Origin of the sequence: Hyphomonas sp., assembly GCF_016125515.1 — a bacterium.
Classification (GTDB): Bacteria; Pseudomonadota; Alphaproteobacteria; order Caulobacterales; family Hyphomonadaceae; genus Hyphomonas.
On record NZ_WGLO01000007.1, the window covers coordinates 1 to 88,765 of the forward strand.

At 62.4% G+C, this 88,765-nt stretch carries 84 protein-coding genes, 3 tRNA genes and 1 pseudogene; 33 read left to right on the forward strand and 55 right to left on the reverse strand.

The genetic code is table 11. The features are described 5' to 3' along the window. Positions 1-187: 187 nt before the first annotated feature. Together GC148_RS05880 and GC148_RS05885 are read left to right on the forward strand one after the other, a co-directional pair. Positions 188-562: a helix-turn-helix transcriptional regulator gene (locus GC148_RS05880; protein WP_291069664.1), complete on the forward strand. Its 375-nt coding sequence runs from the start codon at positions 188-190 to the stop codon at positions 560-562. A 201-nt stretch (positions 563-763) separates the two neighbouring features. Continuing rightward, positions 764-1,171 (forward strand): hypothetical protein, encoded by a 408-nt coding sequence (locus tag GC148_RS05885; RefSeq protein ID WP_291069540.1) that lies wholly within the window; start codon positions 764-766, stop codon positions 1,169-1,171. A gap of 255 nt (positions 1,172-1,426) precedes the next feature. Here GC148_RS05885 and GC148_RS05890 read toward each other — a convergent pair whose 3' ends face one another. From GC148_RS05890 to GC148_RS05910, 5 genes are all read right to left on the reverse strand, one after another. After that, the gene (locus GC148_RS05890; protein ID WP_291069541.1) at positions 1,427-2,377 is read right to left on the reverse strand and encodes a DUF2285 domain-containing protein; all 951 of its coding nucleotides are present in this window, start codon (positions 2,375-2,377) and stop codon (positions 1,427-1,429) included. 111 nt (positions 2,378-2,488) lie between these two features. Then, on the reverse strand, positions 2,489-3,799 hold the full coding sequence (locus GC148_RS05895; protein WP_291069543.1) for a type II toxin-antitoxin system HipA family toxin: 1,311 nt from the start codon (positions 3,797-3,799) through the stop codon (positions 2,489-2,491). After that, on the reverse strand, positions 3,799-4,017 hold the full coding sequence (locus GC148_RS05900; protein ID WP_291069545.1) for a helix-turn-helix transcriptional regulator: 219 nt from the start codon (positions 4,015-4,017) through the stop codon (positions 3,799-3,801). Before GC148_RS05900 ends, GC148_RS05895 begins: the two co-directional genes overlap by 1 nt. 333 nt (positions 4,018-4,350) lie before the next feature. Then, positions 4,351-4,425, reverse strand: a tRNA-Gly gene (locus tag GC148_RS05905). Between the two features lie 105 nt (positions 4,426-4,530). Then, a complete protein-coding gene (locus GC148_RS05910; protein WP_291069546.1) occupies positions 4,531-5,052 on the reverse strand; it encodes a helix-turn-helix domain-containing protein in 522 nt (173 codons plus the stop codon). An 82-nt stretch (positions 5,053-5,134) separates the two neighbouring features. On the opposite strand from GC148_RS05910, the gene GC148_RS05915 reads away from it, so the two are divergent. The 3 genes from GC148_RS05915 (at position 5,135) to GC148_RS05925 (ending at position 8,185) form a co-directional block, all read left to right on the forward strand. After that, positions 5,135-6,217, forward strand: a complete 1,083-nt coding sequence (locus GC148_RS05915) for an esterase-like activity of phytase family protein (protein ID WP_291069548.1) — start codon at positions 5,135-5,137, stop codon at positions 6,215-6,217. A gap of 252 nt (positions 6,218-6,469) precedes the next feature. Beyond that, positions 6,470-7,096 (forward strand): 5-formyltetrahydrofolate cyclo-ligase, encoded by a 627-nt coding sequence (locus tag GC148_RS05920; protein WP_291069549.1) that lies wholly within the window; start codon positions 6,470-6,472, stop codon positions 7,094-7,096. A gap of 60 nt (positions 7,097-7,156) precedes the next feature. Next, the gene (locus GC148_RS05925) at positions 7,157-8,185 is read left to right on the forward strand and encodes a family 16 glycosylhydrolase (protein WP_291069551.1); all 1,029 of its coding nucleotides are present in this window, start codon (positions 7,157-7,159) and stop codon (positions 8,183-8,185) included. Here the strand turns inward: GC148_RS05925 and GC148_RS05930 are convergent, their stop codons facing one another. Next, the gene (locus GC148_RS05930) at positions 8,186-8,515 is read right to left on the reverse strand and encodes a DUF1476 domain-containing protein (protein ID WP_291069553.1); all 330 of its coding nucleotides are present in this window, start codon (positions 8,513-8,515) and stop codon (positions 8,186-8,188) included. It abuts the gene before it with no gap. Between the two features lie 180 nt (positions 8,516-8,695). On the opposite strand from GC148_RS05930, the gene purC reads away from it, so the two are divergent. The 4 genes from purC (at position 8,696) to GC148_RS05950 (ending at position 11,345) form a co-directional block, all read left to right on the forward strand. Beyond that, the gene (gene purC / locus GC148_RS05935; protein WP_291069555.1) at positions 8,696-9,472 is read left to right on the forward strand and encodes a phosphoribosylaminoimidazolesuccinocarboxamide synthase; all 777 of its coding nucleotides are present in this window, start codon (positions 8,696-8,698) and stop codon (positions 9,470-9,472) included. Further along, complete coding sequence (purS, locus tag GC148_RS05940) at positions 9,469-9,714, forward strand: phosphoribosylformylglycinamidine synthase subunit PurS (protein WP_291069556.1); 246 nt, start codon at positions 9,469-9,471, stop codon at positions 9,712-9,714. Before purC ends, purS begins: the two co-directional genes overlap by 4 nt. A gap of 187 nt (positions 9,715-9,901) precedes the next feature. Then, positions 9,902-10,513: a TetR/AcrR family transcriptional regulator gene (locus tag GC148_RS05945; RefSeq protein ID WP_291069557.1), complete on the forward strand. Its 612-nt coding sequence runs from the start codon at positions 9,902-9,904 to the stop codon at positions 10,511-10,513. 25 nt (positions 10,514-10,538) lie between these two features. Next, positions 10,539-11,345, forward strand: a complete 807-nt coding sequence (locus GC148_RS05950; RefSeq protein WP_291069559.1) for a 1-acyl-sn-glycerol-3-phosphate acyltransferase — start codon at positions 10,539-10,541, stop codon at positions 11,343-11,345. Here the strand turns inward: GC148_RS05950 and GC148_RS05955 are convergent. The 8 genes from GC148_RS05955 to GC148_RS05990 form a co-directional block, all read right to left on the reverse strand. Continuing rightward, complete coding sequence (locus GC148_RS05955) at positions 11,342-11,830, reverse strand: DNA-deoxyinosine glycosylase (RefSeq protein WP_291069561.1); 489 nt, start codon at positions 11,828-11,830, stop codon at positions 11,342-11,344. The genes GC148_RS05950 and GC148_RS05955 overlap by 4 nt on opposite strands. After that, entirely contained in the window at positions 11,827-12,186 is a 360-nt protein-coding gene (locus tag GC148_RS05960; RefSeq protein ID WP_291069563.1) for an iron-sulfur cluster assembly accessory protein, read from the reverse strand. Before GC148_RS05960 ends, GC148_RS05955 begins: the two co-directional genes overlap by 4 nt. Before the next feature lie 35 nt (positions 12,187-12,221). After that, complete coding sequence (locus tag GC148_RS05965; protein WP_291069565.1) at positions 12,222-12,605, reverse strand: SUF system Fe-S cluster assembly protein; 384 nt, start codon at positions 12,603-12,605, stop codon at positions 12,222-12,224. Between the two features lie 8 nt (positions 12,606-12,613). After that, entirely contained in the window at positions 12,614-13,861 is a 1,248-nt protein-coding gene (locus tag GC148_RS05970) for a cysteine desulfurase (protein ID WP_291069567.1), read from the reverse strand. Continuing rightward, the gene (locus GC148_RS05975; protein ID WP_291069569.1) at positions 13,827-15,038 is read right to left on the reverse strand and encodes a SufD family Fe-S cluster assembly protein; all 1,212 of its coding nucleotides are present in this window, start codon (positions 15,036-15,038) and stop codon (positions 13,827-13,829) included. Before GC148_RS05975 ends, GC148_RS05970 begins: the two co-directional genes overlap by 35 nt. Further along, positions 15,035-15,796 carry a Fe-S cluster assembly ATPase SufC gene (gene sufC / locus GC148_RS05980; RefSeq protein ID WP_291069570.1) on the reverse strand — a complete coding sequence of 254 codons (762 nt, stop codon included), beginning with the start codon at positions 15,794-15,796 and terminating at the stop codon, positions 15,035-15,037. The genes GC148_RS05975 and sufC overlap by 4 nt, the downstream gene beginning before the upstream one ends. Before the next feature lie 240 nt (positions 15,797-16,036). Continuing rightward, positions 16,037-17,581 carry a Fe-S cluster assembly protein SufB gene (gene sufB, locus GC148_RS05985; protein ID WP_291069571.1) on the reverse strand — a complete coding sequence of 515 codons (1,545 nt, stop codon included), beginning with the start codon at positions 17,579-17,581 and terminating at the stop codon, positions 16,037-16,039. A gap of 17 nt (positions 17,582-17,598) precedes the next feature. Then, the gene (locus tag GC148_RS05990; RefSeq protein ID WP_291069572.1) at positions 17,599-18,744 is read right to left on the reverse strand and encodes a cysteine desulfurase family protein; all 1,146 of its coding nucleotides are present in this window, start codon (positions 18,742-18,744) and stop codon (positions 17,599-17,601) included. A 109-nt stretch (positions 18,745-18,853) separates the two neighbouring features. On the opposite strand from GC148_RS05990, the gene GC148_RS05995 reads away from it, so the two are divergent. Both GC148_RS05995 and GC148_RS06000 read left to right on the forward strand, forming a co-directional pair. Further along, the gene (locus GC148_RS05995; RefSeq protein WP_291069573.1) at positions 18,854-19,573 is read left to right on the forward strand and encodes an alpha/beta hydrolase; all 720 of its coding nucleotides are present in this window, start codon (positions 18,854-18,856) and stop codon (positions 19,571-19,573) included. Between the two features lie 11 nt (positions 19,574-19,584). Further along, on the forward strand, positions 19,585-20,064 hold the full coding sequence (locus GC148_RS06000) for a GNAT family N-acetyltransferase (RefSeq protein ID WP_291069576.1): 480 nt from the start codon (positions 19,585-19,587) through the stop codon (positions 20,062-20,064). Here the strand turns inward: GC148_RS06000 and GC148_RS06005 are convergent. After that, positions 20,061-21,188, reverse strand: a complete 1,128-nt coding sequence (locus GC148_RS06005; protein ID WP_291069578.1) for an anhydro-N-acetylmuramic acid kinase — start codon at positions 21,186-21,188, stop codon at positions 20,061-20,063. The two genes, GC148_RS06000 and GC148_RS06005, sit on opposite strands and share 4 nt — an antisense overlap. 52 nt (positions 21,189-21,240) lie before the next feature. Between GC148_RS06005 and tyrS the strand changes: the two genes are divergently transcribed. Then, entirely contained in the window at positions 21,241-22,491 is a 1,251-nt protein-coding gene (tyrS, locus tag GC148_RS06010) for a tyrosine--tRNA ligase (RefSeq protein WP_291069579.1), read from the forward strand. Between the two features lie 3 nt (positions 22,492-22,494). On the opposite strand, the gene GC148_RS06015 is transcribed toward tyrS, so the two are convergent. Beyond that, positions 22,495-25,881 (reverse strand): AsmA-like C-terminal domain-containing protein, encoded by a 3,387-nt coding sequence (locus GC148_RS06015; protein ID WP_291069581.1) that lies wholly within the window; start codon positions 25,879-25,881, stop codon positions 22,495-22,497. A gap of 94 nt (positions 25,882-25,975) precedes the next feature. On the opposite strand from GC148_RS06015, the gene GC148_RS06020 reads away from it, so the two are divergent. The 3 genes from GC148_RS06020 (at position 25,976) to GC148_RS06030 (ending at position 28,354) form a co-directional block, all read left to right on the forward strand. Continuing rightward, positions 25,976-26,440, forward strand: coding sequence for a peroxiredoxin (locus GC148_RS06020; RefSeq protein ID WP_291069583.1), 465 nt, complete (start codon positions 25,976-25,978; stop codon positions 26,438-26,440). A 209-nt stretch (positions 26,441-26,649) separates the two neighbouring features. Further along, positions 26,650-27,855, forward strand: coding sequence for a M23 family metallopeptidase (locus GC148_RS06025; RefSeq protein ID WP_291069584.1), 1,206 nt, complete (start codon positions 26,650-26,652; stop codon positions 27,853-27,855). Continuing rightward, entirely contained in the window at positions 27,839-28,354 is a 516-nt protein-coding gene (locus GC148_RS06030; RefSeq protein ID WP_291069586.1) for a polymer-forming cytoskeletal protein, read from the forward strand. Before GC148_RS06025 ends, GC148_RS06030 begins: the two co-directional genes overlap by 17 nt. A 203-nt stretch (positions 28,355-28,557) precedes the next feature. Here GC148_RS06030 and GC148_RS06035 read toward each other — a convergent pair whose 3' ends face one another. The 8 genes from GC148_RS06035 to GC148_RS06070 form a co-directional block, all read right to left on the reverse strand. Further along, complete coding sequence (locus tag GC148_RS06035; RefSeq protein WP_291069587.1) at positions 28,558-29,964, reverse strand: hypothetical protein; 1,407 nt, start codon at positions 29,962-29,964, stop codon at positions 28,558-28,560. Between the two features lie 133 nt (positions 29,965-30,097). Then, positions 30,098-30,721, reverse strand: a complete 624-nt coding sequence (locus GC148_RS06040) for an energy transducer TonB (RefSeq protein WP_291069589.1) — start codon at positions 30,719-30,721, stop codon at positions 30,098-30,100. Between the two features lie 11 nt (positions 30,722-30,732). Next, positions 30,733-31,143 (reverse strand): biopolymer transporter ExbD, encoded by a 411-nt coding sequence (locus tag GC148_RS06045; protein WP_291069591.1) that lies wholly within the window; start codon positions 31,141-31,143, stop codon positions 30,733-30,735. A gap of 19 nt (positions 31,144-31,162) precedes the next feature. Further along, positions 31,163-31,579: a biopolymer transporter ExbD gene (locus tag GC148_RS06050; protein WP_291069593.1), complete on the reverse strand. Its 417-nt coding sequence runs from the start codon at positions 31,577-31,579 to the stop codon at positions 31,163-31,165. Next, on the reverse strand, positions 31,579-32,088 hold the full coding sequence (locus GC148_RS06055) for a MotA/TolQ/ExbB proton channel family protein (RefSeq protein WP_291069595.1): 510 nt from the start codon (positions 32,086-32,088) through the stop codon (positions 31,579-31,581). Before GC148_RS06055 ends, GC148_RS06050 begins: the two co-directional genes overlap by 1 nt. A 36-nt stretch (positions 32,089-32,124) precedes the next feature. Then, positions 32,125-33,522, reverse strand: coding sequence for a MotA/TolQ/ExbB proton channel family protein (locus tag GC148_RS06060; RefSeq protein WP_291069597.1), 1,398 nt, complete (start codon positions 33,520-33,522; stop codon positions 32,125-32,127). Positions 33,523-33,558: 36 nt separating this feature from the next. After that, positions 33,559-34,326, reverse strand: a complete 768-nt coding sequence (locus GC148_RS06065; protein ID WP_291069599.1) for a DUF3450 domain-containing protein — start codon at positions 34,324-34,326, stop codon at positions 33,559-33,561. A 442-nt stretch (positions 34,327-34,768) separates the two neighbouring features. Next, positions 34,769-34,842: transfer RNA gene (locus GC148_RS06070), tRNA-Gln, on the reverse strand. A gap of 318 nt (positions 34,843-35,160) precedes the next feature. Between GC148_RS06070 and sppA the strand changes: the two genes are divergently transcribed. Together sppA and GC148_RS06080 are read left to right on the forward strand one after the other, a co-directional pair. Beyond that, positions 35,161-36,939, forward strand: coding sequence for a signal peptide peptidase SppA (sppA, locus tag GC148_RS06075; RefSeq protein WP_291069601.1), 1,779 nt, complete (start codon positions 35,161-35,163; stop codon positions 36,937-36,939). A 152-nt stretch (positions 36,940-37,091) separates the two neighbouring features. Continuing rightward, on the forward strand, positions 37,092-38,096 hold the full coding sequence (locus tag GC148_RS06080) for an NAD-dependent epimerase/dehydratase family protein (protein ID WP_291069603.1): 1,005 nt from the start codon (positions 37,092-37,094) through the stop codon (positions 38,094-38,096). On the opposite strand, the gene GC148_RS06085 is transcribed toward GC148_RS06080, so the two are convergent. The 3 genes from GC148_RS06085 to GC148_RS06095 are packed head-to-tail and all read right to left on the reverse strand — an operon-like array spanning position 38,081 to position 40,990. Next, entirely contained in the window at positions 38,081-38,812 is a 732-nt protein-coding gene (locus tag GC148_RS06085) for an RluA family pseudouridine synthase (RefSeq protein ID WP_291069604.1), read from the reverse strand. The two genes, GC148_RS06080 and GC148_RS06085, sit on opposite strands and share 16 nt — an antisense overlap. Further along, the gene (locus tag GC148_RS06090) at positions 38,809-39,687 is read right to left on the reverse strand and encodes an aminoglycoside phosphotransferase family protein (protein ID WP_291069606.1); all 879 of its coding nucleotides are present in this window, start codon (positions 39,685-39,687) and stop codon (positions 38,809-38,811) included. The genes GC148_RS06085 and GC148_RS06090 overlap by 4 nt, the downstream gene beginning before the upstream one ends. After that, positions 39,680-40,990, reverse strand: a complete 1,311-nt coding sequence (locus GC148_RS06095) for a replication-associated recombination protein A (protein WP_291069608.1) — start codon at positions 40,988-40,990, stop codon at positions 39,680-39,682. Before GC148_RS06095 ends, GC148_RS06090 begins: the two co-directional genes overlap by 8 nt. Positions 40,991-41,052: 62 nt before the next feature. On the opposite strand from GC148_RS06095, the gene GC148_RS06100 reads away from it, so the two are divergent. Both GC148_RS06100 and GC148_RS06105 read left to right on the forward strand, forming a co-directional pair. Next, on the forward strand, positions 41,053-41,889 hold the full coding sequence (locus tag GC148_RS06100) for a TauD/TfdA family dioxygenase (protein WP_291069609.1): 837 nt from the start codon (positions 41,053-41,055) through the stop codon (positions 41,887-41,889). Between the two features lie 72 nt (positions 41,890-41,961). Next, a complete protein-coding gene (locus GC148_RS06105; protein ID WP_291069611.1) occupies positions 41,962-43,215 on the forward strand; it encodes a cytochrome P450 in 1,254 nt (417 codons plus the stop codon). Between the two features lie 127 nt (positions 43,216-43,342). Here the strand turns inward: GC148_RS06105 and GC148_RS06110 are convergent, their stop codons facing one another. Together GC148_RS06110 and GC148_RS06115 are read right to left on the reverse strand one after the other, a co-directional pair. Continuing rightward, positions 43,343-44,089 carry a TrmH family RNA methyltransferase gene (locus tag GC148_RS06110; RefSeq protein WP_291069612.1) on the reverse strand — a complete coding sequence of 249 codons (747 nt, stop codon included), beginning with the start codon at positions 44,087-44,089 and terminating at the stop codon, positions 43,343-43,345. Continuing rightward, a complete protein-coding gene (locus GC148_RS06115) occupies positions 44,086-44,778 on the reverse strand; it encodes an STM3941 family protein (protein WP_291069614.1) in 693 nt (230 codons plus the stop codon). Before GC148_RS06115 ends, GC148_RS06110 begins: the two co-directional genes overlap by 4 nt. A gap of 180 nt (positions 44,779-44,958) precedes the next feature. On the opposite strand from GC148_RS06115, the gene GC148_RS06120 reads away from it, so the two are divergent. The 4 genes from GC148_RS06120 (at position 44,959) to GC148_RS06135 (ending at position 48,553) form a co-directional block, all read left to right on the forward strand. Beyond that, complete coding sequence (locus GC148_RS06120; protein WP_291069616.1) at positions 44,959-46,176, forward strand: NADP-dependent isocitrate dehydrogenase; 1,218 nt, start codon at positions 44,959-44,961, stop codon at positions 46,174-46,176. Between the two features lie 121 nt (positions 46,177-46,297). Next, positions 46,298-46,957: a nicotinamide riboside transporter PnuC gene (pnuC, locus tag GC148_RS06125; RefSeq protein ID WP_291069617.1), complete on the forward strand. Its 660-nt coding sequence runs from the start codon at positions 46,298-46,300 to the stop codon at positions 46,955-46,957. Next, positions 46,954-48,042, forward strand: coding sequence for a GNAT family N-acetyltransferase (locus GC148_RS06130; protein ID WP_291069619.1), 1,089 nt, complete (start codon positions 46,954-46,956; stop codon positions 48,040-48,042). Before pnuC ends, GC148_RS06130 begins: the two co-directional genes overlap by 4 nt. A 58-nt stretch (positions 48,043-48,100) precedes the next feature. Further along, a complete protein-coding gene (locus GC148_RS06135; protein ID WP_291069621.1) occupies positions 48,101-48,553 on the forward strand; it encodes a group III truncated hemoglobin in 453 nt (150 codons plus the stop codon). Positions 48,554-48,625: 72 nt separating this feature from the next. On the opposite strand, the gene glpX is transcribed toward GC148_RS06135, so the two are convergent. The 4 genes from glpX to GC148_RS06155 all read right to left on the reverse strand — a co-directional run bounded on the left by glpX (position 48,626) and on the right by GC148_RS06155 (position 52,755). Continuing rightward, a complete protein-coding gene (glpX, locus tag GC148_RS06140; RefSeq protein ID WP_291069623.1) occupies positions 48,626-49,579 on the reverse strand; it encodes a class II fructose-bisphosphatase in 954 nt (317 codons plus the stop codon). Between the two features lie 52 nt (positions 49,580-49,631). Continuing rightward, complete coding sequence (locus tag GC148_RS06145) at positions 49,632-50,915, reverse strand: homoserine dehydrogenase (RefSeq protein ID WP_291069625.1); 1,284 nt, start codon at positions 50,913-50,915, stop codon at positions 49,632-49,634. Between the two features lie 275 nt (positions 50,916-51,190). Beyond that, positions 51,191-52,399: an LL-diaminopimelate aminotransferase gene (locus GC148_RS06150; RefSeq protein ID WP_291069626.1), complete on the reverse strand. Its 1,209-nt coding sequence runs from the start codon at positions 52,397-52,399 to the stop codon at positions 51,191-51,193. Continuing rightward, positions 52,396-52,755, reverse strand: a complete 360-nt coding sequence (locus GC148_RS06155) for a hypothetical protein (RefSeq protein ID WP_291069627.1) — start codon at positions 52,753-52,755, stop codon at positions 52,396-52,398. The genes GC148_RS06150 and GC148_RS06155 overlap by 4 nt, the downstream gene beginning before the upstream one ends. A gap of 146 nt (positions 52,756-52,901) precedes the next feature. On the opposite strand from GC148_RS06155, the gene phaC reads away from it, so the two are divergent. Both phaC and GC148_RS06165 read left to right on the forward strand, forming a co-directional pair. Beyond that, positions 52,902-54,734 (forward strand): class I poly(R)-hydroxyalkanoic acid synthase, encoded by a 1,833-nt coding sequence (phaC, locus tag GC148_RS06160; RefSeq protein ID WP_291069628.1) that lies wholly within the window; start codon positions 52,902-52,904, stop codon positions 54,732-54,734. A gap of 113 nt (positions 54,735-54,847) precedes the next feature. After that, positions 54,848-55,882 carry a glycosyltransferase family 4 protein gene (locus GC148_RS06165; protein WP_291069629.1) on the forward strand — a complete coding sequence of 345 codons (1,035 nt, stop codon included), beginning with the start codon at positions 54,848-54,850 and terminating at the stop codon, positions 55,880-55,882. 6 nt (positions 55,883-55,888) lie between these two features. On the opposite strand, the gene GC148_RS06170 is transcribed toward GC148_RS06165, so the two are convergent. The 4 genes from GC148_RS06170 to rplM form a co-directional block, all read right to left on the reverse strand. Beyond that, complete coding sequence (locus GC148_RS06170; RefSeq protein ID WP_291069630.1) at positions 55,889-56,728, reverse strand: FkbM family methyltransferase; 840 nt, start codon at positions 56,726-56,728, stop codon at positions 55,889-55,891. A 64-nt stretch (positions 56,729-56,792) separates the two neighbouring features. Next, positions 56,793-57,728 (reverse strand): N-acetyl-gamma-glutamyl-phosphate reductase, encoded by a 936-nt coding sequence (gene argC / locus GC148_RS06175; RefSeq protein ID WP_291069631.1) that lies wholly within the window; start codon positions 57,726-57,728, stop codon positions 56,793-56,795. An 87-nt stretch (positions 57,729-57,815) separates the two neighbouring features. Then, positions 57,816-58,298 carry a 30S ribosomal protein S9 gene (gene rpsI, locus GC148_RS06180; protein ID WP_291069633.1) on the reverse strand — a complete coding sequence of 161 codons (483 nt, stop codon included), beginning with the start codon at positions 58,296-58,298 and terminating at the stop codon, positions 57,816-57,818. A 5-nt stretch (positions 58,299-58,303) separates the two neighbouring features. After that, positions 58,304-58,768, reverse strand: coding sequence for a 50S ribosomal protein L13 (rplM, locus tag GC148_RS06185; RefSeq protein ID WP_291069635.1), 465 nt, complete (start codon positions 58,766-58,768; stop codon positions 58,304-58,306). A 245-nt stretch (positions 58,769-59,013) separates the two neighbouring features. Here rplM and GC148_RS06190 point away from each other — a divergent pair, with 245 nt between their 5' ends. Beyond that, on the forward strand, positions 59,014-59,781 hold the full coding sequence (locus GC148_RS06190) for a hypothetical protein (RefSeq protein ID WP_291069637.1): 768 nt from the start codon (positions 59,014-59,016) through the stop codon (positions 59,779-59,781). Here GC148_RS06190 and GC148_RS06195 read toward each other — a convergent pair. Then, a complete protein-coding gene (locus tag GC148_RS06195) occupies positions 59,762-60,805 on the reverse strand; it encodes a COX15/CtaA family protein (RefSeq protein ID WP_291069638.1) in 1,044 nt (347 codons plus the stop codon). The genes GC148_RS06190 and GC148_RS06195 overlap by 20 nt on opposite strands. Before the next feature lie 77 nt (positions 60,806-60,882). Between GC148_RS06195 and GC148_RS06200 the strand changes: the two genes are divergently transcribed. After that, positions 60,883-61,086 (forward strand): DUF2842 domain-containing protein, encoded by a 204-nt coding sequence (locus tag GC148_RS06200; protein ID WP_291069640.1) that lies wholly within the window; start codon positions 60,883-60,885, stop codon positions 61,084-61,086. Here GC148_RS06200 and GC148_RS06205 read toward each other — a convergent pair. Together GC148_RS06205 and GC148_RS06210 are read right to left on the reverse strand one after the other, a co-directional pair. Beyond that, a complete protein-coding gene (locus tag GC148_RS06205; protein WP_291069642.1) occupies positions 61,083-62,018 on the reverse strand; it encodes a phosphatidylserine decarboxylase in 936 nt (311 codons plus the stop codon). The two genes, GC148_RS06200 and GC148_RS06205, sit on opposite strands and share 4 nt — an antisense overlap. 29 nt (positions 62,019-62,047) lie before the next feature. After that, complete coding sequence (locus tag GC148_RS06210) at positions 62,048-63,892, reverse strand: ABC transporter ATP-binding protein/permease (RefSeq protein WP_291069644.1); 1,845 nt, start codon at positions 63,890-63,892, stop codon at positions 62,048-62,050. Positions 63,893-64,006: 114 nt separating this feature from the next. Here GC148_RS06210 and GC148_RS06215 point away from each other — a divergent pair, with 114 nt between their 5' ends. Continuing rightward, positions 64,007-64,597, forward strand: coding sequence for a TIGR00730 family Rossman fold protein (locus tag GC148_RS06215; RefSeq protein ID WP_291069646.1), 591 nt, complete (start codon positions 64,007-64,009; stop codon positions 64,595-64,597). Positions 64,598-64,609: 12 nt separating this feature from the next. On the opposite strand, the gene GC148_RS06220 is transcribed toward GC148_RS06215, so the two are convergent. After that, a complete protein-coding gene (locus tag GC148_RS06220; RefSeq protein WP_291069647.1) occupies positions 64,610-65,452 on the reverse strand; it encodes a metal-dependent hydrolase in 843 nt (280 codons plus the stop codon). A gap of 81 nt (positions 65,453-65,533) precedes the next feature. Here GC148_RS06220 and GC148_RS06225 point away from each other — a divergent pair, with 81 nt between their 5' ends. After that, the gene (locus GC148_RS06225) at positions 65,534-66,145 is read left to right on the forward strand and encodes a TetR/AcrR family transcriptional regulator (protein WP_291069648.1); all 612 of its coding nucleotides are present in this window, start codon (positions 65,534-65,536) and stop codon (positions 66,143-66,145) included. Between the two features lie 283 nt (positions 66,146-66,428). Continuing rightward, the gene (locus tag GC148_RS06230; RefSeq protein WP_291069649.1) at positions 66,429-67,856 is read left to right on the forward strand and encodes a DEAD/DEAH box helicase; all 1,428 of its coding nucleotides are present in this window, start codon (positions 66,429-66,431) and stop codon (positions 67,854-67,856) included. A 277-nt stretch (positions 67,857-68,133) separates the two neighbouring features. On the opposite strand, the gene GC148_RS06235 is transcribed toward GC148_RS06230, so the two are convergent. The 7 genes from GC148_RS06235 to GC148_RS06265 all read right to left on the reverse strand — a co-directional run bounded on the left by GC148_RS06235 (position 68,134) and on the right by GC148_RS06265 (position 79,148). Further along, positions 68,134-68,298 (reverse strand): hypothetical protein, encoded by a 165-nt coding sequence (locus GC148_RS06235; RefSeq protein ID WP_291069650.1) that lies wholly within the window; start codon positions 68,296-68,298, stop codon positions 68,134-68,136. Next, a complete protein-coding gene (locus tag GC148_RS06240; RefSeq protein WP_291069651.1) occupies positions 68,295-69,974 on the reverse strand; it encodes an anti-phage dCTP deaminase in 1,680 nt (559 codons plus the stop codon). Before GC148_RS06240 ends, GC148_RS06235 begins: the two co-directional genes overlap by 4 nt. Before the next feature lie 39 nt (positions 69,975-70,013). Then, entirely contained in the window at positions 70,014-71,309 is a 1,296-nt protein-coding gene (locus GC148_RS06245; protein WP_291069652.1) for a restriction endonuclease subunit S, read from the reverse strand. Continuing rightward, positions 71,306-72,229: a GIY-YIG nuclease family protein gene (locus tag GC148_RS06250; RefSeq protein ID WP_291069653.1), complete on the reverse strand. Its 924-nt coding sequence runs from the start codon at positions 72,227-72,229 to the stop codon at positions 71,306-71,308. Before GC148_RS06250 ends, GC148_RS06245 begins: the two co-directional genes overlap by 4 nt. Further along, a complete protein-coding gene (locus tag GC148_RS06255) occupies positions 72,226-73,683 on the reverse strand; it encodes a class I SAM-dependent DNA methyltransferase (RefSeq protein ID WP_291069654.1) in 1,458 nt (485 codons plus the stop codon). Before GC148_RS06255 ends, GC148_RS06250 begins: the two co-directional genes overlap by 4 nt. A 26-nt stretch (positions 73,684-73,709) precedes the next feature. Continuing rightward, entirely contained in the window at positions 73,710-77,162 is a 3,453-nt protein-coding gene (hsdR, locus tag GC148_RS06260; RefSeq protein WP_291069655.1) for a type I restriction-modification system endonuclease, read from the reverse strand. Between the two features lie 720 nt (positions 77,163-77,882). After that, a complete protein-coding gene (locus GC148_RS06265; RefSeq protein ID WP_291069656.1) occupies positions 77,883-79,148 on the reverse strand; it encodes an ATP-binding protein in 1,266 nt (421 codons plus the stop codon). Positions 79,149-79,417: 269 nt separating this feature from the next. Between GC148_RS06265 and GC148_RS06270 the strand changes: the two genes are divergently transcribed. Next, positions 79,418-79,702, forward strand: coding sequence for an AlpA family phage regulatory protein (locus GC148_RS06270; RefSeq protein WP_291069657.1), 285 nt, complete (start codon positions 79,418-79,420; stop codon positions 79,700-79,702). 7 nt (positions 79,703-79,709) lie between these two features. On the opposite strand, the gene GC148_RS06275 is transcribed toward GC148_RS06270, so the two are convergent. From GC148_RS06275 to GC148_RS06295, 5 genes are all read right to left on the reverse strand, one after another. Then, complete coding sequence (locus GC148_RS06275; RefSeq protein ID WP_291069658.1) at positions 79,710-80,393, reverse strand: DarT ssDNA thymidine ADP-ribosyltransferase family protein; 684 nt, start codon at positions 80,391-80,393, stop codon at positions 79,710-79,712. Positions 80,394-80,483: 90 nt separating this feature from the next. Next, on the reverse strand, positions 80,484-81,677 hold the full coding sequence (locus GC148_RS06280; protein WP_291069659.1) for an integrase arm-type DNA-binding domain-containing protein: 1,194 nt from the start codon (positions 81,675-81,677) through the stop codon (positions 80,484-80,486). Positions 81,678-81,863: 186 nt separating this feature from the next. Further along, a tRNA-Leu gene (locus GC148_RS06285) sits at positions 81,864-81,948 on the reverse strand. A 167-nt stretch (positions 81,949-82,115) separates the two neighbouring features. Then, positions 82,116-83,078, reverse strand: a complete 963-nt coding sequence (locus GC148_RS06290; protein ID WP_291069660.1) for a nitronate monooxygenase family protein — start codon at positions 83,076-83,078, stop codon at positions 82,116-82,118. Between the two features lie 117 nt (positions 83,079-83,195). Further along, the gene (locus GC148_RS06295) at positions 83,196-84,359 is read right to left on the reverse strand and encodes an acyl-CoA dehydrogenase family protein (protein WP_291069661.1); all 1,164 of its coding nucleotides are present in this window, start codon (positions 84,357-84,359) and stop codon (positions 83,196-83,198) included. A gap of 176 nt (positions 84,360-84,535) precedes the next feature. Here GC148_RS06295 and GC148_RS06300 point away from each other — a divergent pair, with 176 nt between their 5' ends. Together GC148_RS06300 and GC148_RS06305 are read left to right on the forward strand one after the other, a co-directional pair. After that, positions 84,536-85,294 carry a cytochrome b/b6 domain-containing protein gene (locus GC148_RS06300; RefSeq protein ID WP_291069662.1) on the forward strand — a complete coding sequence of 253 codons (759 nt, stop codon included), beginning with the start codon at positions 84,536-84,538 and terminating at the stop codon, positions 85,292-85,294. A 16-nt stretch (positions 85,295-85,310) separates the two neighbouring features. Beyond that, on the forward strand, positions 85,311-86,012 hold the full coding sequence (locus tag GC148_RS06305; protein ID WP_291069663.1) for a VIT family protein: 702 nt from the start codon (positions 85,311-85,313) through the stop codon (positions 86,010-86,012). A 15-nt stretch (positions 86,013-86,027) separates the two neighbouring features. Here GC148_RS06305 and GC148_RS06310 read toward each other — a convergent pair whose 3' ends face one another. Both GC148_RS06310 and GC148_RS06315 read right to left on the reverse strand, forming a co-directional pair. Further along, the gene (locus GC148_RS06310; RefSeq protein ID WP_366063271.1) at positions 86,028-87,548 is read right to left on the reverse strand and encodes a cryptochrome/photolyase family protein; all 1,521 of its coding nucleotides are present in this window, start codon (positions 87,546-87,548) and stop codon (positions 86,028-86,030) included. A 446-nt stretch (positions 87,549-87,994) separates the two neighbouring features. After that, positions 87,995-88,765 (reverse strand): annotated as a pseudogene (locus GC148_RS06315) (IS3-like element ISHne1 family transposase); the annotation flags it as partial.

Below are 88,765 nucleotides of genomic sequence, written 5' to 3' on the forward strand. Positions count from 1 at the left end.
CCGCGCAATCGTATCCACGCCCTTCAACTCCAGCTCCATCCGCTACCAAAACGCGGATGGTCAAACACTCCAAACGGGGGGTCAAAGTTGGACGCCGATAACCCCGTCTAAGGGGTCAAACTTGCACGCCGAAACACAGTCATATACGGATCAGTCCAGAGAAGTTTACCGGGAGACGCAGACAAACATGCCCGCAAAGAGAACCCCGGGATCGAGGTCTCCCAATGACATCGACATTGCCGTGGGGCGCAAGCTCAGAAAACTGAGACTGGACGCAGGCATGACACTGCAGGATCTGGCGGATCAGATCGGCACCAGCCACCAGCAGCTTCAGAAATACGAGACCGGCGTCAACCGCATCAGCGCGGGTATGCTTCCGATCGTCGCTGACGTGATTGGTACGGAAATCCTTGAGTTCTTCATGGATGTCGAGGGAACGAAAGGACGCAGATCGAGCGCCGCGGACAAGGTGCGTGCTGAGTGTGAAGCCTGCTTGCGCCGTACCAAATCTGAGGACAAGCTAAAGGCCATGCTGAAAGTGCTGAAGGCGTTGTCGGATTGAGGCCAATCAAACGCTGACAAAGCGCACAGTCCTGGTGTGTCGCCTCGCCCCTTGAATCGGCCGCCATTTTCAAGAGCGCCGAGTCGACTGGCACTGTCTCGGATCCTTTAATAGCAGGCGGACGCTATTAAAGGTTCGTCTCAGGCAGCCCGGCATAAAGACTCGCCTGCCCCACCCGAATCTTTTCATGACTTCCCTGTCATGGCGCTACACATCCGAGATTATCGACCGAGCGACGCAGCTGCCCTGGCACGGCTCAGCGAAACCGGGCTCCGGCTCGGCGCCCTGCCCGAGTTGGATTCAGGGGTCAGGATCCTGGCCGGTCTGCGGGGCGAACGCATCACGGCGGCCATCTGGTTCTGCCTCGACGGCGAAACCGGCATCATCCCGGCCATTCTCGCGAAAGCCGGCCCCCGCAGCTATTCGGACGTCCAGGAGCTGATTGCGGAAGCGAGCCTCTGGCTGGGCTCGCGGGGCGCGATCACCATTGAGCTGGGGACGGTGCCTCAGAACCCGAATCTGCTTGCCGGTCTGGAAGAGATGCATTTCCGGATGGATGAGCACACGGGTGTCATGCGTCGCCTCGTGCCGGCTCGAAGCGCTGCCTGAACACAGCCGGGGTTCTGCGCCCGCGACCCCTCTGGCCGCAATCACCAGTGCGACAGAGACCCTTGAGCGGCCTGCGGACAGTGGGAAGCGCGCGGCGCGCGCGTCCGCCGGCGGGGCCCAGCCTCTTGCCCATGAACGAACGACCGGATCCTCAGTGAGCCTCTCCGGGCAGGCCGTCAGGCCGGACAGACCCGCGCTTCAGCGCGGGCGGACCGCAGACAACCATCGCTAGATTCCTGCGACTGCTATAAAGGATCAGGCCGCCAGGAGAGACCCTCTGGTCTTTGGTTGGAGCAGTTCGCGGTATCCGCCGCCACGAAGGGTTTCACCGCGCAGAAGATTTCGGCGCATCGCGTCCTTGAGCGCCCGCGATCCGCGGTTGCGGTTGGCTTCGACAAGTTCGTATCCGAAGATGATCTCGGCCATTTCCCAATATGAGAGGCCGGCTTCTTTGGCGTCCAGGCATATCAGCGCGTCGCGCAGGCTGCGGCCAGTTCGGGCCCATTGCGGTGAGCTGTCCTCACAGCGATCATAGACCTGGCGCGCCTTCTTGAGGACGTCCGTCTTGGTATCGATGCATTCACTGCCCGCGATCGTCACGACCATCTTGTGAGGCTGCGGCGAGAGCAGCGATATCCCATGCGCCATGATCTGGATGGCGCAGCGGGCACCGCGGAGAACAAACTGCTCGCTACCGTCATGCGAGGTCAGATGGGTGATGCGGCAGCGCTGGAGCGCGAGCATCTGGTATTCATCAACTTCGCCCGGGACCGCGTCGACGACGTGGACGCTGATGTCGCGGGGGTACTGTTCGGCAGACCAGAAAAGATCGGCATCGATGGCGTGATCATCCGGGTCCGGAAAGAAGCAGAGACCGTACGCCTCAGCCTCGGCTATTGGCTTGCGAAGTTTCAGGAGCGTCAATCCCGGGCACGGAGCGGGTCGTTCAGAAATGTAATCGCCGGAGGAGAAGAAGCGTGCCTTGTCGCGCAGTTCCGGATCGCGCCGGCAGAATTCCCAGGCCCAGCGGTCCGCTCCAAGTTTGCATGTGTAGTCGTATTTCCGGGCAACATCGCCCAGCTGTCGTGTTTCAAGAAATCTCATCAGCCGTCTCCCGTGCTGATGGAAAAGCAAGCAACGTGCCAATTTCCCCTGCAGGGTGATGTTCTGATCAACCTTCGCCTCTGGCGTGAAGACTTTGTTCACCAAGACCGCCGCCTAGCAGTCGCCCGGTAGCGTCCGCTCATAACCCCCAGAGAGCGACCCGCGGAGCAGGCTAACCGGAGTTTCAATTTCATTGTCAGAGCCGGGACAAGATCAGTCCATTCCAAGGATCTGCTTACGCGATCTGACTCCAGCCGACAGGCTTTCGACTAGAGCCGCAGGAATGAGATTTCCGACACTGGATGCCAATTCATCGAGCACGATCGGAATGCCCCTTTCAAGCTCTCCGCAAATCTCCTCAACCGTCCCGACCGGCAGACCGGCAGTGTCTGCTGTCTCTTTGAAATGCCTCACCTGGATTTCGTCCATGCGGTAATGGTTGTTTGCGCCGATGGACATTGCCATCCTGAACCGGTTTCGCCTCAGCTTTCCCCCATCAGCCAGAGGCTGAGCAGACAATATGTCATAGAGCGGCGTCAGCTTGAAACCTCCGCCCGGGCGATGAGCAATCGAAAAGTTCTTCGCATGCCCATCGGTTGCGCCGAGGAGCCAAAACACCATCTGTGCTTTCAGGAAATTTCGCCTGTCTTCGGCGGGACGGTCACTTTCCTTCAGTCGTTCCAATATGTTCAGAACGCTTGGCCCGCCATCTCGTTGATACTTAAGCGTTGAAGGCACCGAAAGCGCCTGACAAAAATCTTCTTGCGGCAACCTGAGCAGTCGGCCGTCCTCCGTCCACAGACGATCAAATCTGGTAACGCTCAGGACCAACTGGTCCTCGAATTTTTCAATTGAAGCCTCCGCGACCTCAAGCCCAAACGCCGAGCAGAGTTTTAGGCACAGGAACTCATTCTGCACGCTATCGGCGAGGTCAAACCCATTGTGCAGGACGCCTATGGCGGGCTTCAGGATATGCGTGGTTGCGGTCGTCCCGGCAGGACGCTTCCACTGCTCCCCGATCTTGAGGAGCGCGGTCTTGTCCTGCGCGCCGGCAATCGAGATCCGGAAGTCTTCATCTTCGCGGTCCATCCCGAGAGGGGCGACCCGCAGCCTTCGGATGAGGGCTGCGATTTCTGCTTCGGTCATCACCTCGCCCCTGACCTCTCCAGCGGGCTCAGGCGCCTCACCATCCGGCAGGAACTGAAGCGCACCGACGCAGTCCCGGCCTGCAACGGAGAGCAGTGAAAACGCGTCGGTGCCCCCTGCCCCCAAACGCTCGGCGAGATGGCGGCGAATCTGTGCGGCGTCCGGCAGGAGGTTCTCGAAAACGTTGATGACAGGCGCACCGCGAAACACTTCGCCGGTCAACGGCAATGAGATTGAAACGGGCATTGAGCCCGACCAGTCAAGCCATGAAGCGTCATAGCTGAAAGCAACAGCGCCCGAGGCGGTGCGCGTCAGGCGTCCGACGGGTTTTGCATTAAGAAAGACTGCGAGGGCCTCAGCGTTGGACCGGCGCGCCATCAGAACACTTCCTCGAAGTTCGATTTGCCGCCGCGCGTTGTAACGTTGACTTCAAGGCCGAGGGCTGCAAGCGCATCGAACAGAACGGCCATCCGGGTTGCCGGCTCCCCGCTTTCGAGCTTCGAGATCGTCGCCTGGCGCACGTTCATGCGGTCCGCGAGTTCCTTCTGGGTCAAGCCTTGGGCAAGCCGCGCCTTGCGGACTACAGCGCCTGCCATTCTCGGGCTTCGAACGAGATCTGTCATGGAAACTCCGCTTTATACGCGTTCGCGCATACAGCCAACTTATACGCATTCTCGTATAAATCAAGTTAATACGCGATCGCGTATCGGCAGAAAGGAGCCATAGCGGAAGAAGCTCGCAGCGATTCCGCAACACTCGCCGACTTTCAGCCCAGCGATCAGGACCAGAGGCCCAAACAATCCACAGCTTTTCACGATGCCTCCCGGGAGGCTGTTTATTTTTTGCTTACTCGCGACCCTTCCGGAAAAAAGTAAGCAGGCGTTTCGCTCTCGCGACCCGTCCAACTCACTGTTTTTATTAAGTTCTTCTGGAGCGGGCGAAGAGATTCGAACTCTCGACCCCAACCTTGGCAAGGTTGTGCTCTACCCCTGAGCTACGCCCGCATCCTGAAGAATTGGCTGCCGTGACCGGCAGAGCGGTGGGAATAAGCGGAAGGCTGGCGCTTTGCAAGACCCAAAAACAATCAGGCTGCATCGCGGGGCTTACCCCTATCCCCGCAGCACCGCGCGGATCTGGTCGGGCCGCACTTCCCGGCCCTCGGGGTCGACGAAAGCGGCGCGGATGGCCGTCTTGGAGCCCAACTTGGTAAAGCTGATCGGGGGCTGCTCGCCCTGCCCCAGCCACACATCGCCCCACTGAGTCAGACCCACCAGAATCGGCCGCAACGACAGGCCCATGGCCGAAAGGACGTATTCCGGACGGGCTCGCTTGCCGGGCACCTTGTAGGTCTTTTTCGTCAGCAGGCCCGCATCCACGAGGGTTTTCAGCCGTCCTGACAGCACGGTGCGCGGGCAGCGCAGCTCGGCCTGGAAATCGTCAAACCGGCGCACACCGTACAGCGCGGCGCGCAGAATCAGCAGCGTCCAGCGATCGCCGATGATTTCGATCGTGCGCGCGAGATTGCAGTTCTCGGGCGGAATGGGGGAGCGGCGCGCTAGCGGAATCTGACTCATCGGCAAGTTTTGAAAGAGTTCGGATTCTAAATCCAGCCCGCCCGGCACCGGATTCATGAAAACGTCAGCACTTTGCCTTTCCTTTGTCGCGCAAGGGTGCGACCCGGCTGGCCAGACAGCAGAAGGCACATCTCCTCCCATGAAACCCACCGCCCCCATCGCCGCCCTGTCCCTGCTGGCCTTCGCCGCGTGTGCCGCGCCCGGCGGCGAGACCGAGCCGATGGCGGCGGAGCCGTCCGTGGCCGGCTTGTGGCAGGCTGGTGCCGCCACCTCGGCGATCCGGGCCGCCTCGTGCCCGCTGGATGACACGGGCGCCTCCGCCTTCCAGGCGCTGGAACTGACCGTTTCGCCGCTCAACACTAAGCAGGCCGAAGTGCTTTCGGGCCGCCTGCCGGCAGGTGCCCAGCTGGCCGGCGCCTGGGAGCTGGACGCCAATGACCCAAACTTCGGCGGCCTGTCCGGCCTCGCGGTCGAGGATGAGGGCCACCTAATCGCAGTCACCGATGCGGGTGGCTGGGTCCAGCTCGGGATCACGAACGGCGCGCCTGCGAGCGCCAGCGTCGCATACATGCGCGGCGCGAGCGGCAAGTTCCTGTCCGGCAAGTACGAGAACGACGCCGAAGGCTTCGCCTATCGTGGCGGCATCGCCTTCGTCAGCTTCGAGCGCAATTTCCGCATCGAGGCTTTCGCGCTGGGCACCTGCGGCGCCAAGGCGAAGGCTGTGGAAATCTCGGCGCTGCCGGCCTCATTCGACGAACGCAGCATCGACGACAATGAGGGCCCGGAGGCGCTGGCGATGACGCCGGAAGGCCAACTCAGCTTCGGGTATGAAGGCGCCTCGACCGGCCTCTCGCCGATCGGCCGGGTGCTGGCCACCGGCAAGTCCGAATGGTCCGGCAAGCGCGCAAGCAACCCGAACGGCTTCGCGCTGGTCGGAATGGACAGCGTCCGCCTGCCGGACGGCTCCGACCGCGACGTCTTCCTCTACCGCGCCTTCGATCCGCTGCGCGGCGCCCGCTCGGTGCTCAGCTGGGGCCCGGGCGAGACCGAGCAGCTGACGCTGTCGCGGCCGGTCATAACGGACAATTTCGAAGGCCTCGCGGCACAGACGCTGGAAGACGGGATCCTGCGCCTCTGGATCGTGTCCGATGACAACTTCTCGAACCTGCAGCGCACACTGCTGTATGCCTTCGATGTGACCCTTGCTCCGGACGCTGAGTGAATCCCCCTTCCCAGTCACCCCGGCGATCACTACATTGAGTATTCACAAGGGCTGCGGCGCCCGCGAGGGACTGATCTCCAGCGACCTTACTTACCGTCAGGGAGTTGGCACTCTGGTCGGGGCTGTGGCCTCGGCTCATCCGGCACCCACCTAGTCTCTAGGTCGACGGGAGTGAAATGTGCCCAGCGGCGATTGCGGTTCTTGTGTCCCTTCTTCGGTGACGGCGCGCCCAAGCCTCGCTAGAAGCCCCTCATGAGTATTGAAGACGACAAGACGAACCTGCGCCACCGCATGCGCACGTTGCGCGCGGAAGCGGCAGCACGTGACCCTGACGGCGCTGAAAAGCTCGCTGCCATCTTCCCGATGAAGCTGCTGGAGCGCTACGGCCCGGTCGTCTCGGCCTATGTGCCGATCAACGAAGAAATGGACCCGATGCCGCTGTTGGAGCGGCTGATCCGGGCCGGCGCGGAAACCTGCCTGCCGCGCATGACCGCCGAGGGGACCATCAGCTGGCGCCTCTGGTCGCCGGGCGAGCCGCTGGAGCGGCGCGGCTTCGGCCTGTCCGAGCCGCCTGAGGACGCCCCGGAAGCGACGCCGACACTGGTGCTGACCCCGCTGCTGGCCTTCGATACGCAGGGCAACCGCCTCGGCTATGGGCGCGGCCATTATGACAAGGCGCTGTCGGTGCTGCGCACCAAGGGCCGCGCCTTTGCCTGCGCGCTCGCCTACGCCGCCCAGCAGATCGACAAGGTGCCCTCCGAACCGCACGACCAGCCGCTGGACTGGGCCGTCACGCCCATCGGATCGGTGCCGCTGTTCATGATGCGCAACCGGGCGGCCTTAACCACGCCGGCTCCCGATGGCGGGTCTGCCGCCTGACAAAGTCCCGCGTGGCGCGAAATTTGCTGGTTAGCGGGCCGTTAACCCAGGACGTTTCGCTTGTCGTCGACCCCGCCTTCCCGCTCCACCCCCTGGCAGACCGCTGATCGCGGCGCTGACGGGCTGGTGGCCGCCAGCTGGCTTGCCGTGGTCGGGCTGGCCTTGCTGTTGCTGCGCCCGGCCGCAACGCCGGCGCCCCAACCTGAAACAGCTCCGCCTGCCGTAGCCGTTGCGGCCGCCGCTAAGCCGGCCGGCCCGGATTTTTATCCCTGGGTCCGCCCCGGAACGGTGCGCCCGGTTGAGCCCACAGCCTCAGGCGCGACGACCGCGCCCGTCTGGGTGCCGCCCGAACGCCCGCGCGACGGGGGTTTCTACACAAGACTGGCATCGCCGCTCGGCGACGCGATCTTCAACGCGTCCAACCATGGCAATGCGGACAGCTTCTATGGCGGCGACTGGGTGCCCGAAAACATCGCCAGCCGCGCTGGCGGCGCCTTCCTGGAAGTGCGCCGGCTGGCCGGGGCCGCGCTGCCTTACAGCGCTGCCGAGATGCAATCGCGCAAGAAGTACAGCTATGGCCGCTACGAAGCGATCATCCAGCCCGCGTCGGGTTCAGGCCTGGTCACGGCCTTCTTCACCTATACCGGCCCCTGGTTCGGCGATCCGCATGACGAGATCGACATCGAATTCCTCGGCAAGGACCTGACCAAGGTTCACTTCAACTATTTCCGGAACGGCAAAAGCATCCAGCCGGCGACCTTCGACCTGCCCTTCGATGCCGGCGAAGCGCCGCACCTTTACGCCTTCGACTGGCGTCCTGACGGCATCACCTGGTACATCGACGGCGTGCCCTTTTATGCCACCGTGCCGGACGATCCGGCGATCCCGGTGTCGGCCGGCAAGGTCATGTTCAGCGCCTGGACCGGCAAACCGTCGATGGCAGGCTGGCACGGCCAAGCCAGCTTCCGCGACGGATCAGGCGCGCAGTTCAACTGCGTGTCATTCACGCCGATGGGCCACGATACGCCCCGCTGCAGCGACACTTACGTCAAGCCGGCGACCAAGCCTGCCGCCCAGCCGGGGCGCTGATCAGCCCTTGATATCCTTGGTGATCTGCTCGCGGGCGATCGGGGTCAGGCGCGCGAGCTGCTCCTCGATGGCCGGAGCGGTCTGCTGGACGCCGGCCGCGCTCAGGTCGGCCAGGACCTTGCGGATCACGTCGCCGTCGCCGGCTTCCTCGAGATCGGCGATCACCACCGTCTTGGCGTAGGCTTCGGCGGCTGTGGCATCGAGCCCCATCAGTTCGGCGGCCCAGAGGCCGAGCAGCTTGTTGCGCCGGGCTGCGACCTTGAACTGGGTTTCCTGGTCCAGGGCGTAACGGGCTTCCTCGGCGCGTTCACGATCATCAAATGAGCTCATGGAGGTACCCTTTTCTGCGGCAGGAGTTCTGGTTTCCGGGGTCATATAGGTCGTGCGGGCGCATGTTCGCAATAATTGTTTCTGCCTCCGACTTGGCGTAACAGTCGCGCCTTCAGGGACGCAGCCCGGTGATTCCGCCGGAACAAGACGTCCCAGGCACTGCAGGAAGGGCCGGATAGAATGAGCAAACGGCGCATCGTCTATGAGGGAAAAGCCAAGATCCTCTATGAGGGTCCGGAGCCGGGCACCCTGATTCAGTACTTCAAGGACGACACAACCGCCTTCGACGCGCAGAAAAAGGCCGTTCTGGATGGCAAGGGTGTGCTGAACAACCGCATCAGCGAGTTCATCATGACCCAGCTGACGGCCATCGGCATCCCGACCCACTTCATCCGCCGCCTCAACATGCGCGAGCAGCTGATCCGGAAGGTCGAGATCATCCCGCTGGAAGTGGTCGTGCGCAACATTGCCGCGGGCTCGCTGTCGACACGTCTCGGCATGCCGGAAGGCCAGCAGCTGCCGCGCCCGCTGGTCGAGTTCTACTACAAGAGCGACGCCCTGCACGACCCGATGGTGTCGGAAGAGCACATTGCCGCGTTCGGCTGGGCCACGCCGCAGGAATATGACGACATCATCGCCCTGGCGCTGCGCGTGAACGACTTCATGTCCGGCCTGTTCGCGGGCGCGGGCATCCGCCTGGTCGACTTCAAGATCGAGTTCGGCCGATTCTTCGAGACCGATCACGACATGCCGCGCATTCTGCTGGCCGACGAGATCAGCCCTGACAGCTGCCGCCTGTGGGACAACAAGACCGGCGAGAAGCTGGACAAGGACCGTTTCCGCCGCGACCTCGGCGGCGTCACCGAGGCCTATGCCGAAGTCGCCCGCCGTCTTGGGATCATCAAGGAATCGGGCGACACGGACAACGTCGTCAGCTTCACCGGAGGCAGCAAATGAAAGCCGTCGTTCACGTCTCCCTGAAGTCCGGCGTTCTGGACCCGCAAGGCAAGGCTGTCGCCGACACGCTGGCCCGCATGGGCTATGGCGAGGTTGAGGCGGCGCGCGTCGGCAAGGTGATCGAGCTGGAACTCGATGACGGCCTCGCCAAAGCCGACGCTGAAAAGCGCGTCAAGGAAATGTGCGAGAAGCTGCTCGCCAATACCGTCATCGAAAGCTACCGGATCGACTTGCTCGCCTGAGGTGGAGCGCCCTTGCAGACCGGACAAAACGCGCCGCCCGCCGGCGCGTTTTTCATTTCTGGCGCACCTGCGCGCGGAACATGGTTTCCCGGCTGTTCAATATTTCACCAGATTAGTGAGCGAATATTCACTTGCAAACGCCGGGTCGGGCTGGTATGCTCTTCCCATCAGGATCGGAGAACCCCGAATGGCCCGCCCCGCATCGACCCAGCCCAAAGCGCCCGAACCGAAGCAGCGCGCCCGAAACGCGAAGCCGAAGATCGAGCGCGCGGCGCTGAAACTGTTCATCCATGAAGGCGTCGATGCCGCCACCACACGCGAGATCGCCGACAAGGCCGGCGTGTCAGAAGGTGCGCTGTATCGCCACTACAAGGGCAAGGATGAGCTTGCCCTGTCGCTGTTCATGGCCACTCACCAGCGGCTGTCGCAATTGCTGACCGAAGCGCTGTCCGGAACCGGCAAGCTGGAAGACAAAGTGCTCGCAGCCGTCACCGCGTACTGCAAGCTGGCGGACGAGGACTTCCTTCTCTTTTCCTTCCATCTCGTTTCGCTGAACCGGTACCTGCCTTACGACAAGCGCCGCGAAGACGATCCTGTCTCGGTGACAGAACGGATCATCGGCGGCCTGATGGCGGCCGGTACGATCCCGAAGGGTGATCCGGCGCTGAAGGCAGCGATGGCGCTCGGCGTCGTGATGCAGGCGGGGCAGAACAAGATCTACAACCGCCTGCCCGGCCCGCTGTCACAGCACGCGCCGGCCATGGCCCGAGCCATCATCGCTGTCCTCAAATCCAACTGATCCTTCGTCTACGGAGTATCCCCCCATGCGCGGCGCCCTGTTCCAGCTGGCCTATTGGCTGCTCTCGGTTCTCTATGTGCTCGTCTCGTTGCCCTTCCTCGCCTGGCCGGGGCATGGGCCGGTGCGCGCCATTATCAGGAGCTACACGCGTGCCATGAACTGGGCGCTGCGCCTGATCGCCGGCGTCAAGAAGGACGTGCGCGGGCGGCAGAACCTGCCGGACGGCGCCTTCGTGATTGCGTCGAAACACCAGAGCTGGGGGGACGGCTTCCTGGTCTATCCGGAAGTGTCGAACCTCGCCTTCGTCACGGGCGATCACCTGGAGCGTTTTCCGCTCGTCTCCGGCATCCTCAAGAAGCTCGGCGCCATCGTCATCGACACCTGCGGCGGCGGCGAGAAGAAGGCATCTTCGCTCGCCAACGGCATGCAGAAGGCAAAGGATGATGGTCGCCGTGTACTGATCTATCCGGAAGGGCACCTGGCCCCGATCGGCTACCATTTCCGATATAAGTCCGGCGTCTGGCACATGGCCGAGGCGATGGGCGTGCCCGTCGTGCCGGTGGCCACCAATATCGGTGTATTCTGGCAGCAGCAGGAAGCGCCGAAGCGGACCGGCAAGGCGATCATCGAGTTCCTCGAACCGATCCCGCCCGGCCTTCCCAAGGACGAGTTCATAGCCCGCCTGACGGAAGTGATCGAAGCACGCACGGCAGAACTCGTCGCCGAAGCCACCGGCGAACCGGTCCGCCGCGCCATCCTGATCCCCGATCCGCCGAACGGCTTCGAAGCCAAGCCAACCCCGGACGACCTGGCCGCTTACAGCAAGGCCTAGGGCAAGAGCGCCGCCTTCCAGAGCGCACACTTCATGCCGACGCTACGCGCCGCGTGAGCGGGACTGGTTGAAGGCAACGTCACGATTTCGGCCAAGGGTGGCCCCTGGCGGGCGGCGTGTTTCCGGAAGGCCGCTGCGGCCTTGCCGCCGTTCAGGCTGATGCGGCGGATAGAAGGATGGGCCCTGAAGAAGGCTGCAAAATCGTTTGGCACTTCCGAGCGGATGTTCGAATCGAGACTTCCCTCGCGCTCGCAGGCTTGCAGCACGTCCCACACCGCGACGCCGCTGGCCATAAGCCGGACTACACGCTCCGCATACGGCAGGTCCGGACCGGCGCCGAACAGCACGCCCATGATGGGCCAGAAGGCATTTCGTGGATGGGCATAGTACTGGCCGGCCTCAAGGGAGGCGACGCCGGGCATACTGCCAAGGATGAGGATCTTCGCGTCCGGCGCCGAGATCGGCGCAAAGCTGCGGACGATCATTCTGCCGCGGCAGGAACGATCGTGACACTCTCGCCGCAGCCGCAGGCGTCGGTCTGGTTCGGGTTCCGGAACACGAATTTCTCGTGCAGCGGCGTCATTTCGTAGTCGACTTCGCTGCCGAGCAGGAACAGCACGGCTTTCGCGTCGATCAGGATGGTCACGCCATTATCCTCGACCACTTCGTCCAGCGGCTCGGGGCCGGCGGCATAGTCCATGACATATTCCATGCCCGCGCAGCCGCCATTCTTCACGCCGACGCGCAGAAAGCCCAGGCCGCGCTCATCCATGATCTCCCGCACGCGCGCCGCAGCAGCGTCGGAGAGTTTCACGGGTTTCGGGCGGGGACGTCTGGCCATGGTCTTAAGATGGGGGCTCGGGCCCTCTCCTTCAATCAGAGCATGTTCAGCGCGAGGCGCGCTTCGTCGGACATGCGGGCGGGCGTCCAGGGCGGATCGAAGGTGAGGCGCACCTCGACATCGTTCACGCCCTCAACCGATTTGGCGGCATTTTCGACCCAGCCCGGCATGTCGCCGGCTACCGGGCAGCCGGGCGCGGTCAGCGTCATCTCGATATCGACCTTGCGGTCATCATCGATATCGACCTTGTAGATCAGGCCCAACTCGTAGATGTCGACCGGGATTTCGGGGTCGAACACTGTCTTGAACGCTGCAATCAGCTCATCCGTCATCCGGTCGAGCTCTTCCTGGGGAATCGCCGACTCTGCGGGCGATTCCGCCGCATTCATCGTGTCCCGGGACGCAAGATCATCTGCCATATGGCTTCCTATACCAGCATTTTCCGCGCCTTGGCGAGCGCTTCGGCGAAGGCATCGACCTCCGCTGACGTATTATATAGGGCAAAGCTGGCCCGGGCCGTAGCCGTGACACCCAGATGCTGCATCAGGGGCTGCGCGCAGTGATGGCCGGCGCGGACCGCCACGCCGTACCGGTCGAGCAATTGGGCGATGTCGTGCGGGTGGGCGCCCTCGAGGCTGAATGACAATACAGCGCCCTTGCCCGGCGCTTCGCCGTGCACCGTAAGGCCATTGATGCCCCGCAGCGCCTCACGCGCGCGGGCATAGAGGGTATGTTCGTGGGCCGCCACTTCGGCGGGATCAAATTCGCCCATCCAGCGCAGCGCCGCACCCAAGCCGACCGCTTCGAGGATCGGCGGCGTGCCGGCTTCGAACTTGTGCGGGGCGGTATTGTAGGTGACGCGGTCCATGGCGACGATTTCGATCATCTCCCCGCCGCCCTGATAGGGCCGGGCGCGGTCCAGCGCTTCGGCGGTGCCATACAGCGCGCCGATACCGGTCGGCCCGTAAACCTTGTGGCCAGTGAACACATACCAGTCACAGCCCAGCGCCTGCACATCGACCTTCATGTGGACGGCCGCCTGACTTCCATCGACGAGGATTTCAGCGCCCGCTGCGTGAGCCAGATTCGTGATCGCAGCAATATCCGTCACCGTGCCCAGCACGTTGCTCATCTGCGTGATGGCGACCATCTTCGTCTTCGGGCCGATCGCGGCGGCCATCGCGTCCATGTCCAACGCGCCGTCTTCGGTGAGACCTACCCAGCGCAACACGGCCCCGTGGCGCTCGCGCAGGAAGTGCCAGGGCACAATGTTGGAATGATGCTCCATGATCGACAGCACGATCTCGTCGCCCGGCTGGATCCGGCCAGCCAGCGCCGAGGCAACCAGGTTGATACCTTCAGTCGAACCTTTGGTAAAGACAATATTGTCCGTAGACGGCGCATTGAGGAAGGCGCGGACGGTCCCGCGCGCAGCCTCGAAGGCTGCCGTTGCCTCATTGGCCAGCGTGTGCAGGCCCCGGTGGACATTGGCATAGGCAGTGCGGGCCTGTTTTGCCATCGCATCTATCACCGCATCCGGCTTTTGCGCGCTGGCGGCATTGTCGAGATAGACCAGCGGATACCCGTTCACATCCCGGGCGAGGATCGGAAATTCGGCGCGGATGGAGGCGAGGTCGAAATTACGAGACATGGCTGAGCCAGGCCTGCGCTTCATGGCGCAGGACCTCCTCAAGCTCGCCGGCGCCTTCGAGCGCTTCGGCGATGAATGCTTCGGTCAGCATTGCGCGCGCCTGTGCGAGCGGGATGCCACGCTGACGCAGGTAGAACAGCTGCGCCCCATCGAGCGCGCCAGACGTATTTCCGTGCGCACACTGAACGTCATCCGCAAGAATCTCGAGTTCGGGCTTCGCGAACACTTCGGCGCCCTCTTCCAGCAGCAGCGCATTGTGCTGCATCGAGGCATCGGTTTGCTGGCCCGACGTGCGCGGCACGAGGAACTTGCCCTGGAAGACGCCGCGCCCGCCAGCCAGCACCGCGCCCTTGGTGGCCTGCCGGGTCGTGCACGCCGGCGCGCCGTGGCGCACATGCGTGGTAATGTCAGCATGCCGGCCGGCGCCTGCGAGATAGGCGGCATTGAGCGTCGCCTTCGAGCCCGTCTCACGGTGCACCAGGCGCGATTCGATCCGCGCGATCCGGGCACCGAGCGCCAGAACCGTTTGCACGCTTTCGGCGCCTTCGTCCTGTTCGATCAAGGCGGTGACGGCCTGCGCTTCATCTGCGCCGCCCGCCTGATAGAGCGTACGGTGAAGGTGCGCGCCCTTGTTGAGGGTAAACTCGACCAGCGCGGTGGAGAAGGCCGCCCCGCCCAGATGGCTCTCGGAGACATGAAGCTGCGCCCCCGGACGAAGCAGGAAAACCACGCGCGCGGCGTTGATCGCGCCTGGCCCCTGGAAAACCATATGCAGATGCACCGCTGCGCCAGCGCTGACATCCACAAGCACAGTGCCGGACAGGGCCGCAGCCAGCGCCCCCAGCGGGGCCTCTTCCGCCCCGCCCATGGCCTGCACGTCCTCCTTGGCTAAAAGGCGCAGGCCCGCCGGCAGCGACGCCGGCGCAACGAAACCTGCCGGCGTGAACCGCAACGTGGAGACGCCATCGCGGGCGAGTGGGTCGCGCGCGGGCGGCGCCTTCGGCGTATCGAGCTGGCCGACGGCCGTCTTGAAATCGCTCCAGCGCCAATTCTCGGCGCGCCGCCCCGGCAGGCCCGTCTGCGCGAAGGCCTCGAACAGCCGCTCGCGCCGCGCGTCGGCCTTCAGGGCCGCATAGCGCGCGACGAGTTCCAGTTCGGCAACCGTCGGATTCCGGATCAGATCCTTGAGGGCGGTACTCACACGGCCTCCGCGAGCACGCCGTCATAGCCCTCGGCCTCAAGCCGGTGGGCGAGTTCCGGCCCGCCGGTCTTGATGATGCGGCCCTTGGCGAGCACGTGCACCTTGTCCGGTTTGATATAGTCGAGCAGGCGCTGGTAGTGCGTGATCACCAGCATGCCACGCTCCGGCGAGCGCAGGGCGTTGACGCCCTCGGCAACGGTCCGTAGCGCATCGATGTCGAGCCCGCTATCGGTCTCGTCCAGCACCATGAAGCGCGGCTCCAGCATCATCATCTGGTAGATTTCGAGGCGTTTCTTTTCGCCGCCGGAAAAGCCGACATTCACGGGCCGTTTCAGCATCTCGGGATCAAGGCTCAGCACCTTGGCGATCTCGCGGGACTTCTTGATGAACTCCGGCGCGGAGATTTCCGGCTCGCCGCGCGCCTTGCGCTGGGCGTTCATGGCAGTGCGCACGAAGGTCATCACCGGCACACCGGGAATTTCGACCGGGTACTGGAATGACAGGAACATGCCCTTCGCCGCCCGCGCCTCAGGATCGAGGCTGAGCAGGTCTTCGCCGTTCAGCGTCGCTGTGCCGCCGGTGACTGTATAGCCTTCGCGTCCGGTCAGGACATAGGACAGCGTGGATTTACCCGCGCCGTTGGGGCCCATGATGGCGTGCACTTCGCCGGTGGGCACCGACAGGGAGAGCCCATGGAGGATGGCGGTTGCCCCCTCCCCTTCGCCGACTGTGGCGGACAGATTTTCGATCTTCAACATGCCGGGGATTTAGGGCGCCCCGGCATGATTTGAAAGCACAAAGCGGCGTTATGCCCCGTGCGCTATGCGTGTTTCCCCGGATTTCAGGCGGCTGCGGCCATCAACGGGGCCACAAACACCGTCGCGGCAATCACAGCGAGCGCGAGCAGATCTTTCCACATGGGGTCCTCCCGGACGGCTCGGAATGGCCGTTTCGGGGGAGAACGCAGCAAGTTCCGTGCCTGTCAGGTGAGTGGCGCGTTAACCGACGCTGCCTTCAAGGCTGACTTCCAGCAGTTTCTGGGCCTCGACTGCGAATTCCATCGGCAGTTCCTGCAGCACTTCGCGTACGAAACCGTTGACCAGAAGGGCGACTGCCTGCTCCTCGCCGATCCCGCGCTGGCGGACATAGAACAGCTGGTCTTCGGACAGTTTCGTCGTCGTCGCCTCGTGTTCCAGCTGCGCGTCGGCGCGCCGGTTTTCGACATAGGGCACCGTATGGGCGCCGCACTTGTCGCCGATCAGCAGCGAATCGCACTGGGTGAAGTTGCGCGCGCCTTCGGCTTTCTTGTGCACCGAAACGAGGCCGCGATAGGTGTTGTCTGACCTGCCGGCCGAGATGCCCTTGGAGATGATCCGGCTCTTCGTCCGCTTGCCGAGGTGGATCATCTTTGTTCCGGTATCGGCCTGCTGGCGACCGTTGGTGACCGCGATCGAATAGAACTCGCCGACCGAGTCATCCCCGCGCAGCACGCAGGACGGATACTTCCAGGTGATCGCAGAGCCGGTCTCGACCTGCGTCCAGGAAATCTTGGACCGCGCCCCGCGGCAGTCGCCGCGCTTGGTCACGAAATTGTAGATGCCGCCCTTGCCGTTCTCGTCGCCCGGCCACCAGTTCTGGACCGTCGAATACTTGATCTCGGCATCGTCAAGCGCGACCAGCTCGACCACGGCCGCGTGCAGCTGGTTCTCGTCGCGCATCGGCGCGGTGCAGCCCTCGAGGTAGGAGACATACGCCCCCTCATCCGCGATGATCAGCGTACGTTCGAACTGGCCCGTGCTTTCCGCGTTCATACGGAAATAGGTCGACAGCTCCATCGGGCAGCGCACACCCTTGGGCACATAGACAAACGTGCCATCAGAGAAGACCGCCGCGTTCAGGGTCGCAAAGAAATTGTCCGTCGCCGGAACAACCGTGCCGAGATATTTCTTCACCAGATCAGGGTATTCCTGCACGGCTTCGGAAATCGACATGAAGATCACGCCGGCTTTCTTCAGCTCTTCCCGGAAGGTGGTCGCCACCGATACCGAGTCGAACACCGCATCGACCGCTACGCGCGGCTTCTCGCGCGCCGTTGCGGCCGTCTCAGCCGCTCCTTCGACGCCCAGCAGGACTTCTGCTTCGCGCAGCGGGATGCCGAGCTTCGCGTAGGTGTCGAGAATCTCTTTCGGCACTTCGTCCAGCGACTTGTACTTCGCGGAGTTCTTTGGAGCGGCGTAGTAATAATAGGCTTGGTAGTCGATCTTCGGATAGTTCACCCGCGCCCAGGTCGGCTCTTCAAGCGTGAGCCAGCGGCGGTACGCCTCAAGGCGGTACTCCAGCAGCCAGTCCGGCTCCTCCTTCTTCGCCGAGATGAAGCGCACCGTGTCTTCGGTCAGGCCCTTCGGCGCGAAGTCCATTTCGATATCGGTGACAAAGCCGGCCGAATAGTTCTCGGACTCGAGGCGCTTCGCCGCCGCGACCGTGCCCGCATCGACGCCGTCCTTCACCTTCACTTCGGTGCAGGTCTCGTCATGTTCATCCATTCCGCCGCAGCAATCCATCACGCGGTTTCCTTCAATACGGTTCGCCGGGCCGCTTCGAGCCAGGCGTCAGCGACGCGCTCGAAGTCTTCCGGTTTTGTGTCCCACCCGAAACTGGTGCGGACCGACGATTCCGCAAGGGCGTCATCGGCGCCCATGGCCATCAGCACAAGCGAACGTTTCACCTTGCCGGACGAACAGGCCGATCCGGCCGATACGCATATCCCGGCGAGATCCATCGCCATCACCTGCGTTTCGGAACGAAAGCCAGGCCGGGCGAAGTTCGACGTGCCGGCGAGCCTCGGGCTGTTCTCGCCGATCACCGTGACGCCGCCTTCGGCCTTGAGCCGCGCTTCCATCGCATCCCGGTATTTGAGCAGCGTAGCATATTTCGAAAGGTCGCGCACGGCGGCCTCGGTGGCGGCGCCAAATCCGGCGATCCCTGCCACGTTCTCTGTACCGGACCGCAGACCGCGTTCCTGCCCGCCGCCATATTGCAGCGCCATCAACGGCGCCCCGGCTCTGTGCCACAGCGCGCCGACACCCTGCGGCCCCCCGATCTTGTGCGCCGCCAGCGCCACATAGTCGGCGCCCAGAAGGGCTACATTGACCGCCACTTTGCCGAGCCCCTGCACCGCATCGCAGATCGTCAGCCCGCCTGCGGCCCGCACCAGCCCAGCCGCCTCCGCAACCGGCTGCAGGATGCCGGTCTCGTTGTTGGCGAGCATCAGCGCGAGGATGGGCGTGCCCTTCGCGGCCTTATCCCAACCCTCAAGGCGCGCTTTCAGGTCTGCAAGGTCCACCCGGCCATCGGGGCCGACATAAGCCGTTTCCATCGGCACGCCGGCCCGGGCAGCGGCCTTGCCGGTAGCCTCGTGCTCTATCGCGGAAACGATCAGCGTGGCCTTGCTGTCCAGGCCCAGAACGGACCCGTGCACTGCCAGAGCCAGCGATTCCGTGCCCCCACTGGTGAAAAGGATATCTTCGGCGCGCGAGCCGATGGCGCCGCCGATCTGGCTTCGTGCCTTCTCCACCACGGCCCGCGCTGCCCGTCCGGCCTGGTGCACCGACGAGGGATTCGCCGGGCCGAGCGCCAGCGCGGCCAGCAGAGCCTCGCGCGCTTCGGGCCGCATCGGGGCGGTGGCGTTGTAGTCGGCATAGATCATGCCGCTCTATATAGGCTTTTCCGGCCAATGCCGCACCTGCAGAAAAATTTGCATTTTCCTGCCGATTTGGCCTATCTCGCCCGCTTCACTGGAAAAAACCGAGGATCAGATGGCAGAAATCATCATTCCGGGCCCGCAAGGGCGGATCGAAGCACGCTATACTGAGCCCCCGTATCCGGGCGCGCCGATTGCGCTGATCCTTCATCCGCACCCCAAAGCGGGCGGAACGATGCAGGATCCGGTCACGATCATGCTGTACCAGCTGTTCGAGAAACACGGCTTCGGCGTGCTGCGCTACAACTCGCGCGGCGTTGGGCGCTCGCAGGGCGTGTATGACCAGGGTATCGGCGAACTCGAAGACGCCGCCTACGTACTCGACTATCTCGAGAACCTGTCCGAAAGCCCGCGCCTTGTATGGTGTGCCGGCTACTCCTTCGGCGCGTGGATCACGCTGCAGCTGCTGATGCGCCGCCCGGAGATCGACGGCTTCCTTGCCATCTCGCCGCCGGCCAACCACTACGACCTGTCCTTCCTCGCGCCCTGCCCGGCCTCGGGCCTGATCGTTACCGGCGATGCCGACACGATCGCCACGCCGGAAGACGTCGAACGGGCACTGACCAAGGTACGCGTCCAGAAGGGCCACAAGGTCGACCGTGCAAAGGTCAAAGGCGCCAACCACTTCTACGTCGACAAGCGTGAAGAGCTGATCGGTGTCTGTGAGGACTACCTGCTGCGCCGTCTCGACGAGGCAGAAAACCAGCTGCGCCTCGAAGCGGAAGAAAGCGTCGATGCCGATGTCGTCGAGGACGACGAAGACTTCGAAGAATAGGAGCCGCCCGGATGGCGCGGATCAGGTTTGCCGGGGCGCAGGACACCGAAACGGTCCTGCGCTTCATCCGCGCGCTCGCCGAGTATGAGAAACTGAGCAACGACTGCGTCGCCGATGCAGATTCCCTCAAGGCCCATCTGTTCGGACCGCGGCCTTATGCAGAAGTCCTGCTGATCGAAGACGAGGCCGGCGCTGCGCACGGCTTCGCGCTTTTCTTCCACAACTTCTCGACCTTCCTCGGAAAGCCCGGAATTTACCTGGAAGACCTGTTCGTGGACCGCGCCCAGCGCGGCAAGGGCTATGGCAAGGCGTTGCTGGTCAGGCTCGCCGAACTCGCCGTCGAGCGCGGCTGCGGCCGGCTCGAATGGTCCGTCCTCGACTGGAACACGCCGTCCATCGACTTCTATCTCTCCCTCGGTGCCAAACCGATGGACGAGTGGACGATCTACCGGCTTGATGGCGAACGGCTTGAAAGCCTCGCCAAAGCCTAGGTGAACAGCTGCCCGCCGGTCATGGGCGCAGGCACGCCGGTGGTCATCGGCCAGCTGATCGGCAGCTGCCGCATCCGGCGGGCCGCGAGGAAGGCAAACGCTTCTGCTTCAATGGAATCGCCGCGCCAGCCAGCATCTTCAGCCGTCATCACCGGGCAGGACAGCGCGCTCTTGAGCGCCGCCATCAGCGCCGGATTATGCCGCCCGCCGCCACACGCGATCACACGCGAAGGCTTCTCCGGCAGCAGGTCGACACCCGCCGCCACGGCCGCCGCCGAAAAGGCCGTCAGCGTCGCCGCACCATCTTCGACCGACAGGCCACGCGCCACGCTGGCGTTAAAGTCATAGCGGTCCAGCGATTTGGGCGGCGTCTCGGTGAACCAATCATGGTCCAGCAGCTGCGCCATCAGGCCGGGATGCACGCTACCGGCTATCGCCAGTTTGCCGCCCGCGTCATGCGTGCCCCGGCCATGCCCCTCCACCCATTCATCGATGGGGCCGTTGGCGGGTCCGGTATCGAACGCGATCAGGCTGCCATCGGCCATCCGTGCCGTGATGTTGGCCACGCCGCCGAGGTTCAGAACGCAGGCCGGCTCATTGCCGAGCAGATCCAGCAGCGCCGCGTGGTAGGCCGGTGCGAGCGGCGCACCCTGCCCGCCCGCCTCGACATCGGCCGAGCGGAAATCGCAGACCAGCGGGACGCCGAGCGCCGCATGCAGGGCGAACGGATCGACCAGCTGCAGCGTGGCGCCTTTCTGGCCTGGCTTGGGCCGGCGGTGCAGCACGGTCTGGCCATGCACGCCGGCCAGCAGCGGCTGCGGCGCCCGCGTGGGCGAGGTCAGCATCTGCCAGGCCTCGTAATGGGTCCGCGTGATCACATCCAGCGCCGCCTTGAACGGGGCCTCGGGCACCGGCCCGGTCCAGTTCCAGGCCCGGGCCGCCTCGGTCGCCGCCCGCAGGATCGCCCGCTCCTCAGCGGAGTATTTCCGCTCCACCGCCGGACCGAATTCGACCACTTTCTCCCCGTCGGTCCGGATCATGGCGGCATCGACCGCGTCCAGCGACGTGCCGGACATGAAGCCAGCCACCCAGACCGGTGTTGTTTTTTCCGTAGCAGTGTTCAAGCCCTGCCCTTTCCGTGTTACGCGCGCGTCTGCTCCACGGAGACACAAGAATATGAGCGAATACAAGTCGGAATTCCTGCGCGAGCTCAGCTGGCGCGGCTTCATCAAGCAGATGACGCATGAGGCAGAGCTCGACGCTTACTGCGCCTCGGGAACGCCCGTCGCGTATATCGGCTTCGACGCGACCGCCGACAGCCTGCATGTCGGCTCGCTCCTGCAGATCATGATGCTGCGCATCTTCCAGCGCCATGGCGGCAAGCCGGTCGCCCTGATGGGCGGCGGCACCACCAAGATCGGCGACCCAACCGACAAGGAAAAGTCGCGCCCCCTGCTCACCGACGCGCAGATCAACGCCAACATCGCCGGCATCAAGAAGGCCTTCCGGCCTTTCCTGACATTCGGCGACGGCGCGTGCGATGCGATCATGGTCAACAATGACGACTGGCTAGGCAAGCTTGGCTACATCCAGATGTTGCGCGAGATCGGTATCCACTTCACCATCAACACGATGGTGAAGCAGGACACCGTCGCCCGCCGCCTTGAAGCGGAGCAGCCTTACACCTTCCTCGAATTCAACTACCTGCTGATGCAGTCCTACGACTTCCTCGAACTCTTCCGGCGCCAGGGCTGCCGGCTGCAGCTCGGGGGCTCAGACCAGTGGGGCAACATCGTCGGCGGCGTGGACCTGGTCCACAAGGTCGAAGGCGGCAAGGCCTTCGGCCTGACGGCGCACCTCATCACGACCTCGTCCGGTGGCAAGATGGGCAAGACCGCCGACGGCGCGGTCTGGCTCAACGCCGACCGCCGCAGCCCTTACGAGTACTGGCAGTTCTGGCGCAACACCGAAGACGCTGATGTCGGCCGCTTCCTGCGCTTGTTCACGGATCTGCCGAAAGCCGAGATCGAGAAACTCGAAGCCCTTGAAGGCGCCGCCATCAACGACGCGAAGATCGCCCTCGCAAATGCGGCAACGGCCTTGCTGCACGGCGAGGCAGCGGCGAGGGAAGCTGAGGCTGCAGCCAAGGCCGTATTCAGCGACGGCGCGTCTTCGGCGGGCCTGCCGACCGCGCTTGTTCCGCAGGCGGATCTTGAGGCAGGCATGCTGGTCGCAGCGGCCTGCACGGCCGCCGGCCTGTCGAAATCGAACGGTGAAGCCCGCCGCCTGATCGAACAAGGCGCTATCCGCCTGAACGACGAACTGGTCTCGGATCCGAATGCGAAAGTCTCGTTGGCCGACCTGCAGGACGGCGCAATCAAGCTTTCGGCCGGCAAGAAGCGGCATGCGCTGATCAAGGCCGGTTAGGCTCTAGAACGTCTCGTTCTTGATCGCAGGTAATTCTTTCGGCAGCGGCGCGTCCGGTGCGCGCGGCTTGGCTTCAGGAATATTGGTGTCCGATGGGTTTTCGAAAATGCGGCGGATCACGCCCGGCGCCAGCGCCGACAGCGGGTTCACCGATACGCTCGCCTTCTGCAGCGTGCCACGCACCCCATAGGTCAACGAGAACACGCCCTCACCATCGCGGCCAACGACGAGGTCGCCCAGGATCGGAATTCCTCCGAGGGCGGAGTTCACGCCAAAGCTAGGCACCAGGACGCCGTCGATCTGGATGTCGGTGGATTTGGAATCGATGAAGCCGCTGGCCGTCATGCCGAGTGCGGGTCCCTGGGCTTTGGCCCCGTTGATGATGTAGCGTCCCTTGGTGATCTTCAGCGGCAGGTCGATCCGCGAGAACATCACGCCCTCGCCCGACAGCGTATCGGCCAGGCCCCGCAGCGAGGCCAGCGACAGGATTTGCGTCAGGAACGGCGCATTGCTCATCCGGGCGCCTGATATCGCGACCATCAGATTGGCCGGCATGTTGCCGTGCTCCAACGTCCCCTTCATCTCCAGCGTGCCGCCGGAAATGAAATCCGAATTCAGAAAAGCGCTCGCGAGGAAGCCCGCATCGCCTGCGGTGACATTGATCTTCGGCGCACCGCCGCCCATGGCGTCAATCGAGGCCACGATGGGCGCGCCGCCGGTGGCAACGCCGCTCGCCGTCAGCGTCTCCAGCCCCGCCTTGCCAGTCATCACCGTGAGGTTCGCGTCGCGCAGGTCGAGCCCGGGCCGCACGGTCAGACGGTCCACCGCCGCCGAAAGCGACATGGGCGCGCCGTCGCCCGCCTCGTCGCCGCTCAGCCCCGTCAGGCCCGGCATTAGTCCGGAAATGTCGAGATAGGCCCCGCTCAGGTTCAGCACGGGCTGTCCACTGATGCCCCGGCTCATCTTCACACTGACATCAGACACATTGCGGAAATAGGCCCGCCGCAGGTCTGCGGAAACCAGTTTCGAGTCATTGACGTTGAGCGTGAAGTCGCCGTCCAGCGCGGCGCCGTCAGCGCTGAACTTCACCTTGGATGTCGCGGCGTCGCCGGTGCGCTTGTAGTCGACCGTCGCTTTCGAGGCGCCGCCGCGCGGCTTCAGCCAGCCGATCTCCGCCATGTCGAGCCGCGCATCGGTGAAGTCGATTTTTGCCGATGCCGTTTCGAGGTTCGCGCCGTCCAGCGTGGCCACCAGATCAAGCGGCGCCTCGCCCGCCATGTAGGCGCGGCCGATCATGCCGAAACTGTTCAGGAAATCGGCCGAAACAAATCCCTTGGCCGAGAGATTTGCCGGCTGGTCATCTTCGGCGAACCGGTCGGACCAGACGAAATCGACCGGCGAGGCGCCGAGTGCGCCCTGACCGGTCATCTTGATACCATTCTGGTCGAGATCGACCTTCATCATCGCGCCCGTCAGATCGAGCCCGAATGCCGCGCCCTTCAGTCCGCCATTTCGGATCGTGCCGAGGCCGGTGAAGCGCAGCTGCTCGTAGGGCACATCATCCAGCGCCGGGCGGAACAATTCATACGTGAATTCCGCATCGCCGCTAATACGCGCCGGATCGAGATCGAACTGCAGCCGGGACTCAGCCAGCGTCTTGATGATGTTGCGCGCCGGCCCCTTGCCCTTTGCAAACACTCGGAATTCGGTGCCGCGCGGATTGAAGGCCGGAAAGTCGACGAGACCTTCGGTCACTTGCCAGCCGGCGTAAGCGGCGCTGTCGAGCACGACCTTGAAACTGTTTCCCGTCAGGCGGCCGCTGCCGACCCCGTTCTCGACCGGCGGCAGGTCTTCCAGGAACTTCACCCGCGCACCTTCGACATTGAACGTCACCTCTAGGTCCGTGTCGCGCAGGTAACCTTGGGCGAAGCTGTCGCGTGCCAGCGTCACATGCCCCTTCGCATTGCGCGCCACGCCGGCCTCGATGTGCGTCGCCCCGAAATCGCGTGCACCGGAAGCCAGCTTGGCCGGCCAGAGCGCCACGACCGTCTCGCGCGGCAGCATGCCGGGCACCTCGACATCGAGCGCTCCGATGAACGGTGACTCGCCCGGCTGCCGGTCCGGCGTACGGGCCATATCGCCCTGCAGCGCAAACTCTGCGCCTCCGATCACCAGCTTGGCCTTGGTGTTGCGCACAGCCAGCGCCGTCAGGTCGGCCTCGCCGGCCGCGTCGAGGCTGGCAATGTCGATGGGCGCTTCCAGGAAAGGGGTCAGGTTGGCGGTCAGCGCGGGACTCGTCAGCCGGAACGGGCGGAAGCCTTCGCCCGTCAGCGCGCGCTCCAGTTCCAGCTCGACATGGCCCTTGAAGACTCCGGTTCCGAGCGATTCCAGCGTCAGCTTCAGCCGGTCATCCGGCCGGCCATACGTGCCCGCGATGTGAAGATCGGTCACCGGATGGGTCCCGCTCGCGAGGCTCAGCGTGCCGGGGCCGCTATCGACTTTCAGACGCACCTCTTCGATGCCGCTCGCCTGCGTGAAGGCGACCGATACCTCGAAGGTGGAGTCGAGCCCTTCGGAGCCGTCGCCGCCAAGCCCCGTCCGGTGGATCAGTTCGCCGAGCGGCCAATCGGCCACGCCGAGTTCCGCCAGCATCCTGGTGCTGCGCTCGCTGGTCTGCATCCGGATGGCAATACCGCCCGGAAGACCGTCGCCGAGCCCGCTGCCCGAAACGGTCAAGGTCAGCCCGTCATCCGTGCGCGTCAGTTCGCTGGTGGTGTGCTGCATGGTGCCGAGTTCTGCGAGCGCCGCATCGCGCACGCGCAGCTCGAACCCTTCGAGGCGCAACGACTCGAAGGTCAGCTTTTCATCGGTCTGTTTCAGTGCGGCGAGCCAATCCGGCAGGACCGTGTTGGCATAATCGAGCCAGCCTTGCGGCGTGGTCGGCAGCTGGCGGGCCTTCAATTCCGGCAGCGGGTCGCCGCCCAGGTTCCAGAGATTGCCGAACTTGTGATCGAGCCCGATCCATCCGTCGCGCAGGTTGAGCCGCAGCACCTCGACCTTGCCCACCACCAGGGCTGAGGCTGACAGAACGATGTCGGCGTTCCTGGCCTCCGCCGCCGGCCGGCCCTCTGCATCGAACAAGCGCACGTCATGCGCCGTTACCTGCACCCGTTTTGATTGGGGCGACCATTCCAGCTGCAGCGCTCCGATGGACACGTCGCGTCCCTCGCGCGCTTCCGATAGCGCATGCTCGACATCATCCCGGAACGGCGACAGATCGAGCGGACCGCTGGACAGTCTCAGCAGGAGCAGACCGCTGGCCGCCATGAGCACCAGGACGAGAGCCCCGAGGATCTCCATGATGACAATTGATGCGGTCTGGCGGACCAAACGGTGGCTCCTCAAAAATCCCGGTATTGCCGAAGGTCCATAGGCACATAGAAACTATAATTACGTGAACGGGCCCCGGCCATAGGAGCATTACATGAGCACTGAGTTGAAACCCGGCGACAAGGCCCCCGCCTTCAGCCTCGAAACGACCGCCGGACCGAAGCGCCTGAAGGATTTCGCGGGTCAGCATCTGGTGCTCTATTTCTACCCCAAGGACGACACGCCCGGCTGCACGCTGGAAGCGCAGGACTTCACCGCCCACGCGGCCGCTTTCCGGAAGGCCGGCGCAAGCGTGCTCGGCGTCTCGCGCGATCCCTTGTCAAAGCACGAGAAGTTCGCCGCCAAATACCAGCTCGATGTCCTGCTCGGCAGTGACGAGGCCGGCGACGTTTCCAATTCCTATGGCACATGGGAGGAGAAATCGATGTACGGTCGCACCTACATGGGCATGGCGCGCCGGACCTTCCTGATCGGGCCCACCGGAAAGATCGTCCGTGTCTGGCCAAAAGTGAAGGTCAAGGGGCATGCGGAGGATGTGTTGGCCGCGCTCAAGGAATGACCGGTAACAGACCGCTTTTGCCCTGTCTGCGCCGAAACTTTCAGCAAGTTAATGAGAAGTTTACGTTAAGCTGCGAACATTGCCTAAAAATATGACATGCAGGGGTTTCACCCCCGGTCGAATTGGGTATGTATGACGCGAGGAATGGGAAGCCGGCTGCAGGGGATTCTGCAGCAACAAGAGTCGTTTCCAACTTACGGGTAGCTTGAATGGCGAAGTGGAGTTCGAACCTCAAGGCGACGTTCGATCGTGCCTTTCCTGAGCGCCAGATCTATCACCGCAGCGGTGGCACCGTCCGCTATATTTCCGTCTCTCCCTGGCAACAGGCCATGATGGCCGCCGGCGCGACCGCGATCGCCGGCTGGACCATTTTCGCAACCGCGAGCTTCGTGTTCGGCGGCGGCGAGACGACCGTTGCCGGCGGCGAAGGCAAGGAACTCGCGAAATACGAGCGCTGGGTGCAGGACCTGCGCGCACGTGAATCGCTCCAGCGGACGCTTCTGGAAGAACGCTCCAAGGAAACCGCAGACCTTGAGAAGAAGCAGAAGGCGCTTGAAGACCTTCTGAACGAAATGCGCGAGGATGACGGCCAGAAACTGTCCGCCCTTGAAGGCGACGGCGCAGACATACTGGTCGAGGCCTCGATCGAGGAAGCTGACCGCCGCCAGTCACGTGACGGCTACATGATCACCGCCGGCCTCGGCGTCCAGGCCCCGCGCGGCACCCCCAAGGCGATCGAACAGGACATCTACCGGTTGTTCGACCTGATGGAAGACCATGCCGCCGAGCGCGCCGAACGGGCCCGCGGCGTCATCATGCTCACGGCCGTCGGCACGGACAACATGATCACCAGCGGCGGCGTCGGTGGCCCGGAAGTGTCGATGGGCGCCCTCACCTCCTCGTCCGAATGGGCCGTCGGCGATCAGGATTTCATGACGCGGATCTTCCAGGCCCGCGCCCGCATCGCCGAGATGAAACATTACGAGCGGATGGTGAAAAGCCTGCCGCTCGGCCAGCCGGTCGGCGTAGCCTACCGCTATACCAGCCCCTACGGTATCCGCATCGACCCCTTCACGAAGCGTCCGCAGCCGCACATGGGCGTCGACCTCGCTGCCTACCGCGATGCACCGATTATCACCACCGGTCCCGGCACCGTGACCTATGCCGGCCCCCGTTCGGGCTATGGCATGCTGGTCGAGGTCGATCACGGCCACGGCTTCAAGTCGCGTTACGGCCACTTGCGGTCGATCACTGTTTCAAAAGGTGATACCGTTAAGCTCGGTGATCTCGTCGGCCGCATGGGCTCGACCGGACGCAGTACCGGTGATCACCTTCACTACGAAGTGTGGTACAATGGCAAACCATACGACCCCAACAAATTCCTGAAAGCAGGCCGTCATGTTCACAAAGCATAACAAAACCCCGGATACCGCACCCGTTGAGCCGCAGAAAACGGCCGCTGCGCAGGATGCCATCCGTGGCGCAGCGATGAAGACCGCTGCGCGCGCCGCTTCGATCATCTGCGCCGACATGAAGATCAACGGCTCGGTGACTTCGGAAGGTTCGCTCCAGATCGACGGCATCGTCGATGGCGACGTATCGGCCACCGACATCACGATTGGCGCCTCGGGCCAGATCACCGGCGAAGTCAAAGCCGAAGTCGTCAAGGTCAAGGGCAAGATCAAGGGCTCGATCCGCGCTCGCAAGGTCGAGCTGGAAACCGGCGCCCACGTGAAGGGCGACATCGTCCACTCGTCGCTGCAGATCCAGTCGAACGCCGTGTTCGAAGGCCAGGTGAAGCATGCTGACGATCCGCTGCGCGAAACCGGCCCGGTGGCTGCCTCCGAGAACAAGTCCATGTCCTCGTCGTCGCCCGCGCCCAGCTCGTTCGGCATCTCGACCCAGCCGAGCTGATCGACTGGTTCCAGAACCATACTTCAGAACGCCGGCCTCACACGCCGGCGTTTTTGTTTGCGGCAATCGTCCCCGGCCGGATCCGGCGCCCTGTTCCATTCAAGCCCAGAAGGACCAAGCCCGGCCCGCCCCGCGGCCAAAACGACAAAACCCCGGACCAGGGCCCGGGGTTTTGCGATGAGGTGGCCTGACGGCTCAGCCGGTCAGACGGGCTGGGCGTTCTTGCACTGCGGCGTGTCCTGGAACTTCTGGCGGCCGGCTTTCAGACGCTCGGTGACCGTCTTGCAGCCCTCCGGCATCCGCTCTTCGCCCAGACCTGCGAGTTTTTTGCAGATCTTGTCTTCGTTCACGAGGTTCATGACCGCAGCCTGGACTTCGAAGCAGACCAGTGCGTCCTTGGTGTCTTCTTCAGACTGCATGAACTCGAGCCAGCTGCGGCCACCGGAGTTGCCGGCCTGACGGAAGGCCTCGCGGGCGCCGGCACGGTCGCCGCGCTCGAACCGCGACTGGCCGATGCGGACCCAGACGGTGCCTTTGTCCTTCACGCCGCCGAGGGAAAGCGCCTTCTGCAGGGCGTCTTCGGTCTCTTTCCACTTCTGCAGCTCGCTGTAGGACGCGCCGAGGCGCTCATACATCGCGCCGCCGCCGCCCATTTCAGCCGCCTGGCGGATGACCGGGATGGCTTTCTCGTGCTCGCGGGCGACCTGGTAGAAGTCAGCCAGAAGCGACATCTTCTCGACCGTCTTTTTGATCCGGCCAGCGTTCATTTCCTTCTCCAGGACCTTCGCGGCGTAATAGGGCGCGTTGAAGCGGTTGTAGAAGTTCACGATACGCATCAGCTCGTCTTCGGTCTTCAGCAGACCGCCGAGATACATCGCCTTCTGGACCTCGAACGCTTTGCGCTCTTCGTTGGCCGCAAAATAATTGCCCGCGATCGCATCCCAGTACTTGCGCTCGGTCGGGTTGCGGTCGACCAGCACTTCCAGGATTTCAGCAAGTTTCGCCTTCTCGCCGGCGTCGTTGTAGAGGAACACGAGCAGGTCATACAGCTGCTGGTCGAACTTGGCGCCGTCATCGGCGCGCACTTGTTCAGCCCAGCGGATGGCTTCCTTGTAATTGTCGATGCGCTGGTAAAGCACCGCAAGTTGCCATTTCTGCTGACGATCCGGCTTGCCGCCAGCAGCCTGCCATTTCTTCATGTAGTCCAGCGCGGTCTTGGTATCTTCCATCTGCAGATAGATCTGCGCGATGTTGTAATAGGTCTGCGCGATGTCGGACGGCGGAACATAACCCTTGTTGATGGCGTCGAGCAGGTCCTTGATTGCGCCCTGGCGGTCACCCTTCTCGATCTTGATATAGGCCGAGATGCGGATCACGGCGCTTTCTTCGTAGCAGTTCAACTGCATGCCGCGCAGCTGGTTGATCTTCGCCAGCGCGGTGTCGAAATCCTTGTTGGTGATCGCGGCCTGCTCAGCCTCGAGGTAGACTTGGCCCGTTTTCGAACTGAACTGAGTTTCCTCACAGCCCTGGGCGAGCGCGCTGCCCGCTCCCATGAGACCGAGGATGCCAGCCGTCATTGCGCCTTTGAGGAAATCTTTCAGTCGCATCATTCTCTCTCCTGACCGCTTTTCAGCGGCAAACTCTTTTACTTGCCAAACTGCCTGTGCGGCGAAGCGCCGGGCGGGGCAGCGGAGGAAGGTGGGCGGTGATCCGGATGATCAACCGCCCGCCCTGGATGGAGGCCTACTGGATGTTGAATTCCAGCGGGTAGACCACGTTACGGCGCTCGACCGCCTTGCCGCGCACGATCTTCGGCGCGAACTCGACCTTCGACACGGCCCGTTCGGCCTCCGCCTTGAACACCGAGTCCGTGCACGTTGCCTGTACATTGTACGGTTTCCCGCGGGTATCCACGTCAAAACGCACGTCGCAGCTGCCCGACAAGCCACGCTCCTGGGCGCGCTGCGGGTAGGACGGCGTCGGCGGGCGGATCGGCTGGGCGTCACGGTCCGACACGGCCACCGGATCGATCGCGAGCGATTTCATCCGGCCGAGGTCGAGGTTCTGCGGCACAGCCCCGTCGATTTTCGGAGTCGGCAGATTGATGCTCGACTTGGTGGCCGACTGTTTCGGCGGCGGCGGCGGTTTGGCGGCGGAGTCGATCCGCTGCGGCTTCGCCCGTTGCCGGGTACGCACGTCGGAGTCCTGTTTCTGGGGCGTGATCGCGGCGAGCACGCGGGTTTCCCCGCTCGCCAGTCTCAACTCCTTGACCGAAATCAGGGCGTTCATCAGCATGAAGATCGCCAGAACGATCGGAACAGCGATCGCAGTGGCGATCAGGAACCGCATGAAGGGACTGTTGAACATCGCTTCGCTCCTTAACCGTTCGTCTTGGCGGAGATGTTGATCACCGTAGCGCCATCAATCTTGTTGATGGCCTCCATGACATCCACCATCACACCGGCGTCCGAGTTCACGTCGGCCTGGATCACGATCTCGCCACGCGGGTTGTCGAGACGCATGTCCTTGATGGTGAAGGCCACCTCAGCCGGCGCGATTTTTTTCTTGTCGATATAGATATCGCTGTTGGCATCGATGGCGATCAGGATCGCCAGCGGCTTCGCCGTTGCCTTGTTTTCCACGTCGGGACGGACGATTGCGACGCCCGGCTCCTTGATGAACTGCGCGGTCACGATGAAGAAAATCAGCAGGATGAACACCACGTCCAGCATGGGCGTGAGGTCGATTTCGCTGCTGGCTTCGGCATATTCACGTCTTGCACGTGCCATTGTCTGTCGTCTCCCGCGCTCAGGTCTGGGTGATGAGGATGTTCACGCGGTCCCGGAAGCCCGCGTTGTAGGCCTCATCCCGGATTTGCACCACCACGCCGCTTTTCGCTTTGGGGTGAGCTTGGATGATAACCGCACTATTGGGCGATTCTGCGACGACCCGTTCGATGTTGGCGCGGACCGAGCTGATGTCGGTGGCCCGGCCGTTGACATAGATCAGGCCCGATTCCTCGACGAGGATGAGGATCGCAGGGACCGGCTCCTGTTCTTCCACATCAGGCGGCGCCGGCGGCGGCGGCGGTTCGAGACCGATAGCCTCTTCCCGGGCAAACGTCGACGTCACGATGAAGAAGATCAGCAGGATGAACACAACGTCCAGCATCGGGGTCAGGTCGACCTCGGCCGAATCCGGCTTTCTCACTTTACGTCCGCGCATCAGTCGATCTCCATCGCATCTTCGACCCGCTGGACGGACCGGTTGACGGTGCGGTCCATACCGGACGTGAACAGGATGCCGGACAGCGAGGCGACCATGCCGGCCATCGTCGGGATCGTGGCGCGCGAGACGCCGGCCGACATGGCCTTCGCGTCTGCACCCGCCGTGATCGCCATAATGTCGAACACCGCCACCATGCCCGTCACCGTGCCCAGCAGACCCAGCAGCGGCGCGAGCGCCACCATGGCTTTGGTCAACTGAACGTTCTGCTCAGCTTTTGCCCGGACTTCGGAGACCAGTTTTTCGCGCACCCAGTGTGCGAGTTTGGATTTCCGGTCGGAGCGCGAACGCCACTCCGCAATCGCCTCAGCAGCAATCTGCTTGTGCGCGAACCGGAAGTAAAACAGCCGTTCCAGGATCAGGGCCCACATGACGAATGTCGCCGCCATGATGACCAGCAGCACGGGGCCGCCGCGATCCAGAAAGGCCTGTAGCTCACCAAAACCCATTCGGGTTACTCCTCCAGGGGGTGGAGGAGGACAGGCTTACGCCCGTCCCCCGTGAACTGCTTCCATCTTCTCGGCGATGAGGCCAGCGGCCTGTTCGTCGAGCATCTGCTGGTTGGAACGCGCCATCGAGGACACGACGGCGTGCGAGAGCAGAAGTGGAATGGCAGCGACAAGGCCGAACACGGTGGTCATGAGAGCGACCGAGATACCGCCAGCCATCAGCTTCGGATCGCCGGCACCGTAGATGGTGATGGCGGTGAAGGTGATGATCATACCGATAACCGTACCGAGCAGGCCGAGCAGCGGAGCAACCGAGGCGAACACCTTGATGATGTCGTTGAAGCGTTCGATCGCCGGCGACTCCTGAAGGATCTTCTCGTCGAGCTTGAGCTCGAGCGTTTCGATGTCACGGCTGCGGTTGCTTTCGTAGACTTCGAACACGCGGGCCAGCGGGTTGCCGGTACCTGCCTGACGGGTCTTTGCAGTAGCGCGCATCGAGTTACCCATCGTGAACAGGGTGAACATCTTGTAGAAGGCCAGCAGCAGACCGATGGCGGCAAGGAACACGATCACGTAACCGACCGTTCCGCCTTGCTGGAAGCGATCCGACAGTTTCGGCAGTTCGCCGAGGATGCCGAACAGGTTGCCTTTCGACGGGTCAACCGGGGCTTTCACGAGGTCGCCCTCGTTGGCGCGGGCCAGCTTCGTCATCGACGAGGAGAACGGGCCCGCCGGCTGGGTCTTGAACACTTCAAGGAAGGTTTCGCCACGCTCGCCGCGCTTCACTTCGACGAACTTGCCGCCGTCTGCGGTGGCGGTGGTGAAAACGCCGACGCGGACGAGTTCGGTTTCAGCAATGGAGCCGCCGTCACCCAGGCCGTTGACGGGCGCGGTGAAGGTCTTGACCTCAGACTGGGCGATCATTTCCTGCAGCATGGCTTTCGGAAGACGCTCGAGCTGGCCACGGTTCGGAAGCACGCGGGCTTCAGCGATTTCGGCAATGCCGGCAACGCGGTCCTTGTAGTCGAAGTTCGCGAAGGAGTTCGCGATTTCCGGCATCGTGGCACCTGCAGCCGAACGGAACTGGCCGAGCAGCTCCTGGAAGTCGCCGGCCTGGGCCGTGACCTGGGCTTCAAGAGCGCCTAGTGCGGCCTCGTTGGCATCGAACTCGCTGCTCAGGGCGCGGGCTTTGCCTTCAGCAACAGCGAGCGCATTACGGGCCGATTCCATGCTGGCAGCCTGGCTGTTCTTGTCAGCCTGGAACTGCTTCAGACGGGCGGCATCTTCAGCCGACATCTGGTTGGCGTCCTGGCGGACTTTCGCGAGCACGTCGCTGAGCGACTGGGCCGAGGCGGGAGCCGAGGCAGCGAGGGCAACCGATCCGAAGAGGACTGCGGCGCCCAGGGCCTTGAGGGAGGATTTGAACGTTTTCATAACTCTGTAAACCTTCGTTTCTGAGCGACTGGTCGCTTACTGGACCGAGAACTTTTGGACCGGGGCGAACAGCACGACCTGCTGGGCCTTGCCTTGGGCGACGCGGATCGCCTGCTGGATTTCCGGCACATACGAGCCGGGCAGCGGCTGCCATTCACCGCTGGCGCGGTCATAGCGGGCGGCTTTACCATTCGGGGTCAGGTAGACGTAAGCGACCCGGCCGTAGAGAAACATGTCGACGTTCGTGGGGTTGCCATCGATCGTCATCGTTTCCTGCCAGGTCGACACGGTGCGGCCGTATTCCATTTCAGCCGAATAGGCTTCCATGATGAGGCGGTACTGTTCGGAAGCCGGCACGTTCGGCGCCTTCATGATGGCGTCGAGACCATCAAGACGGCTCTGACGGATGTCCTTCTTGAAGGGCAGGTCGGCCGCGACGAACATTTTCAGGTCTTCGACCATGCTCAGGAGCATCGGGACGGTCTGGGCGGTGATGTCGTCGATCGAGCCGAGCTGTTCAGTCAGCGAGGCGATCTCTTCGCGCTGGCTCTGAACCACCAGCTCCTGCTGCTTGGCAAACAGTTCAGCCGCATCGCGGCGCTGAAGCAGCGTGCGATATTCACGGACCATGTCCGAGCGGTCATCGTCCAGCTGGTTGATCTGGTCCTGGACTTGTTCAGCTTTGCGCGTGGCCGCCTCTCCAACTGAGAGCGCCTCGCGAAGCTGGGCGTGAGCCGGAATGGCCAGGCCCGCAATCAACGCTGCAGCGATCAGGCTGCGGGCGGGTGACAGAATTTTCTTCATGAGGTTTGCCTCTCAACTCTCCAAACGGTCGCGCACATATGGCGCGCAAATTCCTGGGTCTTGGGCGCACCTGCTCTCGAGGGCGTCCCGATTGTCTTCAGCTCTAACACACATGAGCCGGGAGTTATTATGGAGTTGATGGGAGACCCCATCTCATCCCCTGACAATTTTCGGAGCGTTATTCGCTCACTCTTCTTTGGGCAGTGCGGGCAAGGCTGCCTGTGCACCTTACCGCGCAAAGCCCTTAGCCATGAACCGCAGTGGTAACAATCCTCTAATTGCGGATCAATCGCGCTTTACGATTCGTTTAGAAAATACCCGGGCCCTGCGCGAACGCAACCGCCGCTTCGCAGTCGGGGGACTTTAAAGACGCCTTGAAATCAGGAAGCTATGCCGCGGATGGGACCGGAGGACATGTGCGCGTGCGCGTCGCTGGAGAAAATGGCTGGGGTGCTAGGATTCGAACCTAGGGTGGCGGTACCAAAAACCGCTGCCTTACCACTTGGCGACACCCCAACTGTGGAGCGCGCGAAATAGCTATTCTTTGTTCAGCTGGCAACTCCCGTTCTGTTGTCCGTTCAATCGGACGCAGCCTGCCCTCCCCGGCACGGTCCCCGCGGCTGTGGACAAACCTTGTCCGCCGCGCGCCGGCATGGCCGGAATCGGCTTACCCTGCACAGGTCTGGAACCGGACAGGCGCTCGGGGCGCCGGAAGATAAAGACAGCGCACCCTGCTCTATTCCTTCCACCGTCCCTTTACTTTTTATCGATAATCAACAATATCGCAAATTGCACTCTCGGGATTCTGTTACCAGCAAAGGAAATGCCCCGGTTATGAAAACCTTCTTCCTGTCCATGGCAGGCGCGTTCGTCGCGATGATCCTCTTCGTGATCGTCGGATTCATGATGCTGTTCGGCCTGATCCTCACTGCGGCGAGCTCTAAGCCGCCGAGCCCTGATCAGGTCGTGCTCTCGCTCGACCTCAATTATGGCCTGCCCGACCAGGCGCCGACCGGCGGCCTCGCCGCCTTCTCCGGCGTTCCGGGGTTCACGGACATTCTGGTCAAGCTGAAAGGCGCCGAACAGGACAAGGCCGTGAAAGGCATCTATCTGCGTGGATCGATGATCGGCATCGGCACATCGCGCGCGGAAGAGCTTCGCGCGGCGCTGAAAGAGTTCAAGGCCTCAGGCAAATTCGTGATTGCGCACACGCAAGGCATGATCGGCATGGGTGGTCCGTCTGCGTACCATTCCATCAGCGCCGCTGACGAGATCTGGATGCAACCGGGTACGGACTTCATGATCAACGGCGTCACCTTCGAGACCGAATTCCTGAAGGGCCTGTTCGACAAGATCGGCCTGACCCCGCAGATCTACGCCTTCTACGAATACAAGAACGCGCCGAACTCATATAACGAGACCAGCTTCACCGCCCCGCACCGCGAAGCGCTGGAAAGCCTCGCCACCTCGATCTGGGATACCGCGCTCACCGACATCGCCGAAGACCGCGCCATGACGATGCCTGCCATGAAGGCGCTGCTCGAAGCCGGCCCAAAATCGGCCGACCAGGCGCTTGAAGCCAAACTGGTCGACAAGCTCGGCTGGCCGGAAGACGCTGAAGATGCCGCGCTCGAGAAAGCCGGCGAGAATGCCGAGCTGGTTGACCTCAACTACTACACCGCTCCGCCGTCGAAGGCGAAGATCAAGGACGGCGTGATCGCCATCGTTGGCGGTGAAGGCGCGGTCGTCACCGGTGGCAGCCAGTCCGACTCGCCTTTCTCCGAGCCGCCGGCCTTCGCGTCCGACAACATCGCCCGCGCCCTTCTGGACGCGGCTGAAGATGAAGACGTGAAAGCCATCGTCTTCCGCGTCGACAGCCCCGGAGGCTCGCCCACAGCGTCGGACCAGATCTGGCGTGCGGTTGAGCGTGTCAAGGAAAAAGGCAAGCCGGTCGTCGTCTCGATGGGTTCGCTGGCAGCTTCGGGCGGCTATTATGTCTCCACCGGCGCAGATGCCATCGTGGCTAACCGCTCGACCATCACCGGCTCGATCGGCATCTTCGGCGGCAAGTTCGCCATCGAAGGCACGGCCAACAAGCTCGGCGTCACCTTCGACACGGTGAGTGTCGGCGGCGAATTCGCCAACGCCTATGGCGTGGCGCCCTTCAACCAGGCCCAGGAAGCCGAAGTGAAGGCTCAGCTGAAGCGCGGCTATGACCGCTTCCTCACCCTCGTAGGCGAAGGCCGCGACATGACGTATGATCAGGTGCACGAGATTGCCCGTGGCCGCGTCTGGAGCGGCGCGCAGGGCAAGGAGAACGGCCTCGTGGACGAGATCGGCGGGTTCATGACCGCGATCACCAAGGCCCAGGAACTGGCAGGCATGGACACGTCCCACTTGCCGGTCCTCGCCTACTTTCCGCAACGCCGTTCGGGCTTCGAAGCGCTGGAAGGCCTGTTCGGGGTCTCGGCGGAAACCGTCCGCGCCGCCGCTGTCCTCAGCGCTGTGGTGGGCGATGACCGCACCAAGGCCCTGATCGAAGAACTGGCAATCGCGGACTCGGTCAATTCCGGCCAGTCCATGGCCATGGGCCCGCGCCTGCGCGAACGCTAGGCGCCGCAGCCTGACTGAATGCGGCCCGTCAGCCCTGCTGGCGGGCCGTTTCGTTGACGGACACGCACTTCCGTCGTCTTGTGCTGCAGTCGCACCGCTTGTGAAGGCGAAGCAGATCGTTTAGCCCCGCCGCTCGGGTCAAGAAGGCGAACATGAACATAATCGTTACCGGCGCGGCCGGCTTTATCGGAAGCGAGATCGCCCTTCGGCTGCTGCGCGAAGGCCATTCGGTGACGGGTATCGACTGCTTCACGCCGTATTATGATGTGAAGCTGAAGGAAGACCGGGCCGCGCGCCTCGCCGCCTTCCCGAATTTCCGGCTCGCCCGCTCCCGCGTCGAGGATAACGAGACGATGGAACGTGTGTTCGACCGTGTGCGGCCGGACGTGATCCTGCACTTCGCCGCCCAGGCCGGCGTGCGCTACAGCCTCGACCATCCGCGCGAGTATATCGACGCGAACGTGGTCGGCTCGTTCAACATCATCGACCTCGCCCGCCGCCACAAGGCGCGCCACCTGATTCTCGCGTCCACAAGCTCCGCCTACGGCGCAAACCAGAAATTCCCCTTCGAGGAACGCGACTCCGCGCCTTACCCGCTGACAATCTACGCCGCCACCAAGCTGGCCGCCGAACTCATCGCCCACAGTCATTCCCACCTCTACGGCGTGCCGACGACGGCGCTGCGGTTCTTCAGCGTCTATGGCCCGTGGGGCCGCCCGGACATGGCTTTCTTCCTGTTCACCGACAAGATCTTCAAAGGCCAGCCCATCGACGTGTTCAACAATGGCGACCTGCTGCGCGACTTCACCTATATCGACGATCTCGTGGAATCGATCCGCCGTCTGATGGATGTACCGCCCCAGCAGGGCAACCACATGATCCGCGGCGACTCGCTCTCCCCGGTTGCGCCCTACCGCCTCGTCAATATCGGCCATGCCGCGCCGGTGCGCCTGATGGACTATATCGAAGCCATCGAGGACTCGATCGGCCGCACGGCGGTCAAGAACATGCTTGGCATGCAGCCGGGTGATGTCCAACAGACCTATGCCGATGTGCGCCTCCTCAAGGCGCTCACCGGATATACGCCGAATACGGACTATCGCGAAGGCATCGCGAAGTTCGTCGACTGGTACAAGAGCTACTACAACCCGGCCTGAAGCCCCGCTTGTTCGGCGGCCACCCTGAAATCGTCCGGCACCGGCGCGCTCAGCGTCAGCGCCTTTCCTTCCGGGTGCGGCAATTCCAGCTTCGCGGCATGCAGCATCAGGCGCGGCGCGGTCGCCGGCCCTTCCCCATACAGCGCATCCCCGAGGATCGGGCAGCCGAGCGACATCAGATGAACCCGGATCTGGTGCATCCGCCCAGTTTCCGGCGACAGCGCCATCAGGCCGAACGCGCCATTGCGCGCCAGTATGCGCCAACCGGTCCGTGCGGCCTGCGCGCCTTTCCGGCCCGGCCGCGCGAGGATCATGCGGGCCTTGCCGCCTTCCTCCACTTTCACCAGCGCCGCATCCACCACGCCGTGCTCGGCCGGCGGCAGCGAGCCTTTCACCAGCGCGAGATAGGTCTTCTGCACATCGCGCCCGGCAAAGGCGTCCGACAGCATCGCGGCCACAGGATGCGTCTTCGCCGCGACGATCACACCGGACGTGCCCTGGTCCAGCCGGTGCACAAGACGCGGCCGCTTGCCGTTCGATTTTGCGAAGGCGGCCATCAGCGTGTCGAGCGATTGCGCCACGCCGCTGCCGGCCTGCACGGCGAGACCCGAAGGCTTATTGAACGCGATCAGCGAATTGTCCTCATGGATCACCATGGCGCACACGAGGGCCGCTTCTTCGGGCGAGATCGTGGGCACGGGTCGATTGCGGGTCATGCGAACTCTTCCATCAAGCGGGCGATCATCCGTTCCGACATGTCAGAGCGCAGACCGTTTTCATAGGCGTAAGGCAGGTAGATCACCGCCATTGACAAGGCCCAGCCTGCACCTCGCATCCATTCTGCCTCGCTGGCGCCGATTGCCGCGCGGAAAACATCACGCGCATCCCGGTCGAACATCGCCCAGGCCGTCAGCAGGTCGCACGCCCCGTTGCCCACGCCGCACAGCCCCCAGTCGATGACGCCGCAGAGACGGCCATCCTCCACCAGAAGATTGCCCGGATGCACATCGCCGTGCAGCCAGACGGCGCTTGCAGGGTGTTCCGCCTTCAGCGCGTCGGCCCAGAGCCGTTGGGCAAAGCCTGCGTCCAGCTCCGGCAACCGGGCGAGCGCGGCTTCGAAGGCGGGCGTGCGCACAGCAAGCGGCGCGCCGCGGCCATTGTTCTCGGCGCTGAAGCGGAAAGCCGGGTCGGGCGAGATGCTGCGCACGAATCCGAAGAATTCCGCCAACTGATGCGCGAAGGTGATCGTATCCCCCGGCGCGCTGTCTTCAAGCGGCGTGCCCGGCAGCCAGCTCAACACCGACCAGGCGTGCGGGTAGTCCCCGTCCGCTTCGCCCAGACCGTAGACGGCCGGAACCGGCAGCGGCGCATCGGCAAATCGCGGCAAGGCGGCGGCCTCGCGCCGGGCCGTGCCCGCCGCCCAGGCCACCTTGGGAAAACGGGCGCAGAGATCATTCCCGATACGGAAGATATGATTGTCGGTTCCCTTCGCGGTCGGTGCGTGCACCGGCTCGCCGACGAGCTCCGGAAAACGCGCCGCGATCAGACGCGCGGCGCGTCCTTCGTCCAGCTTCACTGCGGTGTCATCCATTGCGGCGTGATTTCCGCAGCGCAGCGATCTGTTTCAGCTTTTCGGCAATCGGCGCTTCGCGGCCCTGCCCCTTGGGATCATAGAAGACCGGGCGCTTTATGCCGTCCGGGAAATAGTCCTGACCCGACACGCCGCCTTCGACATCATGGTCGTATTGATAGCCGGTGCTGCAGCCCTGATCCTTCATCATCGTCGTGGGCGCGTTGAGGATGTGTTTCGGCGGCATCAAGCTGCCAGTTTCCGCCGCCGCCTTGCGGGCCGCCTTGTAAGCGACATAGGCCGCGTTCGATTTCGGCGCCGTGGCCAGATGGATCACGCAATGTGCCAGCGCCAGCTCACCCTCGGGGCTGCCGAGCCGCTCATAGGTGCGCGCCGCCTCGCCTGCGATCATCAGCGCCGTAGGGTCGGCAAGGCCGATATCCTCGCTCGCCATACGGATCAGGCGGCGCGCCAGGAACAGCGGGTCCTCGCCTCCTTCCAGCATCCGGGCAAACCAGTAAAGCGCAGCGTCCGGATCCGATCCGCGTACGGATTTGTGTAGCGCCGAGATGAGATTGTAATGCTCTTCCCGGTCCTTGTCATAGGCTGCGGCGCGCTTCGACAGGGACTTGGCCAGATCATCCGGGGACAGAAGTCCGGGTTCGCCCATCATCGCGAACGCCTTCTCGGCGAGGTTCAGGAGATAACGCCCATCCCCGTCCGCCATCTTCAGGATCATCTGGCGCGCGTCTTTCGTCACCGGCAGGCGGCGGCGTTCGGCCTGCTCTGCGCGCGTCAGCAGCAGTTCCAGCCCAGCATCATCCAGCCGCTTCAGCACCATCACCTGGCAGCGCGACAGAAGCGCGCCGTTCAGCTCAAAGCTCGGATTCTCCGTCGTCGCGCCGACCAGGGTCACCACACCGCTTTCGACAAAAGGCAGGAACCCGTCCTGCTGGGCGCGGTTGAACCGGTGGATCTCGTCCACGAAAAGAAGCGTGCCCTTGCCCATCTTGCGGCGTGCCTCGGCCCGGTCGAAGGCCGCGCGCAGATCTTTCACACCGGAAAAGATCGCGCTGATCGCCTCGAATTCGAGATCGGTCTCCGCCGCCAGAAGCCGGGCAATCGTCGTCTTGCCCACGCCGGGCGGCCCCCAGAGGATGATCGAGGAGAGGCGTTTCGACGCCAGCATCCGCGACAGCGTGCCGTTGGGGCCGACCAGATGGTCCTGCCCGACCACCTCCCGAAGGGTTTTCGGCCGCAGCCGGTCCGCCAGGGGGCGCGGCGCATCTCCTGACAGGCCGGCGGATTCAAAAAGATCACTCATGACGACTTTCTAGGCGAGCGCGGGCGTTGTGGTAAGGTCCGGAAAAACAGTGGGAGGAAATAATGAGCCTGACAGTCACCTCTTCGGGGCAAGCGTGCGGCGCAACTGTACGCGGCGTGGACCTTTCGAGGCCCGTGGACGCGGCAACCGTCGCGGCGATCCGCGCGGCCTGGCTCGAGCATCAGGTTCTGGCCTTTCCGGACCAGAAGCTGACCGACGACCAGCTGGAGGCCTACACACTGAATTTCGGCCCGTTCGGCGAAGACCCGTTCATCGCGCCGATCCCTGGCCATCCCCATATCATTGCGGTGAAACGGAAAGCGGACGAAACAGCGCCGATCTTTGCCGAAAGCTGGCATTCGGACTGGAGCTTCCAGGCGAAACCGCCGCAGGGCACCTGCCTTTATGGCATCACCATCCCGCCGGTCGGGGGCGATACGCTGTTCACCAACCAGTACATGGCGCTGGAACAGATGCCGACCGACCTTCGCAGACGGATCGAAGGCAAGCGCGCGGTTCATTCCGCCCGAAATGCCTACGCGCCCAGCGGCTTCTACGGCGCCGGCGACAAGGGCCGGTCGATGGACATCCGCCCCTCGGACGACGCCGAAGCGACCCAGTTGCACGACCTGATCCGGGTTCACCCCGAAACCGGACGCAAATCGCTGTTCGGAACGGCCGGCTATATCGTCGCCATCGACGGTCTGGCCCCCGATGACAGCGCCGCGCTGATCGGCGAGCTGTATCGCTGGCAGACCCGGCCGGAATTCCAGTACCGGCACAAATGGTCGCCGGATATGCTGGTGATGTGGGACAATCGCTGCACCCTCCATATGGCGACCGGCGGCTATGCCGGCCATGACCGTCTGCTGCACCGCACCACAATCGGCGCCGCTTGAAGCGTTTCCGCCTGCGCCGGTTCGATGTATGGTTTTCCCGAGGCCCCGAAAGAGGGCCCGGGAGGAAAATCTATGGCAGACACACTGCAAACTTGGCCACATTCCGTGCCTGACCCCTGGAGCTTGCCGCTCGACACGTTTGATGTGTCGAAGGCGGCGATCTTCCAACAGAACGCCCACGGAGAATATTTCCGCAGGCTGCGCCAGGAAGCGCCGATCCATTACTGTCCGGAAAGCCAGTTCGGCGGCTTCTGGTCGATCACCCGGTTCAACGACATCATAGCTATCGATTCGAACCACAGGCAGTTTTCGTCTTATAACAGTATCGTCATCGGTGATGCACCGCCCGATTTTGACACGCCGATGTTCATTGCGCAGGATCCGCCGCTCCACGACGTGCAGCGCAAAGCGGTCCAGCCGGCCGTTGCGCCGAGCCAGCTGAGCGATATCGAGGCACTGATCCGCCAACGCGTGAACAATATCCTCGATGACCTTCCGACCGGGAAGCGGATCAACTGGGTGGAGCATGTCTCCAAGGAACTGACGACCCAGATGCTGGCAACGCTGTTCGACTTTCCGTTCGAGGATCGTCACCTTCTGCCCTACTGGTCTGATGTCACCACGACGTCTGAAACAGTGGGCGTCGAGGTCGACATGAAACACCGCGAAGCCGAGTTGATGAAGTGCCTAGCCTACTTCACCAAGCTCTGGCACCAGCGCGCCGCCGAACCGCGCAAGTTCGATTTCATCTCGCTGTTCGCGCATGATCCGGAAACGAAGGACATGGTGAACAATCCGATGGAGCTGATGGGCAACCTGATGCTGCTGATCGTCGGAGGAAACGACACGACCCGCAATTCCATCTCGGGCGGTGTGATCGCGCTGAACCAGTTTCCGGACGAGTATGACAAGCTGCGGGCCAATCCGAACCTTGTGCCCAACATGGTGTCCGAGATCATCCGTTGGCAGACACCTCTGGCCCATATGCGCCGGACCGCGCTGGAGGATGTCGACTTCCAGGGCCACAAGATCCGCAAGGGCGACCGGGTGGTGATGTGGTACGCTTCCGGCAACCGCGACGATACGGTGATCGAAGACCCGGACGCGTTCAAGATCGACCGCGAGAATGCGCGCCGGCACCTGTCCTTCGGCTTCGGAATCCATCGCTGCATGGGCAACCGCGTGGCCGAGATGCAGCTGCGCCTGCTCTGGGAGGAAATCCTCAAGCGCTTTGACCGGATCGAACTGGTCGGCGAGCCGACGCGGGTGCTCTCCAACTTCGTGCTCGGATACGAGGACGTGCCCGTGATCGTGCACCCGCGCTGAGGCCAGCGCGGGCATCCGGACGCAGAGATAGCTGGCCGGTTTTGTTTTTCTATGTGTTCTGAATCCCGCTCATCCCGGCTTTCGCCGTGATGAGCGGGACTGGGCTTGGGAATGAGCCGGGGAGGCGTCAGTCCTGGCGGGGGATGCGGGCCTTGCCGCGGCCGAGGGCGAGGGCCTTGATGGCGCCGCGGAAGGTTTGCACTTCCTGCTGTGTCCAGTCGGCGCGGATCAGGGCGGCGCGAAGGTTGTCCTTCATCAGCGGCGTCTTTTCGGGCGGGTAGAAGAAGCCGGCGCGGTCCAGCTCGTCTTCGAAATGTTCGAACATGCGGATGAGATCGTCGCGGCTGGCGGGCGGATCGACCGTATTGGCCGGTTTGACATGCGTGTCCTGCAGCTGGCCCCAGGCGGCGCAGAAGACGCCGACCGCCTGGGCGAGGTTCAGAGAGGAAAACGCCGGATCGACCGGATAGGTCATCACTTCGTCGGCGAGGGCGACGGCCTCGTTGGGCAGGCCGGATTTTTCGCCGCCAAAGAGGATGCCGGCCCGGCCGAGGCCGCGAGCGGCGCGGGAGACGGCTTCGGCGGCGGCGCCGGGACCATCGGTGACGCGCTTGCCCACGCCGCGCTGGCGGGCGGTGGCGGCCGATACCCAGGTGAGCCCCGCGAGCGCGCCGGCCAGGTCGTCATGCACCGAAACGCTGACGCCCGCCGCGAAGGCGCCTGCACTCATGGTCTCGGCAGCCGGGTTCGGCCAGCCGTCGCGCGGGGCGACGAGGCGCAGGTCGGTCAGGCCGAAATTGCGCATCACACGGGCCGCCGCACCGATGTTCTCGCCAAGCTGGGGCGTGTGGAGGATGATGGCGGGCGCGGTCATGGCTGGCCGGACGGACCGTTGCGCGCTTCCCAGAAGGCGAAGACCTGCTCGGCAAGCGGCTCGATCGCAATGCCGCTTGCGCCGGGGCTGATTGCGTAGGGCGGCAGGCCGAAGCGGCGATTGAGGCTGGACAGGTGGCCTGGCGGGTCGGGAACATCGGGCCGCGTTTCGAACACCAGGAAGCGGTTGTTACGTATGGCGGCGAGGCCGATACCCGCGATATCTTCCCAAGCGAGGCGCCATTTGATGCCGTGGAGGCTTTCGGCGCCCTGCGGGTCAAGGATGTATATTGGCTTCGGCGAGAGTGCCTGACGGCCACTGAAGATGGCGGTCACCAGCCCGAACGGCACGCCGAGACTGCCGATGGCCATCTTGAGCGTGAAGCCGTGGGCGAGGCCCTGCTGGAAGATGACGCCGCCGGCAAAGGCGAACGCGAGACCGGCCAGCGTGAAGATGGCGGCGCGCAGCCGCGAGGGCGCAATGAGGATACGCCCGTCCGGTCCGGCCTTGGGCATCCGCGCGGGCAACAACATGGCGATACCGACCATCGCGCAGGCGCCGAAGAACATCGTGATCATCCAGCCCATGACGATTTGGTCCGGCGTGTCCGCCCGGGTCAGGATGAACGCGCCACCGGCGGTGAACAGGCAGCCGATCAGGGCGACGAAGAAGGCAGTCAAACGGTCCAAAGGCGAGGTCTCCAGTTGCGCTTGTGGCCGGGGGTGGCGGCTGAGGTCAAGCGGGCTCTGGCGGGGACGGCGCAGGCAACCCGGCCAGGGGCCGTTCCTGCGCGCGTTTGCCCTTTTTGACGCGGGTAACCAATCTGCTATAGCGCGGGCCAAACCGTTACAACGCAAGGATTCCAGAACATGTCGAAGATCAAGGTCAAAAACCCGGTTGTGGAGATGGACGGGGATGAAATGACCCGCATCATCTGGCAGGTCATCAAGGACAAGCTGATCCACCCCTACCTCGATATCGACCTGAAATATTACGATCTTTCGATCCAGAAACGCGACGAAACCGACGACCAGATCACCATCGACGCGGCTGAGGCCACAAAGAAGTACGGCGTAGCCGTGAAATGCGCGACGATCACCCCGGACGAAGCCCGCGTGGAGGAATTCGGCCTCAAGAAGATGTGGAAGAGCCCCAACGGCACGATCCGCAACATCCTGGGCGGCGTGGTGTTCCGCGAGCCGATCGTGATCTCGAACATCCCGCGCCTCGTGCCGGGCTGGACCAAGCCGGTCGTGATCGGCCGCCATGCGTTTGGCGACCAGTACAAGGCGACCGATTTCGTCGTGCCGGGCGCCGGCAAGCTGACGATGAAATTCGAAGGCAAGGACGGCAAGGTGATCGAGAAGGAAGTGTTCGACTTCCCGGGCGCCGGCATCGCCATGGGCATGTACAACCTCGACGAGTCGATCCGCGACTTCGCCCGCGCCAGCTTCAACTATGGCCTCCAGCGTCAGTGGCCGGTCTACCTGTCGACCAAGAACACGATCCTCAAGGCCTATGACGGCCGCTTCAAGGACATCTTCCAGGAAGTCTTCGACACCGAGTTCAAGGACAAGTTCGCAGCCTTCAAGGGCACCTACGAACACCGCCTGATCGACGACATGGTGGCAGCCGCGATGAAATGGTCCGGCGGCTATATCTGGGCGTGCAAGAACTATGATGGCGACGTGCAGTCCGACACCGTGGCGCAGGGCTATGGCTCGCTGGGCCTGATGACGTCCGTGCTACTCTCACCCGATGGTAAGACCGTGGAAGCCGAAGCCGCGCACGGCACCGTGACGCGCCACTACCGCAACTGGCAGAAGGGCGAGGCCACCTCGACCAACTCGATCGCCTCGATCTACGCCTGGACGCAAGGCCTCGACCATCGCGGCCGCATGGACGAGACGCCGGACGTGCGCAAATTCGCCCAGACGCTCGAGAAGACCATCGTGGAGACGGTGGAAGCCGGCTACATGACGAAGGACCTCGCGCTGCTGGTCGGCCCGGATCAGGGTTATCTGACCACGGAAGGCTTCATCGAGAAGGTTGCGCAGAACTTCGAAAAGGCTATGTCGCAGGCCTGATCGCGGCCGCCTTCAACTTCCGCTCACCCCGGCGCGTCGGGGTCCAGCACCAAACATGGATTCGTTTGAAAGGACTGGATCCCGGCGCGCGCCGGGATGAGCGGCGGGGAGGCGGGACCATATGAACAGCGAGGCCTCGGCACGGCCCACCTTTACCCTGCTGCTGCCGGGCCTGCTGATACTGGTGACGGCCGGTATCGGCTATGCGGCGTGGCACACCGGCACGGCCAGCGCGCTCGAAGCGGCCGCCTTTGTGACCGGCGCAATTTGCGTGTGGCTGGTGGTGCGCCAGAACATTTGGAACTTCCCGCTCGGCCTCTTGAACGTGGCCGCCTATGCCTGGATCTTCTACGACTATCGTCTGTATGCGGACGCCGGGCTGCAGGTCATCTATTTCGTCCTCAACCTCGTCGGCTGGTATCTGTGGCTGTTCGGCGGCAAGGATCGCACCGAACTGAAGGTCAGCCGGATCTCCGTTCGGGAGATGGTGCTGACGGCTCTGGGGATTGCGGCCGCAACGCTGGCGCTGCGCTGGGTGCTGATCAAGGTGGGCGGCTCGGCGCCATTCTGGGACGGCCTGACGGCCTCCATCAGCCTCGCGGCACAATGGCTGCAAAGCCGCAAGAAGCTTGAATGCTGGCACCTGTGGATCCTCGCCGACGTTATTTATGTCCCGCTTTATGTCACCCGCGACCTTAACCTTACGGCTCTGCTCTATACGGTGTTCCTTGGGCTCGCGACCATGGGCCTCTTTGCTTGGCGCAAGGCGGTGACGCCGTGAGCGCGCGCGTGCTGCGGGTGGTCCTGATCGGCGCGGAGTCGGTTGGCAAGACGACGCTGTGCGAGCAGCTGGCGGCGCATTACGACACCGTGTGGGTCGCCGAATACGGCCGCGAGCATTGGGAAAAGAAGATCGCCGCGATGGACAAGGCGGGCGAGATTCCGACGTGGACGGATGATGAGTTCATCCATATCGCCGAGGAGCAGCAGCGGCGGGAGAATGGCGCGGTGCGTGAGGCCAACCGCGTGCTGATCTGCGATACGAATGCGTTTGCCACCGCCACATGGTTCGAGCGCTATGCCAGCAAGCGCCACCCGGATGTCGATGCCATTGGGGCGCGCGACAAGGTGGACCTCTATCTCATTCCGTCACCGGACGTTCCCTTCGTGCAGGACGGCGTGCGCGACGGCGAAAAGATCCGCGACTGGATGCATGCGCGGTTCGTGGAGCTGATCGAGGCAGCGGGCGCACCCTATGTGTTGATCACCGGCCCCTATGAAGCGCGCCTGCCGAAGGCGATTGCGGCTATCGATACGCTGCTGGCGCTGAAGAAGGCGCCTGCCCCGCCCGCGATCCGGATCCGCCGGGCTGAAGCGGACGATGCCGAACGGCTGGCGCATATCGGCGTCGCGACCTTCATAGAGAGCTATACCGAGATCGTCGACGGCGCGAACATGGCCGCCCATTGCACGCGCCAGCATTCGCAGACGATGTATGCGGATTACCTGGCTGATCCGGACGTGTCAGTCTGGCTGGCAGAGCTGGCCGAGACGGGCGCGCCGATCGGCTATGCCGTGAACCTGCCGCCGGACCTGCCGATCGCGCTGGAACCCGGTGATGTGGAGCTGAAGCGTATCTATGTCCTGTCGCGCTTCCATGGCACGGGCGCCGGGCGAGCGCTGATGGAGGCGGCCGTGGGCGATGCCCGCACGCGCGGCGCGCCGCGCTTGCTACTCGGAACCTATCAGGACAATCACCGCGCCGTGGCCTTCTATCGCAAGCACGGGTTCGAATTGGCAGGCACGCGGCAATTCCAGGTGGGCGAGCGGCTTTACGACGATATCGTACTCGCCCGCTGTCTTTGACCGGATCTTTCGGAAACTACCTATACCGCACTGGCCTCAGTGCTGGCAGGAAGCTTCAATGACTGAATTCCGTGTGCGGAGCGCCGATGATCGGCGTCAGGACATCCTGCTACGCGCTGCCGAGATGGGCATCGACGAAGCGTTCATCGGGGCGCTTGTAGACACGTTCTACACGCGCGTGCGCGCGCATCCTGTGCTGGGGCCGGTGTTTGGCGCGGCAATCACCGACTGGGATCCGCACCTCGCCCGCATGAAGGATTTCTGGTCGTCCGTGGCACTGAATTCCGGGCGCTATTCCGGCCGGCCCGTACCCGCCCACAAGAAGCACACGCACATCCAGAACTGGCACTTCAACATCTGGCTGGCGCTGTTCCACCAGACCCTGATCGACACGGCGAAGACGCCGAACGCCGTGATCTACTTCATGGAACGCGCCGAGCGCATCGGCCGCAGCGTGCAGCTGGCGCTGTTTGACGATGCCGTGTTCGATCCGCCTCTGACACGCGGTTGAATTGTGGGGGGATGCCCCATCCTGACCTGCTCCATGCCGGGCAGGATCAGGGGCTAGCGTCACTTCAGGAAATCAGACCTTGCGGGCCGAGCGCACGTAGCGGACCATACCGTCCGTGGACGTCATGACCAGCGTGTGCGTGTGGACGCGGGCGTCCTTGTAGAGCACGCCGTTGAGCATGGTGCCGTTCGTGACTCCGGTGGCGCAGAACACGGTGTCGCCGGAAGCGAGCTCGTTCAGCGCGTAGGTCTTGCCGAAATCGGTGATGCCGACGCGGGTGGCGCGTTTCTTCTCGTCATCATTGCGGAACACGAGGCGGCCGAACATCTGTCCGCCCACGCATTTCAGGGCGGCGGCGGCGAGAACGCCTTCCGGGGCGCCGCCGGAGCCGACATACATGTCGATGCCGGTGAGCGAATTGGTGGTGGCGATGACGCCGGCGACGTCGCCGTCAGTGATCAGTGCGATACGTGCGCCAGCCGAACGCAGGGACTCGATGATGTCTTCATGGCGCGGGCGGTCGAGCACGCAGACGGTCATGTCTTCGACCTTGCGTTTGGCGGCCTTGGCGAGCGCCTTGATATTGTCGGCCGGCTTCTCGTCGAGACTGATGATGCCTTCCGGATAACCCGGACCGATGGCGATCTTGTCCATGTAGGTGTCCGGCGCGTGCAGCAGGCCGCCGCGCGGGGCGATGGCGAGCACGGCGAGCGCGTTGGCCATGGCTTTCGCGGTCAGCGTGGTGCCTTCCAGCGGATCGAGCGCGATATCGATTTCCGGGCCCTTCCCGGTGCCGACTTCCTCGCCGATGTAGAGCATCGGGGCCTCATCGCGTTCGCCCTCGCCGATCACGACGCGGCCGCGGAATTCGACCTCGTTGAAGGCGGAACGCATCGCGTCAACCGCGGCGGCATCGGCCTTCTTCTCGTCGCCCCGGCCGGCCAGCTTGGCGGCGGCGATGGCGGCCAGTTCGGTGACGCGGACCATCGCATCTGCGAGACCGGGGGTCAGATCCTTGTTATTCATATTCTTTTCTCCAAGGGAGGAAATTGGGACAGTTAACTTTTGAGAGAAGCAATTAGCTTGCCGCTTCGATCCGGATGAGGCGCGGGTCCTCGACTGAGACCGACAGTTTCGCAATACGGTTAACAGCAGCCTGCATCTGGGCGCGCGGGCAGCGATGGGTGACCACCGCGACCGGGCTGGCACCGCTTTCATCGGCCGAATCCTGCAGCAGCTTGTCGACCGAGACGCCCTCTTCCGCCAGCGCTTCGGTCAGGGCGGCGAGCGTGCCCGGCTTGTCGGCGAGGCGTACACGGAGGAAGAACGGCGCGATCTCGCTGTCATCGCCGGTGACGAAGGGCTGGGCGACGTGGTGCTGGGCGCGGCCGAAGGCGTTGCGGATGGCCGGGCGGAAGAGTTTCGCGATATCGCCCATTACGGCGCTGGCGGTGGGGCCGGCCCCGGCGCCTGGGCCAGTGAGCACGACGGCGCCGAGCGGGTCGCCCTCGATGCGCACCGCGTTCAGCGAACCATCGACATGCGCGAGCGCGTGGGCCATCGGCAGCGCCATCGGCTCGACGCGGCAGACGACGCCGGCCTTGGTGAGCACGCCTTCGGCGATCAGCTTGATGCGGAAGCCGAGACGGTCGGCCAGGCGCAGGTCCATCAGGCCGATCTCCTCGATGCCGCGGACAGCGACTTTGGAGAAATCGAGATCGGCCGAAAACGCGATGGCCGACAGGATGGCGGCCTTGTGGGCAGCGTCCATGCCGGAAACGTCGAGCGTGGGGTCGGCTTCGGCATAGCCGCGCTTCTGGGCTTCGGCGAGCACGTCTTCATACGAGCGGCCGGTATCCAGCATGGTGGAGGTGATGAAATTGCAGGTGCCGTTGAGGATGCCCGAGACGCGGTTGACTTCGACGCCGGCGAGGCTGTCGCGCAGCACACGGACGACCGGGATGCCGCCCGCGACGGCGGCTTCGAACAACAGGTCCACATGCTTCTCGGCGGCCAGCGCGGCAAGCGCGGTGCCGTGCTTGGCGATCAGGGCCTTGTTGGCGGTGACGACGTGCTTGCCGGCCTTGAGGGCAGATTCGACCGCGAACTTGGCCGGACCGTCGGAGCCGCCGATCAGCTCCACGAACACGTCCACATTCGGGTCTTCGGCCAGCGTGGCGGCGTCATCGAACCAGGTGTAGGCATCGGTACTGACGGGGCGGTTGCGGCTCTGCGACCGGGCGCTGACGCCGGCGATCTCGACCTGCCCGGGCAGCCGAAGGCGGTCCTGGCGCTGCACCAGCTCGATCAGGCCCGCGCCGACATGGCCGAGACCTGCAATTCCAATCCTTAACGGGCCCATGGGGCGCCCCTTGTACGCTGTTCAATGCTCCGGCGGCTGCCTAGCGGTTTTGGGGCGCGGGGGGAAGGCCCGGGATGGCCGCAAGCAGCTCATCCTGAGCGAAGTCGAAGGATGGGCATGCGCGGAACCGCCTGTGAGCCCGCTCGATCCTTCGACTTCGCTCAGGATGAGCTCGACTGGCGGCTTGACCATTTTCGAGAGTGTTTACCCGGCAAGCCCCGGCAAACACTCCGCGACCGCGAAGTTCGCTTAACTGTCATGGGCGAGGCCGGCCCCTACTCGGCTGCTACCGGCTTGATTTCCTTGACGCCATGCGTTGCGAGGAATTTGCGGATGTTGCGGGCGGCCTGGCGGATGCGCTGTTCGTTCTCGACGAGGGCGATGCGGACGTATTCGTCGCCATGCTCGCCGAAGCCTGCGCCGGGGGCGACGGCGACGTGGGCCTCGTTGATCATTGCCAGCGCGAATTCGAGGCTGCCCATGTGGCGCAGCTTTTCCGGGATCTGGGCCCAGGCGAACATCGACGCCTTCGGGCTGGGGATCGGCCAGCCAGCGCGCGTGAAGCTGTCGACCAGAACGTCGCGGCGGGCGCGGTAGATGCGGCGCACATCGTCCACACAGTCCTGCGGACCGTCGAGCGCGGCTGCGGCGGCAACCTGGATCGGCGTGTAGGCGCCGTAATCGAGATAGGATTTCACGCGGGCGAGCGCGGCGATGAGTTTCTCGTTGCCGGCAACGAAGCCGATGCGCCAGCCGGCCATCGAATAGGTCTTCGACATGGTGGTGAACTCGACCGCGATATCCTTCGCGCCATCGACCTGCAGGATCGAGGGCGTGGGCTCTTCGAAGTAGATTTCATTGTAGGCGAGGTCCGACAGTATCCAGAGATCGTGCTTTTTCGCGAACTGGACTGCGTCCTTGTAGAAATCGAGGTCGCAGACGGCGGCCGTCGGGTTCGACGGGAAGCAGAGGACCATCGCGGTCGGCGGCGGCACGGAATAGCGCACGGCGCGGCCGAGGTTGGACAGGTATTGCTCCGGCGTATGCGCCGGCACGCCGCGGATCGAGGCGCCGGCGATGATGAAGCCGAAATGGTGGAGCGGATAGGACGGATCGGGCGCGAGGATGACATCGCCCGGCGCGCTGATCGCCTGGGCGAGGTTGGCAAAGCCTTCCTTCGAGCCGAGCGTGACGATGACTTCGCGGTCCTTGTCCAGCGCCACGTCAAAGCGGCGCTTGTAGTAATCCGTCAGTGCACGGCGCAGGCCCGGAATGCCGCGCGAGGCGGAGTAGCCATTGACGTCCGGCTTGCGGGCGGTCTCGACGAGCTTGTCGACGATATGCTTGGGCGTCGGAAGGTCCGGGTTGCCCATGCCGAGATCGATGATGTCGGCGCCCTTGGCGCGCAGGGCGGCCTTGGTGCGGTTGACCTGTTCAAAAACGTAGGGCGGCAGGCGGCGGATCTTGTGAAAATCGGTGTTCATTGTTGCCCCATCAGGCCTTCGGTTACGCGCGGCACGTTGAAACTCTCCCGGATCGCCGCAATCTCCGTTTCGGTCAGGAAGCCCGCCTCTGGCAAGGGGGGATCGAATTCGGCCCGGATTTCAGCCGCGATGGCAAGGATATCGGCGGTGCCCGTTAACGAAACGCGGGCCCTGGGGTCGTTATCGAAGGTGGCCTGGAGGATCGCCATCGTGTCACCGGAGGCCAGTAGCGCAGCGTCAGGCTTCCAATTGGCTTCAATCGTGGGAATATCGATCACGTCCGGATAGCCCTCGCCCCGGATCTCGGTGCGTCGGGCATCGTACCATTCCGGCGCTTCGTTAATGGCGGCGCGCACCTTCGAAAACGAAGAAGTGCACGCTGATGCCAGCAGAAGTGGCACGCCACATAGGAGAATCGCCGTGTTTTTCATGGTTAATCTCATTAAATCACAAACATTGTGATGAATAGATGAGCCTGAAAATCGGGGCAGAACCAAGACCAATGAGCAGTACCAAGCCACCCACAACCGGAACGGAGCCGCTGGCTGCCCTGATGGCAGCGCAGGATCCGGCGCGCTGGCAGGTGCTGATGACCACGCTCGCGCTGGCAAATACCGAGTCCCAGGCCCTGATGACCGAGGTCATGACCGGCTCCGGCCCCCTCGCCACAGTGACAAAAGGCGACCCGATGGGCGCCACCGACGCCTTCCGGCAGGTCGGCATGAACCTCGCCATGAACCCCCAGGCCCTAATGCAGGCCAATCTGGACCTGATGCAGGGCTGGATGAAGCTCTGGCAGGAAATGATGACCGAGACGCTGTCGCAGGAAGCGCCGAAGGAAAAGGACAAACGCTTCGCCGACCCCGAATGGCAGGTGAACCCGGCCTTCAAGTTCATCCGCAAGGCCTTTGAGGTTAATTCGAACTGGATGAACAGCCTGGCAGACCGCGCCAGCGGCATGGATCCGGCCGTTCAGCTGCGTGCCCGTTTCTTCATGCAGCTGCTGACCGAAAGCCTCTCGCCCACCAACTTCCTCGGAACCAACCCCGAGGCGCTGCGCACTTTCATCGAGAGCGGCGGCGAAAGCGTGCTGGCCGGCCTGCGCATGGCGCGTGAGGACGTGCGCAAGGGCAATGGCAAGCTGTACATTTCGCAGACGGACGAAACGCCGTTCGAGCTGGGCGTGAACATCGCCACCGCCCCCGGCGAAGTGGTGTTCCGCAACGACCTGATCGAGCTGATCCAGTACAAGCCGACGCAGGAGATGGTGTATTCCAAGCCGCTGCTGATCTTCCCGCCCTGGATCAACAAGTTTTACATCCTCGACCTGCGTGAGGAAAATTCGATGATCCGCTGGCTCGTCGACAAGGGCCTGACCGTGTTCGTCGTGTCCTGGCGATCGGCAGACAAGGTGACCAAGGATTACGAGTGGGACGACTACGCCAAGAAGGGCATCTATGCAGCCGTGGAAGCGGCGCTGCAGGCCTCCGGCGCCAAATCCCTCAACGCAGTCGGCTATTGCATCGGCGGCACGCTGCTCACTTCCACCCTCGCCCACATGGCGGCGACGGGCTATGACAAGATCTCCTCGGCGACCTTCTTCGCCTCGCAATCGGATTTCGAACTTGCGGGCGACCTGAAAGTGTTCACCGATGGTCCGGGCCGGGATTATGTGTACGGCCTGATCGACGAGCATGGCGGCATCATGCCCGGCAAGGAAATGTACGAGACCTTCAACTGGCTGCGCCCGATCGACCTCGTGTGGCGTTACGTTGTGGACATGTACATGCTGGGCAAGCCGCCCCGGCCGTTCGACCTGCTCTACTGGAATGCCGACCAGACCAACATTCCGGGCCCGGTGCACCGGCGTTACCTAAAGGAACTCTACGCCGAGAACCGTCTGGCCAAGGGCGAGTACACCGTACTCGGACAAAAGGTCAGCGTGAAGGATGTGAAGATCCCAGTGATGCTGCAAGCGTCCAAGGACGACCATATCGTGCCTTATGAAAGCGTTTTCCGCACCGCGAAGCTCTATGGCGGCGATGCGAGTTTCGTGCTGTCCGGCTCGGGCCACATTGCCGGGGTGGTGAACCATCCCGACGCGAAGAAATACCAGCACTGGACGAATCCCAGCCTTGAGGCCGGTTCGGCAAATGTGTGGCTCGAAGGAGCCACGGAGACGGGCGGCAGCTGGTGGCCTACCTGGTGGGACTGGCTGCGCCCGAAATCGGGCCGCAAGGTGAAGGGCGTCGAGCCCAAGGACATGGGCCTTGGCGCGGCGCCCGGCAGCTATGCCCGCGTGCGTCTGGCGGACATCAAACTGCCGCCGGTCTGAGCCCTGCCTCCAACTGCATTTGCGGCATCAACGCGAATTGAGACCTGCGCAGGAATGTGCAAGGTGAGGTTGCAGCAGACGCCGGCACGCGGCGCATCGATAGGCCCGCCCTGATGAAAATCCTTCACGTTTGTTCCACATCCGCCATTTCCGGCGCGAACCGGTATGCCTTCGATCTGGCCGCGGGACAGGTGGCGCTGGGGCATGATGTGACTGTGGTCCTGCCGGAATCGCCCGGCACGTCGCTGGACCTGAAGCCACCGGAAGTGGCGGCGGTGACTTACGGCGGAATCTACGCGCTGGGCCTGATCACGACGCTGGCGCGGCTGAAGGGCGACATCCTCCACACGCATGGCGGCAAGGCCGTGAAGTGGCTGCGCCTGATGCCCGCGCGCCCGCCGGTTGTCTCCTCTCTGCACATCCGCTTCAAGGCGAACGCCATGGCGCATGTCGACGGCATTCACGCCCTCGCCGATTGGCAGATGGACGGCACCAAGGCTTTCAGCGGCCCGGTCAGGAAAGTAAACAACTGGACACCCGCCCTGAAAGCCTCGCCGCCGGGCGCCGCCGAAGCCCGCCGTGGAGAAGCAGGCGCTGGCCCCGCGACGCCGCTCGTGGTCTTCGTTGGCCGTCTCGATCCGGTGAAGGGCGTCGACACGCTGATCCGCGCCTTTCGGCAGGTCGCCAATCCGGAGGCCCGCCTCGCCATCGTCGGCGACGGACCGGAGCGCGCGGCGCTCGAAGCGATGGCGGCAGGTGACCACCGTATCGTCTTCATGGGCTATTCGAAAGCGCCCGCCGACTGGTACCGCGCGGCAGACCTGCTCGTCATGCCTTCGCGCAACGAACCCTTCTCCCTCGTCTGTCTCGAGGCGATGGCCTGCGATACGCCGCTGCTCGTCTCGGATGTTGACGGGTTCCAGGAAATCTTCCGCGACCGGTCGGACAACCGCTATCCGGAAGGCGATGCCGGGATCCTCGCCGCGCGCATCACGGAGCGCCTCACCGCCAAGCTTTCCGGCCAGGTCACGCGTGACAGATATGACATGACCCGCTTCGACCGCGCTGCCGGCATCGCCGCTATCACCGAATTCTATGCTGAGGTCCGCGCCGCCAAGCTTGGCTTGCGTGCCGCCGCGACCGCCTGAAGCCCGTTAGTCTACGGACGGAGCTCGGTTCGCAATCGAGAAGATGTTCTCGTTGATATGCACGAAATCCCGATTGAGCGGCGCAATCGCGCGCAGGAAATTCCCGGAGCGCGCCTCGCCCGGCATCATCCAGTCGTGCAGCTCCATCACCACGACATAAAAATCGTCGAGCCAGGGGGCAGGACGCGAGAAGAGATCATGCTCGAACCCTTCGATATCGACCTTCAGCAGGAAAGGCACCGCACCTTCGCCGCCATGCTGCGTGATCAGCTCCGGCACCGTTGTGAAAACAAGGTCACCTTCGGGATCCGGCACCACTTGCAGGGCGGCGGTTCCGCGGCCGATATCGACAACACGGCCGACGCTGGCCTCGGCAGCAATCGCAGCCTGCACGGGAATGATATTCCGCCCACGGCAGTTTTCGGACAGGGTGGCGAAATTGTCGTCCCCCGGCTCCACGGTGACGATGCGGGCCTTGGGAAAATGCTCGGAAAAATACAAGGAAGACAGGCCGATATTCCCGCCGCAATCGACGATCAGTGGTGTTTTGCCAGCCTTGACCAGCGCGTCATAGCGTGCGCGGATATCCGGATGGCGGGCGAGGCGTTCGAGGCGGTAATCTTCGGACTGGAAGATCTGTTTGGCGATCGACAGGTCGCTCTTGCTACGGATCCGGAAAGTCGTTCGCGCCTTCGTGATGCGGTTCAGCACGGTCTGTTTGTCCGTGTACGGCGGGGACAGGAACACATAAGTGTCCTTGCGGGCGGTCAAGGCCTGTTCGACCCGCCGGCCGAGCCATTTCGCCAGCCGGCTGGCGCTGAGCTTCGGACCGCGGCGCCGGGTCATGACATGCCTCTCCTAAGCTCGTGAAGCCCCTGAAAACTCACCGTAATTGGGGCGCAGGCGCGGATCAAGCGACCAGACCTGCGCCTTCGTCCAGGCCGAGCGCGATGTTAAGGTTCTGCACCGCCGCGCCGGAGGCGCCTTTCCCGAGATTGTCGAGCCGGGCGACAAGGCGCGCTTGATCGTCTGTTCCGAACACGTAGAGCTCGAGCCGGTTGGTGTCGTTGCAGCCTTCGGCGTCCAGCGTCTTGATGGCATCACCTTCGGCCAGAGGCACGACGCGCACAAAGGGCTCGGCAGCGTAAGTGGACTCGAGCAGCTTGTGCACGGCCGCGCGCTTCGGCTTTTTCGGCAAGGCCCAGAGCGGCAGCGGCACTTCGATGATCATGCCCTGCGCGAACCGGCCGACCGCCGGCAGAAACATCGGCAGATGGCTGAGGCCCGCATGTTTCTTCATCTCCGGCGGGTGCTTATGCGCCTGGCCGAGGGCGTAGATGCGGTAATTGTCTTCGGTCTGGCGATCCTCGAACTCCGCGATCATCGCCCTGCCGCCGCCGGAATAGCCGGAGACCGCGTTGACCGTGACCGGCCAGTCATTTGGCAACAGGCCCGACACCACGAGGGGACGCACCAGCGCGATGAAGCCGGTGGGGTAGCAGCCCGGGTTCGAGATCCGGGTCGAGGCCGCGATCGCGCGGCGTTGACCCTTGTCCATTTCCGGAAAGCCGTAGACCCAGCCTGCCGAGGTGCGATGCGCCGTGGAGGCATCGATGATCACGGTGTTGGGGTTCGACACCAAGCTGACGGCGAGGCGTGCCGCGTCATCGGGCAGGCAGAGGATCACCGCGTCGGACTTGTTCATCAGTGCGGCGCGCGACTCGATGTCCTTGCGCTTGGCTTCGTCGATCGACAGCAGCTCGATATCGGTGCGGGCCTTCAGCCGGGCCGCAATCTGCAGGCCCGTCGTGCCCGCTTCACCGTCAATGAAAACCTTGGGTATCATGCGCCCACTCCTCTGAGTTCAGGGCAAAAACAAAACGGGCGCCTCGTTTCCGAAGCGCCCGCCAGAAAGGGTATATCCCGGGTGCGGTTAGCGCTTCGAGAACTGGAAGCTGCGGCGGGCTTTCGCTTTGCCGTACTTCTTGCGTTCGACGACACGCGGATCGCGGGTCATGAAGCCGAACGGCTTGAGCACGGCGCGAAGGCCCGGCTCATAGTTCACGAGGGCGCGCGAAATGCCGTGACGCACAGCGCCTGCCTGGCCCATGAGGCCCGAACCCTTGACGGTGCAGATCACGTCGAACTCGCTGGCGCGGCCGGATTCGATCAGCGGCTGGGCGATGACCATGCGCAGCACGGGGCGTGCGAAGTAGGTTTCCTGGTCGCGGCCGTTGATGGTGATCTTGCCGGTGCCGCGCTTGATCCAGACGCGGGCGGTGGCTTCCTTGCGGCGGCCGGTGCCGTAGGCGCGGCCGTGTGCATCGATCTTGGGCTCAGCCTTCACAGCGGGAGCTGCCGAAGGAGCGCCGGTCATTGCGCCAAGGTCTTTCAGGGAAGCAGAGGTATCGGTCATGTGGATCAGGCCGTTTTCGAGTTCTTGCGGTTCATCGACTTGAAATCGACGAGCTCGGGTTGTTGGGCGACGTGCGGGTGTTCCGCGCCGGCATAAATGCGAAGCTTGCCGAACTGCTGACGCGACAGCGCGCTTTCACGCGGCATCATGCGTTTCACGGCCAGTTCGAGTGCGCGCTCCGGGAAGCGACCGGACAGGATCTTGCCTGCCGTGGTGGTCTTGATACCGCCAGCATAGCCGGTGTGGCGGTGGTAGACCTTGTCGGTCAGCTTGTTGCCGGTGAACACGGCTTTCTCGGCATTGATAACAACGACGTGATCGCCTGTGTCGACATGCGGAGTAAAGTCAGGCCGATGCTTGCCGCGAAGACGTTTGGCGACGTAAGAAGCGAGGCGTCCGACGACGACATCTGTCGCGTCGATCACGACCCAATTAGTTTCCACGCCGACGGGTGCGTTATAGGTTTTCATCGCTCTGCTCAGAGCCTCTCAATTTCGGAGTTCCAGGAATGCAAATTAAGGGCTGGCGTTTAGTCGCCGCTTCTCCCTTTGTCAACGCGGCTGCCGGGGCCATCCTGCTTTTTGGCATGGCGGCCTGTTCCCGCGGTGAAAAGACCCCCGAAGCCCCCCCTCAAGCTGCCCCAATTGCTGCAGGATTGGAGCTTCCGGCCGTCTGGTCGACCCGTGCCCTCTCAGGTCCGGTCAAGAGCGTGGCCATGTCTTCGGGCTCGGGGGCCCTCCTGGCGGTGGCCTATGAACGGGGCGGACTCGAGTTTTTCGACATGGAAGGCGAACGGATCGGCGAACCGGCCCTGTTCCGCCTGAAAGCCATTGCCGACGGGCGCTACACGACCGTCGATGACAGCTCCCTGACCCTGTTTCCTGGCGTCACCGAGGCCGGAGAGCTCAAGGGCTATATCTATACCCCCGGCCTGATGGCCCCCACCCAGATCGACCTGCCCATCCCGGAAGACCGTTCGATCCAGGGGCTCTGTTCGGGCGAAGCCGGCACGCAGGGGCTGATCCGGATCGCCTACTGGACGCTGACCAACAACCGGTCGCTGACCACGGGCGTGCTGAAAGCGGACAATGGCGACCTGACCTGGCTTCCAGAAGCCGCCACCGAGACGGATTTCCCCATCAAATCCTGCGTTTTCGCCTATGACACGCTGGTCGCCTCGCCGGTGGCCATCGGCGCCGCTTCGCTGACCCGGGGCCAGTATTCGGCCCTGCTGTCGCTGGAAGACGGCAAACCGATCCAGATCTCGACCGATTACGGGATGACGACCTCGGACGTGCGCGTGCGCGACGGGATCACTATCCCCGCCCCGCTCAACCCCACCGCCATAACGGCACTGGGCACCCTGCCTGCCGGCGGTTTCCCGGGCGGCGTGGTGGTCGTGGCCGGCGAGAATACCGAGGGCGAGCACCGGGTCGTGTTCATCGACCCCAGCGAAGTGACCCTCAAGCCGATTGAGGAATAGGCTCCGCCGACGCGCGCCACACAAGGTAAACGGCGGCGAGTGTCACAATCACGCCGAGCCCCTGATGCACCAGAGCCAGCGTCAGGGGCGCGGCATGCAGCAGGGTCAGGATGCCCCAGAAGGCCTGGGCACTGACCAGCGCGGCCAGCACGATGAACGGACGGGCCACCAGCGTCGACCGGTAGCGCCAGGCCGCGAACAGGCTGACAGCCCAAAGCGTGTAGGCCAGGAAACGGTGGTTGAACTGGGTGGCGGCACGGCCTTCAAAGAAGCTGCGCACGCCCAGATCTGACTGGATATATTGACTGGGGAACAATTCCCCCGCCATCAGCGGCCAGTCATTATATGTGCGGCCGGCATCAAGGCCCGCGACCAGCGCGCCTGCCGCCATCTGCAGGAAGATCAGCGCCAAAAGGCCGATGGCGACCGGCCGGGTCCGTCCCGGCGCGACGGGGCGCACCTGCCGGCCGAGCGACAGCCAGAGCCATGTGATGACGCACAGGATCAGCAGCGCGAGGCTGAAATGCGTCATCAGGCGGTAAGGCGCGACCGAAACACGGTCCGTGTCGCCCATGCCGCTGGAGACCATCCACCAACCAATGGCGCCCTGCAGGCCGCCCAGGGCGACAAGGCCCAGCAGCTTCCAGCCAAGCCCGTTGCCCAGCCAGCGCCGGGCGGCAAACACGGCGAGGCCGGCGACAGCGACCAGGCCGATGAACCGGCCAAGCTGGCGGTGCGCCCATTCCCACCAGTAAATGAACTGGAATTCCGACAGGGTCATGCCGGCATTCTGCAGCTTGTACTGGGTGGTCTCGCGATACTTCTCGAATTCGGCCAGCCAGGTGGCCGTGTCCATCGGCGGCAGGGCGCCCTTGAGGGGCTGCCATTCCGTGATCGAAAGGCCGGAATCTGTCAGGCGCGTGGCGCCGCCCACCAGAATCGTGCCGTAAACCAAGAGGCCGAGCAGGATCAGCCAGGCGCGGATCCAGCGTGCGGCAACAGGCGAAATTGTGTTTGTTGTCATGCGGCCTAGATCACCCGGCAACGCGCACGATCAAGAGGCGCCAACGTCGCACACCCGGCCCGGAGGCAGTTCATCCCATGCGCAAAGCCATCGCCGTGACCGTCATGCTGGCCTTCCTGGCTTTCTGGATCTGGGCGGCGGGCACGCTGGGCACGCACCTGACCGGACTGCCGCGCTGGGTGCAGCCGGTGTTCTTCATTGTCGCCGGAATTGGATGGGTGCTACCCATGCGCCCTCTGCTCAAATGGATGAACGCAAACCAGCCGCCTGAGGAAGACTAATCGCTCTCGCCATGCTTGCGGGCGGCTTCGCGCAGGCGCGCGAAGATGGCGGCAGGGTCTTCGGGGGCCTCGACTTCATCCGGCTCCGGATAATCGTCGAAGTAGTCCTCTTCAGCGGGGGCGTCAGCGGTCGCTGCAGCTGCAGCTGCAGCTGCAGCGGTGGTGGGGGCAGCCGCCGCTGCCGCTAAGGTCTCGCGCCGGGGTTCCGGCGCATCCGCCTCGTCTGCATCGATGACAAAGGCGTCGTCGCCGCTCGAACGCATGCGACCGATCACGGTTTCGCCGCCGACCAACGTCTGGCCCGGCCAGACGACAACGCTGAGTCCTGCGGGCAGGTACAGGTCGCACCAACCGCCGAGTCGGCGCGTGCCGAAAGCGCGGCCGAGACGGACCACATCGCCGGTTTCGATATCGAGATCGATGCGCGGGCCGAGGCCGCCGGTGGCCAGCGCCACGCCGGCGCGCTCACCGGCGCTTTCGAACGTCACATAGGCGCGCGTCAGGCCTTCATCGTCGGGCCGCAGGGCCATCGGAACCGACGGCTCACCCTGCGCCACGCTGATCAGGTCCACACCGCCGGCGATGGGGGTGTAGAGTTTGTTCGTGGAGACCGGCGACGAGGCGATGCGCACGCGCACGAGATTGTCCGATGACATGCGCAGCGCCGTGGGCGGTTCGCTCCGTTCGATGGAAACTACCACGCCGTCGCACGGCGCGACAACGCCGTCTGCCACGTCTGGCGGAGACCGGCGCGACCAGCGGCCGGCGGCGATTGAACCCAGCACCAGGAGGAAACCGACCCAGAACAACGGGCTCCAGATCCAGCCGAGCAGCAACGCGGCAAGGAACGCGCCCGCCGCAGCGGCCACGCCTTCCCAATCCAGCATGAAATTCAGCCACGGCATGGGGCGGCGCTCGAATTCGTCGGACATCTCTTTCGCTCCCTTCCCGGCCTCAAGGCTCAGCCAATGGCCAATGCAGCTTCCGTGCTACGGGCCTGACGTTGCCACATATCAGCATATTTGCCGCCTTTTGCCAGCAGCGCGGCATGGTTACCACGCTCGATGACACGTCCCGCTTCGAGAACGATGATCTCGTCGGCGGAGATCACGGTCGAAAGACGGTGCGCCACCATCAGCGTCGTGCGGCCCGTGGAGGCTTCCTCCAGGGCGTCCTGGACGGCGGCTTCGGTGGCACTGTCGAGCGCGCTGGTGGCCTCGTCGAGGACGAGAATGGCAGGATCGGCCAGAACGACGCGGGCGATGCCCACGCGCTGCTTTTCACCGCCGGAAAGTTTCAGGCCGCGCTCACCGACGCGGGTGTTCCAGCCATCAGGCTGGGCTTCGATGAAATCGAGCAATTGGGCGCGACGGGCGGCTTCGCGGATTTCCTCGTGCGAGGCGCCGGGGCGGGCATAGGCGATGTTGGCGCGGATCGTGTCGTTGAACAGGACCACATCCTGCGGCACGAGCCCCAGCGCGGCACGCAGCGACGATTGCTGCAGCGTGCGCACATCCAGCCCGTCGATCAGGACCTGGCCGGAATCAGTGTCGTAGAACCGGAAGAGCAGCTTCAGCAGGGTCGATTTGCCCGCGCCCGATGTGCCGACGAAGGCGATCTTGCGGCCGGCGGGCACGTCGAAGCTGATATTCTGTACACCGACAGATCGGCCTTCATGGTTGAAGGAGACATTGTCGAACGTGACCCGCCCCTGAGGCTTGACCAGCGGCTTTGCATCCGGCGCATCCTGCACTTCCGGCACCATGGCCAAGAGACCGTGGAGCTTTTCGAGGTCGACCGCGCCCTGTTTGATCTCCCGCCAGGCCCAGCCGAGGATGTTCAGCGGCGCGTAGAGCGACAGAAGCATCAGCATAACGGCGGTGAGGTCACCGATCTGCATGCGGCCCTCGATGACGTTCAGGGCCGACAGCGCCATCACCGCGAGCAGGCCCAGGTTCATCACCAACGCCTGCACGGTGTTCAGGACATACATACTGCGCACGGTGTCGACATAGTGGACGTTGTAGTCTGCCATCGCCCGATCGAAGCGGCCGGTCTCGCGCTCTTCGGCGGCAAAGGACTTCACCGTCTCGAAGTTCGTCAGGATATCGACCGAGGTGGCGCGGAAATGCGTGTCGGCCTCGTTCATACGCCGGCGCTGGCGTACGCGCCATTCGGTAATGATCACCGTGCAGACCACATAGAGCGCAATAGTCGCCACCGCGATCAGCGCGAGGCGGTAGTCATAGGCGATGCCCAGCGCGATGGAGGCCAGCACGAGGCGGATCAGCGTGGGGCCGATGTTGAAGGCGAGGAAGCGGATCAGGTAGTCGATCGCGCCGGCGCCGCGTTCGATGACACGGTTGAGGGCGCCGGTGCGCCGGGTCTGGTGGAAGTTCAGCGACAGGCCGAGGGCATGGCCGAAGGCATCGACGCTCGCGACCCTTTGGGCGTCCTGGCTGACCGGGGCGAACAGCCAGTCGCGCGCCTGCGGCAGGCCGGCGGCTAGGAACCGGATGGCGAGACCGTAGGTCAGCCACAGGGCGGCAATGGCGAAGCCGCCCTCCGGCCCCTTGTCCGCGACCTGGTTGATGGCATGGCCCATGACCAGCGGCGAGACGACCTCAAGCACCGAGGCCGCCAGCGTGAGCAGCACGGCGAGCGCCATGATGACGCGCCATTTGGCCAGTTCGGGCCGCGCAAGCAGCTTGAGGATCCTGAGGATGGAGGCCCAGAGGCCACCATCGGCGCTGTCGATCCGGTCGTGATTTTCGGGCGCCGCGGCGGCGTGTGCAGAAGAACTCATTCACGCCATATGGCGTGGAACGTTCAAAAGCGAAACCCACCCCCGAAGATCGCCTGAACAGAAGCTGAGAAACCGTCTGGCCGAAGCCGCCAACGCCCCCTATCACCTAGGGTCATGACCTCACTGAAATCCTCCCCCTCCCCGACCGCAATAAAGTCCATCTGCGTGTATTGCGGCGCGTCCAGCGCCGTGAACGCCAAATACATTCGCCTTGCCGAAGCCCTTGGCCGGGAACTTGCCGGGCGCGGCATCCGGCTGGTCTATGGCGGGGGCGGCGTCGGCCTGATGGGGGCCTGTGCCAAGGCGGCGCACGCGGCGTCCGGCGAGGTACTGGGCATTATGCCGAAATTTCTGCTCCAGAAGGAGCGGATCTATACCGACGTCGAACACCGCATCGTCGACGACATGCACACGCGCAAGATGATGATGTTCGAGGAGGCCGAAGCCTTCATCGTGCTGCCGGGAGGGATCGGCACGCTCGAAGAGGCGGTGGAGATCCTCTCCTGGGCCCGCCTCGGACTGCACGCCAAGCCGATGGCTTTCCTGGATGAAGACGGCTTCTGGGCGCCCTTCTTCGAGCTGATGGAACACATTATCGTCGGCGGCTTCATACCGGAGGAGTTCCGCGCCAGCCTCGTCCACGTCTCGACACCGGAACAGGCCATCGAGGCGCTCGGCGAACGGCTCGTGGTTCTGGACCGATAGGCCGCAGGCGGACTATTCCGCTGCGACGAGATTGAACTCGGCCTGCCAGTCCGCCATCAGGGCGCGGTTGTCATGGTCCCATGGATGGAAGCCCGGCTTGAACCAGGTGATCCAGAGTTTCCAGCCGCGGCCGAAAAAGGCCGGATCGTTCCAGAGAAATTTCTTCACGGCCTTCTTCGCTTCCTTCGGCGAATAGCCGTCCGCTTCGAGCATCCACGACGCATAGGTCGTGATGTTGCGGCTGAAGAAATACGAAATCAGCAACATCGCGACCGAGCGGCGCATGTAGCGTTTGAAACCAGACCAGTCTTTCGTGGCGACGACGTAGACATCATAGGCGACCGCCTTGTGCTCCGTCTCTTCCATTGCGTGCCAGCGCCACATGTCCTTGATCGAGCGGTCGGTCTCCGAGAACATGTCGTCATGCGCGGCGAACATGTCGGCGAGCATGGCGGTGAAGTGCTCAAGGCAGATGGTGGCGATCAACATGCGCATCGGGCCGGCCGAACGCGAATAGGCGATCCGCTCCCGGATCTGGGCCTCGATGCGCGCCACCGGATATTTCGTCCGGTCGATGGCCCGGTTGAGAAGGTGGTGCTCGCGCGAGTGGATCGCTTCCTGCGCAATGAAATCCCTGGCGTCCTGTTCCAGCTTGCCTGACAGCTTGTCCTTGTAGGCGCGAACCGCATCCATGAAGAGACGCTCCCCGTCCGGGAAGGTCAGCGACAGCGTGTTCAGGATCGCCGTGCCGACCGGGTCGCCATCAAGCCAGTGGCCGGTCTTGGCGCTCGACACATCGAAATGGAGGTCACGGGGAAGGATGGTGACATCTTCGGGGGTAAGTTTGCCGATCATCGCGGAAATCCTGCTGACATGGGTGAGTTTGGGCGCATAGTCTCAACGGAATTGAAGGCTATATAGCAGTTACTGACAAAAATGTCGATAAGCAAAAGCACACCCCCCCGGATCCGCCGCTCGCCCGAGGCTTCGCGCGAGAACATCCTGATTGCCGCCGAGCGCCTGCTGGTGGGTCAGGGGCCCCAGTCGCTGCGGCTGGCGGACGTGGCGAAGGAAGCCGGCGTCGCCAACGCGACCGTGCTGCACCATTTCGGCACGATCGACGGCGTTCAGGCGGCGTTGATGGAGAAGATGATCGCCGAACTTGTGTCCGGCCTGATGGCGATGGACGTGCCAGACGATCCTCGCGCCGCCCGGGCCGCGGCGATCCAGAACCTGTTCGACGCATTCGAAACCAAAGGCGCAGCACGCCTGGCCGCCTGGCTGGAACTAACGGACGAATCACGGCGCCTGCGGACCGTGCGCGAGGCAGTGCAGACCGTCATCCGGCTGAAGATCGGCGCGGAAGAGGCCGACGAGGCGCGTCTGGAAGATGCCATCCTCGTCAGCGTGATCCTGGCCATCGGCGTCGGCCTGTTCGGACCGACCTTGAGCGAACTCCTCGGCAAACCCAGGGGCCGCGCACGCGCCGCCGCGCTGAGACTGCTCGAAACCGGCCTGGAGGAAGCCGCGCGCAAGGCGGGCCACTAGACAACGCGGCGCGGTGCTCCGTTAACGGAAAAACCGGCGCCCCGTGGCGGAGCTGTGGAAAACCCTTTGACTTTGCGCCGGTTAAGGCGCAAGGGGGCCCCGTCTGGGCAGCTTTGGCCGCCTTGCAGGGACAGCGTGAGCTGGCGCGACGGTACGACCGTCGAACCGAGGCCCTCCTTACAGACACATCTTGAGCCCAAGGCGCCCTTCTTCACGCGGGTCGTTAGAACCCGCTTCCCAGCGCGAGACCCGCGCCGGGCGCAAAGCATTTTTGAAAGTACACATGACCAATTTCCAATCCTTCGGCCTGGCGCCGCGCGTTGAATCTGCGCTGACCGCTGCTGGCTACACCACCCCTACCCCGATCCAGGCCGGCGCGATCCCGCTGATCATGTCGGGCCGCGATGTCATGGGCCTCGCCCAGACCGGCACCGGCAAGACACTGGCCTTCGCTGCCCCGATCCTCGACAAGCTGTTCCGCAACCAGGGGCCCGCACCGCACAAGGGCGCGCGCGTTCTCGTGCTGGCACCCACGCGCGAGCTGGCCGGACAGATCGCGGCCTCGTTCGAAACCTACGGCGCCGGCCTCGGCCTGCGCATCGCGATGGTTTGCGGCGGCGCCAAGATCGGCCCGCAGATCCGCAAGCTCGAGCGCGGCGTGCACGTGCTCATCGCAACGCCCGGCCGCCTGATCGACCTTATCGAACAGCGCGCGGTTGGCCTCAAGGACGTTGAAGTCCTCGTGCTCGACGAAGCTGACCAGATGCTGGACCTAGGCTTCATCCACGCGCTGCGCGCGATCGCAAAACATGTGCCGGCGAAACGCCAGACGCTGTTCTTCTCAGCCACCATGCCGAAACTCGTCGAAGGCCTCGCGGCACAGTTCCTGCGCGACCCGGCGCAGGTTGCCGTTGCACCGCCATCGGCAACCGCCGACAAGGTCGAGCAGCGCATCTCCTTCGTGGACCAGGGCGAGAAACAGGCACTGCTGGTCGAAACGATCCGCAAGCCGGAAGTGAAAACCGTACTGGTCTTTACCCGGACGAAACATGGCGCGGACGCCGTTGTACGCCGTCTGGCGAATGCCGACATCGACTCGGTGGCCATTCATGGCAACAAGAGCCAGTCGCAGCGCGAGCGTGCGCTTGAAGCTTTCAAGGGCGGCCGCGTGCCGGTTCTTGTCGCGACGGATATCGCCGCACGCGGCATCCATATCGACGGACTGACCCACGTCATCAACTTCGACCTGCCGGAAGTACCGGAACAGTACGTCCACCGGATCGGCCGCACCGCGCGCGCCGGCGCCACCGGCGTGGCGATCTCGTTTGTCTCGAAGGATGAGCGCGATTATCTGCGCGCCATCGAGAAACTGGTCGGCCACAAACTGGCGCCGCGCCCGGCCGGGGAATCCGAAGCCGATGATCGCGGCTCGCGCAAACCGCAACAACAGAGCCGCCGTCAGGGTCTGGGACAGGGCGGCGGTCAACGCCGCGCCCAGGGTCACGGCGATCGGCGCCCTCAGCGTGACGGTGAACGCAAGGCGCACGGCAATGGTGAGCGAGCTGCCGCTGGCGGCGAGCGTTCGTCCGGTACGGGCGGCCACTTCCAGCGCACCTCCGGCGGCGGCAAGCCCGGCGGCCAGGCTCGCCGCGGCGGTCCGGGTCAAGGCGGCGGCAACCGCTCGCGCCGCCCGGAACGCGCCGGCGCTTAAGCCTCACCAGCCCAAGATTAACAGACCGCCCCGGCCTCACCACCGGGGCGGTTTCTGTTCAAAAAAAAAAAACCGCGAGGTTTCGCTCGACGGCGCATCAACGGACATCAAACTGAGAAGTGGTGCCCAGAAGAGGGGCCGCTTTAACCATATAACCCTGTGTTTATTGCGTTTTTTATTTTTTCACAGATTTATTTTCGAAACTTGGATGCCAACAAATGAGTTGGCTAGCGTGGTTCGAGTGAGAAAGGCGGACTCACAGAGAAGTTCAACTTGCCTATTTCTTGGAAGGCAGAGACTTCACTAGCTTCTCTCGAATATCGTAAAATTCTTTGGATCGATAGGCCACAGTTGTCGCCGCTGTCTTAGTGACGGACTTTCCTTCAATTGGCAGAAGCATATTCATCTGCCGCTGGTCAGAACGTTTGGTGGTCTTGTTCATGTTCGATTCCCCTCCGAACTTTCAATGTCTTGTAGGTGCTCAATCACCCTCTTTTCCAGCGTGGCAAAAGCATCGAGGCTCTCCGCATCTGCAGGCAGCTTTTGACTTGGCTGCCGGTCTTTGTACCTTCCGCTTTCCTTCCGTTCGTCTTCCATCAGGAAGACCGCAAAATATCGAGCGGGGCCAACGCCTTCGAATGGTTCAAACCGCACTCTTTTCGAGTCACCCTCGTGCTTCTCGGTAAAAGTCAGATCGTGGATGGCATCGTCGTGCAGGTCAATCGCCAGGCTTTTCGGATAGGGCTCAATGTAGACCACCCTCTCAACTCCTGAAGCGATGATGTGTCTCGCGCAGTTGTGGCAGGGAAAGGTGGTCACAAACATCGTTGAGCCTTTCACACCTCCTCGACCCGTTCGAGCAACATCGACAATCGCCGCCATTTCAGCGTGAACCGAACGGCTAAACTCGATAAGCGACTTCACGCCTGTTTTTCGTAGCACAGATCGAATATGTTCGCCATTTGTTTCGACTTGTGCCGCTGCAACAATTTTTCGTGCGATTTCTGGGGACGCACCTTCGGCTTCCAGGACCGCCCGGATTGCCCGCTCGAACGCCTCTCCTGAAAGGAGCCCGCCAAACTCTCGTGCTATCTCGACGTACAGCTTCTCTTTGCGATCATCGTTATGGCAGATTTTTGTGCCATGCTTAAAGCATCTGGCGTCCCGATCGCCATCTCTTTCAGAATAGACGCCGCCCATAGGACGCGGCACTTCATTCCACCCCTGACCAATCACCGAATGGTCGGCGTCCACAATGATGGCGCCAACCTGTCGGCTCATACATGCAGAAGAGGCTGCAGCTTGCTTGGCATAGGCGATGCCTCGCTCATCTGCGGTTGGCGTCACGATGCTGTCTTCGAAAATGCAGGTCAAAAGACGACGTACTGAAGCCTTCAAACTCTCTTCGTTACCCCCTGCATTCTTCAGAAAATAATCACTTCCGAAAAACGTCTCCCGCACGTCTTGGCCATGTTCCGGACCTTCGTGTTCATCTCTTTGAATAATCTGTTCTGCAACATCGGCAGCTGAACCGTTTCGCTCCAACCGCTTCTTCCGCAGGTCTCGCGGAGCAAATACGCCAACCAGCCAAAATGCCGATCCGTATACAGATCGAAAAAGGGCGGCTTCCTGAGGGTTCTTGATTGAATCGACGATATGGACCCGGCGAATACGCTTGGGTTCCTGAAATTCTTCATCTTCAAAACCAGATTTCCCGCGCTCGACAGCAATCACTTCTATGGCTTTCGCAGCAAGGATCGAACTTCCAAAGCGTTCGCGGAGTTTGCTACCCACATCCTGAAGCAGTTGGATACGTTCAGCGGCTGCCAATCCGTTCGGTTGGTGCCCACCGACCAAGTCAGCATTCTTTTCGATCAATCCGCTCATCCGGATTGGATTGACTTCGTAGCCATAGGTTGTCGAAATCACCTCTCGAAGGATCCGCCCTGATGTGGAAACGCCAGAGGCTACCGGACCAACCAGCCCTATGACTATCTCGGGGGTCAGGCGGTCACGCAGGGCTTTTGTCAAATCGGCCGCCGATACCGGCTTCTCGGATCGGTCAATCAATGTTCTTTTCTTGGCGGCGGCAGCTTTGACCATTTGAATCTGTTCCAACTATTGGTTCAATCGGAGACTGATTCCGTCTCGGAATCCTTAATTTTGTTTACCCTTCACCCGCTTCAGCAATTCGCTCGCAGGTTCGTCGTTGGGGTTTTGGGGGACGAGTTTTCCTTTGAAGGCTCGGGCTAGGATGGCTCGATCGAGGGTACTGATGCGCACGCGCGCGGTGGCGGTGGCGCGGGTCAGGTTCTCGATCTGAGCAAACGCGGCCTCGATTCGGGCGACTATTTCGGCTTGTTTCTCAAGGCTCTCAGGGAGTGGAATAGGAAACTCGGCAAGCCCCCTTTTGCCAATGTGATGAATGTTGACACCCTGCGTCTCCCTCACGAAACGCATGCTTCGAGCACAGAACAATAAATAGTAATAGAGATACTGAGATGTGCACTGCTTCGGACGTATACGGATTGTTGTGTTCTGAAAGCAGCAATTTTCGATTTCGCCGCGCCAGATTGCGGGTTTTCCGACTTCTTTCGCGCTTCCTGATCCCTCGTTCACCAGGACATCTCCGGGCTGAAGTTGAAACACTTCAAACTCGCTTGGACTAAAATTCATTTTTTTGACATCGGACAAGTCGAGCCCATCCCACGTGATGTTAGCTGCCCGAATGTATGGTCTCATATGTGGACCTTGATGATCCTTGGGTGATCTTTGCCGACCGAGTGCAACGTCTCCGACCTCTGCAATAGTGCGCTCTTGCCATCTGGATTCGGCTCCTATGCCGTCTGGATCGAACGCCGCTCCTAACACCGCTGTCTTGTAGCGGGATATGAGGGTTTCGATGCGGGTGAGTGCGGTGGCGGCGGCGCGGCTATGTGCGTTTAAAGCGTCCAGCTTCTCTACAATGCGCCTTTGCTCCGCCAAGGGCGGCAGAAGGAATGAATGTTCTTCTAAATAGCTTTTCGGTACGCGGCGTTGTCCAACCGCGCCCGTCATGCTCCGCTCTGCATTCGTTCGAAACGAATAGTCCCTCAGATAGTACCAAACCAGTTTTGGTTCAGTCGCTCCGATCGACCTTAGTACGTGAAATTCAGTTGTTCCACACCCGAGACCATTCGTCAGGTCACTGGCAACTGCAATCTTTCCGTTCTCCATGCAGGGCGTGATTTTCGCGAATAGAACGTCACCGTTGCGAAAGTGCGTGTACCCCGTCCAGACTTGCTCAAGGACGCGTTCTTCAGCATCGCTTATCAAGCCGGTCTGTTCCGACACTGCAAGCATGGGCACAAAAGAGATGGTCTGCTTCTTGTCCACATCTTTCGGGTGGCGTGGATTGATTGTGTGAACATTCCCCAAAGTCGTTCGGGCCCATCCTTCCGGCAACGTGCTCATACCCCCGCCTCCTCTGACACGGCGCGAGCCTGTTGCCAGTCATGATAGCTTTGCTTGCTGTCCTTCACCTTCCATTCCGTGCGACCATTTGAATTGCGATCGAGAATGACGGCCGCCGCGGCAGAGGGGCTGGAAAACGCATAGGCCCGGGCGAAGCGCAGCTTGCCGTCCGGGGCGTTGATCAGCACGCCATCTTCGACCAGTTTCTGTTTCAGCCCGCCATAGCTTTGCTGAACGTAGCCGGTGCCAGTCAGCGCCTCTGAGCCTTCCAGCACGACAAACTCGCCGTCTTCTTCCACCGCTTCGGCCTGCACGCCGGATTTGTGGCGGATTTCAAAGCGCACCTCGCCGCTGGTGCGCAACTCCACCGGCGTTGCCGTATCGCTGACTGCGCGGGGCTGAGGCTTCAGCATGTCGAGCCCGATGACCGGCAGGATGATTTTCAGATTGGCAAGGAATTGCTCCATGTTCGCCACGTCCGCTTCCGGCAGGCGGCGGCGCGATGTGTCCGGGCTTGTGCCATTGTCGAGCGTGACGCGCCCCGCCGCACTCGTCATCTCGATCAGGCGCGCTTCGAGATATTCGGCATGGCCCTTGGAGAGGTCGTCATCGCTGGTCGTAATCGTGATCGCGGTCTCCCAAAAGTCGCGCTTGAGAGCGCTTTGCTTGATCCGCTCAGCGACCGAGTTGCCGGAGCCGATATAGGCGCGGGTCACGCCCGCCTTGTCGGGGTCCGGGCCGGAGAGGATGTAGACGCCTGTACGGTCAACCTCGTCCCGCGCCGTGAGCGCGCCGAAGGTTGAGTCGCCGCTGACAAAGATGAGCCCCGTCCAGCCATGAATGGTCGCCTTGCGCAGGCCTGAAGGTTTTCCGTCAACGAGAAAGAGCTGGATGGTGCGCCCGAATGTATCCCCGGTCACTCTGCTGCGACGGGCGCCGCCTCGTCCTCCTCTTCGCTCGCCAGTTCGGCAGTGAGCGTTTCGATAGCGGACATGGCTATTTGCAGCTCGGCCATTATCTCGGCGGCGATGTCTTCGGGTTCGCCGATATCGCGAGACTCGCTGTCATCGCGCAGCCAGGAGATGTCGAGATTGTCGCCCCGCGCAGTAATCTCCTCGCGGGAAAAGCAGCGGAAACGGCCCTCCTCGCCCTCATCCTTTCGTTTCTTTGCCTGGTAGGCGTTCATGAACGGCTGAAGGTGCGCGAGCGTCAGCGGCGCGGTCTTGCCAAACGAAGGCATGTTGGCGCGCAGGTCATAAATCCAAACGGCTTTGGTCGTGCCGGTTGCGCCTTCCTTCTTGGCCTTGGTCATGAAGATGACGTTGGTTTTTACACCCTGGGCATAGAAGATGCCGGTGGGCAGGCGGAGAATAGTGTGTAGGTCCGCCTCATCCATAATCTTCTGGCGAAGCTGCTTACCTTTGCCATCTTCGAAAAGGACATTGTCCGGCACGACAATCGCCGCCCGCCCGCCAGGCTTCAACGCGCGCAGACAATGCTCGACAAAGGGAAGCTGGTAGGAGCTGACGGTATGGGTGATGGTCAGGTCGTCACGGCTCGGGCGCCCGCCGGCGGGCCCAAAGGGAGGATTGGTCAAGATCAAGTCCGCCGGCTTCATCGCGGCACCGGCGGGTGAGAGCGTATCGGCGAGGCTGATATGGCTGGTCTGGACGCCATGCAGGTGCAAGTTCATCAGCAGCAAGCGGTAGGTGTCGAGCACGTTCTCGATGCCATGATAAGCGTCGCGGGTCTGAAAGGTCTGCGCACGTTCAATCAGGTCAAAGTAGTTATCCGTCTTTGTACGGATATGTGTATCTGCGGCGATGATGAATCCACCAGTGCCTATCGCAGGGTCCTGAATGACTTCGCCAGGTTGCGGATCCATGAGTTCAACGATGGCGTTGATCAGCACACGCGGCGTGAAGTACTGGCCTGCGCCCTTCTTGGTCTCCTCAGCCATTTTCTGGAGAAGGCCCTCATAGAGATCGCCGAAGCTGTCGCGTTCAGAGGAGTACCAATCGAGTTCGTCGATCGTCTTGATAAGCGTGTCGAGATTGACCGGGGTGCGGATGAAGGTGGAGGCGTTCGCGAAAATTGCGATCACCTGCCGGTGAACGCCAGGCGTCTTGTCGGTGCCTAGCTTGACCAGCATGTCGCGGTAGTGGTCGAGCAGGTCCGTGCCTTCCCGGTTGCGCAGGCTATCCCAGTTATAGGCCTCGGGCACATATCCTTTCTCATGCCCCTGCTCTTTCAGCATCTTGAGGAAGAGGAGATAGGTCAACTCGGTGACATACTGGAAATAGGTCACGCCATCCTTGCGCAGGATGGCGGCACGCCGCCAAAGCTTGTTCACGAGATCGGACGAGGGGTTCATGCTTGGGTCTTTTCTTGTTTATCGGTTTAGCCGGACTGGCGCGACCAGACGGCTTCATTAATGTCAGCGAGCACATTGGCAAGCTGGCCATCAAAGGCCTGGTTGCCACGATTCCATCCGCCAAACTGCTGAAAAGCGGGCGCATTCAGTGTTTCCTGATCAGCCACCGGGTATTCCTTCAGGGCTCGCCCGATACGGCGCAGCCATTGCTTTTGGTCGTTGGTAAAATTGCGCGCCTCGATGAGCTGACGGATCGCATTGTCCACGCGCGTGGCATAGGGCACGAGCGGATCGCCCAGGGCGGCTTGCCGCACAAATCCGATAATATGAGCGGCAATGTCGGCATTGCGTACCCGGCCATACGCACGGCGAAGATGGGTTTCGGAATAGCCTTGTTCGTCGAGGCCGAGGGCAAGCTCTTTCAGGCTTTGCCGGGTCAACTCACGCGGGCGCTGCGTCGCCGCGACCATTCCTGCTGCGGCATTCATGTTTTCTCGGATGTAGCGCTCGAACGCCTCGATGTAATCTTCCGGGGTAAGGCCGTCCTTGAAGATATCCTCAATGGCAATGAGTTCGTCGTCGCCTTCATAGATTGGCATACCGGGTCGCCTGCCTTTGGCGGGCGGTTCATCCAGCGTGGTAACAAGGCGCGGATGGTTGGCCAGGAAATCGCGGCAGGCGTCCGGCGCCATGGCTTGTAGCATATCGGCCAGGTCTTCTGCGCTCTCGCCGATGATTGCTTCGATAATCTCGGCTTGCGCATTCGTCAGGCGCGGCAGACGGCGGCGGAGCTTCGCGACAATCTGCTCCTGCACGATCCGACGGCTTTCCTCTCCGGGCGCGTTGGCAAGGTCACTGGTGAGCTGAGCGAAAGACAAATTCGGATTGGTGACAACGGGACGCATGTCCGTCATCGATTGCAGATTGTCGTAAAGGTCGACAGCATCGAAGATACGGAATTCTGTCTTGCCGATATCCGGGCAAAGCCGCGTCGCGCGTCCGATCATCTGGTCATAGAGAATGCGGCTGTTAACCCGCCGCACGAACACGAGATTGAAGATCTTCGGAATATCAACCCCAGTCGTTAGCATGTCGACAGTCACGACATATTGCGGGCGGGCATCGCTTCGAAACCGCCGGATCTGATCTAGCGGACGATCGGTCTGACCGGTGATCTTCATCACCGTATCATCAGGCAGATCGCCATATTCTGCTTGCAGCGCGGCTTTGAGTTCAGTCACGAGCGTGTCGGCATGCTCGTCGCGGACGGCAAAGATCAGGGTCTTTCCAGGCCGGTCTGGCGGGATTTCCTGTGCGATGGTCTCAGCGACGACACGGTTGAATTCGGGCGTGTAGACCCGTTTGTTGAATTCCTGAACCTCAAAACCAGTGTCGTCAGGCAGGGTCGCCGTATCAATCTCACCCGTCTCAGGATCAACGATTGAAACTTCCTCGCCGCCCTTGAACTCGATGCCCGCCTGATTCAGGGCTGTGACGATACGCTTGGGAGGCAAATGATCTATGAGATGGCCGTCGATAACGGCCTGACGGTAGGAATAGCGATAAACCGGCGGGCCAAAGATTTCGGTAGTCTGGAGCGCAGGCGTCGCAGTCAGCCCGACCTTCACGGCGTCGAAATAGTCGAGCACGCGGCGGTACTTGGAGAGGTAGTCTTCCGTCGAGCGAAACTCGATATCCTCGTCTCGCAGCTCTGCATCGAGCGCATATCCCCTGTGAGCTTCGTCCACAATGATCAGGTCATACGTGCCTGGAGTTGGCCGATCCTCTCCGCCGAGCATCACGCGCTTCACCATAGCCTGGATTGTCGCCACATGGACGCGGGTTTCCTTGCCGATGTCCTTGTCGGCTGGCCCTGCCACACCGTACGTCTGCGTAAATTTCAGAAGGTTTTCGAGTTCAGCATTCTCAAGGCTATCGAGCGTTTGGTCAGCCAACGCATTGCGATCAACAAGGAAGAGAATTCGCCGGAAACGCCTTCGCTTGAGTGCACGGTACATGAGTGCGATGGCCATGCGGGTCTTGCCTGTGCCCGTCGCCATACTGATAAGAGCCGTTTCCGCACCTGATTCAATCGCTCGCTCAATTGCCGTTATGGCATCCTGTTGATAGGTGCGCAGATTGGCATAATCGAAAGGCTCTTCTGCTAGCTGTCTTGTGGGATTTACAGCCACCTGCTCAAGCTTGCTCAGAAGATCCTGGGGTGAGAACCAGTCCGAGAGATCTTTTGCATGATTGTTTGCGGAACGCAGATCACGGAACCATATTCCCGACTTCGTTCGCATTTGTTTTACATGCGGCCTGCCATTCGTCGCAAAGGCGAAAGGGGTTTTGAAGCTGGCCTCGAAATCGTCGATGTCGTTCGTTGGCGCACCGGAAAAAGGTGCGTTCTGAACAGTCGACCCAGCGGGCAAGATAATGTCGCGCGCGTATCGTTCGGCCTGCTGGAGAACGCCTGGGACATCCTTGCTCTCACGTTTCGCCTCGATGACCCCGACGCAGGTTACACCGCAGAAAAGCGCATAATCCACTGGCCCCGAGCTGGTCTTCCATTCAGCGATGGCAATGTTGCGGCCAAGCTCAGGAGCGGTTCCGACAGATTGCCTCAAGGTGCGGTGATCTGCTTCCCAACCGGCATCTTGAAGCGCGGAATCGATGAGGTCACGGGTATCTGCCTCAGAGAGTTTTACCTGTTCGAAAGCCTTCTCGGCGAACTGGGCAAGTTGGGTCTCGGATGGGGCATTCGCCGTCTGTGACTCCGCCCGGAGCCTCGCAATTTCTTCTTGCAAGGCCGCACGTTCAGTATCTCGTTCCAAAGCTAACGCTGCCAGTCTTTGACGCTCGGATTCGGTTTGCTCAAGGCGTGCAGCATGGGCGGCGCGCTCTCTGTCAGCAGTCGATAGTAGCGCGTTAAGCTCTTCAATCTGAATTTTTAGTGCGGGAGTTGTGTCATGCGGCGCCCGCGGAGGAATGAAAGCGGATGAGCCTACATTTTCAGCCGAGTAGTACGCTTTTGTGTACCAGATCGCTATTGAGTGCACAAAGCGCAACGATGCAAGCGCATCGCTGGCCGAGCCTGTTAAATCATGGTTCGCCTCATTCCCTTTCTTGCGGACGAAATGAAGCATATCTGCGATTGGTTTCGGTATCAGCCCGTCAGCCTTGAGCCGGTTCAGAAGGTCAACTTGCCGCTCATTCAATATGCTTTGTCGCCTTGAACGCGCCGCGATTTGTTGCGCTATCGCTTCTCCAAACTGCCGGGATTTGAGCAGAGAGGTATTGGGATCTGTCGGAAACAGCTGTTCCGAAAGGGTAGCAAGACGGAACAGCAGAGGCTCACTCTTCTCAATAAATGAAAAGTTCAGGCTCTCCATTTCCTTCGTAAGGCCCCGTAATTCTCTGATTGCAACCAGTAGTTTCACTAGATCGAAACGGCCGCATTTGAAAGAGGTTTCCTTCAAGCCCAATGGCATGGAATGCCACTTGGGCCACGGTCATTTTCCTTGCCGGAATCGCGTCCCGTCAAGGGTCGTCGACCGCTTCGCGGCGCGCATTTTGCGCGCCCTTGACGGGACGCAATTCCGGCGAAACCAGAGTATATTCGTCGAAGTTTTCCCGTCTCTGCGGCCGACCCACATGTGCGAGATTGGCATCATCCGGCATCTGGCGGCGTGAAGTAGTCAATGCAGACGTAGGATTGGACAGCGAACCCGAGAGGGCAAGATTGAAGGATGTGCGTACATGCCCATCCAGCAACCTGTCTGCACATCGATTTTTTGTATGCTCATGCCGCCATTTGTGACGTACACGGAACGCTGGCGCACCCAGTTTTACACGAGATCCCGCGTCATACACTTTGCTCGAAGCTTTGCGGCGGATGCATTCGCCTGCAGCGCAAGGCAAAGGCGTGCAAATCGACGACATGCGAACCCGGTAGGGCAAGATAAAAGGGTTGGCGCCAGGCCTTGCCTTGCACCTTGTCTTCACAACTCTTTTTCGGTGCCCATTGCACCGGGTCGAGACGCCGGGTTTCCGCTGTTCTGACGTATTTGCAGCAGGTCTCGCTGGCGCCATATCCCGTCAGGGGAAATCAATGCTCCGCGGACTTCGCTTGACCGAAAGATCCGAATTGAGAGAGATTGGGGGCTTTGCGCTGCGCAGGGTGCAGGTAGGCGCAGCGCTCAGCTACGAGCGCTCGTCGCCCACAGCTCTTGTATCGGCATCGCGTACAGGCCTTCACCGACCTTCTGGATGCGTTCGCCATCATGCAGAACGATGCCGCAAACGAAGGCATTTCCCGTTGCGTCCTTGAGACGCCGGAGCCCACGGAAATCTTCCGGCTTGACGGTGGCCGCAGCTTTGACTTCGACGCCGACGATCTGGCGCCCGCGTTCCAACACGAAATCGACTTCGATCTGGTCCTTGTCGCGGTAGTGGCTGATGTACACCTCGCCGGAGGTCAGAGAGGCCTGCTTCACGAGTTCCGAGAAAACAAAGCCCTCAAGCAGCGGCCCAAGTCTTTGGCGGTTGGCTTCAATCTCATCGGCGCCGACGCGTCGCAACGCTGCCAGAAGACCGGTATCGAGAAAGTGCACCTTCGGCGTTTTGACGAGACGCTTCAGATCGTTGGTATGCCAGGCGCGCACGCGCCGGAGCACAAACATCTGTTCAAGCAGCGTCAGCCATCGATCAGCGGTCTTGCTGTCAATGCCAAGCGGGGACGCCAGTGCCGACAAGTTAACGAGCTCGCCCGAAGCCAGCGCGGCGCGCTCAAGCAGGCGCGATAGTTCAGCCGTTTTCGAGACAGCTGCCAACTCAGCAGCATCGCGGAGCGCAAGCGCGCGCGCATAATCCCGCAGCCAGTCCCGTCGGCGCGACGATTCAGAACGCGCAAGCGCTTCTGGGTAGCCACCGCCGAGCACGCGCGCGATCAGGTCTGGCGTTCGTCCGGTGTCCGCAATCGGCGGAAATGAAGCTGAAAAGCTGCGGTCGAGGAAGCCGGACGGCGGCGTGCGTGCGATCTCGGATTGGCTGAACGGCAAGAGTTCGATCGTTTCGACGCGGCCTGCGAGCGAGTCGGGCGAGAGCATACCCTTGAAGAGATCGACCGAACCCGTGATCAGGAAGCGGCCAGGACGCGGGTCTTCGTCGACCGCTTTTTTCAGCGCGAGGATCAGGGATGGGGCCCGCTGAATTTCGTCGATTACAGCGCGATCCAGGCTCCGCATGAAACCGCTCGGATCATCGTTCGCGAATTGCCGGAACTGTTCGTCATCCAACGTGACGAATGTCATGCCGCGCGCTGCGGCGATCTTCCGGGCCAGCGTCGTCTTCCCGGATTGGCGCGGACCAACTAGAGCTACGATCCGCGTATCGCCTAGCGCTCGCAGAATGCGGGCTTCTGCATGGCGAGGGATCGGCCGCCCGGGTTTCTTTTCAGTAGGCAAAAGATGTCGTCCAATCAGGAATGGAGGATCGTCTGATTCGGAATGTAGTGCCGTCCAATTCGGAATGGAAGCCCGTCCGGAGCGGAATCAGGAGCCCTTACGCCGAATTTAGCAAGACAACCCGCCCAAACACACCAAGACCCCTCTTCTGCACGCCATTGCGCACACATGCCGCGATTGGCCGCCATTCCAACTAGGCAAGACACGGATCGTGCGGGACGATGGGACCACGTTGGCGCAACAGTTGGCTGACTAGAGGAGGTGTGATCATGCCCGAACCGAATACTGTTCACATCGAGCGACGCTTCGCCGTATTACAGACCAACCACAGCAAAGCGCCAACCCGCTTCTTGTCGCTCCGCCAGGTACTTGAACGCACATCCATCAGCCGCTCGCTCGTGTACCAGCTAATCAAGGACGAAGAGCGCCCTTTCCCGGCACCGGTTCACATAGGACGACGGAGTGTCTGGATTGAAGGAGAAGTCGAGGCCTACATGCAGGACATCGTCAAGGCCGCGCGAAGATTGGACGAGCGGCGCAGTGTTACAGCTTGAGCACCGCTCAGCCCCATGTGGTGAGTTGGTAAGAATGTCTGGGCTTGAAGGGTTCTACCCACACTTCAAAATCGCCACGTCCGAAGGCTTGGAGTGCTCGCATCACTTCTTCCTTGTCCTGAGTTGTTTCAACCCAAGCCCTTTGCAGGTATTGCGGATGAATGGGGTCAAACACCTGCACCTCAGAATCCGGATGGGTTGGAAAACTAAGCGGGAGACCGGCGGTCTCTCGATACGTTGGCTTGTTGCTGGGGGCTTGGAAAAGGGATTCAAAAGCGAATCCACTATCCCTTCTGGTGATACCGCGCTCATACTTCGATTCTCGGCTTACAATGCTGTGCGCGAAGAAATGGCAATTGAGCTCCCATAGAAGGCTAGGATTTAATCCAAGGACCACCCAAGGAGCGTTACCGGATCGGTGGCGCTTGGCATTAAACATGTCTGGATAGAAGCAGGATACGGAGACCGAAATTGCGTGATCATTCTCATCCAAGCGGTCAACATCGCTCGTGGTCGATTTCTGCAAAACGTCTGCTTGCAGAAGGTCAAATCGGCTCAGAAGTCCGTGCTGCACAATGCCCCGGAGGTTCGAGAGGCGTGTGAAGTGAATAACATTCTTTATACATCGAGCATCGACCACATTGGCAATGTGATCAGAAATTTTCTCCTGATAGGTCTTTCTCCGCGACACAAATTCCTCCGGTGAACATATCTAGAAAGCGGCCGAACATATCCCTGACAAGTCCGCGCTTTTTTTCGGTTGGCTTCAAGCGGTCCGAGACTAAGTTGCTCCATCCACCAAGCCCAGAACTTCTTCCGCCCACCATTCAGACATCTCGACGCGCTCCTTCCAATAGGCGGCGCGGTGGTAAGTGCGTCGAACCTGGTCGCCGCTGAAATGCGCGAGCTCGGCTTCGATGGCATCAGATTGCCATTTGCCGCTTTCATTCAGGAGGCTTGAGGCGCTCGCGCGAAACCCGTGAGATGTCATTTCATCTGCTCCGAATCCCATACGGCGCAGCGAACCGTTCAGAGTGTTCTCGCTGATAGAGCGCGCACGTGAAAGACGGGAGGGGAACACCCAATCCGTCTTCCATGACTGCGATCTAAGATCTTCGAGCAACTCGACGGCAAGCCCCGGCAACGGCTTGACGTGCTCGCGGCGCATTTTCATGCGTGCCGCCGGAATCGTCCATTTCCGGTTGGGGAGATCGAACTCATCCCATTTGGACAGACGCAGTTCGCCAGGTCGCGGATACAGAAGAACCATGAGCTTCAAGGCCGTTTGGACTTCCGGCTGACCATTGAACGCCCAGACGGCGCGGCAAAGCTCTGCGAACGGCTGGCGCTCCACGATAGCGGCCCTGTGAGTGACGCGCGGTGAGATGAGCGCGCCGCGCAGACCGACGGTCGGATCAAATTCGGCCCGAGCCGTAGCAATGGCGTAACGAAACACTTCGCCGATGAGCGCCCGCGTGCGCTTGGCGGTCTCGTAATTCCCGTCCGATTCAATCTTGCGCAATGGCACGAGTATGTCCGGCGCCTTGATCTCGCGGATAGGCATGTCGCCGATATCGGCTGCTGCGAGGCTGACCAGCCAACGCTTCTTGGTCAGCGTGGCATCCGACAAGCCTTCTTTGCGCCGCTTCTCCAGAAGCTCCGCAGCAATCTTGGAGAAGGTGTGTTCGGTCTTCGAAAGCTTCGCCTGCTTCTCGCTCTGGAACTGTGCCATTGGGTCGATCCCGTCGCGCAGAAGGCGGTGGGCCTCGACCATGCGTTCGCGCGCCTTGGCGAGCGTCGTGATCGGATAGTCGCCGAAGGACAGCGTTTTCTGCTTGCCGTCATAACGGTAGGCCATCTTGAACAACTTGGTGCCGTTCGGCTTCACCTCGATGTACATGCCGCGTCCATCCGCAGCGCGCAAAGGCTTTGGTCCCGGCTTTAAGGCTTTGATTTTAAAGTCAGTTAGCTTCATTTGTTGGCATCACCCTTCGGCTTAAGCTCGTTGGAGCTCTTTGATGCCATAACGGTGCCAACAAATGTGCTGGCAGTCCACGGATGCGGGTGGACGAGCGTGGACGCTCGGGACTCGAAACGAGCTGCCAACCAACTGTTTTGTATTGGGATTTTTGTGTGGGCTGTGTTTCTCATCAACACAGTGTGGTGCCCAGAAGAGGACTCGAACCTCCACGCCTTGCAGCGCTGCTACCTGAAAGCAGTGCGTCTACCAATTCCGCCATCTGGGCACGGGGTAGAGAGGCGGGGTAATAGGGTTGGCGGCCGCCAAGGTCAACGGGGAAAAAGCGTGGTCCGGGCGGTTCAGACGCCAAAAGGTCGGATTCCCGGTCCGGCCTGAATGCAAATGGCCCGGCGCAGCGGCCGGGCCAAACTCCGTTCCAGAACCGTGCTGCGCCTAGGTCAGGCGGGCGCGCGCCTGTTCGTATTGCTTCATGATGCTTTTCACGAGCTCCGCGCAGGTCGGGATGTCGTGGATCAGGGCCTGGCTCTGGCCTGTGGTCCAGATGCCGTCATCCATATGGCCATCGCGCAGCACGTTCTCGCGGCCACGTACGCCCGCCATCAATTCCTTCACATCCGTGAAGGTCTTCGTCGGGTCTTTCTGGATCTCGGCAACCTGGGTCGAGACCGTGTTCTTCGCCACGCGCGCCGTATTGCGCAGGGTGCGCCCGACGAGGACAGTATCGAGCTCGTTGTTCTCCACGATCTTTTTCTTCACGTTCTCGTGGATCTTTGCTTCGACCGTCGCACAGAAGCGCGTGCCCATGTTGACGCCTTCGGCGCCCAGCGCCAGCGCCGCCGCGAGGCCGCGCCCGTCCGCCATTCCGCCCGAGGCGACGACCGGTACGTCCACTGCGTCCACCGTCGCCGGTAGCAATACGATCAGGCCGACATCATCCTCGCCCGGATGGCCCGCACATTCGAAGCCGTCGATGGAGATCACATCCACGCCCTTGGCCACGGCCGACACCGAGTGGCGCACTGAGGTGCATTTGTGGATCACCTTCACGCCATGCTCCTTGAAACGCGGCAGGTGGTCGGTCGGCGCGCGGCCGGCGGTTTCCACGATCTTGATGCCCGACGCGATGATCGCCTCGCGGTACTCGTCATAAGGGATCGGGTTGATCGACGGCAGCAGCGTGAGGTTCACGCCGAAGGGCTTGGAGGTCAACTGCTTGGTCTTTTCGATCTCGTCGAGAAGCTCCTTGCCCGATTTGAACATGTGGGCCGTGATGAAACCGAGTGCGCCGGCATTGGCAACCGCCGCAACGAGCTCGCCGTATCCGACCCCCGTCATGCCGCCCATCAGGATCGGCGTCTCGACGCCGAACATGTCCATGATCCGTGTTTTCACCATAGCGTTCTTCCCTGTCTCGTGCGCGCGGGTCCCCGCGCGTCTCCAGGATCAAGGATGACAAAGCCGCAGGCCGCCGAAAAGGGGTCACGCTACGGAAATCGCCGGCCCGTCCGGCCGTCAGAAGCTCTTCGGCAGGCCCAGAACATGGGTGGCGACGTGGCTGAGGATCAGGTTCGTCGAGATCGGCGCGACCTGGTAAAGCCGCGTCTCGCGGAACTTGCGCTCGATGTCGTATTCCTCGGCAAAGCCGAAGCCGCCATGCGTCTGCACGCACATGTCTGCCGCATACCAGGACGCTTCAGAGGCCAGCATCTTGGCCATGTTGGCCTCGGTCCCGGCCGGTTTGCCGGCGTCGAACAGGCTGGCCGCGTGAGCCACCATCCGGGCGGCGGCCTCGGTCTGCACATAGGCCCGCGCAATCGGGAACTGGACGCCCTGGTTCTCGCCGATCGGCCGGCCGAACACCGACCGTTCGCTGGCATAGGCGCTTGCCCGGTCAATGAAGAAGCGCGCATCGCCGATACACTCGGACGCAATCAGGATGCGCTCGGCATTCATGCCGGACAGGATGTAACGGAAACCCTTGCCCTCCTCGCCGATCAGGTTTTCGGCGGGCACTTTCATGTCGTCGAAGAACAGCTCGGTCGTGGCATGGTTCAGCATGGTGCGGATCGGCCGGATGGTCAGGCCATTGCCCAGGGCTTCCCGCATGTCGACGAGGAACACGCTGATGCCGTCGCTGGACTTGGCGCTCGCCTCGCGCGGCGCAGTGCGCGCCAGCAGCACCATCAGGTCCGAATGTTCAGCCCGGCTGATCCAGATCTTCTGCCCATTGACCACGTAATGGTCGCCTTCGCGCCGGGCGAAGGTCCGGATGCGGGTCGTGTCAGTGCCGCTGGTGGGCTCGGTCACGCCGAAAGCCTGCAGGCGCAGTTCGCCGCTCGCGACTTTCGGCAGGTACTTTTCCTTCTGCGCGGCCGATCCATGACGCAGCACGGTGCCCATCGTGTACATCTGCGCGTGGGCCGCGCCGCCATTGCAGCCGGAACGATGCACTTCCTCCAGGACGGCGGTCGCCGCCGCGAGGCCAAGGCCGGAGCCGCCATATTCCTCTGGAATAAGAACCGACAGCCAGCCATCCTGCGCCAGCGCGGTCACAAACTCGGTCGGATACTTCCGGTCGCGGTCCAGTTCGCGCCAGTATCCGCCCGCAAACCGCGCGCAGAGGCGGCGCACCGCTTCGCGGATGTCGGGAAAAGTCTCTTCGGTGGTGTCAGTCATGCGGATTTCCGGTGGCGGCGAGCCCCCGGTGTACCGCCTGGTTGCCGCCTGTAAAGCGATGCCGCCGGGGAGGATGAATGACGTAGGCCAAATGACCTATTGAGCCCGCGACCACTCTGGCCTCCTCATCCGTTCATCGCCTATCGTCCAACCCTGACCGGAAGACTCGACCTGACATGACCGACACGACTGCCACATCCGCCCCCCGCTCTCTGCGCGTCTGGGACCTGCCGACGCGCCTGTTTCACTGGAGCCTACTCGCGCTGGTCCTGATCAGCTGGTTCTCCGGCGGCGAGGACGAGACCGCCTTCATCCACCGCCTCAGCGGCATGGCTTTGGCGGGGCTGATCGTGTTCCGCGTCCTCTGGGGATTTGTCGGCGGCGAGCATGCCCGCATCGCGGCATTCTTCCCCAATCCTTTCGCGATTGCGGGGCACATCGGCAAGGTCGCCTCCGGCAAGCCGGAGCGGCATCTCGGCCACAATCCCGTTGGCGGTGTGGCGGTGTTCCTGCTGCTCGCTGCGGTATCGGCCTGCGTCATCACAGGCCTCTTCAGCAGCGGCGAAGGCTTCGCCGGCCCGTTGGTGGGCCAGTTCGGTCTCGACATGTCCGAGGTGCATGAAGGTGCCTTCCGCGTTCTCCAGGCGCTCGTTGCGCTTCACTTGCTGGGCGTTGTGGTCGAGAGCGTGCTCGCGAAGGATGCGCTCGTGCCCGCCATGATCACGGGCCGGAAAACCCGCCGCGCCGACGAGCCGGGCACCGATGCCCGCAAGGGGTCAGTGGCAGGACTTGTCGTCGCGTTGCTGGTCGGCGTTTCCACGACTGCCGCGCTGTGGGCACTGCCCACCCCGGCGGTTGCCGAAGACGGCGAGCATGGCGGTCAATATGGCGGCGGCGATGACGATGACGGCGACCGGGATCGTGATAGAGACTGAGGCAAAGGACCAATCCATGAGCCGACTGCACACCCACGCTGAACGCCACGCTTTCGAACGCATCGGCTGGCTGCGCGCCGCCGTGCTCGGGGCAAATGACGGCATTGTCTCGACCGCCAGTCTAATCCTCGGTGTGGCGGCGGCGGAAGCCTCGCGCGGCTCGGTACTGACGGCGGGTGTGGCGGCGCTGGTCGGCGGGGCTATGTCGATGGCGGCCGGCGAATACGTCTCCGTCAGCTCGCAGTCCGACACCGAAAAGGCAGATTTGGAGCGGGAAAAGCGCGAACTGGCCGAGACGCCCGAAGCCGAGCTGATGGAGCTGAAAGGCATCTACATGCAGCGGGGCCTTGAACCCGACCTCGCACTGGAGGTCGCCAAGGCGCTAACGGCGAAAGACCCGCTGAAGGCGCACCTGCGCGACGAACTCGGCATCTCCGAAGTCCATATCGCGCGCCCGATCCAGGCCGCGCTCACCTCCGCAGCGACCTTCGCCGTCGGCGCGGCGTTGCCACTGCTGATTGCGGCGCTGGTGCCCACCAGCTCGTTGGTCCTTGTCGTGTCGATCTCGACGCTCGTCTTCCTGGCGCTACTGGGCGCGGCGGGCGCCAAAACAGGCGGCGCTAAGATGGGCGCGGCGGTGTTCCGCGTGACCTTCTGGGGCGCGCTCGCCATGGGCGTCACCAGCCTCATTGGCAAACTCACCGGCACGATTGTCTAGCGCGTCGCGGACGACCTAAAGGGACGACAGGAACGCCTTAGCTGAGGCTAGGTATTCCTGCTTCCGGTCGGCGTCCATGCGCTCCCAGGTCCGGTAAGTCTGCGCCAGCCTAGGGTTCGATTTCAGTTTTGGCTCATTCCTGACCAGAAAATTCCAGTAGAGCGAATTGAACGGGCATGCGCCTTCACCGGTCTTTTGTTTCACGTCGAAAGAACAGGATTTGCAGTAGTCGGACATCTTGCTGATGTAATTGCCGCTTGCCGCATAGGGCTTTGAGCCGAGCTGGCCACCATCCGCATACTGACTCATCCCGAGCGTGTTCGGCAATTCGACCCACTCGAACGCATCCGCGTAAACGGCGAGATACCATTCATGTACCTGCTTCGGATCCACCCCGGCGAGCAATGCAAAATTGCCCGTCACCATGAGGCGCTGGATATGGTGCGCATAGGCTTCTTCGCGCGTCTGGGTAATGGCGGCGCGAAGGCACGCCATGTCCGTATTTCCGGTCCAGTAAAAATCAGGCAGCGGCCGCGTGGCGCCGAAGACGTTCTCGTCCATGTATCCGGGCATTTTCAGCCAGTAGATCCCCCGCACATATTCCCGCCATCCGATGATCTGGCGGATGAAGCCTTCCGCCGCATTGAGCGGCGCGTGACCTGACTGGTAGGCGGCTTCCACCATCCGGCAAGTTTCCAGTGGATCGAGCAGCCCGACATTGAGGTAGTATGACAGCAGCGAATGATAGAGAAACTTCTCGTCCGCCAGCATCGCATCCTGGTAATCGCCGAAGCGGGGCAGCGCCTGCTCGATAAAATGGCTACGCGCGCGTTCAGCATCGTCGCGGGTCACCGCGAACCAGAAGGGTTCCAGGTCACCGAAATTGTCCGCGAAGCGCTTTTGAACCAATGACAACACGTCGCGGGTGACCGCGTCGGGTTCGATTCTCAGCGGCCTTGGGATGAAGAGATCCCGCGAGGCCGCATTCCGGTTGTCAGCATCAAAGTTCCATTGCCCGCCAACCGGTTCTCCATTTTCCATCAACAGGCCGGTCTTGCGCCGCATCTCGCGGTAGAAGTTCTCCATGCGCAGCTGTTTGCGCCCGCGTGCCCAGGATCCGAATTCTTCCGCAGTGCAGACGAACCTGTCATCCTCGCTGACGATCACCGGCAACCCGCTCAGCTGCTCCCATTTGCCGACAGCCTGATCGACGCGCCACTCAGAAGGCCGGGTGACCCGCAGGCGCTCGGGCTGATGGCGCGCAACGGCCCGCATCAGCTCACCGGTAAAGCTTCCGGAATTGTCCGGGTCATCCAGCGTCACATAGTCAACTTGCCATCCAGCGGCGCGCATCTCGGCTGCGAAATGGCGCATTGCGCTGAATATGAAGGCGATCTTCTTCTTGTGATGGCGGACATAGCTGGCCTCTTCCATGACCTCGGCCATCAAAACGCGCGAGACCGACGGGTCCGCCCCTTTGAGCGACGAAATCCCCGGCGTGAGCTGATCGCCCAGAATGAAAACGAGATCGCTGATGAATACCTCCGCTCGAACCGGTCAGGACGTGTGTGAGGCGAACTAGGGCCAATTGCGTGCAAACAAAGCCCGGGTCGCCGCCAAAACGGAGCGGATGCTGTGGCTCTGAGGGGGCATCGGGGCTTGGTCGTCCGGAGTGCAGCAGCGGCCGAAGCCCCTGCAGAATGGCGCGAGTGACGCGCCTCAAAACCCACCTAAAACCCTTTGTTTTTCAACCTATTAGTCGGTAACGTTTCGCCAATTGTAGTGCAAAAAGTCGGCAACTTGTAGTGCAAACTGTAGTGCACGTTCTCCTTTTTGTCTGAGTTCGACGCTGCCCATCAGCGACAAGTTCGTTACTAATGTGATTTGCCAATTTCGTCACGACAGATCAGGGCACCGGCGTCAGCTTGCCATTACCGGCAAAGTGAACCGCGCCGGTAACCCCGGAGGCTGTTTGGTTGGAGTCATGCAGCGATAGCGTTTTCCTTCAGCGCTGCAAAGTAGTTGGCCTCGGCTTCTGCCGGAGGGATATTTCCGATCGGCTCGAGCAGGCGGCGGTGATTGAACCAGTCGACCCACTCAAGCGTGGCGTATTCGACGGCGTCCATGGATTTCCACGGGCCTTTGCGCCAGATGACTTCGGCTTTGTAGAGTCCATTGATCGTCTCGGCGAGAGCGTTGTCGTAGCTGTCACCGACACTGCCGACGGATGGTTCAAGGCCTGCTTCTGCGAGGCGCTCTGTATACCGTATGCTGACATACTGGCTGCCGCGATCAGAGTGATGAACAAGACCGCTTCCGATGCCCGGCCTTCGATCGTGCAGGGCCTGCTCAAGAGCATCGAGCACAAAGCTCGCATGCGCCGTCCGGCTGACCCGCCAGCCGACAATGCGGCGGGCGAACACATCGATCACGAAAGCGACGTACACGAACCCGGCCCAGGTCGAGACGTAGGTGAAATCGCTGACCCAAAGCCTGTTCGGTGCCGGGGCCTTGAAGTTGCGGTTCACATGGTCGAGCGGGCACGGCGCTGCCTTGTCACTGTAGGTCGTGCGATGCGGCTTGCCGCGGATAATGCCCTTCAGCCCCATGGCCTTCATCAGGCGCCTGACGGTGCAGCGTGCCACGTCAAAGCCTTCCCGCTTCATCTGGTGCCAGACCTTGTTGGCGCCATAGACGGTGAAGTTCTCGTTGAAGACCCGAAGGATCTCCGGCTTCAGCACCTCATCCCGGCG

Coding starts and splice junctions, on each gene's coding strand:
- GC148_RS05880 (WP_291069664.1), top strand. CDS start 188: ATGCCCGCAAAGAGAACCCCGGGATCGAGGTCTCCCAATGACATCGAC.
- GC148_RS05885 (WP_291069540.1), top strand. CDS start 764: ATGGCGCTACACATCCGAGATTATCGACCGAGCGACGCAGCTGCCCTG.
- GC148_RS05895 (WP_291069543.1), bottom strand. CDS start 3,799: ATGGCGCGCCGGTCCAACGCTGAGGCCCTCGCAGTCTTTCTTAATGCA.
- GC148_RS05900 (WP_291069545.1), bottom strand. CDS start 4,017: ATGGCAGGCGCTGTAGTCCGCAAGGCGCGGCTTGCCCAAGGCTTGACC.
- GC148_RS05910 (WP_291069546.1), bottom strand. CDS start 5,052: ATGAATCCGGTGCCGGGCGGGCTGGATTTAGAATCCGAACTCTTTCAA.
- GC148_RS05915 (WP_291069548.1), top strand. CDS start 5,135: ATGAAACCCACCGCCCCCATCGCCGCCCTGTCCCTGCTGGCCTTCGCC.
- GC148_RS05920 (WP_291069549.1), top strand. CDS start 6,470: ATGAGTATTGAAGACGACAAGACGAACCTGCGCCACCGCATGCGCACG.
- GC148_RS05930 (WP_291069553.1), bottom strand. CDS start 8,515: ATGAGCTCATTTGATGATCGTGAACGCGCCGAGGAAGCCCGTTACGCC.
- purC (WP_291069555.1), top strand. CDS start 8,696: ATGAGCAAACGGCGCATCGTCTATGAGGGAAAAGCCAAGATCCTCTAT.
- purS (WP_291069556.1), top strand. CDS start 9,469: ATGAAAGCCGTCGTTCACGTCTCCCTGAAGTCCGGCGTTCTGGACCCG.
- GC148_RS05945 (WP_291069557.1), top strand. CDS start 9,902: ATGGCCCGCCCCGCATCGACCCAGCCCAAAGCGCCCGAACCGAAGCAG.
- GC148_RS05950 (WP_291069559.1), top strand. CDS start 10,539: ATGCGCGGCGCCCTGTTCCAGCTGGCCTATTGGCTGCTCTCGGTTCTC.
- GC148_RS05955 (WP_291069561.1), bottom strand. CDS start 11,830: ATGATCGTCCGCAGCTTTGCGCCGATCTCGGCGCCGGACGCGAAGATC.
- GC148_RS05960 (WP_291069563.1), bottom strand. CDS start 12,186: ATGGCCAGACGTCCCCGCCCGAAACCCGTGAAACTCTCCGACGCTGCT.
- GC148_RS05965 (WP_291069565.1), bottom strand. CDS start 12,605: ATGGCAGATGATCTTGCGTCCCGGGACACGATGAATGCGGCGGAATCG.
- GC148_RS05970 (WP_291069567.1), bottom strand. CDS start 13,861: ATGAAGCGCAGGCCTGGCTCAGCCATGTCTCGTAATTTCGACCTCGCC.
- sufC (WP_291069570.1), bottom strand. CDS start 15,796: ATGTTGAAGATCGAAAATCTGTCCGCCACAGTCGGCGAAGGGGAGGGG.
- sufB (WP_291069571.1), bottom strand. CDS start 17,581: ATGGATGAACATGACGAGACCTGCACCGAAGTGAAGGTGAAGGACGGC.
- GC148_RS05990 (WP_291069572.1), bottom strand. CDS start 18,744: ATGATCTATGCCGACTACAACGCCACCGCCCCGATGCGGCCCGAAGCG.
- GC148_RS05995 (WP_291069573.1), top strand. CDS start 18,854: ATGGCAGAAATCATCATTCCGGGCCCGCAAGGGCGGATCGAAGCACGC.
- GC148_RS06000 (WP_291069576.1), top strand. CDS start 19,585: ATGGCGCGGATCAGGTTTGCCGGGGCGCAGGACACCGAAACGGTCCTG.
- tyrS (WP_291069579.1), top strand. CDS start 21,241: ATGAGCGAATACAAGTCGGAATTCCTGCGCGAGCTCAGCTGGCGCGGC.
- GC148_RS06020 (WP_291069583.1), top strand. CDS start 25,976: ATGAGCACTGAGTTGAAACCCGGCGACAAGGCCCCCGCCTTCAGCCTC.
- GC148_RS06025 (WP_291069584.1), top strand. CDS start 26,650: ATGGCGAAGTGGAGTTCGAACCTCAAGGCGACGTTCGATCGTGCCTTT.
- GC148_RS06030 (WP_291069586.1), top strand. CDS start 27,839: ATGTTCACAAAGCATAACAAAACCCCGGATACCGCACCCGTTGAGCCG.
- GC148_RS06035 (WP_291069587.1), bottom strand. CDS start 29,964: ATGATGCGACTGAAAGATTTCCTCAAAGGCGCAATGACGGCTGGCATC.
- GC148_RS06040 (WP_291069589.1), bottom strand. CDS start 30,721: ATGTTCAACAGTCCCTTCATGCGGTTCCTGATCGCCACTGCGATCGCT.
- GC148_RS06045 (WP_291069591.1), bottom strand. CDS start 31,143: ATGGCACGTGCAAGACGTGAATATGCCGAAGCCAGCAGCGAAATCGAC.
- GC148_RS06050 (WP_291069593.1), bottom strand. CDS start 31,579: ATGCGCGGACGTAAAGTGAGAAAGCCGGATTCGGCCGAGGTCGACCTG.
- GC148_RS06055 (WP_291069595.1), bottom strand. CDS start 32,088: ATGGGTTTTGGTGAGCTACAGGCCTTTCTGGATCGCGGCGGCCCCGTG.
- GC148_RS06060 (WP_291069597.1), bottom strand. CDS start 33,522: ATGAAAACGTTCAAATCCTCCCTCAAGGCCCTGGGCGCCGCAGTCCTC.
- GC148_RS06065 (WP_291069599.1), bottom strand. CDS start 34,326: ATGAAGAAAATTCTGTCACCCGCCCGCAGCCTGATCGCTGCAGCGTTG.
- sppA (WP_291069601.1), top strand. CDS start 35,161: ATGAAAACCTTCTTCCTGTCCATGGCAGGCGCGTTCGTCGCGATGATC.
- GC148_RS06080 (WP_291069603.1), top strand. CDS start 37,092: ATGAACATAATCGTTACCGGCGCGGCCGGCTTTATCGGAAGCGAGATC.
- GC148_RS06085 (WP_291069604.1), bottom strand. CDS start 38,812: ATGACCCGCAATCGACCCGTGCCCACGATCTCGCCCGAAGAAGCGGCC.
- GC148_RS06090 (WP_291069606.1), bottom strand. CDS start 39,687: ATGGATGACACCGCAGTGAAGCTGGACGAAGGACGCGCCGCGCGTCTG.
- GC148_RS06095 (WP_291069608.1), bottom strand. CDS start 40,990: ATGAGTGATCTTTTTGAATCCGCCGGCCTGTCAGGAGATGCGCCGCGC.
- GC148_RS06100 (WP_291069609.1), top strand. CDS start 41,053: ATGAGCCTGACAGTCACCTCTTCGGGGCAAGCGTGCGGCGCAACTGTA.
- GC148_RS06105 (WP_291069611.1), top strand. CDS start 41,962: ATGGCAGACACACTGCAAACTTGGCCACATTCCGTGCCTGACCCCTGG.
- GC148_RS06110 (WP_291069612.1), bottom strand. CDS start 44,089: ATGACCGCGCCCGCCATCATCCTCCACACGCCCCAGCTTGGCGAGAAC.
- GC148_RS06120 (WP_291069616.1), top strand. CDS start 44,959: ATGTCGAAGATCAAGGTCAAAAACCCGGTTGTGGAGATGGACGGGGAT.
- pnuC (WP_291069617.1), top strand. CDS start 46,298: ATGAACAGCGAGGCCTCGGCACGGCCCACCTTTACCCTGCTGCTGCCG.
- GC148_RS06135 (WP_291069621.1), top strand. CDS start 48,101: ATGACTGAATTCCGTGTGCGGAGCGCCGATGATCGGCGTCAGGACATC.
- glpX (WP_291069623.1), bottom strand. CDS start 49,579: ATGAATAACAAGGATCTGACCCCCGGTCTCGCAGATGCGATGGTCCGC.
- GC148_RS06145 (WP_291069625.1), bottom strand. CDS start 50,915: ATGGGCCCGTTAAGGATTGGAATTGCAGGTCTCGGCCATGTCGGCGCG.
- GC148_RS06150 (WP_291069626.1), bottom strand. CDS start 52,399: ATGAACACCGATTTTCACAAGATCCGCCGCCTGCCGCCCTACGTTTTT.
- phaC (WP_291069628.1), top strand. CDS start 52,902: ATGAGCAGTACCAAGCCACCCACAACCGGAACGGAGCCGCTGGCTGCC.
- GC148_RS06165 (WP_291069629.1), top strand. CDS start 54,848: ATGAAAATCCTTCACGTTTGTTCCACATCCGCCATTTCCGGCGCGAAC.
- GC148_RS06170 (WP_291069630.1), bottom strand. CDS start 56,728: ATGACCCGGCGCCGCGGTCCGAAGCTCAGCGCCAGCCGGCTGGCGAAA.
- argC (WP_291069631.1), bottom strand. CDS start 57,728: ATGATACCCAAGGTTTTCATTGACGGTGAAGCGGGCACGACGGGCCTG.
- rpsI (WP_291069633.1), bottom strand. CDS start 58,298: ATGACCGATACCTCTGCTTCCCTGAAAGACCTTGGCGCAATGACCGGC.
- rplM (WP_291069635.1), bottom strand. CDS start 58,768: ATGAAAACCTATAACGCACCCGTCGGCGTGGAAACTAATTGGGTCGTG.
- GC148_RS06190 (WP_291069637.1), top strand. CDS start 59,014: ATGTCTTCGGGCTCGGGGGCCCTCCTGGCGGTGGCCTATGAACGGGGC.
- GC148_RS06195 (WP_291069638.1), bottom strand. CDS start 60,805: ATGACAACAAACACAATTTCGCCTGTTGCCGCACGCTGGATCCGCGCC.
- GC148_RS06200 (WP_291069640.1), top strand. CDS start 60,883: ATGCGCAAAGCCATCGCCGTGACCGTCATGCTGGCCTTCCTGGCTTTC.
- GC148_RS06205 (WP_291069642.1), bottom strand. CDS start 62,018: ATGTCCGACGAATTCGAGCGCCGCCCCATGCCGTGGCTGAATTTCATG.
- GC148_RS06210 (WP_291069644.1), bottom strand. CDS start 63,892: ATGAGTTCTTCTGCACACGCCGCCGCGGCGCCCGAAAATCACGACCGG.
- GC148_RS06215 (WP_291069646.1), top strand. CDS start 64,007: ATGACCTCACTGAAATCCTCCCCCTCCCCGACCGCAATAAAGTCCATC.
- GC148_RS06220 (WP_291069647.1), bottom strand. CDS start 65,452: ATGATCGGCAAACTTACCCCCGAAGATGTCACCATCCTTCCCCGTGAC.
- GC148_RS06225 (WP_291069648.1), top strand. CDS start 65,534: ATGTCGATAAGCAAAAGCACACCCCCCCGGATCCGCCGCTCGCCCGAG.
- GC148_RS06230 (WP_291069649.1), top strand. CDS start 66,429: ATGACCAATTTCCAATCCTTCGGCCTGGCGCCGCGCGTTGAATCTGCG.
- GC148_RS06235 (WP_291069650.1), bottom strand. CDS start 68,298: ATGAACAAGACCACCAAACGTTCTGACCAGCGGCAGATGAATATGCTT.
- GC148_RS06245 (WP_291069652.1), bottom strand. CDS start 71,309: ATGAGCACGTTGCCGGAAGGATGGGCCCGAACGACTTTGGGGAATGTT.
- GC148_RS06255 (WP_291069654.1), bottom strand. CDS start 73,683: ATGAACCCCTCGTCCGATCTCGTGAACAAGCTTTGGCGGCGTGCCGCC.
- GC148_RS06270 (WP_291069657.1), top strand. CDS start 79,418: ATGCCCGAACCGAATACTGTTCACATCGAGCGACGCTTCGCCGTATTA.
- GC148_RS06280 (WP_291069659.1), bottom strand. CDS start 81,677: ATGAAGCTAACTGACTTTAAAATCAAAGCCTTAAAGCCGGGACCAAAG.
- GC148_RS06290 (WP_291069660.1), bottom strand. CDS start 83,078: ATGGTGAAAACACGGATCATGGACATGTTCGGCGTCGAGACGCCGATC.
- GC148_RS06295 (WP_291069661.1), bottom strand. CDS start 84,359: ATGACTGACACCACCGAAGAGACTTTTCCCGACATCCGCGAAGCGGTG.
- GC148_RS06300 (WP_291069662.1), top strand. CDS start 84,536: ATGACCGACACGACTGCCACATCCGCCCCCCGCTCTCTGCGCGTCTGG.
- GC148_RS06305 (WP_291069663.1), top strand. CDS start 85,311: ATGAGCCGACTGCACACCCACGCTGAACGCCACGCTTTCGAACGCATC.